116 protein-coding genes, 1 tRNA gene and 2 pseudogenes (1 of these 119 only partly in view) are annotated in these 112701 nt (G+C 60.5%); 58 read left to right on the forward strand and 61 right to left on the reverse strand.

The features are described from left to right. Positions 1 to 89: 89 nt before the first annotated feature. Positions 90 to 752, reverse strand: a complete 663-nt coding sequence (locus B0E55_RS17655; protein WP_020906493.1) for a 3-oxoacid CoA-transferase subunit B — start codon at positions 750 to 752, stop codon at positions 90 to 92. Next, positions 749 to 1516 carry a CoA transferase subunit A gene (locus B0E55_RS17660; RefSeq protein ID WP_153211317.1) on the reverse strand — a complete coding sequence of 256 codons (768 nt, stop codon included), beginning with the start codon at positions 1514 to 1516 and terminating at the stop codon, positions 749 to 751. The genes B0E55_RS17655 and B0E55_RS17660 overlap by 4 nt, the downstream gene beginning before the upstream one ends. 167 nt (positions 1517 to 1683) lie before the next feature. Here B0E55_RS17660 and B0E55_RS17665 point away from each other — a divergent pair, with 167 nt between their 5' ends. Continuing rightward, entirely contained in the window at positions 1684 to 2463 is a 780-nt protein-coding gene (locus B0E55_RS17665) for an IclR family transcriptional regulator (RefSeq protein ID WP_069146093.1), read from the forward strand. Here B0E55_RS17665 and B0E55_RS17670 read toward each other — a convergent pair. After that, positions 2460 to 3062, reverse strand: a complete 603-nt coding sequence (locus B0E55_RS17670) for a helix-turn-helix domain-containing protein (protein WP_019747537.1) — start codon at positions 3060 to 3062, stop codon at positions 2460 to 2462. The genes B0E55_RS17665 and B0E55_RS17670 overlap by 4 nt on opposite strands. Positions 3063 to 3172: 110 nt before the next feature. Between B0E55_RS17670 and B0E55_RS17675 the strand changes: the two genes are divergently transcribed. From B0E55_RS17675 to B0E55_RS17720, 10 genes are all read left to right on the forward strand, one after another. Further along, on the forward strand, positions 3173 to 4579 hold the full coding sequence (locus B0E55_RS17675; protein WP_080910215.1) for an MFS transporter: 1407 nt from the start codon (positions 3173 to 3175) through the stop codon (positions 4577 to 4579). A 96-nt stretch (positions 4580 to 4675) separates the two neighbouring features. Next, complete coding sequence (locus B0E55_RS17680; RefSeq protein ID WP_046378066.1) at positions 4676 to 6583, forward strand: alkyl/aryl-sulfatase; 1908 nt, start codon at positions 4676 to 4678, stop codon at positions 6581 to 6583. A 17-nt stretch (positions 6584 to 6600) separates the two neighbouring features. After that, positions 6601 to 7581: a linear amide C-N hydrolase gene (locus tag B0E55_RS17685; protein WP_029254644.1), complete on the forward strand. Its 981-nt coding sequence runs from the start codon at positions 6601 to 6603 to the stop codon at positions 7579 to 7581. Between the two features lie 104 nt (positions 7582 to 7685). Beyond that, the gene (locus B0E55_RS17690) at positions 7686 to 9017 is read left to right on the forward strand and encodes an MFS transporter (RefSeq protein ID WP_029254645.1); all 1332 of its coding nucleotides are present in this window, start codon (positions 7686 to 7688) and stop codon (positions 9015 to 9017) included. 46 nt (positions 9018 to 9063) lie between these two features. Next, complete coding sequence (locus B0E55_RS17695) at positions 9064 to 10257, forward strand: anhydro-N-acetylmuramic acid kinase (protein ID WP_070385357.1); 1194 nt, start codon at positions 9064 to 9066, stop codon at positions 10255 to 10257. Beyond that, positions 10254 to 11129 carry a MurR/RpiR family transcriptional regulator gene (locus B0E55_RS17700; protein WP_042950990.1) on the forward strand — a complete coding sequence of 292 codons (876 nt, stop codon included), beginning with the start codon at positions 10254 to 10256 and terminating at the stop codon, positions 11127 to 11129. The genes B0E55_RS17695 and B0E55_RS17700 overlap by 4 nt, the downstream gene beginning before the upstream one ends. Positions 11130 to 11200: 71 nt before the next feature. Further along, positions 11201 to 12118: an N-acetylmuramic acid 6-phosphate etherase gene (gene murQ / locus B0E55_RS17705; RefSeq protein ID WP_020968668.1), complete on the forward strand. Its 918-nt coding sequence runs from the start codon at positions 11201 to 11203 to the stop codon at positions 12116 to 12118. Then, positions 12119 to 12898, forward strand: a complete 780-nt coding sequence (nagB, locus tag B0E55_RS17710) for a glucosamine-6-phosphate deaminase (RefSeq protein WP_020968669.1) — start codon at positions 12119 to 12121, stop codon at positions 12896 to 12898. It begins immediately after the preceding gene. A gap of 61 nt (positions 12899 to 12959) precedes the next feature. Next, complete coding sequence (locus B0E55_RS17715; RefSeq protein ID WP_080910127.1) at positions 12960 to 14375, forward strand: FAD-dependent oxidoreductase; 1416 nt, start codon at positions 12960 to 12962, stop codon at positions 14373 to 14375. Between the two features lie 84 nt (positions 14376 to 14459). Next, positions 14460 to 16757: a serine/threonine-protein kinase gene (locus B0E55_RS17720; protein WP_080910128.1), complete on the forward strand. Its 2298-nt coding sequence runs from the start codon at positions 14460 to 14462 to the stop codon at positions 16755 to 16757. 27 nt (positions 16758 to 16784) lie between these two features. Here B0E55_RS17720 and B0E55_RS17725 read toward each other — a convergent pair whose 3' ends face one another. Then, positions 16785 to 17093: an amphi-Trp domain-containing protein gene (locus B0E55_RS17725; protein WP_024487387.1), complete on the reverse strand. Its 309-nt coding sequence runs from the start codon at positions 17091 to 17093 to the stop codon at positions 16785 to 16787. Between the two features lie 73 nt (positions 17094 to 17166). On the opposite strand from B0E55_RS17725, the gene B0E55_RS17730 reads away from it, so the two are divergent. The 4 genes from B0E55_RS17730 (at position 17167) to B0E55_RS17745 (ending at position 20871) form a co-directional block, all read left to right on the forward strand. Further along, complete coding sequence (locus tag B0E55_RS17730) at positions 17167 to 17499, forward strand: hypothetical protein (RefSeq protein WP_037119238.1); 333 nt, start codon at positions 17167 to 17169, stop codon at positions 17497 to 17499. A gap of 116 nt (positions 17500 to 17615) precedes the next feature. Continuing rightward, positions 17616 to 18059 (forward strand): Fur family transcriptional regulator, encoded by a 444-nt coding sequence (locus B0E55_RS17735; RefSeq protein ID WP_020906505.1) that lies wholly within the window; start codon positions 17616 to 17618, stop codon positions 18057 to 18059. A gap of 36 nt (positions 18060 to 18095) precedes the next feature. Next, the gene (gene katG, locus B0E55_RS17740) at positions 18096 to 20318 is read left to right on the forward strand and encodes a catalase/peroxidase HPI (protein WP_080910129.1); all 2223 of its coding nucleotides are present in this window, start codon (positions 18096 to 18098) and stop codon (positions 20316 to 20318) included. A 79-nt stretch (positions 20319 to 20397) separates the two neighbouring features. Then, the gene (locus B0E55_RS17745; protein ID WP_020906507.1) at positions 20398 to 20871 is read left to right on the forward strand and encodes an NUDIX domain-containing protein; all 474 of its coding nucleotides are present in this window, start codon (positions 20398 to 20400) and stop codon (positions 20869 to 20871) included. 17 nt (positions 20872 to 20888) lie between these two features. On the opposite strand, the gene B0E55_RS17750 is transcribed toward B0E55_RS17745, so the two are convergent. Together B0E55_RS17750 and ctaD are read right to left on the reverse strand one after the other, a co-directional pair. Next, positions 20889 to 21740 carry a universal stress protein gene (locus B0E55_RS17750; RefSeq protein ID WP_080910130.1) on the reverse strand — a complete coding sequence of 284 codons (852 nt, stop codon included), beginning with the start codon at positions 21738 to 21740 and terminating at the stop codon, positions 20889 to 20891. A gap of 233 nt (positions 21741 to 21973) precedes the next feature. After that, positions 21974 to 23716 (reverse strand): aa3-type cytochrome oxidase subunit I, encoded by a 1743-nt coding sequence (gene ctaD, locus B0E55_RS17760; RefSeq protein ID WP_020906509.1) that lies wholly within the window; start codon positions 23714 to 23716, stop codon positions 21974 to 21976. Positions 23717 to 23914: 198 nt separating this feature from the next. Here ctaD and B0E55_RS17765 point away from each other — a divergent pair, with 198 nt between their 5' ends. Further along, a complete protein-coding gene (locus B0E55_RS17765) occupies positions 23915 to 24295 on the forward strand; it encodes a VOC family protein (protein ID WP_020906510.1) in 381 nt (126 codons plus the stop codon). 3 nt (positions 24296 to 24298) lie between these two features. On the opposite strand, the gene B0E55_RS17770 is transcribed toward B0E55_RS17765, so the two are convergent. The 3 genes from B0E55_RS17770 to B0E55_RS17780 all read right to left on the reverse strand — a co-directional run bounded on the left by B0E55_RS17770 (position 24299) and on the right by B0E55_RS17780 (position 27299). After that, positions 24299 to 25999: a sensor histidine kinase gene (locus tag B0E55_RS17770; RefSeq protein ID WP_080910131.1), complete on the reverse strand. Its 1701-nt coding sequence runs from the start codon at positions 25997 to 25999 to the stop codon at positions 24299 to 24301. After that, on the reverse strand, positions 25989 to 26720 hold the full coding sequence (locus B0E55_RS17775; protein WP_078377539.1) for a response regulator transcription factor: 732 nt from the start codon (positions 26718 to 26720) through the stop codon (positions 25989 to 25991). The genes B0E55_RS17770 and B0E55_RS17775 overlap by 11 nt, the downstream gene beginning before the upstream one ends. Positions 26721 to 26954: 234 nt before the next feature. After that, a complete protein-coding gene (locus B0E55_RS17780; protein WP_070797288.1) occupies positions 26955 to 27299 on the reverse strand; it encodes a nitroreductase/quinone reductase family protein in 345 nt (114 codons plus the stop codon). A 238-nt stretch (positions 27300 to 27537) separates the two neighbouring features. On the opposite strand from B0E55_RS17780, the gene B0E55_RS17785 reads away from it, so the two are divergent. Then, positions 27538 to 27759 (forward strand): RGCVC family protein, encoded by a 222-nt coding sequence (locus tag B0E55_RS17785; protein ID WP_019747515.1) that lies wholly within the window; start codon positions 27538 to 27540, stop codon positions 27757 to 27759. A 122-nt stretch (positions 27760 to 27881) separates the two neighbouring features. After that, positions 27882 to 29495, forward strand: coding sequence for an amidohydrolase (locus B0E55_RS17790; RefSeq protein ID WP_080910216.1), 1614 nt, complete (start codon positions 27882 to 27884; stop codon positions 29493 to 29495). A gap of 23 nt (positions 29496 to 29518) precedes the next feature. On the opposite strand, the gene B0E55_RS17795 is transcribed toward B0E55_RS17790, so the two are convergent. Next, positions 29519 to 30139 carry a TetR/AcrR family transcriptional regulator gene (locus B0E55_RS17795; RefSeq protein ID WP_020968683.1) on the reverse strand — a complete coding sequence of 207 codons (621 nt, stop codon included), beginning with the start codon at positions 30137 to 30139 and terminating at the stop codon, positions 29519 to 29521. Between the two features lie 157 nt (positions 30140 to 30296). Between B0E55_RS17795 and B0E55_RS17800 the strand changes: the two genes are divergently transcribed. Beyond that, on the forward strand, positions 30297 to 31748 hold the full coding sequence (locus B0E55_RS17800; protein WP_046378074.1) for an APC family permease: 1452 nt from the start codon (positions 30297 to 30299) through the stop codon (positions 31746 to 31748). Positions 31749 to 31778: 30 nt separating this feature from the next. On the opposite strand, the gene B0E55_RS17805 is transcribed toward B0E55_RS17800, so the two are convergent. The 10 genes from B0E55_RS17805 to B0E55_RS17850 form a co-directional block, all read right to left on the reverse strand. Beyond that, complete coding sequence (locus B0E55_RS17805; protein WP_020968685.1) at positions 31779 to 32756, reverse strand: ABC transporter substrate-binding protein; 978 nt, start codon at positions 32754 to 32756, stop codon at positions 31779 to 31781. Between the two features lie 59 nt (positions 32757 to 32815). Continuing rightward, positions 32816 to 34426: an ABC transporter substrate-binding protein gene (locus B0E55_RS17810; RefSeq protein ID WP_157902084.1), complete on the reverse strand. Its 1611-nt coding sequence runs from the start codon at positions 34424 to 34426 to the stop codon at positions 32816 to 32818. Between the two features lie 14 nt (positions 34427 to 34440). Then, complete coding sequence (locus tag B0E55_RS17815) at positions 34441 to 35745, reverse strand: NtaA/DmoA family FMN-dependent monooxygenase (RefSeq protein ID WP_020968687.1); 1305 nt, start codon at positions 35743 to 35745, stop codon at positions 34441 to 34443. After that, positions 35742 to 36572, reverse strand: a complete 831-nt coding sequence (locus B0E55_RS17820; RefSeq protein WP_080910133.1) for a sulfurtransferase — start codon at positions 36570 to 36572, stop codon at positions 35742 to 35744. The genes B0E55_RS17815 and B0E55_RS17820 overlap by 4 nt, the downstream gene beginning before the upstream one ends. Before the next feature lie 61 nt (positions 36573 to 36633). Further along, on the reverse strand, positions 36634 to 38601 hold the full coding sequence (locus B0E55_RS17825) for an acetyl/propionyl/methylcrotonyl-CoA carboxylase subunit alpha (RefSeq protein WP_080910134.1): 1968 nt from the start codon (positions 38599 to 38601) through the stop codon (positions 36634 to 36636). A gap of 4 nt (positions 38602 to 38605) precedes the next feature. After that, positions 38606 to 40207, reverse strand: a complete 1602-nt coding sequence (locus B0E55_RS17830; RefSeq protein WP_080910135.1) for a carboxyl transferase domain-containing protein — start codon at positions 40205 to 40207, stop codon at positions 38606 to 38608. Beyond that, positions 40194 to 41393, reverse strand: coding sequence for an MFS transporter (locus tag B0E55_RS17835; protein ID WP_080910136.1), 1200 nt, complete (start codon positions 41391 to 41393; stop codon positions 40194 to 40196). The genes B0E55_RS17830 and B0E55_RS17835 overlap by 14 nt, the downstream gene beginning before the upstream one ends. Further along, positions 41390 to 42616, reverse strand: a complete 1227-nt coding sequence (locus tag B0E55_RS17840) for an aminotransferase class I/II-fold pyridoxal phosphate-dependent enzyme (RefSeq protein ID WP_080910137.1) — start codon at positions 42614 to 42616, stop codon at positions 41390 to 41392. Before B0E55_RS17840 ends, B0E55_RS17835 begins: the two co-directional genes overlap by 4 nt. A 501-nt stretch (positions 42617 to 43117) precedes the next feature. After that, on the reverse strand, positions 43118 to 43720 hold the full coding sequence (locus B0E55_RS17845; protein WP_080910138.1) for a hypothetical protein: 603 nt from the start codon (positions 43718 to 43720) through the stop codon (positions 43118 to 43120). 23 nt (positions 43721 to 43743) lie between these two features. Beyond that, positions 43744 to 44193, reverse strand: coding sequence for a winged helix-turn-helix transcriptional regulator (locus tag B0E55_RS17850; RefSeq protein WP_080910217.1), 450 nt, complete (start codon positions 44191 to 44193; stop codon positions 43744 to 43746). A 127-nt stretch (positions 44194 to 44320) separates the two neighbouring features. Here B0E55_RS17850 and B0E55_RS17855 point away from each other — a divergent pair. Continuing rightward, positions 44321 to 45427 (forward strand): annotated as a pseudogene (locus B0E55_RS17855) (MFS transporter); the annotation flags it as partial. 57 nt (positions 45428 to 45484) lie between these two features. Here B0E55_RS17855 and B0E55_RS17860 read toward each other — a convergent pair. The 5 genes from B0E55_RS17860 to B0E55_RS17880 all read right to left on the reverse strand — a co-directional run bounded on the left by B0E55_RS17860 (position 45485) and on the right by B0E55_RS17880 (position 49888). Then, positions 45485 to 46735: an amidohydrolase gene (locus tag B0E55_RS17860; protein ID WP_080910139.1), complete on the reverse strand. Its 1251-nt coding sequence runs from the start codon at positions 46733 to 46735 to the stop codon at positions 45485 to 45487. 98 nt (positions 46736 to 46833) lie between these two features. After that, positions 46834 to 47256, reverse strand: a complete 423-nt coding sequence (locus tag B0E55_RS17865; protein ID WP_080910140.1) for a hypothetical protein — start codon at positions 47254 to 47256, stop codon at positions 46834 to 46836. Between the two features lie 165 nt (positions 47257 to 47421). Continuing rightward, entirely contained in the window at positions 47422 to 48816 is a 1395-nt protein-coding gene (locus tag B0E55_RS17870; RefSeq protein ID WP_080910141.1) for an FAD-binding oxidoreductase, read from the reverse strand. A gap of 121 nt (positions 48817 to 48937) precedes the next feature. Continuing rightward, positions 48938 to 49486 carry a hypothetical protein gene (locus tag B0E55_RS17875; protein WP_080910142.1) on the reverse strand — a complete coding sequence of 183 codons (549 nt, stop codon included), beginning with the start codon at positions 49484 to 49486 and terminating at the stop codon, positions 48938 to 48940. 15 nt (positions 49487 to 49501) lie between these two features. Next, complete coding sequence (locus B0E55_RS17880) at positions 49502 to 49888, reverse strand: hypothetical protein (RefSeq protein WP_133053426.1); 387 nt, start codon at positions 49886 to 49888, stop codon at positions 49502 to 49504. Positions 49889 to 50075: 187 nt separating this feature from the next. Between B0E55_RS17880 and B0E55_RS17885 the strand changes: the two genes are divergently transcribed. The 4 genes from B0E55_RS17885 (at position 50076) to B0E55_RS17900 (ending at position 54713) form a co-directional block, all read left to right on the forward strand. Further along, positions 50076 to 51773: a 3-ketosteroid-delta-1-dehydrogenase gene (locus B0E55_RS17885; RefSeq protein ID WP_020906521.1), complete on the forward strand. Its 1698-nt coding sequence runs from the start codon at positions 50076 to 50078 to the stop codon at positions 51771 to 51773. 698 nt (positions 51774 to 52471) lie between these two features. After that, on the forward strand, positions 52472 to 53278 hold the full coding sequence (locus B0E55_RS17890) for a peptidoglycan DD-metalloendopeptidase family protein (RefSeq protein WP_020906522.1): 807 nt from the start codon (positions 52472 to 52474) through the stop codon (positions 53276 to 53278). Positions 53279 to 53521: 243 nt separating this feature from the next. Next, entirely contained in the window at positions 53522 to 54283 is a 762-nt protein-coding gene (locus B0E55_RS17895) for a pentapeptide repeat-containing protein (protein WP_019747504.1), read from the forward strand. A gap of 13 nt (positions 54284 to 54296) precedes the next feature. After that, entirely contained in the window at positions 54297 to 54713 is a 417-nt protein-coding gene (locus tag B0E55_RS17900) for a hypothetical protein (RefSeq protein WP_080910144.1), read from the forward strand. Positions 54714 to 55087: 374 nt separating this feature from the next. Here the strand turns inward: B0E55_RS17900 and B0E55_RS31915 are convergent, their stop codons facing one another. The 4 genes from B0E55_RS31915 to B0E55_RS17915 all read right to left on the reverse strand — a co-directional run bounded on the left by B0E55_RS31915 (position 55088) and on the right by B0E55_RS17915 (position 59020). Beyond that, positions 55088 to 55231: a hypothetical protein gene (locus tag B0E55_RS31915; protein ID WP_198538428.1), complete on the reverse strand. Its 144-nt coding sequence runs from the start codon at positions 55229 to 55231 to the stop codon at positions 55088 to 55090. Between the two features lie 58 nt (positions 55232 to 55289). Next, positions 55290 to 55751 carry an Hsp20/alpha crystallin family protein gene (locus B0E55_RS17905; RefSeq protein WP_080910218.1) on the reverse strand — a complete coding sequence of 154 codons (462 nt, stop codon included), beginning with the start codon at positions 55749 to 55751 and terminating at the stop codon, positions 55290 to 55292. Positions 55752 to 56031: 280 nt separating this feature from the next. Continuing rightward, the gene (locus B0E55_RS17910) at positions 56032 to 57309 is read right to left on the reverse strand and encodes a wax ester/triacylglycerol synthase domain-containing protein (RefSeq protein ID WP_080910145.1); all 1278 of its coding nucleotides are present in this window, start codon (positions 57307 to 57309) and stop codon (positions 56032 to 56034) included. Between the two features lie 46 nt (positions 57310 to 57355). Beyond that, positions 57356 to 59020: a hypothetical protein gene (locus B0E55_RS17915; RefSeq protein ID WP_241896085.1), complete on the reverse strand. Its 1665-nt coding sequence runs from the start codon at positions 59018 to 59020 to the stop codon at positions 57356 to 57358. 182 nt (positions 59021 to 59202) lie between these two features. Here B0E55_RS17915 and B0E55_RS17920 point away from each other — a divergent pair, with 182 nt between their 5' ends. Together B0E55_RS17920 and B0E55_RS17925 are read left to right on the forward strand one after the other, a co-directional pair. Beyond that, a complete protein-coding gene (locus B0E55_RS17920; RefSeq protein WP_080910220.1) occupies positions 59203 to 59820 on the forward strand; it encodes a DUF1109 domain-containing protein in 618 nt (205 codons plus the stop codon). Positions 59821 to 60048: 228 nt separating this feature from the next. Continuing rightward, positions 60049 to 60540: an FBP domain-containing protein gene (locus B0E55_RS17925; RefSeq protein ID WP_080910146.1), complete on the forward strand. Its 492-nt coding sequence runs from the start codon at positions 60049 to 60051 to the stop codon at positions 60538 to 60540. Between the two features lie 142 nt (positions 60541 to 60682). Here B0E55_RS17925 and B0E55_RS17930 read toward each other — a convergent pair whose 3' ends face one another. The 3 genes from B0E55_RS17930 to B0E55_RS17940 are packed head-to-tail and all read right to left on the reverse strand — an operon-like array spanning position 60683 to position 62714. Then, positions 60683 to 61423 (reverse strand): hypothetical protein, encoded by a 741-nt coding sequence (locus tag B0E55_RS17930; RefSeq protein ID WP_020968708.1) that lies wholly within the window; start codon positions 61421 to 61423, stop codon positions 60683 to 60685. Beyond that, positions 61420 to 62355, reverse strand: coding sequence for an ABC transporter ATP-binding protein (locus B0E55_RS17935; RefSeq protein WP_020968709.1), 936 nt, complete (start codon positions 62353 to 62355; stop codon positions 61420 to 61422). The genes B0E55_RS17930 and B0E55_RS17935 overlap by 4 nt, the downstream gene beginning before the upstream one ends. After that, the gene (locus B0E55_RS17940) at positions 62352 to 62714 is read right to left on the reverse strand and encodes a GntR family transcriptional regulator (RefSeq protein ID WP_019747490.1); all 363 of its coding nucleotides are present in this window, start codon (positions 62712 to 62714) and stop codon (positions 62352 to 62354) included. Before B0E55_RS17940 ends, B0E55_RS17935 begins: the two co-directional genes overlap by 4 nt. A 1206-nt stretch (positions 62715 to 63920) precedes the next feature. Here B0E55_RS17940 and B0E55_RS17950 point away from each other — a divergent pair. Beyond that, positions 63921 to 65101: pseudogene (locus tag B0E55_RS17950) on the forward strand (IS1380 family transposase); the annotation flags it as partial. A 260-nt stretch (positions 65102 to 65361) separates the two neighbouring features. On the opposite strand, the gene B0E55_RS17955 reads toward B0E55_RS17950, so the two are convergent. Further along, a tRNA-Gly gene (locus tag B0E55_RS17955) sits at positions 65362 to 65435 on the reverse strand. 306 nt (positions 65436 to 65741) lie between these two features. On the opposite strand from B0E55_RS17955, the gene dcd reads away from it, so the two are divergent. The 4 genes from dcd to B0E55_RS17975 all read left to right on the forward strand — a co-directional run bounded on the left by dcd (position 65742) and on the right by B0E55_RS17975 (position 68472). Beyond that, the gene (gene dcd, locus B0E55_RS17960) at positions 65742 to 66311 is read left to right on the forward strand and encodes a dCTP deaminase (protein WP_019747488.1); all 570 of its coding nucleotides are present in this window, start codon (positions 65742 to 65744) and stop codon (positions 66309 to 66311) included. A gap of 25 nt (positions 66312 to 66336) precedes the next feature. After that, entirely contained in the window at positions 66337 to 66621 is a 285-nt protein-coding gene (locus B0E55_RS17965) for a hypothetical protein (RefSeq protein ID WP_019747487.1), read from the forward strand. A gap of 91 nt (positions 66622 to 66712) precedes the next feature. After that, positions 66713 to 66919, forward strand: a complete 207-nt coding sequence (locus B0E55_RS17970) for a hypothetical protein (protein ID WP_019747486.1) — start codon at positions 66713 to 66715, stop codon at positions 66917 to 66919. 29 nt (positions 66920 to 66948) lie between these two features. Continuing rightward, on the forward strand, positions 66949 to 68472 hold the full coding sequence (locus tag B0E55_RS17975) for a hypothetical protein (protein WP_020968710.1): 1524 nt from the start codon (positions 66949 to 66951) through the stop codon (positions 68470 to 68472). 3 nt (positions 68473 to 68475) lie between these two features. On the opposite strand, the gene B0E55_RS17980 is transcribed toward B0E55_RS17975, so the two are convergent. Together B0E55_RS17980 and B0E55_RS17985 are read right to left on the reverse strand one after the other, a co-directional pair. Beyond that, complete coding sequence (locus tag B0E55_RS17980; RefSeq protein ID WP_020968711.1) at positions 68476 to 69228, reverse strand: IclR family transcriptional regulator; 753 nt, start codon at positions 69226 to 69228, stop codon at positions 68476 to 68478. Beyond that, positions 69228 to 70739, reverse strand: a complete 1512-nt coding sequence (locus B0E55_RS17985; RefSeq protein WP_020906534.1) for an APC family permease — start codon at positions 70737 to 70739, stop codon at positions 69228 to 69230. Before B0E55_RS17985 ends, B0E55_RS17980 begins: the two co-directional genes overlap by 1 nt. A 238-nt stretch (positions 70740 to 70977) precedes the next feature. Between B0E55_RS17985 and B0E55_RS17990 the strand changes: the two genes are divergently transcribed. From B0E55_RS17990 to tatA, 3 genes are read left to right on the forward strand one after another with little or no spacing between them, the layout of a single operon-like run. Next, complete coding sequence (locus B0E55_RS17990; protein WP_080910147.1) at positions 70978 to 72558, forward strand: flavin monoamine oxidase family protein; 1581 nt, start codon at positions 70978 to 70980, stop codon at positions 72556 to 72558. A 39-nt stretch (positions 72559 to 72597) separates the two neighbouring features. Next, entirely contained in the window at positions 72598 to 73269 is a 672-nt protein-coding gene (locus B0E55_RS17995) for a Rid family hydrolase (RefSeq protein ID WP_080910148.1), read from the forward strand. After that, positions 73269 to 73445 (forward strand): Sec-independent protein translocase subunit TatA, encoded by a 177-nt coding sequence (tatA, locus tag B0E55_RS18000; RefSeq protein ID WP_019747480.1) that lies wholly within the window; start codon positions 73269 to 73271, stop codon positions 73443 to 73445. Before B0E55_RS17995 ends, tatA begins: the two co-directional genes overlap by 1 nt. A 52-nt stretch (positions 73446 to 73497) precedes the next feature. On the opposite strand, the gene B0E55_RS18005 is transcribed toward tatA, so the two are convergent. The 5 genes from B0E55_RS18005 to B0E55_RS18025 form a co-directional block, all read right to left on the reverse strand. Continuing rightward, positions 73498 to 74112 (reverse strand): class I SAM-dependent methyltransferase, encoded by a 615-nt coding sequence (locus tag B0E55_RS18005; protein ID WP_021333865.1) that lies wholly within the window; start codon positions 74110 to 74112, stop codon positions 73498 to 73500. Further along, the gene (locus tag B0E55_RS18010; RefSeq protein ID WP_080910149.1) at positions 74109 to 74867 is read right to left on the reverse strand and encodes a PIG-L deacetylase family protein; all 759 of its coding nucleotides are present in this window, start codon (positions 74865 to 74867) and stop codon (positions 74109 to 74111) included. The genes B0E55_RS18005 and B0E55_RS18010 overlap by 4 nt, the downstream gene beginning before the upstream one ends. After that, positions 74861 to 75799, reverse strand: coding sequence for an acyl-CoA dehydrogenase (locus tag B0E55_RS18015; protein ID WP_080910150.1), 939 nt, complete (start codon positions 75797 to 75799; stop codon positions 74861 to 74863). The genes B0E55_RS18010 and B0E55_RS18015 overlap by 7 nt, the downstream gene beginning before the upstream one ends. Next, a complete protein-coding gene (locus B0E55_RS18020) occupies positions 75796 to 76500 on the reverse strand; it encodes a glycosyltransferase (RefSeq protein WP_021343174.1) in 705 nt (234 codons plus the stop codon). Before B0E55_RS18020 ends, B0E55_RS18015 begins: the two co-directional genes overlap by 4 nt. A 232-nt stretch (positions 76501 to 76732) precedes the next feature. Next, positions 76733 to 77500, reverse strand: a complete 768-nt coding sequence (locus tag B0E55_RS18025) for a GAF and ANTAR domain-containing protein (RefSeq protein ID WP_020906539.1) — start codon at positions 77498 to 77500, stop codon at positions 76733 to 76735. 110 nt (positions 77501 to 77610) lie between these two features. Here B0E55_RS18025 and B0E55_RS18030 point away from each other — a divergent pair, with 110 nt between their 5' ends. Continuing rightward, positions 77611 to 78309: a HemK2/MTQ2 family protein methyltransferase gene (locus tag B0E55_RS18030; RefSeq protein WP_019747474.1), complete on the forward strand. Its 699-nt coding sequence runs from the start codon at positions 77611 to 77613 to the stop codon at positions 78307 to 78309. On the opposite strand, the gene B0E55_RS18035 is transcribed toward B0E55_RS18030, so the two are convergent. Further along, positions 78266 to 79315, reverse strand: a complete 1050-nt coding sequence (locus B0E55_RS18035; protein ID WP_080910151.1) for an iron-containing redox enzyme family protein — start codon at positions 79313 to 79315, stop codon at positions 78266 to 78268. The genes B0E55_RS18030 and B0E55_RS18035 overlap by 44 nt on opposite strands. On the opposite strand from B0E55_RS18035, the gene B0E55_RS18040 reads away from it, so the two are divergent. Continuing rightward, complete coding sequence (locus B0E55_RS18040) at positions 79316 to 79555, forward strand: CDGSH iron-sulfur domain-containing protein (protein WP_019747472.1); 240 nt, start codon at positions 79316 to 79318, stop codon at positions 79553 to 79555. Between the two features lie 128 nt (positions 79556 to 79683). Here the strand turns inward: B0E55_RS18040 and B0E55_RS18045 are convergent, their stop codons facing one another. The 3 genes from B0E55_RS18045 to B0E55_RS18055 form a co-directional block, all read right to left on the reverse strand. Next, on the reverse strand, positions 79684 to 79887 hold the full coding sequence (locus B0E55_RS18045) for a cold-shock protein (protein WP_003943666.1): 204 nt from the start codon (positions 79885 to 79887) through the stop codon (positions 79684 to 79686). A 316-nt stretch (positions 79888 to 80203) separates the two neighbouring features. Next, positions 80204 to 81181: a YihY/virulence factor BrkB family protein gene (locus B0E55_RS18050; RefSeq protein ID WP_003943713.1), complete on the reverse strand. Its 978-nt coding sequence runs from the start codon at positions 81179 to 81181 to the stop codon at positions 80204 to 80206. Positions 81182 to 81267: 86 nt separating this feature from the next. After that, positions 81268 to 81705: an STAS domain-containing protein gene (locus tag B0E55_RS18055; RefSeq protein ID WP_019747471.1), complete on the reverse strand. Its 438-nt coding sequence runs from the start codon at positions 81703 to 81705 to the stop codon at positions 81268 to 81270. Between the two features lie 316 nt (positions 81706 to 82021). Between B0E55_RS18055 and B0E55_RS18060 the strand changes: the two genes are divergently transcribed. Further along, entirely contained in the window at positions 82022 to 82270 is a 249-nt protein-coding gene (locus B0E55_RS18060) for a hypothetical protein (protein WP_020968722.1), read from the forward strand. 15 nt (positions 82271 to 82285) lie between these two features. Here B0E55_RS18060 and B0E55_RS18065 read toward each other — a convergent pair whose 3' ends face one another. Together B0E55_RS18065 and B0E55_RS18070 are read right to left on the reverse strand one after the other, a co-directional pair. Continuing rightward, the gene (locus B0E55_RS18065; RefSeq protein WP_223258034.1) at positions 82286 to 83005 is read right to left on the reverse strand and encodes a SigB/SigF/SigG family RNA polymerase sigma factor; all 720 of its coding nucleotides are present in this window, start codon (positions 83003 to 83005) and stop codon (positions 82286 to 82288) included. Positions 83006 to 83100: 95 nt separating this feature from the next. Further along, complete coding sequence (locus tag B0E55_RS18070) at positions 83101 to 83535, reverse strand: ATP-binding protein (RefSeq protein WP_019747468.1); 435 nt, start codon at positions 83533 to 83535, stop codon at positions 83101 to 83103. Positions 83536 to 83771: 236 nt separating this feature from the next. Here B0E55_RS18070 and B0E55_RS18075 point away from each other — a divergent pair, with 236 nt between their 5' ends. After that, positions 83772 to 84209 (forward strand): hypothetical protein, encoded by a 438-nt coding sequence (locus B0E55_RS18075; protein WP_024487397.1) that lies wholly within the window; start codon positions 83772 to 83774, stop codon positions 84207 to 84209. 9 nt (positions 84210 to 84218) lie between these two features. Here the strand turns inward: B0E55_RS18075 and B0E55_RS18080 are convergent, their stop codons facing one another. The 5 genes from B0E55_RS18080 to B0E55_RS31920 all read right to left on the reverse strand — a co-directional run bounded on the left by B0E55_RS18080 (position 84219) and on the right by B0E55_RS31920 (position 86437). Then, the gene (locus B0E55_RS18080) at positions 84219 to 84530 is read right to left on the reverse strand and encodes a WhiB family transcriptional regulator (RefSeq protein ID WP_037120154.1); all 312 of its coding nucleotides are present in this window, start codon (positions 84528 to 84530) and stop codon (positions 84219 to 84221) included. Positions 84531 to 84720: 190 nt separating this feature from the next. Continuing rightward, positions 84721 to 85392, reverse strand: coding sequence for an ANTAR domain-containing protein (locus B0E55_RS18085; protein WP_080910152.1), 672 nt, complete (start codon positions 85390 to 85392; stop codon positions 84721 to 84723). A 48-nt stretch (positions 85393 to 85440) separates the two neighbouring features. Continuing rightward, on the reverse strand, positions 85441 to 85668 hold the full coding sequence (locus B0E55_RS18090) for a hypothetical protein (RefSeq protein ID WP_241896086.1): 228 nt from the start codon (positions 85666 to 85668) through the stop codon (positions 85441 to 85443). Further along, positions 85649 to 86194, reverse strand: coding sequence for a Dps family protein (locus tag B0E55_RS18095; protein WP_019747464.1), 546 nt, complete (start codon positions 86192 to 86194; stop codon positions 85649 to 85651). Before B0E55_RS18095 ends, B0E55_RS18090 begins: the two co-directional genes overlap by 20 nt. Before the next feature lie 84 nt (positions 86195 to 86278). Further along, positions 86279 to 86437 carry a hypothetical protein gene (locus B0E55_RS31920; RefSeq protein ID WP_003943664.1) on the reverse strand — a complete coding sequence of 53 codons (159 nt, stop codon included), beginning with the start codon at positions 86435 to 86437 and terminating at the stop codon, positions 86279 to 86281. A gap of 358 nt (positions 86438 to 86795) precedes the next feature. Between B0E55_RS31920 and B0E55_RS18100 the strand changes: the two genes are divergently transcribed. Then, the gene (locus tag B0E55_RS18100; RefSeq protein ID WP_003943719.1) at positions 86796 to 87098 is read left to right on the forward strand and encodes a MerR family transcriptional regulator; all 303 of its coding nucleotides are present in this window, start codon (positions 86796 to 86798) and stop codon (positions 87096 to 87098) included. A gap of 24 nt (positions 87099 to 87122) precedes the next feature. On the opposite strand, the gene B0E55_RS18105 is transcribed toward B0E55_RS18100, so the two are convergent. The 4 genes from B0E55_RS18105 to B0E55_RS18120 form a co-directional block, all read right to left on the reverse strand. Next, positions 87123 to 87500, reverse strand: coding sequence for a hypothetical protein (locus B0E55_RS18105; RefSeq protein WP_019747463.1), 378 nt, complete (start codon positions 87498 to 87500; stop codon positions 87123 to 87125). A gap of 136 nt (positions 87501 to 87636) precedes the next feature. Further along, complete coding sequence (locus B0E55_RS18110) at positions 87637 to 89124, reverse strand: alpha,alpha-trehalose-phosphate synthase (UDP-forming) (RefSeq protein ID WP_019747461.1); 1488 nt, start codon at positions 89122 to 89124, stop codon at positions 87637 to 87639. Next, the gene (locus B0E55_RS18115; protein WP_019747460.1) at positions 89121 to 89540 is read right to left on the reverse strand and encodes an STAS domain-containing protein; all 420 of its coding nucleotides are present in this window, start codon (positions 89538 to 89540) and stop codon (positions 89121 to 89123) included. The genes B0E55_RS18110 and B0E55_RS18115 overlap by 4 nt, the downstream gene beginning before the upstream one ends. 259 nt (positions 89541 to 89799) lie before the next feature. After that, the gene (locus B0E55_RS18120; RefSeq protein WP_228117918.1) at positions 89800 to 89988 is read right to left on the reverse strand and encodes a PI-type proteinase; all 189 of its coding nucleotides are present in this window, start codon (positions 89986 to 89988) and stop codon (positions 89800 to 89802) included. 165 nt (positions 89989 to 90153) lie between these two features. Between B0E55_RS18120 and B0E55_RS18125 the strand changes: the two genes are divergently transcribed. Next, complete coding sequence (locus tag B0E55_RS18125; RefSeq protein WP_019747457.1) at positions 90154 to 90402, forward strand: hypothetical protein; 249 nt, start codon at positions 90154 to 90156, stop codon at positions 90400 to 90402. A gap of 220 nt (positions 90403 to 90622) precedes the next feature. On the opposite strand, the gene B0E55_RS18135 is transcribed toward B0E55_RS18125, so the two are convergent. Continuing rightward, entirely contained in the window at positions 90623 to 91114 is a 492-nt protein-coding gene (locus B0E55_RS18135; RefSeq protein WP_241896087.1) for a hypothetical protein, read from the reverse strand. Continuing rightward, on the reverse strand, positions 91111 to 91689 hold the full coding sequence (locus B0E55_RS18140) for an RNA polymerase sigma factor (protein WP_020968728.1): 579 nt from the start codon (positions 91687 to 91689) through the stop codon (positions 91111 to 91113). The genes B0E55_RS18135 and B0E55_RS18140 overlap by 4 nt, the downstream gene beginning before the upstream one ends. Before the next feature lie 186 nt (positions 91690 to 91875). On the opposite strand from B0E55_RS18140, the gene B0E55_RS18145 reads away from it, so the two are divergent. The 9 genes from B0E55_RS18145 to B0E55_RS18185 all read left to right on the forward strand — a co-directional run bounded on the left by B0E55_RS18145 (position 91876) and on the right by B0E55_RS18185 (position 95588). Beyond that, a complete protein-coding gene (locus tag B0E55_RS18145; protein ID WP_003943699.1) occupies positions 91876 to 92340 on the forward strand; it encodes an Asp23/Gls24 family envelope stress response protein in 465 nt (154 codons plus the stop codon). Continuing rightward, positions 92337 to 92621 carry a hypothetical protein gene (locus B0E55_RS18150; RefSeq protein WP_021343181.1) on the forward strand — a complete coding sequence of 95 codons (285 nt, stop codon included), beginning with the start codon at positions 92337 to 92339 and terminating at the stop codon, positions 92619 to 92621. Before B0E55_RS18145 ends, B0E55_RS18150 begins: the two co-directional genes overlap by 4 nt. 70 nt (positions 92622 to 92691) lie before the next feature. Continuing rightward, a complete protein-coding gene (locus B0E55_RS18155; RefSeq protein WP_223258031.1) occupies positions 92692 to 92880 on the forward strand; it encodes a hypothetical protein in 189 nt (62 codons plus the stop codon). Positions 92881 to 92918: 38 nt separating this feature from the next. After that, on the forward strand, positions 92919 to 93098 hold the full coding sequence (locus B0E55_RS18160; RefSeq protein ID WP_003943629.1) for a hypothetical protein: 180 nt from the start codon (positions 92919 to 92921) through the stop codon (positions 93096 to 93098). Continuing rightward, positions 93091 to 93483, forward strand: coding sequence for an Asp23/Gls24 family envelope stress response protein (locus B0E55_RS18165; protein ID WP_080910156.1), 393 nt, complete (start codon positions 93091 to 93093; stop codon positions 93481 to 93483). Before B0E55_RS18160 ends, B0E55_RS18165 begins: the two co-directional genes overlap by 8 nt. Then, complete coding sequence (locus tag B0E55_RS18170) at positions 93480 to 94049, forward strand: DUF6286 domain-containing protein (RefSeq protein ID WP_019747451.1); 570 nt, start codon at positions 93480 to 93482, stop codon at positions 94047 to 94049. The genes B0E55_RS18165 and B0E55_RS18170 overlap by 4 nt, the downstream gene beginning before the upstream one ends. After that, on the forward strand, positions 94046 to 94630 hold the full coding sequence (locus B0E55_RS18175) for a hypothetical protein (protein ID WP_080910157.1): 585 nt from the start codon (positions 94046 to 94048) through the stop codon (positions 94628 to 94630). Before B0E55_RS18170 ends, B0E55_RS18175 begins: the two co-directional genes overlap by 4 nt. A gap of 409 nt (positions 94631 to 95039) precedes the next feature. After that, on the forward strand, positions 95040 to 95303 hold the full coding sequence (locus tag B0E55_RS18180; RefSeq protein ID WP_003943661.1) for a GlsB/YeaQ/YmgE family stress response membrane protein: 264 nt from the start codon (positions 95040 to 95042) through the stop codon (positions 95301 to 95303). Between the two features lie 87 nt (positions 95304 to 95390). Further along, positions 95391 to 95588: a CsbD family protein gene (locus B0E55_RS18185; protein WP_019747449.1), complete on the forward strand. Its 198-nt coding sequence runs from the start codon at positions 95391 to 95393 to the stop codon at positions 95586 to 95588. A gap of 33 nt (positions 95589 to 95621) precedes the next feature. On the opposite strand, the gene B0E55_RS18190 is transcribed toward B0E55_RS18185, so the two are convergent. Beyond that, positions 95622 to 96344 (reverse strand): hypothetical protein, encoded by a 723-nt coding sequence (locus B0E55_RS18190; RefSeq protein ID WP_019747448.1) that lies wholly within the window; start codon positions 96342 to 96344, stop codon positions 95622 to 95624. Between the two features lie 305 nt (positions 96345 to 96649). Between B0E55_RS18190 and B0E55_RS18195 the strand changes: the two genes are divergently transcribed. From B0E55_RS18195 to B0E55_RS18210, 4 genes are all read left to right on the forward strand, one after another. Beyond that, positions 96650 to 98611 (forward strand): hypothetical protein, encoded by a 1962-nt coding sequence (locus B0E55_RS18195; RefSeq protein ID WP_080910158.1) that lies wholly within the window; start codon positions 96650 to 96652, stop codon positions 98609 to 98611. Next, positions 98608 to 100341, forward strand: coding sequence for a glycosyltransferase family 39 protein (locus tag B0E55_RS18200; RefSeq protein ID WP_019747446.1), 1734 nt, complete (start codon positions 98608 to 98610; stop codon positions 100339 to 100341). The genes B0E55_RS18195 and B0E55_RS18200 overlap by 4 nt, the downstream gene beginning before the upstream one ends. Positions 100342 to 100387: 46 nt before the next feature. Next, positions 100388 to 101536: a hypothetical protein gene (locus B0E55_RS18205; protein ID WP_020968736.1), complete on the forward strand. Its 1149-nt coding sequence runs from the start codon at positions 100388 to 100390 to the stop codon at positions 101534 to 101536. Positions 101537 to 102107: 571 nt separating this feature from the next. Next, on the forward strand, positions 102108 to 103031 hold the full coding sequence (locus B0E55_RS18210; protein WP_020968737.1) for a UTP--glucose-1-phosphate uridylyltransferase: 924 nt from the start codon (positions 102108 to 102110) through the stop codon (positions 103029 to 103031). A gap of 99 nt (positions 103032 to 103130) precedes the next feature. On the opposite strand, the gene B0E55_RS18215 is transcribed toward B0E55_RS18210, so the two are convergent. Then, on the reverse strand, positions 103131 to 103454 hold the full coding sequence (locus B0E55_RS18215) for a helix-turn-helix domain-containing protein (protein WP_020968738.1): 324 nt from the start codon (positions 103452 to 103454) through the stop codon (positions 103131 to 103133). A 348-nt stretch (positions 103455 to 103802) separates the two neighbouring features. Here B0E55_RS18215 and B0E55_RS18220 point away from each other — a divergent pair, with 348 nt between their 5' ends. Then, complete coding sequence (locus B0E55_RS18220; RefSeq protein WP_051636457.1) at positions 103803 to 104978, forward strand: O-antigen ligase family protein; 1176 nt, start codon at positions 103803 to 103805, stop codon at positions 104976 to 104978. Between the two features lie 2 nt (positions 104979 to 104980). Here the strand turns inward: B0E55_RS18220 and B0E55_RS18225 are convergent, their stop codons facing one another. Together B0E55_RS18225 and B0E55_RS18230 are read right to left on the reverse strand one after the other, a co-directional pair. Beyond that, on the reverse strand, positions 104981 to 106432 hold the full coding sequence (locus B0E55_RS18225) for a glycosyltransferase (protein ID WP_029254697.1): 1452 nt from the start codon (positions 106430 to 106432) through the stop codon (positions 104981 to 104983). Beyond that, positions 106426 to 107892, reverse strand: coding sequence for a hypothetical protein (locus B0E55_RS18230; RefSeq protein ID WP_232816784.1), 1467 nt, complete (start codon positions 107890 to 107892; stop codon positions 106426 to 106428). Before B0E55_RS18230 ends, B0E55_RS18225 begins: the two co-directional genes overlap by 7 nt. Positions 107893 to 108742: 850 nt before the next feature. Here B0E55_RS18230 and B0E55_RS18235 point away from each other — a divergent pair. From B0E55_RS18235 to B0E55_RS18250, 4 genes are all read left to right on the forward strand, one after another. Then, positions 108743 to 110263, forward strand: a complete 1521-nt coding sequence (locus tag B0E55_RS18235) for a sugar transferase (protein ID WP_029254699.1) — start codon at positions 108743 to 108745, stop codon at positions 110261 to 110263. Between the two features lie 114 nt (positions 110264 to 110377). Continuing rightward, positions 110378 to 111535: a glycosyltransferase gene (locus tag B0E55_RS18240; RefSeq protein WP_157902085.1), complete on the forward strand. Its 1158-nt coding sequence runs from the start codon at positions 110378 to 110380 to the stop codon at positions 111533 to 111535. A gap of 215 nt (positions 111536 to 111750) precedes the next feature. Then, positions 111751 to 112098: a DapH/DapD/GlmU-related protein gene (locus B0E55_RS32215; RefSeq protein WP_274534452.1), complete on the forward strand. Its 348-nt coding sequence runs from the start codon at positions 111751 to 111753 to the stop codon at positions 112096 to 112098. A gap of 17 nt (positions 112099 to 112115) precedes the next feature. After that, a protein-coding gene (locus B0E55_RS18250) for a glycosyltransferase (protein ID WP_020968745.1) crosses the window boundary here: on the forward strand, positions 112116 to 112701 show its beginning. 695 nt of this gene lie beyond the right edge of the window; only the first 586 of its 1281 coding nucleotides appear in the window; its start codon is at positions 112116 to 112118; its stop codon lies off the right edge, out of view.

The raw sequence follows: 112701 nt of genomic DNA on the forward strand, positions 1-112701 counted from the left end.
GAGGTCGGACCCGGAGAGGTCTTTCAACGATCCGAGGAGTCGACCCATCGGGGTACGAGCTCCCGCAACAATCACAGTGGTCGTGTCGGTCATGCCAGTTCAACTTTCAGTTCGGTGCCGGTCGCGGCAACAACGTCTTCGACGCTGACATCGGGGGCCAGTTCACGCAGGACGAGTGGGCCTTCGTCGCTCACATCGATGACGGCTAGGTTGGTGATGATCCGATTCACCACGCCCTGGCCGGTCAGGGGCAGGGTGCATGCGTCGACGATCTTGGGGTTGCCGTCGCGGTCGTTGTGCTCCATGACGACGATGACACGCCGGGCACCGTGGACGAGGTCCATTGCGCCGCCCATTCCCTTGACCATCTTGCCGGGGACCATCCAGTTTGCGAGGTCACCCGTCTTCGACACCTGCATGCCGCCGAGAACGGCGGTGTCGATGTGGCCGCCGCGGATCATCCCGAACGAGAGGGCCGAATCAAAATATGCCGCACCGGGATTGACGGTCACGGTCTCCTTGCCGGCGTTGATGAGGTCAGGATCGACGTTGTCCTCGGTGGGATACGGTCCGGTACCGAGAATTCCGTTCTCCGAGTGCAGGACCACACGAACGTCCGAGCCCAGGTATCCGGGAATCAGTGTGGGAAGACCGATTCCGAGATTGACGTACTCGCCGTCGATCATCTCTGCAGCCGCCCGCGCTGCCATCTGCTGGCGCGTCCAACCCGTCACTGTCACTGGTGCGGTCATCGTGAGGTTCCTTCCGAAGCGCTGACGGTTCGCTTTTCGATTCGCTTGTTCTGAGGGCCGGTGTGCACAATTCTCTGCACGAAGACTCCGGGCAGGTGTACCGATGCCGGGTCGATTTCACCGGGCTCGACCAGACGTTCCACCTGAGCAATGGTGACCCGTCCCGCCATCGCGGCGAGCGGGTTGAAGTTCATCGCGGTCTTGTCGAACACGAGGTTGCCGTCGGTGTCACCGAGAACAGCGTGCACGAGTGCGTAGTCGGCGTTGATCGCCTCTTCCATCACGTAACGCTTGGTTCCGAAGACGCGAGTCTCCTTCGGAGGCGATGCAATAGCGATCGAGCCGTCGGCGTCGTAGCGCCAGGGCATTCCGCCGTCGGAGATGGGGCTACCCACTCCGGCCGGTGTGAAGAATGCGGGGATTCCGGTTCCGCCGGCGCGCAGACGCTCGGCGAGCGTGCCCTGCGGCGTCAGTTCCACTTCGAGTTCGCCGGCCAGGTACTGCCGGGCGAACTCCTTGTTCTCACCGACGTACGACGCGGTCACCCGTCGGATACGTCCGGCGCTCAGCAAGATTCCGAGACCGTGATCGTCGACGCCGCAGTTGTTGGAGAACACCTCGAGGTCGGTTGCACTTGTTGCTGCGATCGCGTCGATCAATACGTCGGGGATGCCGCACAAACCGAATCCGCCGACGGCCAGCGTTGCTCCGTCGACGATGTCGGCGACCGCGTCCGCCGCGGACTCGTACACCTTTGCTGTCATGTTTTCTCCCTGCCAAGCGTTCATTGAGTAGACACTCACTCACTTCGCTATCCAGTGAACTATCTCCAGTTCACAGGTTCAAGGGATCTTGAATATCAAGACAGAACTGATCGACTGCTGACCATCTGAAGAAAATTCGTTCACTGAATGGACGCTAGGATGAACTCATGCCTACTCACGAGCAATCACCGGCCATGGTCGCGCGGGTGGCGGCACTTCTGCGAGCCCTCGGCGCCTCTGAGCCAACGGGCATTTCCACCACTGAATTGGGCAAGGTCACCGGCCTCGCTCGGCCCACCGCGCACCGACTGCTCACGTCTTTGGCTGCCGAAGGACTGGTCGACCGTGACGCACGAACCGGTCGGTGGTCTCTCGGCCCGGAGTTGTACCTCCTGGGCGCCGCGGCCGGAAATCGGTACGACATCACCGACCGCGCTCGCGACATCGTCGACGACCTCGCCCGGGTCACGGGGGAGAGTGCATTCCTCTCGGCACGTCGCGGCGACGAGACCGTCTGCATCTTGAGTCAGGAAGGCAGTTTTCCGCTGCGATCTCACGTGCTGCACGAGGGGAAGCGATTCCCGTTGGGGGTCGCGTCGGCGGGGCTTGCCATCTTGAGTCACCTACCGACGCGGGACGTCGACGACTATTTCGCCCGAGTGAATCTGGAGTCGGAATGGGGTGAGATCCACAGTGAGGCATCAATCCGCGAGCGAATCGAGTCGACGCGTGTCACCGGCTATGCCGTCAATCCAGCCCTCATCGTCGAGGGAAGCTGGGGGATGGGTGCCGCGGTGTTCGACCGCAACGGGCGCCCGGACTGGGCGCTGAGCCTGACCGGAGTGGAAACCCGCTTTCGGCCCGCGCGTCATGCCGAGTTGGGAACGCTACTTCTCGAATACGCTCATACGCTGTCGAACCGACTGAAAACGCATGCAGTGGTCTAACTTTCGGGTACCGGTTCGTGCGCAGTAGTAGTTTTTGCCTTCGTGCGTACGTGCGCCTTTTCGCCCTGCGGGCCGAACAGATGCAAGATCTCCACGACCTGTTCATCGGCGGGCCCGAACCAATGGGGCTCGGCGGTGTCGAACTCCGCGACTTCACCGGGGTGCAGGACAACCTCGTTCGTACCCAGAATGAGACGCAGATCCCCGGCGAGGACGTAGAGCCATTCGTAGCCGGCGTGGGTGACGAGCTTCGGTGGACGTGGACCGATCACCTGTTTGAACACCTGCACGCGTCCGGGATAGCGCGTCAACGGAACGACGGCACTGCCGTTCTTGCGTCGGCTCGGGGTGAGATGGACCCGAGGATCGCCCGTGGCGGGAGCGCCGACGAGTTGGTCCAGCGCGACCCGGTGAGCACGCGCGAGCGGTAACAGCAGATCGAGGGTGGGACGACGCTTACCCGATTCGAGTCGCGACAATGCGCTGACGGAGATGCCGGTGGCGTCGGACAGGGCCTCGAGGGTCAAATCGCGATCCCGACGAAGTGTGCGCAGTCTCGGTCCGATATCGGTAAGCAACTGCTCGAGTTCGGCGTCCATGCGCTCATCTTTGCAGTTTCTGCAAATTTCTTACCGGCTTCGCGGGCCGGGTTGCGACGATCCTTTCGACTGGCGAGCACGGCAGAACACTTCGAGAGATGGAGTCCGAGATGAAACCTTCGAGCGGGATCGACGAACCGCAAGTGATCGGACTTGACGCACGCCGCCGGTGGGGCATTCTGGCCATCTGCTGCACGAGCTTGTTCGTCGTCGGGTTGGACACGACCATCGTCAACGTCGCTCTCCCCGCGATCGGGGAGGGATTCGGCGTCGGAACCGTTGGTCTCGAATGGATCGTCAACGCGTACACACTCGTCTTGGCGAGCTTGCTGATCTCTTCCGGCGCCCTGGCCGACAGGTTCGGTAGAAGGCGGATCTTCCAGATCGGACTGGTCGTTTTCGGGGTGGCGTCGATCGTCTGCGCGCTGGCCCCGTCGGTGGGAGTTCTGATTGCGGCGAGGATCGCGCAGGGAGTCGGTGGGTCGATGCTCAGTCCGGTGGCCCTGGCGATCGTCGTCAACGTGATGACCGACCCGAAGGAGCGAGCCAAGGCGATCGGCGTGTGGGCTGCGGTCTTCGGTCTGAGCATGGCAGCAGGACCGATAGTCGGCGGAGTCCTCATCGAGAGCTTCGGCTGGAGATCCGTTTTCTGGATCAACGTGCCCGTCATCGCAGTCGTTCTCGTGCTGACCGCGGTGTTCGTACCGCAGTCCCGGGCTGAACAACCTCGACGTCTCGACTTACCGGGGCAGGTGCTTCTGATGGTCGTCGTGGGCGGATCCGTGGCTCTGCTCATCGAAGGCCCACGAATCGGGTGGCTGGCCTCCGGTGCAATCGCGGGTTACGTCGCCGTCGCTGCCGCGCTGGCAGCGTTCGTCCGCGTCGAATCGAGAAAGAGCGAGCCGCTCATGGACCCCTCGCTGTTTCGGCACCGGCCGTTCACCGCGGCAGTCCTCGGCGCGATCGTGGTGTTCGTGGCACTCAACGCGACGCTGCTTCTGGGCACCTTCTACCTTCAACAGGCGCGTGAAATGACTCCCGCCGCCGCGGGCGCGATGACACTACCGATGGCAGTCGCCGCAACCATCTGTGCGCCGTTGTCGGGGATTCTCGTCGGGCGCTTCGGTGCACGATTGCCGTTGCTGATCGCCGGAAGCTTCACCGCGCTCGGCGGACTGTGCCTGGTCTCTCTCGACAACAGCACAGGCACTTCGACGTTGCTCGTCGCGTACCTGTTCCTCGGTATCGGCTTCGGTTTCTCGAATGCTCCGATCACCAACACCGCCGTCAACGGACTACCGAGATCGCAGGCAGGCCTTGCCGGCGGGATCACCTCCAGTGCAAGGCAGTTCGGCGCTGCTCTCGGTGTGGCGCTGGCCGGCGGCATGATCGCAGGCAGCGCACAATCAGACATCGCCGAGGCATCGAGAGCGGGTTGGATCCTTGTTGTCGCCTGTGGGCTCGTGGTTCTTCTCATCGCCCTGGCGTCGGGAGGTTCCGAGAAGACGAAGGGGTGAGGAGCGTGAGTTCACCCTGCGCGGGTGATTCCAACGCCGCTGCCGCCGGATAGAGATTATGGGGTATCTGATCGTCGTATCCGAGCGGGGAGAGCCATGTGCCAGACACCTAAGGACGCAACACCGGCCACCGTGGCGGTGAACCGCGAAGCGGTCACGCGGTACGCCATGGATGACCGGCAAGATTTTGTCGACGCGGATCGTGGCTTGATCGCACCGTTGCCTGGCAATGTTCTCGGCGACGACGGGCATGTGGTCTTCGACCCCGAGGCATTGGCGTACATCGGTGACGACGTTCCGGCGCCGGACACCGTCAATCCCAGTTTGTGGCGCCAGAGTCAGGTCATTCGCCGGGGTGGGCTCTACCAGGTGACGGATCGCCTCTACCAGGTGAGAAACAACGACATCGCAAACCTGACGGTCGTCGAGGGTGACGAAGGCCTGATCATCATCGACTGCATGGCGGGAGTCGAATCAGCGCGCCAGGGCATGAAGATGATTCGCGAGCACGTCAGCGACAAGCCGGTTGCAGCGATCATCTACACGCACACCCATATCGACCACTACGGCGGAGTCAAAGGCATCATCGACGTCGAGGACGTTGCGTCGGGAAAGGTGCCGATCATCGCGCCGGGCACGATCGCATCGTTCGACAAGTTCGCAATCGGCGAGAATGTTGTCGCCGGCAATGCCATGGCGAGGCGGTCGTTCTATGCCTTCGGCGGATTGCTCGACCTCGGTCCGAAAGGGGCGGTCTCGTGCGGGATCGGCGTGCTCAGCACCAAAGGCCCTCAGATCTCGTATATTTCCCCCACCGACGGCATCACCGAAACCGGAACGAAGCGAGAAATTGCGGGTCTGGAGTTCGAATTCCTCTATGCACCCGATACCGAGGCTCCGGAGGAGATGCACATCTGGATCCCCGAACTCGCTGCACTGACGTGTGCGGAGAACGCCAATCATTCACTCCACAACATCCAGACCCTGCGCGGTGCGCGTACCCGCGATGCCCGCAATTTCGCGCGATACCTGGACGAAACTTTGGAACGGTGGGGCGACGACGCGGCGGTTCACTACGGACCGCACACCTGGCCGGTGTGGGGGAACGAGAACCTCGTTGGCTTCATCGAATCACAAAGGGATACCTACAAATACATTCACGACCAGGCGCTCCGGCTGGCGAACAAGGGATACACGCCACTCGAAGCTGCCGAGGTGATCGAGCTACCCGAGGAGCTCGGCCGCAAGTGGCACAACCGCGGGTACCACGGAACTCTGCATCATGACGTGCGTGCCGTGTACACCAAGGAGCTGGGAATGTGGGACGGCGATCCGGTGACGCTTCATCCACATCCACCGGTCGAGTCGGCGAAGAGGTTCGTCGATCTCCTTGGCGCGCAGAAGATCCTGGATGAGGGTAAGCGAGCATTCGACGCCGCGGACTACCGGTGGGCGGCAGAGATCCTGCACAAGTTGGTGTTCGCTCAACCGGAGAACACGGAGGCGAAGAACCTTCAGGCTGACGTCTACGAGCAGATGGGGTATCAAGCCGAGGGACCTCAGTGGCGAGGTATCTACCTTTCGGCAGCGTTGGAATTGCGTGAGGGCTCGCAACCCCCGCCGTACATCACTGCGAGCGAAGACAGCGTCCTCGCGATGCCCATCGATATTTTGTTCGACTTCGTAGCAGTGCATCTCATCGGAGACAAGGCAACTGACGTCGACCTCCACATCGATTTCGTGTTCACCGATCACGACGACGAGACCTGGACGGCCTGGGTCAGGCGCGGCGTCCTCAATGCCCGCCGGGGAGCGGCGTCGAACACGCAACTGACGGTGTCCGGGCCGAAAGCTGCACTGATCGGCGCACTTCTGCAACCGGGCGCGGCTGCGGAACTTGCCAAAGCCGGGAAGATTTCGCTCACCGGAGACGAATCGGCGCTGGAGACATTGGGAGGGCTGCTGGATACCTTCGATCCCAGTTTCAATATCGTCACGCCGTGAGGAAGGGATAGTTTTCGATGTGTACACGCTTGGTCTACTTGGGGCCCAACGACACTGTGATCACTGCTCGATCGATGGATTGGAAGGTCGATCTCGGAACCAATCTCTGGGCATTTCCGCGGGGCATGACGCGAGAGGGTTGCGCGGGTCCGAACTCGATTCAGTGGACGTCGAAATACGGAAGTGTTGTCGCAACGGCCTACGACATGTGCACAACCGATGGGGTCAACGAGGCAGGACTGTCTGCAAATCTCTTGTGGTTGGTCGAGTCCGAGTACCCGGCATACGACGGCTCGACTCCGGGTCTGTCCATCGCAGCGTGGGCGCAGTATGTTCTGGATTGTTTTGCGACAGTTCAGGAAGCAGTCGAGGTGTTGGCAGCGGAACCGTTCACCGTCGTGACTGCTGCTGTTCCCGGTGAAGACCGTCTCGCTACCCTTCACATGTCACTCTCGGACGCCAGGGGAGACAGTGCGATCATCGAATACGTCGGTGGACGCGCGACTATTCATCACAGCCGTGAGTACCAGGTGATGACAAATTCTCCGATCTTCGATCAGCAACTCGCGGTCAACGAGTACTGGAAGCAGATCAACGGGACTGTGATGCTGCCCGGAACGAACCGTGCCGCTGACAGATTCGCCCGCGCGTCGTTCTACGTGGATGCGATACCGCAGACGGACGATCCGCGGTCCGCGTTGGCGTCGACGTTCAGTGTCATTCGCAATGTCTCGGTGCCGCTGGGTATTTCGACTCCAGACGAGCCCAACATCTCGTCGACCCGCTGGCGTACGGTGGTCGATCACAAACGCACGCTCTATTTCTTCGAGTCCGCGATGACCCCGAATACGTTCTGGGTGGATGTGGCGTCGATGGATCTCGGGGAGGGGACGCCCGTCCGCAAGCTCGGGCTGGGCCCGAACGAGAGCACGGTCTACTCCGGAGACTCCACCGACCAGTTCGAACGGGCGGAGGCATTCACGTTCGCAGGAGCGTAGGGATTCGGGGACCCACGAAAACCCAATTGTGAAACTTCTTGACATTTCTACTCCGTTCAGATGAAACTTTGTTGCATATTCGGGTTTCGTCAACGGAGGACGGCATGGGCATCACAGTGCAGACACGGAACGATGGTGCGCAGCTCAAACGGCGCAGGGCGCTCGTCGCCGGCTCCGTCGGAAATTTCATCGAGTGGTACGAGTTCGGTGTGTACGGGTTCTTCGCGACGATCATCGCGTCGAACTTCTTCAGCGCCGACGGCTCCGGCGACCTCGAAAGCCTGATCAAGACCTACGCGTCGTTTGCGCTGGCCTTCTTCTTCCGCCCAGTGGGGGCCGCACTCTTCGGTCGACTCGGTGACCGCATCGGCCGACGCCCCACCTTGGTGATCGTTCTTCTGCTGATGTCGGGTGCGACGACCCTGATCGGTGTGCTCCCCACCTACGAGAGTGTCGGAATTCTGGCACCGCTGCTCTTGACGGTCCTTCGGATCCTCCAGGGATTGTCGGCCGGAGGCGAGTTCGGCGGCGCGGTGTCGGTGATGACCGAGTTTGCGCCCCCGGGACGACGCGGACTGTACGGGTCGTGGCAATCGTTCACGGTCGCGCTCGGATTGCTCGCCGGTGCCGGAATCGCGGCGCTCCTCGCGACAGTTCTCGACTCCGGTCAGCTCAACGACTGGGGCTGGCGCATCCCGTTCCTCCTTGCACTTCCGATGGGCCTGGTTGCCCTGTGGCTCAGGCTCCGACTCGAAGAAACGCCGTCGTTCGAGCGTGCCCGCGCAGTCCAGTCCGAACCGACAGTTGATGCGGCGACGCCGGTAGCGCAGCCGACCGTCGGCGAGACCGCCAGGGCGATCCTGCTCGGCATCGGTCGGTTGATGGGCTGGTCTGCGGCGGGTTACACGTTCCTCGTCGTGATGCCGACTTATCTTCAGAGTTCACTCAACGCGACATTCCATCAGGCACTGGTTGCTTCGGTACTTGCCAATGCCGGCTTCGCGGTGACGATTCCGCTTGCGGGCGGGCTCAGTGATCGCATCGGGAGACGCGCGGTCATGCTCACCGGCACCGTTTTGATCTTGGTCCTTGCGTTGCCGCTGCTCAACGTCCTGCAGAATGAGCAGACGTCTCTGACCGCCAAGGGATTTGCAGTGTTTGCCGCCGGCGCCGCAGTGGGACTTGTCGCCGGACCCGGACCCGCCATGCTCTCCGAGATGTTCCCCACCTCGGTCCGGTACACCGGATTAGGACTCGCATACTCCCTGTCCAACGCGGTCTTTTCGGGCTGCGCCGGTCTGATAATCACGTGGCTGATCAAGGAAACTTCCAATCTCGATATTCCGGCCTACTTCGTGATGGCAACGTGCGCCGTCAGCGCGATCGCTTTGAGTACCTTGCGAGGAAATGCCCACAAGCGGGCACTCGTCGACTGACCGCAGCTTGCCCGAATGCCGAAACGATCCGAGTAAGGGAAATTTCATGAGAGTCATCGGCCTGATGTCCGGTACTTCGTACGACGCTATCGATGCTGCCGCAGCAGATATCCGGATCGACGGGGACACTCTTGTGCTGACCTCACTGGGGATGGTCAGCGAACCATATTCCGGTGAGTTGCGGGCAGCGGTGGCCGCTGCGGTACCGCCTGCGTCCACCACTGTCGGTCAGATCTGCCAACTCGACACCGAGATCGGGCAGGCATTCGCGGCCGTGGCTGCGCGGGCGAACGCGGAACTGTGTGGCGGCAGTGCGGAATTGATCTCCTCACATGGGCAGACGATGTTTCACTGGGTCGAAGGAGCGCAAGTAAAGGGCACTCTCCAACTCGGGCAGCCGGCCTGGATAGCCGAGAAGACCGGATGCACCGTCGTGTCGGACCTGCGCTCTCGCGACGTGGCGACGGGTGGACAGGGTGCACCATTGGTCAGCGCGTTCGACGTATTGTGGCTCAACGGAAGAACTTCGGGTTCCGTCGCGCTCAATCTCGGTGGCATCGCGAACGTCACTGCTCCGGGTGGCGGCGGTACGACGGCAGATGGTCCCGCAGTACCGATTGCCTTCGACACCGGCCCGGCAAATGCGCTGATCGACGCGGCGGTAAGCGAATTCACTGCGGGGGAGCAGTGGTTCGACCTCGGTGGCGCTCTGGGTGCAGCCGGCACGCCGAACGTCGATCTGCTCGCACATCTACTGAGCGAACCGTATTACACGCAGCCCGCTCCCAAGAGCACGGGCAAAGAATTGTTTCATCGGGACTATCTGCTCGCCGCTCTGCGGGGCTACGAGTCGTTGTCTCTGGCAGACATCGTCGCGACTCTGACTGCACTTACGGCCCGGACCGTCGCCGATTCCGTCAAAGCACTCGCGGCCACCGAAGTGGTGGTGTCAGGTGGTGGCACCAAGAATCCGACGTTGATGGCGATGCTCCGTGACGAACTGGGCGACATCGCGCTTGTCTCTTCGGACGAACTCGGAGTCACCTCCGACATCAAGGAAGCATTGGCTTTCGCGGTTCTCGGCTTCCTCACCGCACACGGATTGCCCGGCAGTATTGCGTCGTGCACCGGTGCGCGTCACGCCAGTGTGCTCGGATCTTTGACGCCAGGAAGCCGTGGGCTGCCTAGAATCACATCGGTGCCGTCAGCTCCGAAAACGATGCGAATCGAGGCGTTATGACTTTGGACCGGAGTGCTCCGGCGTCCGTCGACCTGCTTGCTCGTATTCGCGCATCACTGAGCAGCCTCTCACCTGCCGAGCTGCGGATCGCCGAAATCATCGAAGCCGACCCCAGCCTGGCGTCCACACTGACGGTCAACGATCTTGCCGAACGAGCGTCGACAAGCACGGCGACAGTGGTCCGCACAGCCAAAAGGCTCGGTTTCGAGGGGTATCCCCAGCTTCGTCTGGCATTGGCGGCCATCAGCGGTTCCGCGTCAAGTGATTCGATTCCACTCGGTGTGGACATCGTTGCCGCCGACTCTGCCAGTGAAGTCATGGCCAAACTCGCCGAGTTCGAATCCGAACAACTCAAGGGCACAGCACAATTGACTGACCCTGTTGCACTCGAAGAAGTGGTGTCGCGGATTCGATCCGCCCGCCGGGTCGAGGTGTACGGCATCGGCGCGTCAGGCATCGTCGCGCAAGACCTCACGTTGAAGCTCTCGCGTATCGACGTCAACTGCCGGGTTCATCTCGACCGAGACGCAGCGATGGTCAGCGCCAGTTTGCTCGGACCGGACGACATAGCAGTGGGAATCTCGCATTCCGGCGAGACTTCTGATGTGGTCGAACCGCTTGCCCTTGCCCGTCGTACCGGGGCGTCGACGGCCGCGATCACCGGCGGGGCGCGGTCGACGCTCGCTGTGCAGTCACACCACGTTCTACTCACTGCCGGTAGAGAATTCGGTTTCCGGTCGGCAGCAATGGCAAGCCGCACCGGCCAGCTGTTGGTAGTCGACACAATTTTTGCGATGGTCGCGCACTCGCTGCCGAGCGCCCTGTCTGCGCTGCAACGCAGTCATGATGCCATTGCTTCGAAGCGTCACTGACGAGGAGTCGTCGCTGTGATTACTGACGAGGAGTCGTCGTAGTGAAATTTGATCGAGGAGGACTCGCCACAATGCAATTGGACATGCTGTCTACCGAGAGACCGAACCCTCTCACCCGCGATCTCGACGTCATGTCGGTGTCGGATCTGCTGACGGTGATGAACCAGCAGGACGCAATCGTGGCCGACGCGGTCGCGGCGGTGTTACCGGCCATCGAAGCCGCAGTCGATTCGATCGTCACCGCTCGGGCACAAGGTGGTCGGCTGATCTACCTGGGAGCTGGGACCAGTGGGCGTCTGGGAGTGCTCGACGCGGTGGAATGCCCTCCGACTTTCGGGACCGATCCAGGCGAGGTGATCGGAATCATCGCCGGTGGCCCGGGAGCGTTTCTGAACGCCGTCGAGGGAGCAGAGGACGATCCGCGAGCGGCTGGGGCCGACCTCGACGCAATCTCGTTGAACGCCACGGACGTCGTGGTGGGTCTGGCGGCGAGTGGTCGTACTCCCTATGTCATCGGGGGACTCGACCATGCCCGCGCACTCGGCGCCGCAACAGTGGCAGTCTCATGCAACCGAAATGCGGCAATGAGTTCGCACGCCGGAGTGGCCATCGAAGTGGAGACCGGCCCCGAGATCCTCACCGGATCGACGAGGCTCAAGGCCGGGACTGCACAGAAGATGGTGTGCAACATGCTTTCGACGGCAAGCATGGTCCGTTCCGGCAAGGCGTTTCACAACCTGATGGTCGACCTTCGGCCTACCAACGCCAAACTGGTCGATCGTGCAAACCGGATCGTCGCGGCAGCCACCGGAGTGGATACCGAGATCGCTTCGGAGACCATCGAGAATGCCGACGGTCATGTGAAGGCAGCGGTCGTCATGTTGTTGGCCGAATGCGACTTCGCCGAAGCAACCGAATTGTTGGATCGCGCTTCGGGTTCCGTACGCGAGGCCATCGTCGGAGCCGGCAAGAGCAGAGAGGAAGCCTGAATGGAAATCGTCATAGTTCCCAGTCCGGAAGACGGAGGGCGAATCGCTGCCGACATCGTTTGCGGCGCAATCGAAAACGGAGCGCGGACGCTCGGCCTCGCGACGGGATCGTCACCGCTGCACACGTATCGGGAGCTGATCAAGCGGCATCGAGAATCGGGAGTGTCGTTCGCGGCGATGAGCGCGTATCTTCTCGACGAGTACGTAGGTCTCACGCCCGATCAGCCGCAGTCCTACGCGCACACCATCCGCACGGAACTCGTCGATCACCTCGACATCGACAATGCGCGAGTGTTCAGCCCCGACGGGGGAGCCGCGGATCCCAGTGAAGCTGCACGGCGTTACGACGCTGCCATCGTCGACAACGGTCCCATCGACGTGCAGATTCTCGGCATCGGTCTCAACGGGCACATCGGCTTCAACGAGCCGTCCTCCTCACTCACATCGCGTACCCGAGTGAAGACCTTGACCGAAAGGACCCGCGCCGACAACGCGCGGTTCTTCGCAGACCCAGCCGATGTGCCGCATCACGTGATCACGCAGGGTCTCGGAACCATCAGTGATGCAAAGCATCTTGTGCTGATTGCGGAGGGGGCGCGCAAAGCCCCCGCGGTCCGGGCTGCGATTGAAGGTCCGGTGTCGGCGTTCTGCCCGGCATCGGTACTTCAGTTGCATCCGCACGTGACAGTCGTCGTCGACGAGGCAGCGGCCGGTGAACTCCAACTGGCGGACTTCTACCGCTACACAACCGAGCACAAGCCGGCCGAGCAGGGTTACTGAAAAGCGGGTTACTGAAAAGCGGACTTGATCTCCAGCGCAGTTGAGGTCCTAGCCTCGGGGCATGATCAACGCTAGAGGTTCAGCGGTATCCCCGCCGGCGGCGCCCCGGATTTTCTCACCACCGCTCAGGGTCGCGATCGTCGGAGCAGGGCCGGCGGGAATCCACGCTGCCGGCGCTCTCGCTGAACTGGCTCCTGGCACCAAGATAGACATGTTCGAGCGTCTACCGACGCCGTACGGACTCGTGCGCTACGGTCTCGCCCCAGGGCACGCCGAGTCCGAAAAGTTCGTCGATTCTCTGCACACCGTGCTGGTCGCCAGTGACTTCCGGCTGTTCTGCAACGTAGAGATCGGAAAGGACCTTTCCGTCGAGGACCTACGTTCTTCCTACGACGCGGTGATCATTGCAACCGGTGCGCCGCGGGATGCACTACTCGACATTCCAGGCGTCGAGCTTCCCGGTTCATTCGGGGCCGCCGATTTTGTCGGTTGGTACAACGATCACCCCGACGCCCCCCAACATTGGCCCCTGCACGCCGAGTCGGTGGCAGTGATCGGCGGCGGCAATGTCGCGCTCGATGTCACGCGGATGCTCCTCGTAGAGGCGCAATCGCTGCAGGCCACGGACGTCTCCGACGAAGTTCGGGAAGGGATCGCCGGCAGTCGCGTTCGTGAGGTACACATCTTTGTCCGGCGCGGACCCGCCGACGCTCGATTCTCCCCGAACGAGTTGCGCGCTCTCGGTCAACTACCCGGCGTAGATGTTGTCGTCGATGCTGCCGATGTCGCGCCGGACCGGCATATCGAGCGGATGACAAAACAGTTGGTGCACACCCGACTGGCAGTCGAGACACTCCGTAGTTTCGCGGGCACTGCGCCTGCCGACCGAACTGCCCAGCGTCGAGTTCACCTGCACTTCTACCGACAGCCCGTGGAGATTCTCGGTAACGGGAAAGTCGAGGCACTCCGCGTCGAGCGGACTGATCCCGACGGCTACGGTCACGTCACCGCTTCGGGTGTCTGTACCGACTATCCGGTTCAAGCTGTGTACCGGGCAATCGGATTCCTCGGCGCGCCACTTGCCGGGGTGCCCTTCGATCACGGGCGCGGCATAGTTTCGCACCGGAGCGGCTCGGTGGTCGACGAGAGCGGTCTACCGATCGCGGGCTTGTTCGTGACCGGTTGGATGAAGCGAGGTGCCGCCGGGCTGATCGGTGCGGCGCGGCCCGACTCTCACCAAACAGTCGAAATGCTGCTGCGCCAACTTGATTCGTTCGGCGGGCGTCGGGTAGATCGCAACCGGATCGAGGAGGTCCTCGCGGCCGGCGATCTGTTTCCCGTCGATTGGGAAGGATGGCTTCGTATCGATGCCGCCGAGAAGGACCTCGGTGTCGAGCACGGACGTCCACGCGTCAAGATCGGTGACCGCGAAGAACTCGTTCGTATCGGCACGAAGTCGGCAGTTCACGCCGAATAGATTCGCTGGGGTCAGAGGTACCGCCGGGGTTACGCTGAAATGAGTCGCCTCGATTCATCGTGCTCGAGGTGCGGAGCAGAACTCATGAATGAACGTGGTGCGCAGGCCAGTGACGCGACAGTCGCGAGCGGGCCCCTGACCGAACGGGGCACCGTCACCGAGTTGCGCCTGTCCGCACTGCCGGTAGTGCGCGGCGAATCGAACGATGCCGACGGTCTCGGGCGCCTGGTCGGGGACTGGGAGGCGGGACGAACCCCGTCCGACCTGAGCGAGTATCTGCCCGATCCAGCCAAGATTCGTCGGGGCGCGCTGATCGAACTGGTCGGAATCGACATGGAGTACCGCTGGCTGAAGAATGACGGTCCGAAACGACTCACGGAGTATTGCGCCGAGTACCCGGAACTGCTCGAAGAGCCACTACCGGCCGAGCTTCTGTACGAGGAGTTCCGGCTGCGGAAGCAGGGCGGGGAGGATGTCGTAGCGGCCGAGTATCTCAGCGAGTTCCCTTTGCAGGCAGATGGTTTCGAGCGGTTGTTCGACCGTGATTCGATGGCCGGCCGCGAAGACGTGATGATGTTGGGGCTCTCGGGTTTCGACGAGTTCGAGATCGGGCAGCGCCTCGATGATTTCGAACTGGTGTTGGAACTCGGGCACGGTGCATTCGCCCGAGTGTTCCTGGCACGGCAACTGTCGATGCAGCGGTGGGTTGCGTTGAAAATCTCGCGCAACGTCGGGGTCGAGCCGCAGACTCTCGCCCAACTCGACCATCCCAACATCGTTCGCGTCTTCGATCAACGGCTGCTCGAGGAACGCGCACTGCGAGTTCTGTTCATGGAATACGTGCCAGGCGGGACCTTGCTCGACGTGGTCAAACTTGTCCGCGTGACACCGCAGGCTCAGCGGTCCGGACAACTACTTCTCGACGCCATCGATCAGACCCTGGCGAAGAAGGGGGAGATGAAACCGAGCGAGACGAGTTTACGGGACGAGATCGCAGCGATGTCGTGGCCGGAGACCGTGGCCTGGATGGGAATGAGACTGGCCGACGCCCTCGAGTACGCGCGTGAGCACGGCGTACTACATCGGGACATCAAGCCGGCGAACGTACTTCTCAGTGTCGAAGGCATTCCCAAACTCGCTGACTTCAACGTCAGTTCGAGCGAGGAGGTTTCGACCGAGGACGCTGCCTGTTTTGTCGGAGGCTCGCTCGCCTACATGTCTCCAGAGCAGTTGGAGGCCTGTGCCGTGGGGTCTCCCGGCACACTCGACACCCGTAGCGACATCTATGCACTCGGCGTGATGCTGTGGGAACTCCTCACCGGGAGTAGGCCTTTCACGGACGACGGCACGGGGCAGAACCCACCGTCGCCCAAGAAGGCGCTCGAGGCACGCCGGCGTGGAGTGGATCCCGCGGCCGAGGCCCGGTTACCGGACGACTGCCCGCCGGCGCTGCGCCGAGTACTGGTGAAGTCTCTTTCGCCCGAGAGAGACGGAAGGTGGTCTGGCGGACGAAAGCTTGCCCGTCAGTTCGCACTGTGTCTGGACCGGTCTGCCCGGAACCTGGTGGACCCACCGGAAGGGAGCCCGCGTTCGACGTTGTGGAAGTGGGCACTGCCGATTCTTCTGGCCGCGATCGGAATTCCGAATCTCCTGGCGGCGGGCTACAACTACTACTACAACAAGATGCTGATCATTTCGGGACTCTCGCCCCAGGCTCAGCAGCACCTCGAGCAGGTTCATCTGGTCATCGGGGTGGCCGCGTTCTCACTCGGTGCCGCGGCGATCCTGTATTGGTGCCGGCTTGCGCTCACTGTGCCTCACGGACTGCGTCACGGTCAGACGTACAGCGCGGAGGTCTTGAACAAAGCGCGTACCGCGACGCTGAACGTCGGACACCGCGCGGTGGTGATCGCATTCGGTCTGTGGGTCCTGGCCGGTATCGCATATCCAGTTGCGTTGCAGATTGCCGCCGGAGGTATTCCGCAACGAGCGTACGTGCACCTGATGTCGTCGCTGGCGGTGTGCGGCGCCGTCGCAGTCGCGTATCCGTTCTTCATCCTGACGTACTACTCGGTTCGATGTCTGTATCCGATCTTGTTGTCACACGGCGAGTTACGAAGCGACGACGGACGCGATATTCGCTCGTTGGGTCGGAGCAGCACGCGTTACCTCGCAGTCGCGGCGTCGGTTCCGCTGGTGGGAATCGCGGGACTCAGTTTTGTCGGTTCCGGGGCCGGGGAGGAACTCAACGCAACCGTCCGTGCGCTGTGTCTGGGCGGGATCGCGGGCTTCATCGTTGTGTATCAACTGTTTCGACGCATCGAAAGTGATCTCCGAGCACTGCTGCGCGTTGTGTCTCTCGAGGTGTCGGCGTCTCCGTAATTGCCTGACAACCGCACCCGGGTTGGCCTATTTGGCAGTGCTCTTGCGCGGTCGGCTGCGACGAACTGCTTTGGTGGGCGGCGGAGACTTCTCTTCTGATTCTTCCTGAGGGTCGTCGCGCCAGTGAATCTCGATTTCTATCTCGACCTCGTTGCCGTCGACTTCGATCTCGAGTTCCCACCGAACCTGTTCCGGAACACTGATTTCGATCGAGTCCCCACCCGACCCCAGTTCCACTTCCGATCCACTGGCGAGGGCCTGGCCGAGGGCGATGAGTCGGTCGGCGACTTCCTGCCGCGAGAGTTGTGACTTCCTCTTGATCTCCAATTTCGGCACGATCACTCCTGACCTCGGCGGATTCTCCCCTTCACCGTAGTTGGAACAAACGGAAGATTGTTACCTTTGGACGATGTCGACCCGCTACCACGTCACGTCCGCCTTGAACCGTGCGTCGATCCAGCGGTATGGATTGGACTGGCGCCGAATGGGCTCAGCTCGCGGAATCGCAGGAAGTCTACGAGCAGAGCAGGAGGGATGCTTCCTCGCCAGCGACGAGGGCGAACGGGACTGGTTTGTCAGAATGAACAACACCGGCGGCGCGGTTGACGTATGGGAAGTCGACGGTATCGACGCTGCATCTCTTGTTCAGTCGCCGGAGGGGCACTACTACTTCCCCGGCGTCATCGCCGCCGCTGAACTGCGACTGGCGCAACAAGACCTACCCCCAGTTCATCTCCCATGATTCCCGGGCCCGTTCGTCCTGTTCGGAGCGCTGACGAATCGGTCGGCAAATCCGCGTAGGCGAGGATTTTCGCGAAAGTCTGGGTTCAGTCCAGAAGATTGCGCAATAGTGGAAAGGTGCCTTCGACGCCGGATTATGCAGCCCAACTGCGTAACGCTGAGCTTCGCGTGACTCGTCCCAGAGTCACGGTGCTCGAGGTTGTGCATGCACGCCCACACGCAGCCACCGAGACTGTCTTCGATGCTGTGCGGGCTGTTCTGCCAGGGGTGTCGCGGCAGGCGGTCTACGACGTGTTGCACGCTCTCACCGACGCCGGGCTGATCAGGCGGATCCAACCGTCCGGATCGGTGGCGCTGTACGAGTCTCGCGTCGGTGACAACCACCATCACGTCGTCTGCCGGTCCTGCGGGGTCGTTGCAGATGTCGACTGTGCAGTCGGAGAGGCACCGTGCTTGACGCCGTCGGCGCACAACGGCTTCGTCCTCGATGAAGCCGAGGTCATCTACTGGGGCCTGTGTGCCGACTGTTCGACAACTCAGAGTTTGCGATCACACCCGTGATCGAAGTCCGTTCTACTCGCTCATGGAGGGATTACCGTGTCCGATAGTTGCCCGGTTGCTCACGATGGAAACACCGCGAGCACCAGCGAAAGTGAAAACCCCGCGATCCCGTCTCCGACACCGACCGGGAATCGTCCGAGAACCAACCGGGACTGGTGGCCGAATCAGCCGGATCTCTCTGTCTTGCATGCGCATTCGTCCAAGTCGAATCCCATGGGTGCCGACTTCGACTACGCCCAGGAATTCGCCAAACTCGATGTCGAGGCGCTCAAGCGCGACGTCATCGCGCTGATGACGGCGTCGCAGGATTGGTGGCCGGCCGACTACGGACACTACGGCGGACTCTTCGTGCGTATGAGCTGGCATGCTGCCGGCACCTATCGCATCGCAGACGGCCGTGGCGGTGGCGGTCAGGGCGCTCAGCGTTTCGCCCCGCTCAACAGTTGGCCGGACAACGCCAGCCTCGACAAGGCACGTCGCCTGCTCTGGCCGGTCAAGCAGAAGTATGGAAAGCAGGTTTCCTGGGCCGACCTGCTGGTGTTCGCAGGCAACTGCGCTCTGGAGTCGATGGGGTTCACGACCTTCGGCTTCGGCTTCGGCCGAGAAGACATCTGGGAGCCCGAGGAGATCTACTGGGGTCCTGAGGACACCTGGCTCGGCGACGAGCGCTACAGCGGAGACCGTGAGCTGTCCGGACCGCTCGGCGCAGTTCAGATGGGCCTGATCTACGTCAATCCCGAAGGACCCAACGGACAACCGGACCCGGTAGCGGCCGCCCGCGACATCCGAGAAACCTTCGCTCGCATGGCGATGAACGACGTGGAAACGGCCGCGCTGATCGCCGGCGGCCACACCTTCGGCAAGACACACGGTGCCGGTCCGGCCGACCTCGTCGGACCCGAACCGGAAGGCGCACCCGTCGAGCAACAGGGACTGGGCTGGAAGAGCGCTTTCGGTACGGGCGTGGGTAAGGACGCGATCACCAGTGGTCTCGAGGTCGTGTGGACTCCCACTCCGACGAAGTGGGACAACACTTTCCTGGAGATTCTGTACGGATACGACTGGGAGCTGACCAAGAGCCCGGCGGGTGCCTGGCAGTGGATCCCGAAGGATGGCGCGGGGGCCGGCACGATCCCGGATCCGTTCGATTCGTCGGCCGGACGTACTCCGACGATGCTGACCACCGACCTCTCCCTACGCCTGGATCCGACGTACGAGAAAATCACACGGCGTTGGCTCGATCATCCCGAAGAATTCGCTGAAGAGTTCGCCAAGGCTTGGTACAAGCTCCTGCATCGCGACATGGGACCGGTCACGCGCTACCTGGGACCGTGGGTTCCCGAACCGCAGTTGTGGCAGGACCCCGTTCCCTCGGCCGATGATCAACTGATCGGGGACGCGGACATCGCGATCCTCAAGAGTCGACTTCTCGATTCCGGGCTGTCCGTCTCACAGTTGGTATCGACCGCGTGGGCGTCGGCTGCGAGCTTCCGCAGCACTGACATGCGCGGCGGCGCCAACGGTGCTCGAATTCGCCTGGAGCCGCAGAAGAACTGGGAAGTCAACGAGCCCGCAGCCCTCTCCGCGGTGCTTCAGACCATCGAGCGAGTTCAGCAGGAATTCAACCAGGCTGGTGGAGCCAAGGTTTCACTTGCCGACCTGATCGTTCTGGGTGGTACAGCGGCAGTCGAGCAGGCCGCGAAGAACGCCGGACAAGACATCACGGTCTCGTTCACACCGGGACGTACGGATGCGACTCAGGAGCAGACAGACGTCGACTCGTTCGAGGTACTCGAACCCCGGGCCGACGGATTCCGGAACTACCTCAAGGGAGGGGAGAAGATTCCGGCAGAGATTCTGTTGGTCGACCGCGCGTACATGCTGTCGCTGACCCCGCCCGAGGTGACAGTTCTGGTCGGCGGACTTCGCGCGCTGAACGCGAACTTCGGCAAGACCGGCCACGGGGTGTTCACCGACCGTCCCGAGACGTTGACCAACGATTTCTTCGTCAACCTTCTCGACATGGGTACCGAGTGGAAGCCGTCGAAGACGGAAGAGAACGTCTACGACGGGGTTGATCGGGCGACTGGAGATCCGAAGTACACGGCAACTGCGGTCGACCTTGTTTTCGGATCGAATTCGCAACTGCGCGCACTCTCCGAGGTGTACGCCAGCGAAGACGCGAAGCAGAAGTTCGCCGAGGACTTCGCTGCCGCCTGGACCAAGGTGATGGACCTCGACAGGTTCGACGTCAACTGATTCAGCAGATTAGCCGACGGCGCCCCGCGAGCTTTGTTCTCGCGGGGCGCCGCCGTTTCCCGCACGATAGCGTGGTCATGTGGCCGATCAATTTGCGCTGGTACCAGCGGTGTACGTGATGTTTCGTCGAAGCAACCCGGCGCAACGGCCGGAGGTGCTGTTGCAGTTGCGTGAGGGCACCGGTTTCATGGACGGATACTGGGCTCACGCTGCTGCGGGACACGTCGAACTGGGGGAGTCGGCACTCGATGCGGCTGTCAGGGAGGCCGCGGAAGAACTTGGCGTGGAGCTGCTTTCCTCGGAACTGAAGCCACTCACCGTGTTGCATCGCCGACATGCGGAAGGGGTCGACCCGGTGGATCATCGAGTGGACTTCTTCTACGAATGCCGCACGTGGTCGGGTGAACCACGCCGGATGGAGCCGTTGAAATCTGCAGATCTGCGGTGGTGGCCGGTTGACGAACTCCCGGAGAAGTTGGTCGACCACGAGCGTTTCGTGATCGAAGCCCACCACGCCGGTCAGCTCGCACCCATCCACAGTTACGGGTTCTGACCGAGCGAGGATCCAATTCAGGCTTCGCTCGCAACGATGACCGGGCAGTGAGCTTTTCGAATCATTGCACTGCTCGTGGTGCCGAGAGCGGTGTCGTCGAACGAACCTCGGCCGCGCCGGCCCACGACGAGAAGCCGTGCCTCGGTGGAGAGTTGTTCCAGAATGGCAACCGAGGGGCCGTCGTACTCGATCTGTCGGATGGTGACGCCTGGGTAGAGCGTGGCCCAACCTGACAGTTGCCACGTCAGCGGCGTCGAATGCTGGGGCGCGTGCCCGGCTGCGAAGTTTCGACTCAGCTCGGCCTCGGGCGGGGCGGCGTGCACGACGACCAGTTCGGTGCTCGCCGCCTCGGCTTCCTTGAATGCAATGGCCAAAGCGCTTTCGCTGTAGGCGCTTCCGTCCAAACCGACGACAACGGGAAGATCAGCCGTAGCCTGGCTTTCACACGAAGTTCCGACTGTTGCGAATGAACATGCCGGGGCGGGTGCAGTGAGATCGTCCTGTGGTGTGACGATCAACGGGTTGACGATCAAGGCAGCCTCGGACGTCAACGCGGTGAGGATTGCGGTGTTCTCCCCGGAGATCAGATCGGTCCGGATCCGAAGATCTGGCGACACCGACTCTGCGATTTGAATGGCTTCCATGAACAGGCCGGTCGGTGATGCCGAGGTATTCGGATCTGCGGTGTTCGGATCTGCGGTGTTCGGAGCTACGAAAACTATTCGCATCCAGAGACTGTGGCGATGCGCGAACTCGGCCGCCCACGTGATCACGTCGGTGCGCAGCGGGGATCCATCGATGCACACGACGACCGCTCCGTCTGCGGACCACTCCGAGGTGAAGACGTCAGTCGAAAGTTGGGAGGTCATTCCGAGCTCCTCGCGTTATGTCTGTCGAAGGTTCTGCTGAATGCGAACTGGCTTGCAGGACAGTGCCGAACAGCAATCCTGCAACTACTATCGAGCAAGCGGCAGTTGTCAGTGGCAACCACACGAGCGTCGTGACTGCGAACATGAGGAAGAGCAACGGCATCAGGAGATGGCCGGGTTTCGCTCGGCGTTCAACCTGCTGACTTTCTGCCCAAGCTCGATACTTCGTGCCGTCATTCATGTCGTTTCACCTCTGTGCTTACCGTGGAAACCGGCTTGTGACCAAGCAGTCCGACGTGCGCCTCGTCGCGCATCCTCTCGACCATGTGGGGGTAGTGCAGTTCGAATGCAGGCCGCTCACTGCGGATTCGGGGGAGTTCGGTGAAGTTGTGTCGTGGTGGAGGGCAGGACGTCGCCCATTCGAGTGAGTTTCCGAATCCCCAGGGATCGTCGACCGTCACGATCCTGCCGTACCGATAGCTCTTGAAAACGTTCCAGATGAACGGAATCGTCGAGGCTCCGAGCACAAACGCGCCGACGGTCGAGATCGTGTTGAGAAGAGTGAAATTGTCAGACGGCAGGTAATCCGCGTACCGCCGAGGCATACCCTGAGCGCCGAGCCAATGCTGGACGAGAAATGTCGCGTGAAAGCCGATCAGAGTCAACCAGAAATGGATCTTGGCGAGCTTCTCGTCCAACATCCGGCCGGTCATTTTCGGGAACCAGAAATAGATTCCGGCGTATGTCGCGAACGCGATTGTTCCGAAGAGGACGTAGTGGAAATGCGCGACAACAAAGTACGAGTCGGTGACATGAAAGTCCAGGGGCGGGCTTGCGAGAATTACGCCGGAGAGTCCGCCGAACAGGAATGTGACCAGGAATCCGACGGAGAACAGCATCGGCGATTCGAAAGTCAACTGCCCCTTCCACATCGTGCCGATCCAGTTGAAGAACTTGACTCCGGTGGGAACTGCGATCAAGAAGGTCATGAACGAGAAGTAGGGGAGGAGAACGGCGCCGGTTGCGTACATGTGGTGCGCCCACACAGCGATCGACAGAGCTGCAATTCCCAGTGTTGCGTAGACCAATCCGGTGTATCCGAAGATCGGCTTGCGGCTGAAGACAGGGAAGATCTCGGAGACTATGCCAAAGAACGGAAGCGCCAGAATGTAGACCTCGGGATGGCCGAAGAACCAGAACAGGTGCTGCCACAACATGACTCCACCTGTCGCGGGGTCGAACAAATGCGCTCCCAGGTGCCGGTCCACCCACAGCCCGATCAAGGCAGCAGCGAGCAGCGGAAAAACGAGGAGGATCAGCATGCTGGCGACCAGCGCATTCCACGTGAAGATCGGCATGCGGAACATCGTCATCCCGGGGGCCCGTAGGCAGACGATCGTCGAAACGATGTTGACTGCGCCGAGGATGGTGCCGACGCCGCCGAGAGTAAGCCCGATGATCCACAGGTCGGCACCCATACCGGGGGAGTGGAGTTCGCTGGTGAGTGGCACGTAAGCGGTCCAGCCGAAATCTGCTGCACCACCGGGTGTTACGAACCCGGCGGAGGCGATCAGGCCGCCGAAGAGATACAACCAGTAGCTGAACGCATTGAGCCGCGGGAAACACACGTCCGGCGAGCCGATCTGCAGCGGCATGAGGTAGTTGGCGAATCCGAAGAAGACCGGGGTCGCGTACAGCAAGAGCATGATCGTGCCGTGCATGGTGAACAACTGGTTGTACTGCTCGTTTGACAGGAATTGCATTCCCGGGACAGTCAATTCCATGCGCATGAGCAGCGCCATCAGTCCGCCGATCAGGAAGAAGGCAAACGATGTCACGATGTACATCAGCCCGATCATCTTGTGATCGGTGGTCCTCAGGATCTCGACCAGTTTCGAACCCTTCGGAGCGGTCCGGGGAGTTGCGCCGACGTGGATATCGACCTCGTCGACCGGCCGGGGCGCGAGATCAACCACGACGGCCGCCTGTGCGCATCGACGTGACGAAATACCGAGAATTCTTGGGACTGTGGAACATAAACGCAATGATCGCGGCGGCCACGACCTCGGACGAGGGGAAAAGGTCCCGAGGATCGGACAGGGCGGCATGGCGTAGATCACGTGGTCCGGTACGGTCGAAAGACAATTGTCCTTGCGGATGGAAAGCGAGTTGTCATGGCATGTCGTATCAGTGAATTGGTGCTCGGTTGCCGGGATCCTGAGGTTCTGGGGCGGTTCTGGTGCGAGGTCCTGGACTTCGTCGTGCTCGATCGAATGCACGACGGTTCTCTGGAGATCGGCCCGCGCGAAGGGTTCGGCGGTCCGCAGCCGACGATCATCCTCAGTCGCAGAGACGAACCGGAGAAGGGTAAGCCCCGCCTGCATATCGACGTCAACGCCACCGACCGCGATCAGGAAGCCGAACTTGAACGCCTATTGGGTCTTGGTGCGCGGCCGGCCGACATCGGCCAGACGGGGCAGGAACAATGGCATGTCCTGGCCGATCCAGAAGGTAACGAGTTCTGCCTGCTCAAGGCCCAACTGGATCCGCTCTGACGCTCAACCGTGCTGGATTGACAACGGACTTCGCCTGGGGCTCAGCGGAACTCGCCACACCAATTCGGTGACGCCGTTCTCGCTGGTGATGTTGCTCGAGCCGCCGCACTGACGAGCGCGGGTCGCCAGGTTGTCGAGACCGTGGATTCTGGTTGCCTGGTCGATTCCCACACCGTCGTCGACGATGCTGATGACAAGATCTTCCGTTGCCCGGATGGTGACGTCGATGGCGTTGGCATGGGCGTGCCGCAGAGCATTGCTCAACCCTTCTCGCACAACGGCTTCGGCGTGCGGGGCGAGTCGAGCCGGGACGGAACTGTCGATGGTCCCCTCGAAAGTGACGCTGGGAGTGATCGACGAGTGACCGGACAGACCGTTGACGGCGTCGAGTAATCGGCGTCGCAGGCTTGTGGGAGTCGACATCTCACTCGTGTGGAGGTCGAAGACTGCGGTGCGGATTTCGCGGACCGTTCGATCGAGTTGATCAACGGAGTTGTCCAACACCGTGCGAATGGTTTCCTCGTCGCAGGGACGTTGCAATGCCCCCTGCAAACTCAATCCGGTGGCGAACAACTGCTGAATGACGTGGTCGTGAAGATCACGCGCGATTCGGTCTCGATCTTCGAGGACGTCGACCAGTCGCTCTTTTCGTTGCTGTTCGGCGAATTCGACAGTGACAGCGGCGATGTCGGCCATTGCCGTCAGCTGCTCGATCTCGTCGACGCCCCACGGACGATCGCTGCGGCGTGACGCGAAGAGGACGCCGCCGCCGAACGAGGTTCCCGACAATGGGAGTGCGACGACGGATTCCTCGCTGGAAACATGCAGTGCCGGAACAGCACTGGCGCTGGGGGCGGAAATCGTTCGCCGGCTGCGGGCAGCTTCGTCGATCACGGTTCCGGAAAGATCGAGAACTGTGCCGTCCGAGACGGTCATCCCGCGAGTCCGGGATTCTGCGACGTGAACACCCGGCCCTTCGCCGAGGTCGTAGCGAACTATGCACACCAGATTGCCGTCGGTGAGACGGCGCGTCGTGCGAACCAGTTCGGCCAGTGTCTCGTCGCGAGATCCTCCACTGAGCAGGCGTGCGTTTACGGCGGCGACGGCCTTGAGCCACGCTTCCCGCGTTTGGGATTCCTCGAACAGACGCGCATTGTCGATGGCGATGCTCGCAGCGTTTGCCAGAATCTGGAGTACGGCCTCGTCACGGTCGTCGAATGCAGTCCGTTCCGAGCTGTCCGCGAGGTAGATGCTGCCGAACACCTCGCCCCTGACGAAGATCGGAACACCGAGAAACGTGTCCATCGGTGGGTGATTGGTTGGAAACCCCGCCGAGGACGGGTGTGAGGCGATTCGGTCGGTTCGAACCGGACAAGGTTCTTGAACGACCAGGCCCAGCAGTCCGTGACCTTCGGGAAGATGCCCGATCTTGGCAACCTGCCCCTGATTCAAACCGGAATGGATGAAGCGCGACAAGCGGCCGTCGGGAGACTTCACGCCGAGCGCACCGTAGTCCGCTTCGAGCACATGTCTTGCTACGTCGACTATCTGTTGCAGCGTTTCGTCGAGTTGGAGGGTGGACCCGACAGTCAATACGGCACTGAGCAGCTTGGGAATTGCAGTCGGGTTGAGGGCAGTCAGCTCTGCGCTTCCGGCGATGTCGCCGAAAAGGCTGAGCATGAGTGCGTCGCGGCTACCTGGCATGGTGTGTGCCTGTAGTGGCGGAGAATGGTGAACCGGACGGCGTCAGTAGGTGTGTGGTCGCCTGTCCCGATGGATCCGGGTAAGCAGTGCCCGCACGAATCTTGGTCGCCAGAACTGCAGCCTGCGTTCGACGTTCGAGACCCAGTTTTTCGAGGATGCGTGAGACGTAGTTCTTGACTGTTTTCTCCGAGAGTTCCGCGTGCGTGCTGATCTCTCGATTGCTCAGCCCCTTGCCGATCAACTCGAAGATCAACAGTTCCTGATCGGTCAACAGTGCTGCCGCAGTGCCCGACTCCTGCTCGGATCGGATGCGCCGGACCAAACCGACCACCGCCTGAGTGTTCAACAGCGATTTGCCGGTGGCGACCGTATGGATCGCGGATACCAGGTCGTGGCCGCGGATGTTCTTGAGGACGAATCCGCGTGCGCCGGCGATCAGGGCGTCGAGTAGGGCGTCGTCGTCGGAGTACGACGTGAGCATCAACGTGGCCGCTTCCGGACAGGTCGACGCCAGTTCCCGGCACAGTTCCACACCGTTGCCGTCGGGAAGTCTGACGTCCATGACGACCACGTCGGGTCGGCATTCGGGTATTCCGTCCGAAGCTTCGCGAACACCGGACGCCTCGCCCACAACGTTGAATCCCGATACCTGATTCAACAGGTCTGCCAATCCACGACGGACGATCTCGTGGTCGTCGACCAGATAGATGCCGATCGTCACGGTGGTCACCTCTTCCAGCTCGCGCCTGCCATCGATGTTACCGGACGGTAATGTACTGGCAAGGACGGGTTGTTCGTCAAACGGTCGACAAAAAACCCGCGTCGAACGGTGCGAGACCGAGTGTCGATTGCACAGAGTCAAAGGTCCCGATCGCGACGAGATATGGATCACCGAGGTACGGCTCGGCGATCAGTGTGGAGTGAATGTTATTGCGCCGGTGCCGTTTCGATCGTTTCAGTCCGTAGGCGCGAGTTCGACCGAAACGTAAACTCCCTTGCCTTTTCGATGTGCGAGGGCTTCGCCAGGACGATCGATACCGTCCAGTTGGAGAACGATGGGGCCTTGTTCCGGATAGAAATTGCGCCACCAGCTTTTCTTGTCCGGCATGGCAACTCCGATCGTCACATGGTCGCCTTTTCTTTTGTAGGACACGGGCGCGCTGAAGGTACGTCCCGATTTGCGGCCGACGTAGGTGATGACGGTCATTGAACGGCCGAGTAATTTGCCCACGATCGGAGCGCCGATCAGTGGTTGGACCACTATGTTGACGGCGGCGGATACACGTTGGAAAGTGTTCACAAGAAGCCCTTTCGCTTCGGATGCTGCACGGATTCGAACGCTGCACGGAAATGGTGCGTGCTGTAGTTCTATCCTGCTCGACGGTGATTGTCGCGTGGCAGAAATTGGTACAAACCGGTGCGCCGAAGCGAGTAGCGTGGGGGTACGTCGAGGGTCATTCGTATATGCGCGGTCAAGCCATGTCGTCCTCGACGCCAACCCGGTCTGTGGTCGAACGGCCGAGAACTGGAGCGCCTGTATGGCGTCGAACCCGTCCGATGTGTCGAATGCACCAGGGCAAGCCGAGTCGACAGACGCGGATCAGAAAACGCCGTCCATCTGCCCTGCGTGTCAGCACAGTATGGAATCCCACGATCCGCTCGGCGTCCGGTTCTGCGCAGTGACAGCCGACCGCGGTCTCGATCGAAAGTGCATCTGCGCTGCCGATCGTGAGGAGATGCAGCACTATTCGCGATACTGAGCTTTCGGGCTGAACAGCGCCCGAGATCCTTCAATTCGCAACGCCTGAACCGCTATTGACGGCGGTACAAACGCGGTCTAGATTAATCGAATCAAATTCGATTAATTGCGGAGGTGCTGGAAGTGGAGGCCGAACTTCTGTTCGTCGGAGGCACGATTCGTACGGGGGACTCGGCCCGCCGTGTCAGTGACGCATTGGCCGTTGCAGGCGGCAGAGTTGTTGCTTTGGGGGATGCGGCCAGGGCGTTGGAGTCGGCCCGTACGGAAGTTGTCGACTTGGCAGGGGGAGCGCTTCTACCGTCGTTCGGCGACGGCCATGTTCACCCGTTGATGGCTGGCCTGGAAATGCGCGGCGCCAAGATTCGTGATTGCGACAGCATCGACGAGGTAGTGCGGGAAGTGCGTCGCTGGGCGGACGCGAATCCGGGCGCCGAGTGCATCTTCGGAGAGGGCGTCTCTCCCACTCTGGCTCCGGGCGGACTGTTCGACGCCCACTGGCTCGACGATGTAGTGCGGGACAGGCCCGTCGTCTTGCGCACGATGGACTATCACACCGCGTGGGTCAACAGCGCCGCGCTTCGGAGCGCCGGTCTGACGCGCGATACCCCGGATCCGGTCGGCGGGGAAATTGTGCGAACAGCTGACGGCGAGTTGCTGGGGACACTGCGTGAATGGGGAGCGATCAACCCGGTACTGGCTCTTCTTCCCGAAGTAACACTTCACGACGGAGTCGATTCGCTTGCTGCAGCATCGAAAATGCTTGCGGCAGCGGGTATCACTTGGGTTCAGGATGCATGGACCGAGTTGGACGATGTCGAGATCTGGCTGGCCACCGCTGAAAGCGGGCGCCTGTCGACGCGAGTGAATCTTGCCTTCCGAGCAACACCTGAGAGCTGGAGAGCAGACCTACCGGCGTTTGTCGAGGCTCGGCAGAAAGTTGCAGAACGGGGCGGTGACACAGTCAGAGCCGAAACGGTGAAATTCTTCGCCGACGGTGTCATCGAGGCCGGCACGGCAGCGCTCCTTGCGCCGTACTCGGACTGTCCGCATTCGCACGGAATCAGTAACTGGACGACGGATGAACTCGGTCGGGTTGCAGCTGAAGTGGACCGGTTGGGCTTTCAGATCCATATCCATGCCATCGGTGATGCAGGTGTACGCATGGCGCTCGATGCGATCGAATACGTCGATCGATGTAATGGCCCGCGTGATCGGCGCGCCACGATCGCGCATCTGCAATTGGTTGACGGCGACGACCTTGACCGGTTCGAATCATTGGGCGTGATTGCCAATTTCCAGCCGCTCTGGGCTCAGCTCGATCCTCTGATGACGGAACTGACCATTCCGCGTATCGGCGTCGACCGCGGTGAGCTGCAATATCGCATCGGAAGTCTCGCCGAGCGAGGCGCGCGAGTGGCATTCGGCAGCGATTGGCCTATCACGGCCCACGAACCGATCAAGGGAATTGCCACCGCAATTCACCGCCAGACGTCTGCAGGAGTTCCGAGCGAAGGATGGCTGCCTCGTGAACGCGTCGGCCTCGACTGGGCCCTCGCGACATATTCGGCCGGTATCGCCTATCAAGGGTTCGAAGAGAACTCGTGGGGTCGCCTCCTTCCGGGCATGCGAGCCGACATGATCCAGCTGCCTGTCGATCCCCGCCACCTTGCTTCGTCCAAGGAACTCAGTGACCTGGTCGTGTCCCGAACCTGGTTGGCGGGTAAGCGCGTTCATTGACCGCCCGGCCGGATTCGCGACGGCTACTCGTGCACCTCATGCAAGAGGCGTCGAAAACCTGAAAGCAATGCCGTCCAGCCGAGTTCGAAGGCTTGCTCGGCCCTGGCCGGTCCCCTCGGTGCCGCGGCAAGTGCCCGAGTCAGGGCGTCGTCGGGTGTTGTCGCGTCCGCTTCGATCATGACCTCCGGTGCGGCCGCATCCAGTGCCGCTCCGAGCAGAAAATTCTCCGATGCAGTGATGACGGCCAAGATGTGGTCGTCCGGGAATCCCGCCTCGCACAGACCCGCAGCGGGAGCGCGGTACACCGACAGTGACGTGGGGTCGCGTACCGTCTCCGTGGCGAGGAGGCGGATGGAAGTGGGGTGGCGACTGAACGCGGCTCGATACGACCTCGCCCACTCGGAGAACGCTTCGTCCCATGGCAAGCGCTCGAACGCCGACCCGTCGATTTCGCGTACGACGCGATCACGAACCAGGTCTACGACCGCGGCGCGGCCCTTGGCGTGGTGATAGATCGACGAGACTTGAACATTCAGGTGTTTCGCCAGGTCAGGCATCGTGAAGTCGCCGTCGCGGTCGACTAGTTCCAGTGCAGCCTTTGCGATCCGTTCGCGGTCCAGGCGTGCGATACGAGGTCTACCCACGGTCCCACCTCTCTAATCGAAGTTGATTCGATTATGCCCTTGTGGCGCCGGTCACAAGGAACTATCATAATCGAAACTGATTCGATTAATCCGGTCGGTGATTCCCGTTCCTGTTTTCTCCTCGTCATGCCCCCTTCCTTCACTGGAGAAGTGCCTCATGAAGAAATCTGAAACCTCGCCCACCGTGCAGCTGCAAGGAGGCGTCCTGGGCACTGCCGGGATCGTCTTCTTCGTCGTGGCCGCAGCGGCTCCATTGCTCGTGATGGCAGGGGTCGCGCCGCTGGCCTTGAACATTGCAGGCATCGGGGCTCCGGGCGGATACATCTTGGCGGGGCTCGCGTTGGGAGTGTTCGCAATCGGTTTCACTGCGATGAGCAAGTACATCCACAATGCAGGCGCCTTCTACGCCTACATTTCAGTTGGACTCGGGCCTCGCTGGGGGCTCGCCGCAGCAGTACTCGCGTTGGTGTCCTACAACGCTCTCGAGATCGGAATCTTCGGGGCTCTAGGATATTTCGCCCAAACCACTATGGCGGACCTGGTCGGGGTAGATCTGCCGTGGGGATTGTGGTCGCTGTTGGGTGTTGGATTGGTGTGGTTTCTCGGATCTCGATCGGTACACCTCGGGGCGCGATTTTTGATCCTTTTGCTGACCGCGGAGACAGGGATTCTGGTTCTGCTCGCAGGAGCGGTCCTCTTTCAAGGCGGAGCCGTCGGAATCGATGTCGAATCCTTTGCTCCTTCCAATGTTTTCAGTCCAGGCCTCGGCGGGGTGTTGACTCTGGCCTTCGCTGCGTTCATCGGATTCGAAGCCACCGCCCTGTATCGGGAGGAAGCAAAAGATCCCGCTCGGACGGTTCCGCGGGCAACGTACATTGCCGTCGCGTTCCTCGGACTCTTCTACGCATTCATGGTGTGGATCATCATTCAGGCGTACGGCCCGGATCAGGCTCTCGCGCTTGCTGCTTCCGATCCCGCCGGCATGTACTTCAACGCGATCGAGCAGTACGTCGGCGGTTGGGCGAGCACCTTGATGGAACTGTTGATCATCACGAGCATTCTCGCCAGTCTGCTCGCGTTCCACAACGCGATCACCCGCTACGTCTTTGCGCTCTCGCGTGAACGCGTGCTGCCCCGAGCGTTGGGCAAACTACATCCGGTCTACAAGTCGCCCTACGTTGCCAGCGCAGTCCAGAGTTTCCTCGCGATGGTGGTGATCGTCGTGTTCGTGATCATCGGCGCAGACCCGTACCTCGAACTCCTGCTGTGGGTGAACTCGCCAGGCATTGTCGGCATCGTCGTGCTTCAGGTCATGGCGGCCGCGGCTGTCATCGCTTTCTTCTGGAAAGATCGCCGTGGGCATTCGGTGTGGAGAGTCTTGATCGCGCCCGCATCCGCTCTCCTGATGTTGGTCTACGCAACGTATTTGATCGTTGATCAGATGGAGCTGATCACTGCCGCCGGCACGGCAGTGAACGTGGTGCTCGTTGCCGTCACACCGGTCAGCTTGGCTGTCGGCTGGCTACTCGGCTCCCGACTCGAACGACGTGACCCGGCGCAGTTCGCCCGGCTGGGAACTACCGACGTCGACGCCGGTCCTTCGGCCTGACTCGGCTTTTACTCCACCAGTGGTGTTCTCCTATTTGTTCGTTTTCGGGAGGCCAGGGGGATTGACCAGCGACTTGTCGACTGCCTCGTTGGTGATCTTCCATCGCTCGAGAACTTGCTCGTATGTGCCGTTTTCGATGAGATGATCTATCGCTTCGCTGATCGGTTGTACCAAGCCGTTGTCTTTCTTGACCAGTACACCGATCTGGCCCAACGCGGCCTCACCGGCCCCGGAGAACTGGCCGATCACTTCGTTCTCGCCAGTCTGTGCAGCGTGAAACTGCGATGACGGGTTGGGGCCGAAGTAAGCATCGATTCGACCGGAAGACAGCGGCAGGTAGTAGTCAGTGGTCTTCTGGTACACGGTGATTTCAGCGGGAGCACGCCCGGCCGCGACGTTGTCCTCGTTCCACTTCACAAGCAATGCCTCCTGATTGGTGGCAGCGCCGACTCCGATCTTCAGTCCGGCGATGTCTTCCGGCTTCTCGAGTGAGAGATTCTTGTCCTTTCTGACTTCGAATGCGAGAGTGTCGAGGCGGTACGTCGCGAAGTCGTACTTCTCTTTACGCTCTTCGGTGACCGTCACGTTGGAGATGAACGCATCTGCATCTCCCGAATCGATCCGCACTGAATTCTGCGCCCAATCCGCGACCTGAAGGTCGATTTTCAACCCGAGCACCTCTGCGATCAAATACGCGAAGTCGGTCTCGGAACCGATGACCGTCTTGTCGTCGTCGGCATAGAAGCGCAACGGCGGCGCGGTTCCAGCGTTGCCGGTGATTCGGATCGTGCCCCGGTCGCGGAACTCCTGAGGGACCTTCGCTGCAATCGAATCAACCTTGTCGGTACTGATGCGGTTCTGCTCGGCCGACAAGTTGATACCGGATGTTGTTGCACCGGAGTGTTGCTCGGTCGATTCTTCATCTGGGCTTCCGCAAGCGGTACCAAGGAGGGCAACTGTGGCCAGGGCAGAGATCAGAAGCGTCGCGGTGCGAGGACGGGTGAACATCGGGTTCCTTCCGAGAAAAGGGTTTGTCGAAGCAGGTTGTCGAGCTGAGGAAGTGTGAACTAGCTCTTCCACGCATCCACGAAGTCCACCGAGTAGAGATCGGCTTGGATGCGCAGGTCGTGAACCGCGGGAGTCGTCGCGTAGATCAACGAAGAGGCGTGCAACGGGATCGCCAGTGCCTGATCGGCAATCAGCTCCTGAATCTCCTTCAACACTTCGTTTCTCGCATCGATGTCAACGGTCTGAGATTGTTTGACCAGCAACGTATTCAGCTCAGGAGTCGAGGCGATGCCTTTGGTCGAGCCGAGAGTGGGACTGAACACCAGCAGTACGTCACCGTCGGCGCGCAAGCTCTGGAAGTAGATCGATTCCCACGTGCCGTCGGTTCTCGCGGCGTTGTCCTCGGCAGTCGAGCGAGGTTGCAAGTTCACCGCGACTCCGATGTCGCGCAGCTGAGATTGGATCAGTTCGAACTGCGATTGTGGGAGGTGGTTGCGGTATGCCAATTCCACGGTCAGTTTCTCACCATCCTTGGTTCGGAATCCGTCACCGCCGACTGTCCATCCACTGGCGTCCAGCAGTGACTTCGCACCCGACGGATCATAGGTGTACTCGGACGAGAGATCGGTGTAGCCGGGCGCTTTCACAGACAGGATGCTCCGTGCTTTCTCGTCACTCGGTGTGTAGGTGGTATCGATGATCTGTTGGGTATCGATGCCCTTCACCAAGGCGCGCCGCACGTTCAGGTCCGCAAGTACCGGCGCGAACGTGGGGTTGAGCAAGAGCGAGTCGTTGATGCCGGCAGCAATGGACGGGATGACAGTGAGTCCGGCGCTTTGTGCGCGGTCGACGTCTGTGCTCGGAATGTCGATCGCGGCGTCCAGTTGTCCTGACGTCAAACCGCCGATTCGCACCGAGGATTCGGGGACCACCAAAAAGGTGATCGAATCCAGATATGCCTCTCCCTTGTTCTTGTTGAGTGAGGATCCCCAGTGGTACCCGTCCCGACGGGCGAGTACGACCTTCGCGTTGGTCTCCAGTTCTTTCTGTACGAATGGACCTGAAGCGATAACGCCCTGGGCGCAGCGTTCTTCGGGCGTCTTCTTCAAGGATTCCGGTGCGATGATGGCGAGCGTGTCGGAGCGGGCGGCTTGAAGGAATCCTGCCGATGGTTCCGAGAAATCGAGTGCGACGGTCGAGGGGTCGAGTACCTCGGCCCCGATGAAGGTCGCGAGATGAGATTTCGCAGTGGTTGCGAAACCGCTGTCTCCCAGTCTTTTCTGGCTCTCGAAGTTATCTGCCACGACCTGTGCATCCAGACGTTCGCCGTTGCTGAAGGTAACTCCGTCCTGGAGAGTGAAGACGAATCGTCGACCGTCGTTCTGGACCTCCCAGGACGTCGCCAACCAAGGAACGATCTCCCCGGTGTCGAGATTCTGGTCGACGAGTTTGTCGTAGAGGGGATGGAACGCCGTAGCGGTTTGACCGTTCAGGGTCTTGTCGATGCACGGTGGAAACGTATTGATGGCAAAGGTCAGATCGCCCCCGGACGCGGGCTCGAAGTCCGCGCTGGCAGATGGTGTTGCAGTGCTGCAACCAGCCGCAACTGCAAGCGTCGACGCCAGGATGGCGACTCGGATCGGTGTGGATGAAAGCCGCGACGTCGTCATGGACTGAGTTCCGTTCATCGTGTGGAAGTGCGAGTGGAATCGAAGATGTTGGACCGCAAGGTCGTTCCGGTGTATTCGCGCCGGAACACGCCCCGATCTTGCAGAAGTGGCACAACGGAACTGGCGAAGTCGTCGAGCCCCCTGGGGAAGTGGGTAGCCGTCAGGATGAAACCGTCAGTTGCTCCCGATTCGAAGAGATGTGTCAACTCGTCCGCTACCTCTTGCGGCGAGCCGACAATCTCGGGAGTGAGATCGTTACGCGCGAACAACTGTGCGGCTTCGGCGATAGTGAGATCCTGGGCGTCGATCAGCCGCGCCAGACGACGCGACGGACCTTTTCCCTGATCGACGACGTCGTTGATCGGAGTTGTCGGATCGAACTGCGACAGATCGAGTCCGGCGGAGTGGGAGACCCACTCGATTGCTGCATCCGGATGGATCAGGGATCGCAGATACTCCTGCCGTTCCTTCGCGATGCTCGTCGTCTCGCCGACTATCGGTTGCACGGCGGCGACGAGGCGCACCGAATCGGGGTCGCGTCCAGCCTCTTCCGCGTAGCCGCGAATTGCCTGGCGCTTCGCTCGAAGATCTTCCTCCAACGGGTCGATCGCAAAGACCAGATCTGCCCACCGCCCACCGAACTCGCGCCCTCGCGCCGATTCACCTGCCTGGATGAAGACCGGGCGGCCCTGAGGTGATTGTGGCAAGGTGAGTGGACCCTGCACCGACAAGTATTTGCCCTTGTAGTCGGCCGCGTGAATCTTGCTTGTGTCTGCGTATATTCCGCTGTCGCGATCGGCCAATACGGCGTCGCCGTCCCACGATGACCAGAGTGCGGTGGTCGCTTCGAGAACCTCGTCGCCGCGCTCGTACAGTTCTTCTCTCGGAAGCCGATCGACTTCGGGAAAGTTGTCGTTTGCCGGACCGGGCGCCGTCATCACGATGTTCCAGGCCGCGCGCCCACCGCTGAGTATGTCGAGGCTGCCCAGAGTTCGCGCCAAGTTGTACGGGCTGTTGAAGCTTGCCGAAAGGGTTACGCCGAGACCGATACGATTTGTTACGCCGGCTACCACTGCAGCCAACTGCGTCGGATCATGTTGAAAGCCGGTCAGCAGACCGTATTTGGTGTGGCCGTCGACGTAGTGCACACGCTCAGGTATCAATATCAGGTCGAATTTCGCTCGTTCCGCGGCTTGCGCGTATCGCTCGTAGAGCGCTCTGTCCTCGAAGGCATTCTCCGAGTACGAATGTCGCCACATTCCGGCACTGTGCATACTCGGAAACACCATGTAGGCGCCGAGGATCATCTGTCGTGTCATCGCTGGTCCGGATTCCTTGGTGTGTGATGGATGTCAGTGGAGACGGGTCGTTCGGGGTCGGCGCTCCACCCCGACCACGACGCGACGTAGACCGCGGAGCTGATGCCGACCGCTGCAAGCGCCAGTGCGTTGTGCGACGCGGCAACTCCGCCGCCGCAATACGACACGACGGTGCCACCACGCTCTATTCCGAACTGGTGGAAGTATTCTCGTAACTCGCGGTCGGGAAGTAGGAATCCGTTGTCGTCGAGTAGGTCAGTTGCCGGCGCTGAGATAGATCCGGGGATGTGGCCGGCGCGGAAACTGCTCGATCCTCGGGCGTCGAGCAATCTGCCGGCCGATGCCGCGCGCAGGGCGCCTTCTGCGTCGGCGAGTGTCGTGCTAGCGGTGGAAGGTGGTACGGGCATCGAATCGTTTGTCGATATGGGTTTTCGGGATGAAGCCCATGCGGACGATCCGCCGTCCAAGTACCGCACTGAACGTCCCGCCCAGCGAAGCGTGAACCACGCGCGGGCCGCAAGCAGGGGGCTGTCCGAACTGTAGACCACGATGTGAGCATCGGTGGATACTTTCAGATCGTTCAGTGTTCCTCCGAATGCGTCGAGATCTGGCAGCGGTCGATTCCCTTCAGTCCCGCCGCCACTGCTTTGAAAGTCGTTTATCGACAATGTGATGGACTGCGGCGCAGTAATGATTCCGGCTCCGCCCTCGCTGTTGTCTCGTACCACGTTGACGACGACGAGCGTCCGATCGGAACGAATGAGTTCGCGGAGTTCGGTTGCGGAAACAATGACTGCGCGACGCTCGATTCCCCCTGCTTCTGACATGAAAGATATTGTGTAACAATTACTTCAGTCAAGAAAGAGATAAGATCGTGGCAATCTTTACTCATGGCGCCACGGCTGCCAGCACTTGTCCGGCATCGATGACATCTCCCACCGTTACTGTCACCGCCGAGACGATTCCGGGTGAGGAAGCACGAAGGGCAGTCTCCATCTTCATTGCTTCTACGACCGCGACGACATCACCTTCCGACACCCGCGTTCCAGTCTGCAGCACTGCCAGCACGGTTCCCGGCATCTTCGATGTGATCTCTCCGTCGCTGAGATCGGAACCCTTTGCTGTATAGACTTTCTCGATCACCTTCACGGTCCAGCCACCAACGCACACCCATGTACCGGTGCCGACTCCGAGGCGCCCAGCGGTGGTTGTCAAACCATCGGCGACCAGGCTGAGTGTCACTTCGTCGGTTCCGCCCCTGACGACCACCGAAATGTTCCGGCCGTCGGCGGCGACAATCCAGTGGTTGCTTCGTTGTGAGATGACCGTTGTCGGCACGACGCGGCCGTCGGCAATGAGTTCGCGTCCGATCGGGTCGGATCCCACCTTGCGCAATGTCTCTCGATGTAGTCCGTGGGGGCCGGTCCATGACGACCCGGTGACCGGCGATTGTTCCTCGACGGAAGTCCACACCATCGCAACAGCAGCGGCGGTGGCCTGGAGCTCTGCAGAATCCGGGATCAACCGAGGGAGGTGCTCGTCGACGAAGGAAGTGTGAATGTCATCCGCGCGCACAGCCGGTGTCGCCAAGAGAAGTCGGAGGAAACCGATATTCGAGGTTCCACCGAAGTAACTGGAGTCGGCCAAAGCTCGGTCCAGTGATTCCAGTGCGGTTGACCGCGTCGGACCGCTTGCTATGACCTTTGCGATCATCGGATCGTAGAACGGCGCAATGCTGCCGGCACCCTCGAAAGCACTGTCGATGCGAACCGTCGACGGCCAGGCTACGTCCACAGAATGTGAAGGTGCGGGCCGAAATCCGTTCGACGGATCCTCGGCGTAGATTCTGGCTTGCACCGCGAAACCCCGCAGCGCGATATCGCGCTGCCGTAACGGCAAACGGGCGCCGAGGGCGATGTCGAGTTGCAGTTCGACGAGATCGACGCCGGTCACTTCCTCGGTGACCGTGTGTTCGACTTGCAGGCGCGTGTTGACTTCGAGGAAGTAGTAGCGGTTTTCGGCGTCAACCAGAAATTCGACGGTTGCCGCATTCACGTAGCCGACGCCTCCGAGTAGTCGCAGAGCGTCGTGCTGCATGGCTCCCAGGACCGATTCGGGGACAGAACTTGCCGGTGCCTGCTCGATGATCTTCTGGTTGCGACGCTGTAGGGAGCATTCACGGGTGAAGAAGTGAACTCCTGTACCGAAGGAATCGAAGAGGACCTGAACTTCGATGTGACGCGGACGCTCCACCAGCGATTCGATCATCAGGTCGCCGCGGCCGAAGTTCCTTTCGTTCAAACCGATTGCAGAGGTGATGACCTCTCGTGCGTCATCACCCGGATGTAGTCGAACCATCCCCTTGCCGCCGCCCCCGAACACCGGTTTCAGCAGCACCGGCACGTCGAGAGATCGAACGTGACCGAGGACGGTATCGGGATCGGCGCTTGCCTCGCCCCACGCGGTGAGAGTCGGGATGCCGGCGTCAGCGGCGGCCTTCTTCGCTCTTGCCTTGTCTCCGAGTAGAGCGATGGATTCAGCGGCCGGACCGACGAATGTCAGACCTGCAGCGACGACGGCTTCAGCGAAATCGGAGTCTTCGGAGAGGAATCCGTAACCCGGGTGCACGGCATCGCAATCCGCGGCCAGCGCGGCCGCAATGATTTGATCCGAATTGGTGTAGGACTCCGAGGGGATGTCTCCGTCCAGAAGCACGGTGTGATCGGCGAGGCGATGCCACTGTGCGTGTGAATCGACGGGGGAGGAGATCGTCACTACCGACATGCCGAGACGACGGGCCGTGCGCGCGATGCGCGTGACGATTTCACCCCGATTGGCGATGAGAAGTCGAGTCATGTTCTCACATCCTGAAGACGCCGAAGCGCGTTGTTCCGTGATTGCGGGGAAGCATGGACAGCGCGAGTGAAACCCAGGATCGCGTGTCGACCGGGTCGACGATCGCGTCCACCCATAGCCTGGATGCGACGTACACCGACTCGCCCTGCCGGTCGTAACCTTCGCGTATCGGCCGTTTGATTTCCTCGATTTCCTCTTCCGTGAGCGGAGTTCCGCGTGTGCGCGCAGATTCGATCTTCATCAATGCCATCACCGACGCTGCTTGCTCGGAACCGACCACGGTGGTCTTCGCGTTCGGCCACACGGCCATGAAGTCAGGACCTATCGAGCGTCCGCACATCGCGAGGTTTCCCGCCCCGTAGCTTCCGCCGATGACGATGCTGAGCTTGGGAACCCTGGCGCAGGCAACGGCATTGACCAGTTTCGCTCCGTGTTTGGCGATACCTTCCGCTTCGTACTGCTTCCCGACCATGAATCCGTTGACGTTGTGCAGGAACAACAATGGGATGTCTCGTTGTGAGCACAGTTCGACGAAGTTCGCGGCCTTGAGGGAGTCCTCCGAAAAGAGCACACCGTCGTTCATGATGACCCCGACGGTGTACCCCTCGATGTGGCCGGTCCCGCAGACGATGGTTCGGCCGTAATTCGCTCGGTACTCGACTAATTCGCTGGCATCGAGCAGGTGGGCCAGAACGTCGCGCGCGACGATCGGGGTTTTCGAGGAAGCCGGGATCACCGTGTCGAGCGATTCGGGGGAGTGAAGAGGTGGTCGCGGAGATCGTGACGGCGCCCGTACCTCCCGTCGATCACCGCGGGCGACGATGTCGGCGATCATGCTCAGAGCCTCGATGTCGTCGTTGGCGATGTGATCGACGACGCCGCTGATCACCCCGTGCACGTCGGCGCCGCCGAGCTCTTGCGGTTCGACGTCGACACCGGTTGCAGCCTTGACCAACTGAGGGCCGCCCAGATAGACGGTGCCGGTACCGCGGACGATGACGGTCTCGTCGCACATCGCTGGGATGTATGCACCTCCAGCCGTGCAGGAACCCATGACCGCTGCGATCTGAACGATGCCGTCCGCCGACATTTCGGCGATGTTCTTGAACATCTCGCCGAAATGGTGCTCGTCGGGGAAGATCTCGTCCTGCATCGGAAGGAAAACACCTCCGGAATCGACGAGATAGACACACGGCAGCCTCAGCCGACGAGCGACGGATTGCAATCGCAGTTGCTTCTTGACGGTCAGCGGGTAGTAGGTGCCGCCCTTGACGGTGGCGTCGTTCGCGAAGATGGCGCAGAGTGAGCCGCGGATGAGCCCTACGCCCGTGACCAGACCAGCCGACGGGAGTTGCTCGTCGTACACCTCGAATCCGGCCAGTTGTCCGATCTCGAAGAACGGGGACTGCACGTCGAGAAGAGCATCGATGCGTTCGCGAGCGGGCAATTTGCCGCGAGCCCGGTGCTTGGCGACCGACCGCTCGGGTGCCCCGTGAACGGACAAGTGTTGCGCGTCCGCAACTCGATCGCGAATTTGCTTGTATGCCAGTAAGTTCTGCTCGCGGGTACCGGGGTCGAGTTGTGCGGTGCGTTCAATGACGGGCATGGGACGTACCTACTGTCGGTTCGGAGGAAGCTGTGCGGAGGGAGAATACGAGCGCAGTCGCTGCTGCAGTGATCAGTGCGACGATTGCCGACCACACGCGTTCATCGGATGCGAGAGGTCCGACTACAGAGGCGATGCCGGCAATCCCCTGCTGTACGAGTCCGCAGTACGCGACGGCGATGGCTCCGCCTTCAGCAAAATGCGTCACTGCTGATGCTGCCGAGTTCGGGAAGAGAAGTGATTGCCCAAATGTCAGTGCGATGTATCCGAGCAGGAAGACCGCGAGCAACGGCGTGGAACCGAGTGGGGGATACCAGCAGAGCATGAGGACGAGGCCGGCAAGCAGCATGCACAGCGCACCTCGACGCATCAACTTCTCTGAACCGACGGTTGTGGCCCTTCGATTGACGTAAAGCGCGCCGCTGAAGTAGGCGGTTCCGTAGAGGATTCCGAAGGCTCCGAATGCCCACGGTTGCAGGTCGAATCGATCGCTGAACAGGAAGGGGCTCGATTGCTGCACAAGGACTATCGCGCCGAAACCCAGGCCCCCCGCAATGGCTGGTTTGTAGAACTGGGGTGTCAGGACTATGGCATTCCACCGAACAACGCGTTCGTTGTTGTCGCGGACTGTGGTGTTCTCGGTCCTCAGTGCCACCGCAGCGAGTGCTGCTCCGAGTACTCCGAGCACGCCGAAGCCGGTTCGCCACGAGGTGAACGACGCGAGAGCGCCGCCGATCAGTTGGCCACCGCCCAGTGCCACCACAAATGCCATCGACAACAGCGACAATCGACTAGCCAACTCCGAACCGGTGAACTTGTCCTTCACCATCATTCGCACGATGATGGCCGCACCCCCTGCTCCGATGCCTTGAACGATCCGGCCGATCAGTAGTACGGCGGCGCTCTGGACCAAAGCCAATGCAACGCAGGCAATCACGAACAGTATTAAGCTGGACAACAGTGCCGTCCTGCGTCCGAGTCGATCTGCCAACCGCCCCCACACGACCACTGGAAGTGCGGCACTGATCACGAAGAGTGTCACAGACCACTTCACCACGGAATCTTCGATGCCCAGATCCGTCGCGATCTTCGGCAGTGAAGGGAGGTAGATGGTCGTGGCCATTTGTGCTGTCAACACGACGGCACAAGCCAGAGGTGTCACTGCGACAGTGCGGTCGTCGCTCATTCCGTGACTCTTCGTAGGACGTCGGCGAAGCGCTCGATCGTTGCATGTGGAAGGTCCGCCCGAAGCATCAGTCTCAGCCCGGCTTTGCCCCGGCCGATGACAGGGAAGAAGACCGCCGATGTGTAGAAACCGCTAGCCAGCAGTTTCTGTGCTGCGGTGATGGTTTGTTCTTCCTCGTGGAGCGTGACGAAGCGGATCGGGAGTCCATCGCCCGATGCCGGCGTGTCGACGAGCGAATCGAACAGTTCGACAACCGTGCGGAGTTGCCGCTGCCGCTTGTCGACCTCTCCGCTGCGGTGGAGCTCCACGGACGCCGCAATAGCACCCAGCCCGGCTACGTTCACACGCTGCGACCACGTCAACGGACCGCCGTAGCGAAGTGCGAGATCACGATTTCGACTGCCCCCGTTCCGACCGAGTGCGATCGCGCCGCCGGAAGCACCGAATCCCTTGTTCAGTGATGTCAGCAAGAATGTTCGATCATTGAGGCTGCCGATGAGATCCAGGACCGCGCCACGCCCGTTGTGTCCGATGACCGAGGTGCTGTGCGCCTCGTCGAGAACGAGAATCAGTCCGTATTTGGCCTGTAGTGCAAACAGTTCGTTCAGGGGCGCCTTCCCGCCTGTGCTGTAGACGGTGTCCGCCACGTATGCCACCTGAGAATTTGTTCGGCAAAGACTTTCGAGTTCATCGACGTCGTCGTGCCGAATGGTCACGATCTTCGTTTCGTCGGCGACGCTCGCCTTCATGGCATTGAGGCAGAAGTGTGCGTTCTTGTCGAACACCATGAGGGGAGGTTCACCGCCGGTGAGCAACCCGGACGCAACGAGGGGGAGCAAACTCCACGCAGCGTTTGCGGCGGATCCGAGGGTGAGCACATGTGCGTCAAGCAGTTCGCTCAACGCGGCCTCTGTGTCGTCGAGAAGGCTGGAGTGGACTCTCATCCGCGAGATGGAACTGTTCAACGTTCGTTCGCGCTCGAGAGCGGCGATCGCACCCGAACGAATTCGGTCGTCGGTGTCGAGCCCCAGATACGAGTACGTGGAGAAGTTCTCGAATTCGTATCCTTGGATCGTCCGGTGTTCGAAACCTGCGACGCGATCGGCGGTGATATCGGCCAGACCCTCACTGACTGCGCGATCCCAGAATGGGTTGCTCAAATCAGCAGCACGCCTGAGGTTGGAGTACAGATTCCTATCTTTCAAGCTCTCGGCAACCGTCATTTCGCGGCTGGTCCCTTCACTGGATTCGATAGCGGAATTACTGCGTTGATGCGCTGAGATGCATCATCGTCAGTTGACATCGCTCATTGAGAACGAAAGACAATTCGATGTCAAGCATTACGGATTCGAGACGCCGAGAAAAAGGAAGAAACCCCATGGTTTGGAACTAGTTGAATCTGTAACTTAAGGCGTTGTTGCAGTTCAGTGACGGTGATGATTTATCACGATTTCCCGTGATAAATCGGATAATGTCGTGAGTCACAGGCTTGTGTGCGCTTCCACGTGATGTCCGAAGCATATTATGATCCGCATGCGTCAAAGGGTTGGCATGGAAGCGATAAGGCTTCTGTCTCATATTTTTCGAGGATCTCGTGGAGGTTCGGCAATCAGGCAATTAGGCGATCGTGTATCTGGAATCGATTTTCTTGTTAATGAATTTCAAGACGTGTTAGGTTCGCTTATCGAATTCTTTACTCGTTGGATGGATGATCCGGCAATGATTCATTCTCGTCGCGACCACTTGCCGCGCAGAAGCATCAGTGCGGTAAGGGTGAGGCCCCATCCGATCGTGGACAGTGCGACGCCGACGCCTGCCTGTCCGGTGACATCAGTACTGGCGTCGATACTGAATGCTGTGGTGAATCCCGCAGCCGTGCCGGCAGCTGCAGTCAGGCCGCCTGCCTTCATCCACCGCGACCGATGCGCGGAAACGAAACACGCGAGGATCACCGTTAATCCGCAGGCAAACACCTGCCAGGGAGGAAACTGCGTCGGGGCAGGCAGGCCGGGGCCGCGGAATCCGCCTTTGTAGTCGGCTGACCAGCTGAGCCAGCCCACACAAGACAGAAAGCCCAGCGCAAAGGCCAACAGACCGGTGCGCCACAGTCCGAGTGGGCCCGATCCCGTGCGCCCGGCGTCGAGGGCGGTCGTGGAGTGCTCCACGCCAGTTCGTTCCGAACGCCAGATTGTCCAGATGATGCTTGCGTCGATAGTTGTGGGTACGCCGACGAAGATGAATGCAATCCAGAGAAACTGCGGCCAGGAAAACTCGAGATCGACAGTCATGATCGGAGTATGCGCGAACTTCGAATCCTGTGCGCCCATCTACCGATCTGGCGAGTTGCGGGTCAGCCTTCCTCGACCTTCTCCACATGTGTACTTGCCGGGTCCAGGTCGATATTCCGTGCGTTGATCAGTCGAAGCCTGGGCACCGGATCGCCCGTGGTGTCGTCGATCAAGATCGAGTGTGGCTCACCGTCATCGAAGGCGTGGCGCTCTCCCCATTGCCGCAGGCTCGTGATCACGATGAACAGATCCATACCGCGTCCGGTCAGGATGTACTCGTTGCGGGTCCCTTGTTCGTTCGGTCGGACTTCGAAAATTGCTTGCTCGACAAGGGTTTTCAGCCTGTCCGTCAAGATATTCTTTGCGATGCCCAGGTTTCGCTGAAACTGACTGAACCTCGACGACCCGTCGAAGGCGTCTCGCACGATCAACAGCGACCATCTGTCGCCGATGATGTCGGCCGCTCGGGCCGTCGGGCAGTGCGGGTCCGTCCATTGCGTGCGATCAGGCATCGGGTTCCTCATTGGTTGCGTTTTGAAACTGTATTGACATAGTCTTCAAATGGTATCAAAACGCAACCAAATTGAGGTGGAAGTGACTGCACGTCAATCTGTCGAGAACGCACGGGACAAGTTCAAAATGCCTCGTGGACTTCGCCTGTTGCTCGCGGTGCTCTGCGGTGTCTCGGTAGCCAATATCTACTACGCACAGCCGCTCCTCGGGCAAATCGGTTCAGATCTTTCCATCCCTCCGGCCGGCCTCGGCTTCGTAGTCGCACTCGCCCAAATGGGTTACGTGGTGGGGTTGATCGTGTTGGTGCCACTGAGCGATCTCGTGAATCGCAAAAAATTGATCGCAATCCAGATCGTCTCTGCTGCAACAGGAACGATGCTTGTTGCTCTTGCCACCACGAATCTGCAACTGCTGATCGGGATGGCTGTCGCAGGCACGTTCTCGGTCGTCGTTCAAGTCGTAGTCGCCTACGCTGCGGCAATCAGCGACCCAGATGAGCGGGGCGCAAACATCGGTGTGATCACCAGCGGCGTTGTCGTCGGCATCATCCTCGCTCGGACTGTCGCCGGCGCAGTTGCGGATCTGGCAGGCTGGCGGGCTGTCTACGCGGGATCCACCTTGATTTCGGTCCTGATCGCGGCGCTCGCGTTGACGATGCTGCCGAAAGACCCTCGTTCGCAATCGGATCGGGGTTCGTACGTGGGTGCAATGGGATCGGTCGTGACATTGACTCTTACGAACCGACTATTTCGCACGAGGGCTCTGATCACCCTGTTCCTGTTCGCGTCCTTCGGTGCGCTCTGGAGCGGTATGGCATTACCACTGAGCGAGGAGCCGTGGCGATTGTCGACCACACAGATCGGGCTCTTCGGAATCGCCGGATTGGTCGGAGCATTGGGCGCGATCGGTGCCGGACGTTGGGCCGATCAAGGCAAAGCCCAACGCGTCACCGGGGCGTCGTTGGTCGTTCTCTTGCTGTCGTGGGTTTTCAACGCGCAGGCGACGCACTCGCTGGTGTTACTCGTAGTCGGTGTTGTTGCGTTGGACTTCGCCGTGCAGGCTGTTCATGTCTCGAGCCAGAACCTGATCGTCGCGGATGAACCGGAATCGGCCGGGCGGACCATCGGTAGTTACATGGTGTTCTATTCGTTGGGCAGCGCGGCTGGGGCAGTTTCCACCACTATGGTTTTCGACGCGGCAGGGTGGGGCGCTGCAAGTATTCTCGGCGGCGCCTACGCGTTTGCAGCCTTGATCGTGTGGACGGTCGATCGATTGCGGACCCGCAACACACTAGGGAGTTGGGAGCCACGTCCTGGCCGCGACGACCAAGGCGTTCACACCGATGGTCAGGGTCGGCTCGATCACGGGAGCGTAGTGCGGGGAGTGGTTCGACGGCACGGTTCGCAAAGCCGGATCGGTCATGTCACCTGTCGTGAACAGTGAAGGGTCGGTACCGCCCAACAACCAGTATGAGAGTGGCGCACCGGCACTGGTCGCGAGAATGCCGACGTCTTCACTACCTGCTCCCGCACCGGGATCGAGAATCTTGTTCGTCCCCAACCATTCGGCGAAGGCATCGAGTGTCTTGTCCAGCGCCGCCGGGTCATTGACGACGATCGGAAAGTGCTCCGTCTCGGTGATGGTCGGTGGGGTGGGAGCGCCGGCGGTGGCCGCTTCGCCCTGGACGATGCGGTCGACGCTGTCCAGGATGCGCTGACGCACAACTGCGTCGTAGCTGCGGATGTTGAGTTGCAGTTCTGCTTCGCCGGGAATGACGTTGGCGGCATCTCCAGCATGGATGGAGCCGACGGTGAGGACAGCTGTTGCAGTACTCGGGACCTCGCGTGAGATGACAGTTTGCAAACGCAACACGGTTTCGGCAGCCATGACCACGGGATCGACCGAGTTCTCCGGCATAGATCCGTGGGCGCCCTTTCCGACCAGTCTCACACGAAGTGAGTCCGATCCCGCATACGAGGGGCCGGCGTGCCCGGCGATCGTGCCTGCCGGTAGCGGCGATACGTGTTGGCCGAGAACGATGTCGGGCTTCGGGAATCGCTCGAACAGTCCGTCGTCGACCATGGCTTGCGCACCCGCGCCAAGTTCCTCCGCCGGTTGGAAGACGAGGACAAGAGTGCCGGACCAGGTCGTCGTGTCCTGCGAGAGGATCCGGGCTGCACCGAGTAAGCAGGTCGTATGCAGGTCATGGCCGCACGCGTGGCTGACCGAGACGGTCTTCCCCTGGTCGTCGGTCGTTGTCACGGTGCTGGCGTAGTCCAATCCGGTTTCTTCCCGAACCGGGAGGGCGTCCATGTCCGCACGCAGCAGCGCTGTGGGGCCCGCTCCGTTCTTCAGGACTCCGACGACTCCGGTTGTCCCGACGCCGGTAGTCGTGTCGAATCCCAGTGCTGTCAAATGTCTTTCCACCAGCCTGGATGTTCGATGCTCGTGAAATCCAAGTTCCGGGTTGCCGTGGAGGTCTTTGTACAGGTCGATCAAATCCAGATCCACTGCGATCGTTTCGTGCACTGACGAGGTCATGAGAGTCCTCTCGGTAGCGTCTTTTCAGGCTAACCGGGATGACGGGTCGGTAAACAGGACCTTAGGCCCCACCGCGTCCGCGATGCGGAGTTCTAGTGCTACGGCACGTAGAACGATGCGACACCTGGGGTGATGATGGATCCGGCCACAGACGTCACGGCGACAGCGACTTGACCGGTCCCGGTCTGCACGATCGCCCCTGCCGGGACTCCGTTCAGGCCGTCCGAGAGACGAGCGGAGCCGGAGGCCCCGGTCGAAAGGTTCAGCCAGCGCACTTCGGACGAGAGCAGGCATCCCCAGCGGTCTTCCTTGCCTCCGGTGATCGTCACCGTGCCGGGTAGTTCGCCGACTACAGCTACGCAGCGGACTGCCGGCGCGTCGAAGCTGCCGTTCGGGTTGCCGTACGGCGCAGGGTTGATCTGGAATGGAATGGTCACCGCAGCGGATGCGAGCGCTACCGACGTCAGAGCCGACGTGATCACGACGGATGTGCAGACGCTCAGTCGGCGAACGAGATTCATCACGGATGCCTCCAGCTGTATCCAGGTGATTTGCTTGTCTTCCCCGACGTAACGTCTTGTCGTAACTTCCCTTCTTGCCCCGCCGCATTGAAGACGACAGCCTCACCATATCCGGTTGCACAGGAGAATTCAGGTACTCGTCGCTATTCGATACCTGTAGCGGCCTCAGATGCCGTCCGTCGAACCGCTCGAGGGGATCAGAACGCGCGGATTCAAGATGTTGTTGGGGTCGACAGCGTTCTTGATGGTCCTGTTCAGTTTGCTGACGACGGGATCGAGCGAGTTCGACAAGCGATCTCGTTTATCTTGTCCTACACCATATTCTGTTGCTGCGAATCCGCCCAGAGTGCTCACGAGTTGATAGATTTCTTGTCGCGCCGCGGAGGCGGATTCAGCGGCGGCCACGTCTCCGATGGGGTAGTTGAGGACTGGGTGCGTGAGCTCGTCGGCTGCGTGGGTGTAGCTGACGATGGTGGTGCTGTAGCGCTTCGCGATGTCGGCTATACCGTCGGTGAGCTCGGGGAGTCTGTCGATGGGTACCGCGACGTCGTCGCCGATGACCACCCCTTTCTGCTCGAAGGCTTCGTAAACGGCATAGCGGGGGCGGATGAACAGTTCGCCTTCGTGAGGGTCGTCGGTAGCGTATGTAGCTGTGGCTCGATGCTTTTCGCAGAGAGTGCTCATCAATTTCATCTCTGTCTCTGCGCCGTTACCGGCGTCGGATCGCCCGATCAGGAGTGCTCCGGCATCGGTGTCCAGTTCCATGTTGAGGAATTCTTCCGCCACCTTGATGGCTGCGTTGTCGAGGATTTCGAGTTCTGAAGGGCGTATTGAACTTGTGATATCTCGGGCAGCGGCAACTGCGTCGGCCATGAGTGGAAAGAAGGCCACCAATGTGTGGGGAGTCGGAGGCTGAGGGATGAGTCGCAGCGTCAGTTCGGTTATCACACCGAGCGTTCCTTCACTGCCGACGAATAGCTTGGTCAATGCAAGCCCTGGGGTGTCTTTGATCCGTTTTCCGCCCAGTTCGGCGACGGATCCATCAGGCAGCACAACCGTCATACCCAGGATGTAATCACTGGTGACGCCGTATTTTATGCAGCACGGTCCGCCTGCGTTGGTGGCGGCATTACCGCCGATGGAACAGATTTCATAGGACGACGGGTCTGGTGGATAGTACAAACCTTCGCGCGCGGCAACAGCCTTGACGTCATTGGTGATTGCCCCTGGTTCGACGATCGCGGTTCGTGACGAGACGTCCACTCGAATAGATTTCATTCGCTCGAGGCTGAGGGTGATAGCGCCGTCGACGGCGGTGGATCCGCCGACGACGCTCGTGCCGGCGCCCCGTGGAATGACCGGGACATTGTGACTGTTGGCGAAGCGCAAGGTCTCCTGGACATCTGCCGTCGTCGAAGCACGTACGACGGCGATCGGAGTGCCGGCTGCGGGATCGAAACTCCAGTCCTGCCGATAGGACTGGAGTAGATCTGGATCTGTGATCATCGCACCCGGCGACAATCGTCGGGCGAGCGTGTTCAAAGCGTCGACATTGACCATGATCTGGCTTAGCCTTCCGATCCGAGATGTGAAACTCATTGTGTCCAAGGCATGTCCGTGGACCTAAGAGTTGAAAGTTAGTATCTCGAGTGCGGTTGAGATCCACCGAATGTGGCGTACGTCATATGTTGCTGAGGTCGGTCAGTACCTGATCGAAGGCACCGGTACGTCCAGGTGTCACTACCTTCTGAAACAGTGTCAGGACACATTCGTCAAGGGTGTCCGTTGCCGTGAGGGTTCTTCTGGTGACGATACTTCTACCGGACCATCGCCCACGTTCCATGTGAGCCAATGCGATTCCGTCACGCCGGGCTGTTGCCTTTCGGCCCGAGGAATGAACGAAGAGGTATCTTCTGCCCGCGATATCGACTTCGCACAGCTTGTTCTTGCGGCGCATGGCCTTGGGTCTCTGGTCGATCAGAGTCCCGATCGTTCCGTCGGACAACCGAAGTGATGCAGGTCGGCCTTTGCGGAATGTGAGCCTTGGTCGATCCTGCTCGGCTGTTGACGATTTCCTCTTCCGCCCGCCGGAAACGCTTACTAATTCGTCGTTTGGTGCGGGAATCAGTTCGCCTTGGACGCTCCCCGACGGATCGAATATCGATACGGCCGAACCACCTTCGGCAAGGTTCACGAACCAGCCGGTCTCTGTAGGGGTGTTCCATTTCATGTAGATGATTATTCTTCATCGGTGCCGAGGAACGTCAGCAGATAGTCCGAGACGAGGATCGCAGTTGTCGGGAAAGACCTCGACGGACTCGAACACCAAATCGCGCAGTGCATCGATCACTTCGCCTCGTGACGGAGCTTCTTCGCTGAATTCGTTGACAATCGCTTCGACAGCCAGACGATGAAGAGCCTCGTGCTGGTCGACGACGTGGCGTAAGCGGGGCAGCATGCCGCGTACGGCGTCAGGCTCGAGTGAGTGGGCGATAAATCCGACGGCCCGCCCGTCGAGGTTGCAGGTCAGGCTGTAGTAGTCGTCGTCCAATCGCTCACCGTCGGACAAGATGTAGTGCCCGCGGACAAGGGTGCCGAGCGTTTCGTCAACGATGCCGGAGTTTGTCATCACGAGAGCAGCCTAAAGGTCGACGAGGTCAAGGCGTGATTCTGCTGAGACGGCCACTAGGCCCGAACCGTGGCAAGAGCTGTTTTTCGCCAATCCACTCGCAATGTCCCGCTGACTGGGCATCCGGAACCTTCTGCGCCGCGACTGCCTTAGCGTTCTACGTCGATAACCACGTGAAGGGATTTGTTCAATGGCTAAGAATCAGGCACCCCCCGCGACACAAGCCAAGGACATCGTTGTCGATCTACTGGTGATCGGGTCCGGTACCGGCATGGCTGCCGCCCTCACCGCGAACGAACTCGGCTTGTCCACGCTGATCGTGGAGAAGACGCAGTACGTCGGCGGTTCGACGGCGCGGTCCGGTGGGGCGTTCTGGATGCCTGCCAACCCGATCTTGGCGAAAGCCGGTGCGGGCGACACCGTTGAGCGAGCGAAGACATACGTGCGTTCGGTGGTCGGTGATACTGCCCCTGCCCAACGAGGAGAAGCATTCGTCGACAACGGTGCGGCCACTGTCGACATGCTCTACCGCACGACGCCCATGAAGTTCTTCTGGGCCAAGGAATACTCCGATTACCACCCCGAACTGCCGGGCGGTAGCGCCGCCGGACGTACCTGCGAGTGCCTGCCGTTCGACGCGTCGGTACTGGGAGCGGAACGCGGTCGCCTGCGCCCAGGTTTGATGGAAGCCGGACTGCCGATGCCGGTGACGGGTGCGGATTACAAGTGGATGAACCTGATGGTGAAGAAGCCGAGCAAGGCTTTTCCCCGCATCATCCGCCGCCTGGCGCAAGGCGTTTACGGCAAGTACGTCCTCAAGCGTGAATACATCGCGGGCGGTCAGGCGCTCGCCGCCGGACTGTTCGCCGGTGTGGTCCAGGCCGGTATCCCGGTGTGGACGGAAACGTCGTTGGTTCGGCTCATCACCGAAGATGGCCGCGTAACGGGTGCAGTTGTGGTGCAAGACGGACGTGAAGTGACGGTGACCGCTCGGCGCGGTGTCGTCCTGGCAGCCGGCGGGTTCGACCACAACATGGAGTGGCGCCACAAGTACCAGTCGGAGAGCCTCGGTGAGCATGAGAGCCTGGGCGCAGAGGGCAACACCGGCGAAGCGATCGAGGCAGCACAAGAGCTCGGTGCAGGTATCGGATCGATGGATCAGTCCTGGTGGTTCCCCGCGGTGGCAAGCATCAAGGGCCGCCCGCCGATGGTGATGCTCGCAGAGCGTGCGCTGCCCGGCTCTTTCATCGTCGACCAGACCGGTCGTCGATTCGTGAACGAGGCGACGGACTACATGTCGTTCGGCCAGCGCGTGCTCGAACGGGAAAAGGCTGGCGATCCGGCCGAGTCGATGTGGTTTGTTTTCGACCAGGAGTACCGCAACAGCTACGTGTTCGCAGGCGGTATCTTCCCCCGTCAGCCCCTTCCGCAGGCATTCTTCGAGTCCGGCATCGCGCACCAGGCGAGCAGTCCGGCCGAACTCGCCCGCAAGGTCGGTCTCCCCGAGGATGCGTTTGCCGAGTCCTTCCAGAAGTTCAACGAGGCCGCTGCTGCAGGTAGCGATGCGGAGTTCGGTCGCGGCGGCAGCGCATACGATCGGTACTACGGCGACCCGACAGTGTCCCCGAACCCGAATCTGCGCCAGCTCGACAAGAGCGCCCTCTATGCGGTGAAGATGACGCTCAGCGACCTGGGCACCTGCGGCGGTGTGCAGGCGGACGAGCATGCACGCGTGCTTCGTGAGGACGGCAGCGTCATCGACGGCCTGTACGCGATCGGCAATACTGCGGCCAACGCATTCGGTCACACCTACCCAGGCGCCGGCGCGACGATCGGCCAGGGGCTGGTTTACGGATACATCGCGGCCCATCACGCAGCAGAGAAGTAGCTCAAACCGTAGATGCACTAGCTAGTAGATCGACCTGACGGGAGATCAGCGCGCGTTTCCGATGCCGGAACGTGCACTGGTCTCCCGTTCGGCGTGTAGCAGCAATGCCAGCTGTATGTCCCATCTCGGTAACGCTGACGTGCCGGGTGACCGAGGCGCGGTATCGTCTCCAGAAGTGATGTGAGGCACTGATTTTTTCACCAGATGCCGTGGAATGAAGTGGCGCCTGATATCGACCGGTCGGGTCGAAAGCGCAAAAACAGGTACGTACCCAGGTAATTCAACCGTGGCGTGGAGCGTCGTGAAGCGACAGCGTATGAGGTGATTCCTCATCCGCAACGCAAGGATCTCCATGTTCCACCCCATTTCCGACCAACCGGGTAGACACCCACCCTGTCGATCTTCGAACAAAATGCCCTCAGTTCGGTCCGGCATTCGTAGTCCTCGATCAACGATCGATTCAGGCACTGCCTCGAAGTAGAACCCGTATCTCCTGTGCTGTCACCAGGAGATACAGACCTGCGGGTCTATGCGCGCGATCGCGTTCGAGAGTGGTCACCGTACTTCTCTCCATGGCGCAATCCGAAAATTTCACTCCAACGGAGTCTCGGTGCGATGCACCGCGTAGCTCAGCACGTACTGAGTGCTGTCTGGCGGTAGAGCCTGCGCCGGCTCCGAGCACATCAGTCAAGGAAAATATGAGTAAGCACAGAAAACACAAGCCTTCCAGCACAAAACGATTCATCGCCGTAACTGCAGGACTGGGCGCCCTTGTGGGGGCCGGAGCAGTTGTCAATGCAGGTACCGCCGGTGCGCAGGGCTGGTCGGCGAGTTGCAGTTGGGAGTGGCCGGTAAGCGGATCACTTTCGCAGGGGTACCACGCGGGACATGACGGAGTCGACTTCGCTGTCAACGTCGGCACCGCGCTTCACGCGCCGACATCGGGCACGATTTCTGTTGCCGGACCCAATGATCCGGGTGGATACGGAACGTACATCCAGTTGGAAGCGGACAGTGGCGAGCAGATTCAGATGGGCCACCTCTCCGAAACCTGGGTCGGTGTGGGGCAGCACGTCGAGGTAGGCGACCAGATCGGGGCAACGGGTAACACCGGTAGCTCCACCGGTCCACATCTGCACCTCCGCATTCACAGTGGTGGCGCCGTCGATCCCATGTCCTTCCTGAGTTCGATCGGGGCGTGCGATACCGGGTCGAGCATCGTGCCCGCACCCGCGCCCGTGCCGGCACCGGAAGTAGCACCCGAATCCGCACCGGAACCGGCGCCAGTTCCCGTCGTCTACTCTGAGGCAGCCGAATCTGCACCGGTAGAGAGCATTCCGGAGTCGAAGGCTCCAGCGTCTGGCGAAGAGGTAGTCGTTGCGGCCGGTGATACATTGTTCGGCCTCGCTGCAGAACGAGGTCTCACCTGGCAGCAGCTGTGGGACATCAATCCACAGATCGCCGATCCCGACCAGATCTTTGTGGGCGACGTAGTCAATCTGTGAGAGTGGATAATTCGATACTGATCCTGGGGTGAGTCAAAGATTCGTATACGACCGGTTCCAGTACCCGAGTTAACTCCGAGTTCCAGTTGGTGCGTGTGAGCGCTGCAGCCGGGCCGTGTATTTCACGGTCCGGCTGTTTGCGCGCTCCGAGAAGTGATTCCTACCGAAGTGCTGATGCGTGGCGGTTCGCTTCTTGGGCAGCCACGGCCAATCGCGGGGGATCTTGCCGATACTATTGAGCCCGTGAACCGGTCCGCGATCACCTCCCTACGTCGACGTTGGTCAGATGAGGGCGTCGACAATTTACGGGCGCAGCTGCTCGATCAGTCGCGGATCGTCAAGCCGCCCCACACTCTCGTCTCCCCCTGGGCGGAGACCGATGACGGGCTGATCGACGTGCGTGGCCTGACAGCGGGTAGCGGTGGATTGGACATCCGGTATCTCACGTTGGAACGGATTGATCTGAGTTTCGCTCGGGGTGCGATCTCCGTCTTCGAATCCGAATTATTCGACTGTCGTTTCGATTTCGTGGCACTGACCGGACAGACCCGTTTCAATCGCCGATTCGAACGGTGCAGTTTCCGGGGTGCCACGCTCTCGCGTCTGGCGCTCGGACCGAGGGTCGTCGATTGCGATTTCACTGGAGCCAAAGCACGCGGGCTCCGCTCCGTGCCCAATACTGTGTTCGAACGATGTGCATTCGACGACACAGACCTGCCTGGTGCGCAGTTCGCCGATACCTCTTTCGTGGAGTGCACTTTCGGCGGCGCACGATTCTCGGCGGCCACGAGTTTTGTGCGCTGTTCCTTCACCCGGACCGCTGTCGAGTTCTCCGAGGCGCGAGTGTCGCGAACAACATGTGACGGCACCGCGATTCCGGATCAATGGGCAGGTGAGGCTGATTCAGCAGTCGCACTGGAGCGGTATGCCGGTCGATATGCCCGAGCACTCGGCGTGGGGGACACAGAGGGTATGGCCCTCGATCCTGAAATGGATGATTCGTAAAGGGGGCAGATCGATGACTCGCGGGGTCACGTTCAGAACAGTATTCGGTGGACCGTCGGTGCCGCTCGACTTCATCGAGGAGTTGACTCGGCTCAGACACCGGCTGAGGGGCATCGCGATGCAGTACGACTTCGATCTGTTTGTTGTCGTTGGTGGCGACATCACCGTGGTGACCGATCCGACCGGGATCCGGCTTCCACGTGTGTTTCTGGGCAGGCGTACCGCTACGGCGCAGGTACAGATGAACACTGACGACGTGATGGGGGTGTCCGACCCGCGTGCATTTCTGTACACGACGATCCATGCGGCACTGACGGAGCTGATTGCGCGTGTCTCATACCGCGACAACGACTTCGATGCGGACGGGGAGCGGGCGAAGATCGAGTTCTTGATCCTCGATGACAGTGGCGAGCGCGAATCAAAGCTGTGATGGCAATGACAAATGCTGCGCTCCCAATTCGTCAGGCTGTTGTCGCTCTCTGGCATCAAACACTGCGGTGGGCCCAATGAATCCGGACATTCCGGCTATACGATGTGTATATACGTTGTAACCGTACGTGTCACGGGTGGCCGGTGTCGGCGCGCTTCGTCCTTGTTGTGTGAGTGTTTCGTCCCGCTCCGCCCATTTCGGGCGATTCTTCATCTAGCTGAGGTTGGTGAATCTTCGGCTTGCGTCGTGGAACGATCCTCAGGCTTCGCCCGGGCTTGACGACTGAATACGGCCTTCCGTCCGCCCGAATAGACGGACGGAAGACCTCAATTCAGTTGCGGGTGAACGCACTCGGCGATCGCGGTCGGGTCCTGTCAGGGTTGAAATTCGTCGTTGGATGAATTCTCCGGCGAGCTGGCCGCGAGTATGCGCGTCCACCACTTTTGTCGCTGCGGATCTTCGTTCCAGACGACCGGTTCAGCCAGAGCTGCGGCGGGGGCCATGATTGGCGCGGGCATAGTGGACCTCCTGGATGAAAGGTTCTTCTACAGTCGATTTCGTGCCAAGCCGTTCAGGTCAGGCTTCGATCTGTCCCTGAGTTTCTGCCTCGGAGTTGGCAGTGCTGGACGGCGGCCCCGACGCGATTTCGATCCGCCGCGGTTTCGCCTTCTCTGCGATCGGCAAGCTCACGGTCAACACGCCGTTGTCGTACGAGGCGACGATCCGCTCGGAGTCGATGTCCTCACTGATGGACAGCTGCCTTCTATACGTTCCCGTGAAACGCTCACTGGCCAGCCACGTCACTCCATCTTCGGAGAGAGCACTGCGGTGCGGGGTCAAGGTCAGGGTCGAGCCGTCTACCTGTACGTCCACCGATCCCGGGTCGACGCCGGGAAGATCGGCGTGAAGGACGTAGTGATCATCGATCTTGTAGAGGTCCATCGGCATGAAACGTGGACTTCGGTTGCTGCCGGTTCCGGTAGCAAGCAAGGACTTGGTGATCGCGTCGATGTCGGTGAAGGGATCGAAACGAAGCACAGCAACACACCTCCCGTATCGTCTAAGAAAGGCCACCGTCACCTCGACGGCGACCGAACTCACTGTGCGAGAACATGATAACCAACCGATCTGGCACTCTGCAACCTTGAGTGCCAGATTCTTCGACTGAACTTCGGCTAGATTTTCGGGAGCATCTGGGGGGCGTGGCTGTTCGGTGATCACGCGATCACTCGAGTCCTGCTGGATCAGGACACCTGGGTTCAAGAATCCGCAGATGCCTCGGTTCGATCCGCCTCGAACGAGTGTGATGAAGTACCAGTCAGCTTGTGGTGCTGGCTATTTCGTCGAGAGCTCGTTCTACGGCTTGCGCGATCTTGCTTGCCGGAGGGAGATGCTCGGCATCGGTCTGGATTCCGATCCAGAATTTGTCGTTGTAGGACGCTGCTGTGAAGCCGATTCGAACATTGCCCGCCAACGGGCCGAGCGGCCAGAGTTGGACGAGCGCTGCCCCGTCGAGCGTGAGCGGACCGCGTGGTCCGTGAACATTGGACACCACTGCACCGATCATGTGCTGTCGCTTCGCGAATTTGTCGAAGATGCCGGCTACACGCGGCGACCGAAATGTTGTTCCTGCCGCACGTGCGGACGGTTTTGCGGCCGCAGTTTGCTTCGCGACGATTGCGACGGCACGTTCCAGGTCTGTTTCTTGAAGTGGGAGGTCGATGATCATGAATCCGACGGCGTTGCGTGCGTCTCCGATTGCTGTGACTGCGACGGGGACCGATACGGCGATCGTTTTCGGAATGGACTCGCCACGATCTTCGAGGATGAATCGCAGTCCGGTGCCCGCTGCAACGAGGTAGGCATCGTTCAATGTGCCTCCCGCACTTTGCGCACCGCGCACGACCGGAGCGGTCCGGGTGCTGACGGAAGCGATGGATCTCGTGGTGCCGATTGTGCCGAGCAGTACCCGTGATCGGATCGGCCGATGTAGGAACGTCCCGATTCGAAATCGGAGGAGGTCCAGGGAACTGGCCTTCTGGGGGATGTGTGGCTCGGGGGAGTGGCCGGTTTTCGCCGTTGGTGGCGCCCCTGGGTCGGGTCTTTTCGAATCAGGCGAGGCGAACAAGCGCTCGAAAAGGTCGCTGGCCCTGGCGCCGTCGAGAACCGCATGATGCACTCGAATGACGATGCCGCACTGACCGGTTCGAGCTACAGGAATCAATGCGATGTGCCACAACGGTCGGGTGGTGTCAAGGGGTTGCATCACAAGTCGACCACAAACTGCTTCGAAGTCGGGTTCGGTGGGACCGCGTTCCTCCAGTGAGACATGGAGGTCGACCTCTATGTTGCTTTCCGTCCACCACCATGACCCATTCCGCATAATCGGTCGTTGCCGCAACAACGGTTCCTGCGCGATCTGCGCGGCGAGTGTTCGGTGAAGATGCGCTAGATCCGGTCGACCGTCGCTGTCGACAAAGCCGCCCGGAGAGAGCAGACCGGCAATAGTGACCAGGTACGGCTGGACATCCACACCGAGCTGGAAGCTCGCAGCGTCGACGGGTGATATCGGCACGTCGGGTGTGGTGTCGACCATCTGCTGAGCCTAATCGAGGCGACACGGTGGACGGCGCTGGTTTCGGCTAGCGGATCACCAAGTCGTGGTCGGTGGCGCTGAGCGTGATCGCGGCAATGGGGTTTCCGCGCATCCAGTCCTGCACGAACGCGTTCAGAGCGGGGTTCGATGCCCGATCCGCGTACGCGTCCGACGGGATCTCGATTGCCCCGACGAGGTGGCGCGGATCGGCATCGAGGCCGGATGCGCGGGGAGTCATCCGTAGTCCGTCGGCGGTGTGCAGGACGACCGGAAGAACCGTGCCATCCGGTGCAGTCACGGTCGCGGTCCGGGTGGTGGCGACCGGGTCGAAATGGTCCACGTCCAGTCGGTATCCGGACGGTTGTGAATACTGGCCGATCGCGTCCAGCATGCGCGGATCCACCACAGAGTACGGAAACCCGATGTCGATCAGAGTCTGACCGTCGATGGCGCCGTCGCGGGCGGGCAAGGTCGTGGACAAGTGCCAGGGGGCAGCGGGGGACAGGGTATCCGTCGACCGGTCTGTCGGCGCGTTTTCGATCAGTGTGCCGAGGAGGGACGCGCCAGTCGGCGTGAACTCCCAAGCATCCCCGACGAGATCCTTGTGCCAGAAACCGGATTCGGCGCCGCGGCGGCCCTCGACACGCAACTCCCGCCGGTTCGGGCCGGGGCCGAGTGAGTGCACACTGATCGCGGATGTGACTTCACCGGGAATCTTGGGCTGGTGCACCCAGTCCGGTGCCGGAAGTTGGATCGCGGCGGTGCTGCGGTCCAGTGTTTCGGCCACGAGGTTGGGTGCCGACGGCTTGTCCGACTGATCTTCCCAGCTGTAGCGGAAGAAGATCGAGTCCGATCCCGAAGAATCGAAATCAAATGTGCGGGTGTACATGTCGCCGTACTTGTTCATCACGAAAGTGGTTGATCCGGCCGCCGACAGCGAGTCCGCCTGGAATCGTCCGCCGAGCGGGCCGCCGATCTCGTAGCTGTCGTCGTTGGGCAGCCACGGGTCTGCGTAGGTTATTCGGCTGCCGTCCGCGGTCAGCGTGGGGATCATCGTCATCTTGGCGAGTCCGACGAAGTGAATCCGTCCTGCGATGTCGATGAAAGTTTGATTGTCCCAAGGCGACGAGACGCTCAGTGCCCACCCGTTCGGCCGGTCTCCTGGAAGTTGTCGGCCTGGACCACTCCACAGGGGCGCACCCCACGCGGAAGTCCAGTTCCACAGGAGCGGGTCCTGGGAGGCGTTGTCCATCGTGTAAATCCAGCCGTTGTCGTCGACTGCGACGAGTTCGTCGTCGTCCAGTGATATCCCGACCAGTCGTCCACGTAGGCATTCGGGCATCGGCACGAAACGCCATGGCTCGGTCGTTGGCTCGCCGGGTGCCCGCGGACGAGCGAGTAAGTCGTGGTCGACCAGTGCAAAGTCCCAGAATCGATTGAATTGGGTTGTTGGCGTGCGAATCTCAATGGAAGAGGGGGCGGCCGTGCCGTTGAACAACGGAAGGTTTTCCAACCCGACTCGTCCGCCTCCCGAGGGTGCGCCGGGTGGCAGTTGGGCGGTTCCGAATGGTACGCAACTGGCCGGCCCGGTTTCGGTGGGCGTGGCTGCGGAGAGGGGAGTGGACCACAGCAGGCCGGCGGCGAAGAGGATGCCGACGGTCGACAGCCGCGATCGGTACGGGTGCGAAACTCCACTCGCGGTCTCGTTCACCGTCCGATTGTCGCATGATCGGCACGTTGAATCTGCGGATTGTGAGGTTTGTCCATCTGTGTCGGTTGCGGCGAGAGTGCCGATCGCTGCGTTGGTTGTTGTGAGTGGAACGAGAGTGCTTGTACTGCAAAGGTATTCGCCGTGTAGCTGAGTTTGCCATGACCTGCAGATACGGTGGGGTGATGAGAAGGCCGAAGTCGCTGGGTGAATGGTTGGTAGCTGACCCTCCCGAGTCGTCCAAGCCGCCGGGGCCGATTCTTCTGTCATTCACCGTTGTTCCGCTTATTGCGTTGGTCTGCCGGCATTACGGGTGGTGGCCTTCGCCATTCGGTGACTTCAGGTGGTTCGATCCTCTCCTCGTCAGCGCTGCGGCTCTGCTCACCTTGATCGTTGTTGGTCTGGTGTGGGCGGTTCGTACGCTCTACGTTCTCGGCCAGGACCGACGGTGGTCGTGGTGGATCCTGCCCTCTCCGGTTGCCGTTATCGTCGCGGTCGCTGCGGTGTTGTTGATGCCGCCGGCAACTTTCCTCGACAAGAGCGGAGAGTTCGAGACCGTCGCGATTGCTCTCCTGGAGCAGCCTGGATCGACTGTGGAAGAGCTCGAGATCGGCCAGTTCGAGATCAGCAGTGCCCATGTCGTACGTCCCGATGAGGTCTACTTCATCGACAACGACAGCATGTTCACCACCACGAGTGGATGGGTGTACTCGCCCAGCGGCGCACCAACGGGGTTCGACGATTTCTCCGCAAAGCACCTCGGCGGACCTTGGTACGAGTTCACGGCGGTCTGGCGTGACTGATTCACCGCGCCATTTCACGCATGAAGTGCGTCGATAAATCGAGTGGCCCGTGTCGAGGACCTGTGGCTACCATCGGGGTGTGGACATCGTGATGCCCCATGGGCGTGAGGGGGTTGTCGGCGTCGTCTTCGCCGGCAGCAGATAGCGCATTTCGGACCCGACAGCACTAGGTGCTGGTCGGGCCATGAGCTGTACCCACCTTCACCGATCCACGATTGGCATACACCCATGATCATTTTGACCGATACATCTGTTCGTTCCAGCCTCGTCAACGCGAGCCGTAAGGAGAAGACTGATCTCACGTTGCCGGATGGCTTCGACACCATCGACTTCGACGCTCTCGACTATCTGGGCTGGCGAGATCCCAAAATGGGCCGACGCGCCTACGCGATCGTCCCGACACTCGACGGGGAGATCATCGGAGTCTTGCTCGTTCAAGCGCAAGCCACTCCGCGGTCGCGTGCCCAGTGTTCCTGGTGCCGTGACACGCGCCTTCCCAACGAGGTCGTCTTCTACGGCGCCAAGTTGGCCGGGCCCGCTGGTCGACGTGGCAGCACAGTCGGAACACTGATCTGCCGAGACTTCCAGTGCTCGGCCAATGTTCGTAACGACCCCCCGCTCCCGTATGCCGGCTACGATGCCGCCGCTGCGCGCCAGGACCGGAAAGATGAACTGGTGCTGCGTGCTTCGAGTTTTGTCGAGCGAGTGGCTCGGCAGTAGAGGGGACCCCGGGGACGCGATATCCCTGTTGTGAAGTTCGGCCCCTCCCTGGGCTGAGGAAGGGGCCGAACTGCCTGGACGGTGTCGATCCGAGGGGCACTCGGACACGGTGCGACATCTGGCGTCGCACATGATTACTCGGTCAGGGCGTTGCTCGACGTAAAGTGACCCAGGCTCCGGCTATGCAGGCGATGGCCAGGGCCAATGGAAGTAGTGCCATCGGCACCACTCGGGAAGTATCGGCAAACCACGAACCGATCGCCGGCCACCAGCTGGCCCAGGTGATTACGATCGCTGACAGGCCGAGCACACCGAAGAGACCGGTGAGAGAGGCGAGCAGACCGGTGGTCCTCCATCGCTGGTAGATCGCACCTGTCAGCATTGCGATCGAACTGGTCAGCAGCAGCGTCGCGAACAGCGCGAGCAACTGAACGGCTGCGCTGTCGGTGAAATAGCGTGCGATGCCGAACATGCGCATGTGCACACCCCAGCCGTTGGTGGCGGACTCCACCACTGACAGCAGTTGTAGCGCGATTGCGAAGATTGCGGACTGTGCCAACGCCATTATCGTGGTGGCAGTGAAGAACTCGCGGCGAGTCACGCTCAGCCCGAGCGCGAACGGGAACGTCTGGGTCATCGACTGGAGGTAGAACGCCAGCACGAAACCGTAAACGGAGAACACACTGCCGGTGAATCCCTCACCCTGCTCGTTTCCGACGATCGCGTAGATGGTGAAGCTGATGAGGAAAGAGATCAAAAGGATGCCCACCGGCCAGGCGATCAGCAACGGCCACGCGACCGTGTGCAGTTGGAGGACGGAACCGATCCTGGACCGGGTGGGCGCCTTCGGGACCGTCCGGGGCGCTGTCGTTGCGATGCTCATGCGGTGATCTCCTTGCGCTGCGTCGAAGTCGCGATGACAAGTTCCTGCAAAGATGCCGGTTCCACTTGGACTCCCGCCTCCCGCAGTCGGATTCGCTCGGTCTCGGTCACATCGGCCTGCAACATGATTCGGCTGTGGGAGCCTAGTGTCTCCCGGCGCAGGACCCTGCCGGACGCGGCAACAGCATCCACCGCATCAAGGGGGCCGGATACCACTACGGCGCGACCTCGCAGTGCGTCTGCGTCCTCGTCGACGACAATCCGGCCGCTGTCTACGACGATCACGTGCTCGAGCAGATTGGCTACCTCGTCGATAAGGTGAGTCGAAAGCACTACAGTGCGAGGATGTTCGGCATAATCGGCAAGCAGACGATCGTAGAAGAGTTGGCGTGCAACGGCATCGAGGCCGAGATACGGCTCGTCGAAGAGCGTGAGCGGTGCACGGGAGGCAAGTCCGATGATCACTCCCAACGCTGACCGCATGCCGCGCGAGAGCTTCTTCACCTTGCGGCACAGTGGAAGTTGGAAATCGTCGAGCAGTGTCTCGGCGAACGCGTGGTCCCAATTCGGGAGCAGATGGCCGGCGGCGACGAGTACATGCTTGACCTTGAGGTCCTCGGGGTACGTCTGGCTTTCCTTGACGAAGCACACGTTCGCCAAGACGTCGGCATTTTCGAAAGGGGCAGCGCCGAATACCTCGACGTCGCCGCTGGTGTGCAGGTCCTGTCCGGTCAGTATCTGCATGATCGTAGTCTTGCCTGCGCCGTTACGGCCGAGCAGGCCGTAGATCTTGTTCTGGCCGATCTCGAACGAGACGTCCGAGAGCGCATCGACGTCCCCGTAGCTTCTGTTCACTGCTCGCATCGAGGCGACGAGTTCAGTCTCGTCGAAACGCCTGACGTGCGACTTGGTCGTTGTCGTGCTTGAGTTCATCGGTCCGCCTTCCTGTCGTCCAGCATGGATTTGAGTTCGTCGAGGGAAATCTGAAGGCGGTCGGCCTCCATGACCAACGGCTCGATGTATTGGCGCGCGAACGCTTCTCGTCGCCTGAACCTGAGTGCGTCGCGGGCGCCGACGGTGACGAACATTCCGATTCCCCGTTTCTTGTAGAGGAGCCCCTCGCCTACGAGTTGATTGAGGCCCTTGGCTGCCGTCGCCGGATTGATTCGGTGGAACGCCGCCAGTTCGTTGGTTGAGGGCACCTGCCCGTCTTCCGGCAGTGAGCCGTCGATGATCGAGCCTTCGATCTGCTCGGCGATCTGCTGGAACAGTGGTCGTCCGTCGTCGATCACGATGATCGACGCCCGGTGTTCACTGGTTCATTACTCATGTAATGAACCATAGAACGTCGTGGGGCATGTTGGCAATGAGATCGCGGAATCTGGCACCGATGCCTTGGTCTCCGAGCGCTACCCATCGGGATATTCATCGCAGAGGCTGATGGAACAGCTTGGATGCAGACCAGCTACGACTTCCAGATCCCCGGGGCGCTGCGCACAGGCATTGAGCTTCTGGGGAACCGTGGAACCGCCGATCTAGGTGGTCGACCACGGGACGGGGCACCTTCGGGTGGCCGGTAGTTATCGCCTCAATGAATTCGGCCACCTCTTCGATGACGGCAACTATGTCGCGGGGGTCATTCTGCATGGGCGTTGTAGCTTGGGGAGTTTGCTATGCGTTGACGCAAACACCCGTCAGCATCGGCAGTTCGCCACCCAACGTGAAGCAGGCCAAACCGCAGCCTCGGCTTCGGGGCGTAACCCGGAGTCGTAGAACAGAAGCCGGACCGCACGCCGCGGTCGGGCCCCTTTCGTCAACCCAAAGACGGAATCGCATCCACCGCAAGTAGGGACTTAGCGCCCCGTTTTGGTGTTTCTGTACTGATTCGCAATCCCGATACGTACGCTTCCGACCAGGGAATCGGACACTCGACCAACAGGGGTATTTATGCCGAATGTGACAGTGAAGTTCGGGGGTTCAGACCCGGAAACAGCAGACCTCGCACGCCGGGCACTGCAACCAGTACTCGACAGCATCTACCGCACATACCGCAGGAAACCGCTCCCATTCGTCGAAGCCGCACTGAAACGCGCAGGCCGAGGGAGCTTCTCACAAGCAGGAATTGAACGATTCGCCAATTACATTTCAAGAGGCGACCGACCGATCCTCACCAAATAGTGCGGCCGCCCGTAATCAGGCCGAAGACCGAAGCGTTTCCACCGGCTACCTGGTCGACGACTAAATTTATCGGTGCCAACTAGGTACAGGTCCATCGTGGTCAACATCGGAGACAGCTCCCGCTCGCGTCCGAGATCGGTAGCTGCCTCAACGTGGCAAGGGCACTCGCGCCAGCAGACGTATTCGATCACCTGGAGCTGAGAATGCTGTTTGAGCAGATGCACATTAAATCGACCTCTGTGTGAATTCTGCTCACGGTGCATACTCGCGTGATCAAACCGGCGTCGCTGTGACATTTGGTTGCTGATCCTATTCGGGGCGTCGGTGGTGACTGCCTCGCAGACATCGCGCCCCTGCGTGAACAACCGGCCCTGTTCGGGCCGGTTGCATCCGACGCGACCGTATCTCGCCTGATCAGCATCCTCGCCGCCGACGAACCGGCCGCACAGTCCGCGATCAACTCCGCCCGAGCTGCAGCCCGAAAAACAGCGTGGTCCCACGCCGGAGACCAGGCACCCGACCACCACATCGACCCGCAGCAACCACTGATCATCGACCTCGATGCCACCCTCGTGACCTCCCATTCGGAGAAAGAGAAAACTGCGCCGAATTTCAAGCGGGGCTACGGTCTCCATCCTCTTTTGGCGTTCGTCGACCACGGTGAACACGGCACAGGTGAACCCTTGAGTTTCCTGCTGCGGCCAGGCAACGCCGGTTCCAATACCGCTGCCGACCACATTCAAGTGACCCGACAAGCATTGGCGCAGTTGCCGTTCCGAACCAGCGGCGGCGTCGGGAAGAAAGTGGTGATCCGCACCGACGGTGCAGGCGGCACCCATGCCTTCCTCGAATATTTGACCGCCCGGCGATTGTCGTATTCGGTCGGGTTCACCTTGACCGACGCGATGGCAGAGGCGGTTGATGACATTCCCGAAGATCTGTGGATACCGGCACTCGATTCGGGTAGCGGCATCCGAGACGGAGCCGGGTCGCAGAACTGATCGGGCTCGTCCACTTGCCGGGCTGGCCTGCAGGAATGCGGCTCATCGTGCGTAAAGAACGACCCCATCCCGGCGCTCAACTGCTGACCGACCGTAACGGTCTGCGGTTGACCGCGTTCGTGACCAATACAGTCGTCGGGAGCCTGCAAACCTTGGAGCTGCGGCACCGTCGTCGGGCTCGCTGGGAAGACCGAATCCGCACAGCCAAGGACACGGGTTCGACGAACTTGCCGTTGCACGGTTTCGCGCAGAATGCGATCTGGTTGGCGATCGTCACGCTCGCTTCCGAGTTGACAGCATGTATGCAGATATTGGCGTTGGCCAGCAGTGATGCACGGCGGTGGGAACCGAAACGACTCCGCTTGCGACTGTTTTCGATTGCCGGGCGCCTCGCCCGCCATGCTCGGAAAACGCGCCTGCGCCTATCGGAGCGGGCGCCGTGGTCCGGACTGATCACGGCAGCGTTGGCAAGGCTGGAGGCGTTGCCGGCGCCGACCTAAATCACGGTGAATCTTGTTGGCACGAGCGGAAAGAACACGACTCCGGAGAAGTGGAATCTGGCAGCATCCCGACTGCACACGGGTCGACCAGGGGCCTCTCATGAAAGATTGAGGCTAGCACCCCGATTTGCGTTGGATGCATGTTGACTGATCACTGAATGGAGGAGGTTGTGTACCTGCCGTGTAGCTGTCACAGGATTTGGGGCCCAAACAAGCGAAGTTCGCCTGCCCCAAAAGGGCTCTGAACTGCGGAGAATCGGTGGAGCCGATGACGGGAATCGAACCCGCGTATTCAGCTTGGGAAGCTGATGTTCTACCATTGAACTACATCGGCGTCGCAGCCGACCGGACGTGTTTTCACCGCCGATCAACGTGCTTTCCGAACATTATCAGACGAGCATTCGAGCAGACGTATCACTGGCCGTCGTTGAAGAGAAGGCGCGTGTCGAAGTCGGCAAAATTGGCGGATGTTTCGTCTAAAAATTTTGCGCGGGAACGCCTTTCGGGGTGGAGAACTCAAGACAGGTGGGGCTGGGCTCTGCCGTGGGAGTCCAGAACCCGCGCATCGTGTTCGGTAACCACAGTGTGATCGCACCCATCGATGGGTCGGCACTGCCCGCAGAACCGGTAACCTCTACCTGTGCTGCTCTCCGATCGTGACATCCGTGCCGAAATCTCCGTTGGACGTCTGGGTATCGACCCTTTCGACGATTCCATGGTGCAACCGTCGAGCGTCGACGTGCGCCTGGATGGTCTGTTTCGGGTGTTCAACAACACGCGGTACACGCACATCGACCCGGCACTGCGCCAGGACGAGCTGACCAGCCTGGTCGAACCAGCAGAGGGCGAGCCGTTTGTGCTTCATCCCGGCGAGTTCGTTCTCGGTTCGACTCTCGAAGTGTGCTCACTGCCGAACGACCTGGCTGGCCGCCTCGAAGGTAAGTCGAGCCTCGGGCGCCTGGGCCTTTTGACGCACTCCACTGCCGGCTTCATCGACCCGGGTTTCAGTGGCCACATCACACTGGAGCTGTCCAACGTCGCAAACCTGCCGATCACGCTGTGGCCGGGAATGAAGATCGGGCAGCTCTGCCTGCTCAAGCTGTCGAGCGCTGCAGAGTTCCCCTACGGAAGCTCCGAGGCCGGATCCAAGTACCAGGGTCAGCGCGGCCCGACTCCGTCGAAGGCGTACCTGAACTTCAACCGCAGCTGAACGAACCAACTTCGGGGGGAGTCGCATGATCGGAATTTTCTACGGTCTGGTGTTCATGAACTTGTTGTTCGTGACCAGCACCGTGTGCTTGATGAAGCCGTCGAAGGCCAGTGTTGTTGCGACCGTCTGCGCAGGAGTGGCGTGGCTCTTCTTCAACGGCCCGCTGGAAGGTCAGGTCTTGTGGTCGTTGAATCGAGAACACGGTCTGACGGTCTCGGATCTGATGTCGCTTGTTGCCTTCGGCATCGCCGCTCGTGGTTGGAATCAGGTCCGTAAGGTCCGCGAAACCGTCGACGCCGATCGTTACTGACCTGCGAGCTCACCTCAATTGAACGCCACGATTCGGGCAGAAGTTTCGACCTGGAGCACAACGGTCGGCGAATCGGGCACAATTACTGAGTATGTGGTGGATTGTCGGAGGCGTACTACTCGTATGGGTCGTGTGTTCCATTCCGATTGCCATCCTGGTCGGACGCGGTATCGCGCGCCGGGACCGCGCAGAATTCGACGGCCGAAATCAACAGTGGGCCGACGAGGTTGTCAGGTCGATAGAGAAGCAATCGGATCAGGACAATGCCGATCGGCGTAAGCCACCACTGATCAGCTGACCAGCTGGACTTTCCGGAGGTGAGTGGGCGTGGAACTTCCATCCGATACTCCCGACGACGTCGTGGCCGCAGCCGCCGGAGGACCCAGGATTCCGCAGTTCGATCCCACAGTCGGGATTCCGGTAGTTCCGCCTGCGGGAGATGCTCCACACCGGTTGGTGGTCATCGGCGACTCGCTGTCGCAGGGATTTCAGAGCGGGGCGGTCTTCAATACCGAGCTGTCGTATCCGTCGATCATTGCTCACCAGTTGGGCTGGCTCGATCGGTTCCGCTTTCCCCGATACGGCGGTCCGGGCGGGCTCCCACTCAACATCGAACTGCTGCTCCGCACCCTCGAAGAGCGCTTCGGCCCACGGCTCGACCTCTGGGAGGTTCCGCTCGCACTCTTTGCTGCACGCGAGTTCATGGACCAGGTGGAGGACTACTGGGAGCGTGGGCCGGGCAGCGAAGCGCCGACGTTCTCGGCGATCAATCACAGCCTTTCGGTCTACGGGTGGGATCTTCGTGACGCTCTGACCAAGACCGCACATGGGTGTGAGGCAGCCCTGCACGAACCGCACGACGACCTGATCAGCCAGATCGTCGAGAACAACGGCGAACGCGCCGCACTGAGAGTTCTGCCGCGAGGCTCCGAGGCAGAGAAGCGCATGACGGCGTTCGACGCGGCAGCGGAACTGGGCAAGGAAGGCATCGAAACTCTGATCGTCTTTCTCGGGGCCAACAATGCGCTCCGCACCGTCACCGAACTCCGAGTCGAGTGGAGCGGCAACAACTTCCGTGACCCGGACGGCAAGCGCGAATACACGGTGTGGCAGCCCGAGCACTTCGCGTCGGAGTACGCCGAGGTGCTGGCCGCGATCCGCAAGATCAACGCCCAGCACGTCATCCTCTGCACCGTCCCACACGTGACCATCGCACCGATCGCCCACGGGCTCGGCGGCAAGATCGAAATCGGATCCCGCTATTTCCCGTACTACGCGCGACCGTGGGTGCGCGACACAGACTTCGACCCACAGCGCGATCAACACATCACCGGCGCACAGGCGTGGGCCGTCGATACCGCAATCGATGTGTACAACGACGGAATCGAGCAAGCCGTCGCGAATGCCCGTCGGGTGGGGAAGGACTGGTACCTCTGCGATATTGCCGGGTTGCTCGAGCGCGTGGCCTCACGGCGTTACGTCACCGACGTCAATGCGCGGCCGTCATGGTGGACGCCGTACCCCCTCCCCAAAGCACTGACCGACTTGCAACCCGTGCCGGACTCGCTGTTCCTCTCCGCCGACGGTCGCGGCGGCCGCGCGTCGGGCGGCCTCTTCTCGCTCGACGGCGTTCATCCCACGACAGTCGCGTACGGGGTGATGGCGCAAGAACTGGCGAACATCATGGTCACGGCCGGGGTCCAGTTCGACCGCGCTCAGGTCGATTTCGACCGACTCGTCCGACGCGACACCTTGGTGCGCACTCCGCCGCAGAATCTCGATTCCACGCTCGGCGTCATCGGCTGGGCTGACGAGCATCTCGGCTTTGCCAAACGTGTGTTCGGCCTCTGATTTTCAGCTTGCCTTCGACATCGTCGGTGCAACGATGCGTTCCGCGTACTCCCGCAACAGCACGACCAGGTCTACGTCGTCGACGGAAAGTCTGCCGGTCGGACCTATCGCAGCCAAGGCACCGACGACACACCTTTCCGCGTCGTGGATCGGGACGGCGACGGCGGAGCGTCCGACACGGATCTCGTCGACCTCACGGGCGGGCTCGCCGCGCCGGATCCGAGAGAGTTCGAGTTCCAACTGGTCGCCGTCGGTGATGGTGTGTGCGGTGACCTTTCGCAATGGGGCCTCGGCCAATTCGGGTCGGCTGGCGAGGAGCAGCTTCCCGATAGCCGACGCGTGAACGGCTGCGACCAGCGTCCGTTCGCCGCTGAGCTCGTGGTCTGGATCGCGATCGACCAGTCGAATTCTGTTCTCTGCAAACGACGCGAGGTAGACGCCGAACCGTAGCTGTTCGCGGAGTTCTTCGAGGAGCACCGAATTGTCGACGGGGGTGGGTTCGGCGGCAGCCCCGGCCAATTCACGGGTGCGTCGGCCCAGCGCGAAGCCGGAGAGGTCGGCGATCCGAACCAGGTAACCGTCGGCGACAAGGATGTTGAGCAACCGATACGCAGTGGCAGGTGGGATGTCGGCAAGGGCGGCAATGTCCTTGGCGGTGGCTCCCGATCCGAGCCTGGCCGCCGACTCGAGGAGGGCAAGGGCGCGCTGAACCGCTCGGGGTTCGTGCCCACCGAGGTCGCGTGGTCGGCCCACCATCAGCGGGCGCCGGCAGTCGGCTCGCCCACCAGCACGATGTTTCCGGCTGCGTCGGTGGCGAACACCCCAGCTCCTGGTAGTACGTCCTCGGTTTCGGGACTGTCGAACGCGCCGACGTGCAGCAGGCTCTTGGGGCTTCGGCGTCGCAGGTAGAACTGCCAGAGCGTGCCCGAGGTCAGGATCACGAGCACAGCGATCGGTGCAACGTACGCATGGTCGATCGTGTTGGCGTAAACGAGGTAACCGAGAACTATCGCACCGGCACCACTTCCACACGACGCGGCTGCGAGAACGCCGGGAGTGTGCTCTCCGATACGCGTCAGGAAGACAACCGATGCGATCGCCACCAGTGCATAGGCAACGATGACGGCACCGCGAACCGTCAGTCGAACGTCGTCGAAAATCTCTCCGCGTCCAAGGATGGCAAAGGCTCCGCCGCCCACCAGAACTGTGCAGACGACGACGGTCAGCGCGAAGTAGGGCGTGCGAAATGCGCTGTGAACCGAGGCGAACCGGCGGGGGAGTAGGCGTTCGACGCCGAACGAGTAGACCAGACGCGACGCAGCGTTGGACGACGCCATCGACGACGCCAGCCACGAGCACCCCAGACCGACGTTGAGCGCGATGACGACACCTGGACTCACACCCGTCGCTGTTCCGTGGAGATAGGCGTTGACGAGGGTGTCGCTACGTCCCGACCAAGCGGCCCAGCCCGCAAAGATGAAGAGCGATCCACAGATGATCGGGGTGAGAAGGACTGTGCGGGTGACGGTTACCAGCGGTCGACGAGATTCGGGGCCGAAGAAGGCCGCGCTCTCGAATCCGGCGAGAGCGAACACGGCAGCCAGGGCGGTGAGTAACAGCCCGTGGCCGGAGGTGGGCGGAACGATCTGTGCTTGTTGGCTTCCGGAACCGCCCAGAATCATGAGCCCGACGATGAACAGAAGTGAACAGCTTTCGACGACGAGGATCGCGAGAGCAGCAAATCTGACACTTCGAACGAGGGCACCGAGAATCAGCAGGGCTATCCCCAGATAGAGCGCGATGACGTGAAAAGTCTTGTCCACGTGCACACCCGCGAAGCCGAGCAATGCGATTGCGACCTGTCCTCCGTGATAGAGCGTCATCACCGCGCTGCCGACGTACTTGACCAGCATGGCGATGCCGGTGGTCAATGCTGCCCGGGTGCCCAGGCCACGAAAGACGAAGCTGTGCAGCCCGCCCGATGCTGCCATTCGGCGCGTGAACTGCGAAACGCAGAAAGCGATGAGCGTCACCAGCACGGTGGCCGCGATGATGGTGATCATCCCGCTCAACAATCGGCCGTGTGTCAGCATGGTGACGGGCAGAACGACCATCGACACAGCAGGGGCGGTGGTTGCCACCGACTGGGCCAGCACTTCGGCGCCCGAGAGTTGCCGACGGCCCAACGCGCGCAGCGGTGATCGCGCCGGGGGCTGCTTCTCGCGCGTGGTGAAGGACCGCGCGATAGCTTCGGTGAGAGCGGACATGTCGCGTCACGCTAGTCCGGTTCTGTAACGCGGATATTGCGGACATGCTTCCGCTGATCGCACTCGGGTGAGAGAGCCCGATGCTGATGCTCGCAGGTTTCTCACTCGGTCCCCACTGACTGTTTCCTGCGCGTCAAGTTCCGGACCCAACGCTCCTGAAGTCTGTGTTCAACACCAACCACCCGGGTCACCGGGAGCACACTGGGGAGCTCGAATGCCATACACACGTAGATCTTTCATGCGCAGTCTGGGAATCACCGGCGGTGCCGGCCTGGCACTCGGTGCTATGTCGTCCATCGGCCTGGCACCGGCGGTGGCGTCGACGCCGAGGCGATTTCAGGCACCTGCCGCGGGTGACCTGATCGGAAAGGTCAAGGGAAATCACTCCGTCGTGATCCTCGGCGGTGGACCGTCCGGTCTGTGCTCCGCCTACGAACTGCAGAAGGCCGGATACAAGGTCACTGTCCTCGAAGCGCGCAACCGGCCGGGTGGTCGGGTGTGGTCGATCCGCAACGGCACCGAAGAAACCGACCTGAACGGTGAGACACAGACCTGTACGTTCTCCGAGGGGCACTTCTACAACCTCGGTGCGACGCGTATTCCGCAAAGTCACAACACCATCGACTACTGCCGCGAACTGGGCGTCGAACTGCAGATGTTCGGAAACCAGAATGCGAACACCTTCGTCAACTACACCGGCAACAAGCCGCTGGCGAATCAGTCGATCACCTACCGAGCAGCCAAAGCCGACACCTACGGATACATGTCCGAGCTGCTGCAGAAGGCCACCAATCAGGGCGCTCTCGACCAGGTCTTGAGCAAGGAAGACAAAGAAGCACTCTCGTCCTTCCTCACCGACTTCGGTGATCTCTCCAGCGACGGCCGCTACGTCGGATCCTCGCGTCGAGGACACTCCGCCGAGCCGGGCGCCGGCCTCAACTTCGGAACCGAGATCGAACCATTCGGGATGAGCGATGTCATCCAGGGCGGCATCGGACGTGCATTCTCCTTCGAGTTCGGTTACGACCAGGCCATGACGATGATGACCCCCGTCGGCGGCATGGACCGGATCTACTACAAGTTCCAGGACGCGATCGGGATGGACAACATCGAGTTCGGCGCCGAGGTCAGCGGCATGAAGAACGTGCCGGAAGGCGTCACCGTCGACTACGTCGTCGACGGCAACACCAAGTCGATCACCGCCGACTACGCAATCTGCACGATCCCACCGCACCTGATCAAGCGGCTGAACAACAACCTGCCCTCCGACATCCTGCTCGCATTGGATGCAGCCAAGCCGTCGTCGTCGGGCAAGCTCGGTATCGAATACTCGCGTCGGTGGTGGGAGACGGAGGACCGCATCTACGGCGGCGCGTCGAACACCGACCGCGACATCTCCCAGATCATGTTCCCCTACGACCACTACAACTCCGACCGCGGCGTCGTGGTCGCGTACTACAGCTCGGGTAAGCGTCAACAGGCTTTCGAATCGCTCACCCACCGTCAGAGGCTGGCAAAGGCCATCGCCGAAGGTGCAGAAATCCACGGCGACAAATACACTCGCGACATCTCGTCGTCCTTCTCCGGAAGCTGGCGTCGCACCAAGTATTCGGAATCCGCCTGGGCATCATGGGCTGGCGCGGGAGATTCCCACGGCGGCATGGCAACTCCCGAGTACACCAAGCTGCTCGACCCCGTCGACCGGATCTACTTCGCCGGCGATCACCTCTCCAACGCCATCGCCTGGCAGCACGGGGCCTTCACGTCCGCGCAGGACGTCGTCACCCATCTGCATCAGCGTGTTGCGCAAACTGCCTGACGTGCTTCGTTTTCCATCACTTTCTCTGGAGGTCACATCATGAAATCTCGCAGCACCAAGGTTCTTGCAGCGGCATTTGCCGCCACCGCGCTACTGGGCTTCGCCACGGCCTGCTCGTCCGATGAGGCGGACGCCGAGACCACATCGAGTTCGTTCGTCTCCAAATCGATTCTCGAAGCGGGGCAGGCAAACCCGATGATCGCTCAGGGTGTCGCGATCGGCGGCGACACCGAGATCTACACGACCAGCGGCATCGGCCCGTCGGCAGGAAACAAGGCGGCGCCGGAAGGTTCGCCGGAGTCATACATCGACGGCCAGTTCTCCGGCGGAGTTCTGCCTGCCGGGGTCACCGTCACCGAGGCGCAGGGCATCAACGTACTCAAGAAGATCCGCGACAACCTCGAAGCCCAGGGATTGAGTCTCGAAGACGTCGTGACGATGCGCGTCTTCCTGGACAACGCGCCGGGGTCGGACAAGGCCGACTACACAGGATGGAATCGCGCGTACCGCCAGTTCTTCGCCAATACCAATCTCGACACCGGTGATACGGAGCTGGTGCCGATGGGCACTGCCGAGCCGATCGCTCCGATCGAGCGCAACAGCGCTCGGCCCACCCGCTTCGCCCTCGAGGTTGCCGGACTGCCCGTTGCCGGTTGGCTCGTCGAGGTAGAGGTCGACGCGGTGTACCCCGATGGCAAGGAACCCGCCTGATGGGCGCGCTCAGCCCGACCCACTGGGCAATCGTTGCAGTGGTGCTCGTGGTGCTGTTCGGTTCGAAGAAGCTGCCCGACGCGGCCCGCGGCCTTGGCAGGTCGATGCGGATCCTCAAGACCGAAGTCGGTGAACTGCACTCGGATACGGACCTCGCGTTGGAGAAGCGAGACTGACCCCTGTGCGCGGTTGAGGAGTCCCCACACTCCTCAACCGCGCACAGGTCTTCTAGATCAGACCTTCGGAACGCGCTACCGATGGTGGTGACGGCGGACCCTTCACGAAGACATCGATCAGCACGTCCTCGTCCTGGTACGACGCGAACTGCGCCAACCCCGGTGTCTGGCGCACAGCCGAATGAACGGCGTCACCGTTCTGCGGATACTCCGGTACGACGTGACGCCAATGGGCGCACAGCAGCGTTCCACCAGGCTCGAGATGCTCGACGACGCGCAGCATTGCCTCGATCAGCTTTTCGAAGGTCAGGTAATAGCCGACTTCGCTGATGACGACGAGGTCGAAGGTCTCGTCGGGCCAGTCGTCACCCAACGCCCAGAGACGAAATTCGGCATCACGTCCGGTAAGCCGCGCACGGGCGCTCTCGAGTGCGGCCGGGACGATGTCGGTGGCGAGAACGCTGTCGCAGCGCTCTGCCAACTTCTCGGTGAGAACCCCGATCGAGCATCCCGGTTCGAATGCGCGACGGTAGCGAGGTTTGGGGAGCATCGCGGCGCTGAGCGCGTACTTTCGCTGCTCGTACCACCGGGATTCGAAGTCCCACGGATCGGATTGCGCCGCATACATCTTGGCGAAGTAGTCCGCGGGAAGCTCACGATCGGTCATACGAACACCGTTTCGTACGGTCGCAGTAGTCGTTCCATCGCATGTCGGGGGAGGATGGGTGTATCCGCGGGATGGTCGGAAAGCGGGGCGATCTGTGAAGTGAACTCATTGGCAGCAGCGGATTTTGCAGCCTGAACGTCGGAGGGCAAGGCCACTCTTCTGGCCCTTTCCCACGGGACTGCTGCATGATCCGGCTCAGCCCAATGCCACGCCCAGATGGGGTACTCGATCAATCGTGATCCAGTGTCCGCGCAGGCCTTCGCCGCTGCCTCCCCGGTGGCTTCATGGTCGGGGTGGCCGTCCCCGCGCCACGTCGAGGCGCACCAGGTACCCGCCGAGGAATCACCGAGAATCGAGCTGAGACGGTCGGTCAACTCCTGTCGGTTCTCGCTGATCTTCCCGTCTGGAAGGCTCAATCGAACCGGTGCGGGAATTCCGAGTACACGCGCTGCTCGATCCGACTCGGACCGCCTGAGATGTTCCATCTCAGGCTGAGTCACTGTTGGTGAATCGGGATGTGAGGCTCCACCGTCGGTGACAGACACCACGTGAACGTCGATGCCGGAAAGCGTTGCGATAAGAGCAGTTCCACCCAGTCCGAGTATTTCGTCGTCGGGATGGGGAGCGACGACGATCAATCGCGAGCACCCGGTGAGATCCAGTTCCGGAAAGCTGCGTCCCCACTCCTGCCATGTCGATTCGGGAGTGCCGCCATCGTCGACAGGCTTCTGCGCGAACAGTTTCGAGTTCACCACGGCCGTTTCCCCTTGGCCGCAATCCGGCCCAGTTCGGCGAGATCCTTCTCGGCGTGGCTCTGCCGCAGGTAGACGGTGAGGTCGGCTACCCGCGCGGCATGCTCGGCGTCAATGCAGAGCGGTGCGGCGCCGAGAGCGCGTCCCACCCGATCCAGGGTCTCGGTGGCGGCGCGCTCGACAATTGCCCGCACACGGAGTGCCCGCTGCATGGCCTCGGCATTTTCGTCGAAAGGATCGGCGTCGATCTCCGCCGCCGCGACTGCGAGCGCGTTGCGCGCTGCGGCCAGCGCCGCATCGACCGCGCCGAGGTGGGCGAGTAGGTAGGGATCGTCGCTGCTTGCAGCCTTGTCGTACAACGGATCTGCAACGCCGCAGGCACCGCCGTACCAACATGCAGCCACGCCTATCGCGCCGTGCCAGAACCCCGGCCTGCTCAGGTAGTCGCCTGCCGTCCCGACCGGTATCGCCGGAACCATGTCGAAGTCGACCGCGCTGGAGTCGCTTTCGGCCATACCGACGGCCTTCCACGAATCGGGAACGGGATGCACCCCAGGTAGTCCGAGCTCAACTGCGAAGAGTGAGGGTACTCCGTCGACCAAGGCGGTGATCAGTGCATGCGTGCAGGTGTTGGCACCGGAACACCACAATTTGCGGCCGGTGAGCGTCCAGATCCCTACGTGCTCAGACGCATTCACCACCGGTTCGGGTGGCTCGGCCGCCCACACTCCCCACAGCTGCCCGGGTTCGGGATCCGGCCCGTCGAGTTCGGTGAGTATCGCGACGGCATCGGTGTGAGCCTCAGCCATCCGCCCGAGAACCACATTCTCGCGCGTGAGCTCTGCCAGGGAGGTCCACCGCGCGGCTGTCGCGCCGCCGCCGGGAAGCGGCAAGTACAGTCCACCTGCGTCCAGGAGTGTGTGTAGTCGTTTCATCGTGCCAGCTCCGCTTCTTCGTTATCGGCGGTCGTACAACCCAGGTTACGGATATGTCCGGCAAAGCCGCCCGGAGTTCGGCCGTCGAGACGCGCAGACGTGGTGACCGCAATGTCTTCTGCCCACGCGATACAGGCACCAGCCTCGCTCAACCGCCGGACGAGATCGACGTCCTCGTCTTCTTCGAGATCGGAGAATCCTCCGACGCTCCAGTACATATCCGCGCGGACACCGAGGTTGGCCCCGTGGACGTGACCGTGTCGACCATATGGATGTGCGTGGTACATACGTTCGTATCGTTCGCGAACGGAGTGTGGATGGCCTTCCCAATCCGCGATGCGTACGGTTCCCGCGACGACGTCCGCAGTACGCGCATACTCCAATTGGCGCGCAATCCAGGTGGGGCCGACCACCGAATCTGCATCGGTGGTGGTGAACCACGCCGAAGCTCCCAACTCTCGGCCGAACTCGGAAAAGCCCGTCGCTCGCGAACGTCCGACGTTCTGGTGCTCGACGCGGAGTACTTCGACCCCGTCGGGGATGACACCGGCGGTTCCGTCCGAACAGTTGTCGAGGACGGCAACCAGTCGGACGGGGACAACGCAAGCCGACGCCGCTGTTGCGAGTGCGCGAAGGCAATTGGGGAGGTCTTCGGCTTCGTTGTGGGCGGGAACTACGACAAGAACCTGGTCGATTGGCACAGTGACGATCCTTTCCTCACCCTGGTACGGTCGGGTCTTCTTTCGTCCCGGTTCTCAACAGATAACCACATTTCGGACGAGGGCCGCCGCTCGACCGCCAGCAGTCACGCAGGTCGAAAACTGTTTCGGTGAAACATCTCTGGATGCGTTTGAGAACTGTGACTTCGGGGTACAAGACGGGGTTTTGCGACTTGCTTTAAGGTGCAAAACGGGGTTTTGCGCCGAAGAATCTTCAGAGCCGGCGGTGGCGCACCGAATCGATGAGCATCCGGGCAACCTCGTGCAGTTTCACGTTGGTGTTCTGCGATTGCTGCACAAGACGGCTGAATGCTTCCTCGGCGTCGATGCCGTGGACGGCGATCAGGACACCTTTGGCTTGTTCGATCTCGGCCCGAGATTCCATGGCGCAGTGCAACTGTTCGATGTGCTCGTGTGCTTGACGCCAGCGTCGTGAATCTGCGATCGCCGCGCCCGCACCGGCGGTGAACAATTTCATCAACTCTTCGTCGAAGGCCTTGAACTCTGTCGAGGCGAATCCGTAGACGTTGAAAGCGCCGAGCAGTTCGGTGTTCCCTTCGCCCATGGTGATCGGCACGGACAAGTAGGACCGGACGCCTTGTTTGCGGGCTTCGTCGGTGAATTCCGGCCATTCGTCGACGTGATCACCCACCTTTGCCCGAACCGAGGACACCGTGCGCGCGGCGTCAACGCACGGACCACGATCAGCGGAGTGCTGGGCGTCATCTATCTCGGAAAGGTAGTCCGCGGTGGACGCAGCAGTTCGTGGGCCATCGGTGGACAACACAGTCACGCTGACAGCATCGGCGTCAGGCAGTGCTTTGACCGCGGTCTCGGCCAGACGTTGGAGCATGGAGTCGAGATGCTCGTCCGTGTTCAGATTGGACCGGAGTCCGGCAATCGCTTCGGCGAGTGTGTCGAGCGAATCTGCTGCGGAAGCAAACGCCGCGGCTACCTGAGGAGCGTCCGCATTGCCTGTCATGACTCAGGTCTACTCCGCAAACTGCGACGATGTAACCGTTCCGGGCAGTCGATGCTGCGATGTTCGCATGAAATCCGAGGTTCCTGGGTAGCCGCACGCAGCGATGTGCGATGTCGCCTGAAAAAGAGGAGCCGATGATGATCCTGCGTCTACCTGGTGTGTATCGACCGCAACACGACACGTCGTTACTGGCGGATGCGCTGCTGTTCGAGCACCTCACCGCTCGCAGCCGGGTCCTGGATCTGTGCACGGGGACCGGCGCCCTCGCCGTCGCGGCATCGGCGGCTGGTGCAGGCCACGTCGTCGCGGTCGACATATCTCGCCGAGCGTGCGCCAATGCTCGTCTCAACGGAATCCTCAACGGAACCTTGATCGATTCCCGTCGCGGCGACCTCACCGAGGCGGTACACGGCGAACTCTTCGATCTGGTGATCTCCAACCCGCCGTACGTCCCTGCACTGGCAGACGATCTACCTACCGCTGGAATCGAACGGGCTTGGGACGCAGGCAAGGACGGACGCGCCCTCATCGACAGGATCGCGGCCACCGTTCACGAAGTACTCGTCCCCGGCGGCACACTACTTCTTCTGCAGTCGGTACTGTGTGGGGTCGACAAGACCGAGGCGATACTCGAGGAACACGGTATGGCCGTGGAGATCTCGGCCCGGAAGTACATTCCCTTCGGGCCCGTGATGCGCGAGAGGCGCACCATGCTCGAGGCACGAGGGTTGATCACCACCGGTCAGGAAATCGAACAACTCGTGATCATTCGCGCAACGAAGTCTCGCCCTTCTCCCAACTCGATGTGAGGTGATCGCCGAGAAGGTCGTCGAACGCGAGGCACGTTGCAGCGCCGAACAAGATGTCATCAGTGCGGTGCGGCTGCGAAGAAGCAAGACCGCCGGCAAGTTCCCGAACGGCGATCTGTTCGTGAACGGAATCCGCTTCCACGTGCTCGTCGTAGAACAGTGTCGCGTCCGAACCGAATCCGAGTCGGCGCAAGCCGGCACTGTACCGTTTGCTCGGCAGCGCCGACGTGGTCTCGACGGCGCACAGGTGCCCGACCAGTGCTCCGAGATGTCGGCGATGAAAGCCGAAGAGCGAGAGAGCATTCAACGACGCCAAGGTTACCGCGGGAACGGCATCGATGTAGTGGCCGTAGCGGTCCGAAAGGCCGACGGCCCGCATGGTGTCGGCAAAAAGACGCGAGTGCATTCGCTCTGCGCTGCCCCCTCCGTACTCGTCGCTCTGCACTTCGACGAGGGCTGCTTTGACGGCACCGGAGAGGCGCGAAATTCCAAGGGTGTGCACATCCGCTTCGCGCAGCTGATTGAGCGAACGGTGAATCAGCACCTCCGCGAACTGATCGATTGTGGCGTCCTTCGCCATAAAGGACGCCAGACCGGGGCCTGCACTGGGAGCCGTCATCGCCCACAAATCGGCTACGACGTCACCGGACGACGGAACCTTTCCCACGAGTTCCACGATGGCGGCCTCGAAATGCGTCTCGAGACGCGACCTCGCCGCAAGCAGGTCCAGATTCCACTCCCACGCGTCCGCGACGTTCTCGATTCCCTGCAAATGAAGCTCGTAGAGGAGCGTCAGAGTCAACTGAGCGTCGTCGTCTCGAAGAATGTCGTAGGTGGGGTCGATGGACCGTGCAACCTCGTACGCGTCAGCGGCAGCCGTAAGCTCCCTCGGATCGGCCGAGGAGCGCAGAATGGAAACGAGAGTGGCGCTCAGTGGGCCGCGAGCCTGTGGAACAGGCATGGAAGTGGGCACGCCAGTGGCCGAATCGAGAAGTGAAGAGGACATATGACCGCGTTTCCCGAATCGTCATCTGCCGAAACACCGAGTGTTGCCGGTAACAACACCACCATAACCGCCTGCTCGGACGGCCCGCTGCTGGTGCGTGGTGACTTCGAGTTGCTCCGTGACGACGGCACTCCGATAGAGAACAAGCGCTCTACGGTTGCTTTGTGTCGATGCGGGCGGACCGGCATTGCGCCGTTCTGCGACAGCTCCCACAAGAAGAAGCGGGCGCGAGCGACGTAACCGGGGCCAACTCGCAACGAGCCCGACCTGTAAACCAAGACGGCCCTGAAACCAAGAAAAGGCTGGATGCCGGCACCGTGCGGTGCAGCGTCCAGCCTTTTCAGTCTGAAGTCAGACTGGGATCGAACTCAGATGGCGCGAACGTTCTGAGCCTGGGGGCCCTTCTGGCCCTGTCCGATCTCGAACTCGACCTTCTGGCCCTCGTCGAGGGACTTGTAGCCGCTGCCCTGGATCTCCGAGTAGTGAACGAACACATCCGGTCCGCCACCTTCCTGCTCGATGAATCCGAAGCCCTTTTCACCGTTGAACCACTTGACACTGCCCTGAGCCATAACCAAATTCTCCTGGATCCATCGAGCCGAGCCCTCCCATCGAGAGTCCGGTCTCACACCTGATCCTGCCATGCTCTTCTTTTTCTGTCTCCAATTACATGCATGGCGAGTTGCAGTATTTGACGGGTTTGTCCCGTTCCTGGACCACGTCGGAAGCAGGTGATTGTTCAACTATGCGCGTTTACCTGCTGTGATGTATTCGTCGCTTCGATGTAGCGCGAAATGACAACACCTGTGTTAAATCTGGATTCGCGGCGCAGAATGCCACCCCGATACCCAGGAGGGGACCAAATACCCAACTCGATCGGGGTCGAGATCAGTCCGAATCGTCGGGTTTGGTGTGCCCGTCGAACGTCACATGGATGTTCTCGTGGGGAACAGCGCGTTGGGCTTTTGCTTGATCGGCGAAGGTGCGCCGATCGCCTTCGATGAGTTCGGTGTTGTCGGTGAACGGAGCCAACAACGCCCGCGGATGGAGTTTGTCGACTCGCACGACGTTGATTTCCGCGCACATGACGATCGAGGCGGCAGCGAGGAACAAGAAGGCCAACAAACCCAGAACGATGGCAAAGACGCCATTGGTGGTGGAGGCACCCCGCACCACGGAGGTCACGTAGAGGGCACCGAAGGACTGAAGTGCTTGCCAGAGAACAGCAGCGGCGATCGCTCCAGGCGCCACGTCGGCTACCGAGAGCGGGCGGGCGCAGGTGAGCCGGAAAGCGACGATGAAGATGCCTGCATTCAAGACGACTACCGCAAGGGTCAACAGGAAGCTGAACGAACCGCCCAGATGAAGCGCACCGCCGATGTTGGAGACAGCGGTGGTCCCCAAGATCGCGAGACCGATGGTGCCCAGGAGCAGTAACCCTTGAAGACGCCCGCGGATGGGATCCGGTCGCATGTTTCGGGGCACCGACCACACCGTGTTCATCGCATTCTGGCAAGCCAGAGCGACACCGAGGCCACCGTAGAGACCACCGACGATTCCGATCACCAGCCCTGTGACACCGCCGCCGATCTGTTGCGCATTGCCCAGATCGTCACCGATCACCGGAAACTGATGCAGAGCGGAGTCCAAGATTTGTTGCTGAAGCTCGGGGTTGCCAGAGAGCACGAAGCCGAGAATGGTCGAGAGCAACAGAAGAAGAGGGAAGAGTGAGACGAAGCCGTAGTACGCGATCAGCGCGGCGAGATAAACACCTTGATCGTCGAGGAACTTGTAGAGGACCGCTATCGGGAACCCCAGGGCCGGATGCTTCTGTTGCAAGGCATCGAGGCGCTTGGCGATTGTCATTCTCGGTCTCTCTCAGCTCGTCGGACAGCCCGACGAACCTTAGTCGCTGCGAGCGCGCGGCGCTCGACGCCGGTGCAGGCTTGGCGTCAGGAGGCTTCGAGTGACTTTTCTGCTTCGGCGAGCGCGCGCATTGCTCCCTCGACAGAGTTGGTGACCGGAAATTCCTCTTCCGCCCGTGCGGCCCGAAGCAAGCGTCGAAGCGGGTGTGACCCGATGACGGACCACTGGAAGTCGTGCGCTCGTGAACGGGAGTTCAGTTCGGCGAACAGTTCGAGGCAGACCGCACCGACGAACAGTGAGTTGGACAGGTCGAGAATGACGCGGGACCACTCCGCAGCGTACGAGTTGAGAAGTTCTCTCAGTTCTGGGGCGGACAGTTTATCGAGGTCGACGTCGACCTGGATCAGGACTGTCGAGGGCGTTATCCGCCAGGCTGCGAAGCCTTGTGTGTCCACGATCGGACCCAATTGTGTTGAGGGATCGACGAAATCGATCGCTGTGTGGTCGAGTTCATTCAGATTCATGGCAGATCCGGTCTGTGTGCTTTTCGTCGAAAGGCTGACGACCGACCTGGCGGCACGGAAAGTGGAAGAGTCCAGGTGTGGAAAGCATTGAGCCCAATGGATGTACGCAGGAAGTTGTGACCTGAATCCAGAGTCCTGATGCGAACCGAGCGCCAGCGGCTTCAGCCCCGGCTGTATTCTCAACCTCGGTATCGCTCAGTGTAGCTCGAGGGCTTGGATCGGTCCAGGCTTGTAGTCGAACATTAAGCGGTGCAATGTTTTTGGCTCGAGACTTCGGTATGGTTGGGGATCGGTGCCACCTGACGAAGGGATTCAGATGAACGACCGCGATGCACTCACGGCCATCTCGACCAAGCTCGACACACTGATCGGTGCGGAGACCAACGGTCTGCAGGACGAGGTTCCGCCCGGTTCCAGTGTTCAGCGCACCGAGCAGGACGGCGAGCACGGCCGGTGGGGGCACGATTACCGTCTCGCCAACAAGTATCTCGAGGCTCTCGACATCGGCCAGCCCGGGCTCATTGACCGAGACGAGATGGAACGTCTTGCGCAGGAATACATCTGATCCTGGGGACCTACTTCAGAAGATTTCACCCATCTCGGTGCGCAGCTGCTTCAGTGTCTGAGTGAGGATTCTGGATACATGCATCTGAGAGATGCCGATCTTTTCGGCAATCTGGGACTGGGTGAGATGACCGAAGAATCTGAGAACCACGATCGTGCGCTCGCGCTCCGGTAGTGCAAGGAGCGCGGGTCGCAGGGTTTCGTGATTGTCGATCCGACTGATCGCTTCGTCGTACTGTCCCAAAGTATCGATCAGAGTCAGTCCGCTCCCGTCGCCGGCTGACGCGGTGTCGAGCGGTGTGGTTCGATACGAATTTCCGGCGGTCAACCCCTGTTCGACCTCGTCCGGCTCGATGTCGAGCTCCGTCGCAAGTTCCGCTACCGTCGGTGCACGGCCGAGCGTCTGCGACAACGACGTGAGCGCCCGGTTGAGGGCAAGATGTCGTTCCTGAAGGCTGCGAGGTACGCGTACGGACCAGCCGTGATCGCGAAAATGCTTGCGTACCTCGCCCATTACGGTGGGGACTGCGAACGACAGGAAATCCGATCCTTTGTCTACGTCGAATCGCTGCACAGCCTGTACCAACCCCACGCGCGCAACTTGTTCCAAGTCCTCGAAAGGCTGGCCGCGCCCCTGGTAGCGACGTGCAACGTGGGTGGCGAGCGGTAGGCACAGTTCGATGATCGAGTTGGTGATCTTTTCTCGGGTCGGATCATCCGGCGGAAGCGACGCCATCGAGACGAACAATTCGACAGCTAGTTCGTACTGGTCCTTCTTGTCCGGTGGTACAGCCTTGCCCGGTGGGACAGTATCGTCCGGTGGGACAGCGGTCACGCACGCTCCTGGAGCAAGCCCTTTTCAAGCGTCATCGTCAGGGTGATGTGACCGTCCGCGTCGATTTCCGATTGCTCCAAACGGACCGAGTCGACCAGTGCTTCGAGAACGAACCATCCGAAGCTGTGGGACTTGTCGGGTATTTCGGAGTGCGCGATCACCGACACGACGATCCGAAGAGTGCGACCGTAGGTCTCGAATCGGCAGGTCAAGTCGCTGGACGGTATCGCATGGCCGATGAGGATGCTCGCGACTTCGTCCATCGCCAGAGCAAGGTCGGCTGTCCCGTCGACGTCCAATCCGGTGTTGTTGGCAACCGTGCGGGTGATTCCGCGCAGAGTCGGCAGTTGGGAGTACGACGCTCGGACGCGGAGCGAGGCAATGGAGTCGTGAGTAAGTTCGGCTTCGGTCGGACTCGACAGAGGAATCAAGGGGCTTCCTGTAGGTAGATGTGGCGTAATTCCGGCGGACCGAGGCAAGGAACGGTACCGGCCATGCGTGCCAGCCATCTCTACCCCGGAAGTATTCATGGCCTTCGATTACCCTTCGCCCGGCGAAGTAATCCTCTTTACCCGAACTAGAGGATGAATTGTGAGACACATCACCTGTGGTGCGCTCGTACCGATTCCCATCTTTCATTTGTGACCCGTTCGGGTACGTCCATTTCATGGGCACTCAGGCGGACAGGCAGATCCCTGTACACACACGACCGGAAGGCGTCACGGACGACGAGGTGAAGGCAGCGGGGGTGTTGTCGAACGCCCTCGAAACGGTGGAGCGGGCGCGCGGCGCTCTGTACGACTTCCATCAGCTGATCGGACATGCGGATCTCATGCTCGACGAGGTCGTCGAGTTACTGCGATCCAGCGGTAACGACGAGCTGGCCGATCAGGTCGAGAAAGAGTTGATGGGCCGGAACGTGGTCGAAGGGCGCTGGACCTTCCAGCTGGTCGAGGAGTTCGACGAGAACTACTGGTCCTTCTTTCGGGAATGCGAACAGGTGGTGCGTGACAAGCTGGCCGGCGGAGTGCCGCACCTCTTCGAAGCCGAGATGAAGGAGCGACGCCGCACGCACGGTTTACGACATCACGAGGCCAGGCCGTGAGGTTGCCACCTACTCCGGTGAGTTCGCAGCGGCACTGATCAGTGGTTCAGTTCGACCTTTACGCAACGATTCTCGTTCGGTCGCGGTCATGCCGCCCCAGATACCGTGGGGTTCCCCGGTCTGGATGGCGTGCACGAGGCATCTCTGCACGACAGGACACCTGGCGCACACCAGCTTCGCCGAACTCTCGCGTTTCGCTCGCCTGGAGCCGCGCTCGTTCGTGTCGTCGTAGAACAGGGCGGGGTCGGTGTCGCGGCAGGTGCCGGACAGCTGCCAATCCCACTCGTCGGCAAGGGGCCTGGGAGATGTGTAGGAGCGCATGAACATGGACGTTCCCTTCGCTGCGTGACGAACTCGACTCGGATCGGGGATCCAGGTCGGGTGTTAAGGCAAAGCTCGGTCCCGCCGGCCTGAACCGGCGGGACCTTCGAGGCTCCTCCCTCGAGGGGAAGATTTCGGGGGTACCTCTGGTCGGTCATTACCCAGCCGTACAACCTTTGAATCCCGGTCGTCAGGAATTCTTTTGATCGACGGCACGTCTCTCTGCTGCGGCGACAAGACCACCGGCGATGTCGCGCACCTTGACGTTCCATTCCTGCGACATCTCGACCAGAAGGTCGAAGGCTTGGTCGGCCGAGCACTCGCGCTCGGCCATCAGTAATCCCTTGGCCTGCTCGATCACGGGCCGAGAATCCAAAGCTCTTCTCAGTTCGTCGTTTTCCGCGCGAAGGCGGGTTAGGACGTCTGACGCTGAACTGGACTGCGGAGCCTGGGGTCGTTGAACCTCGTACACACGATGAAGCACTCCGATCACCCTGCCGTCATCATCGGTGACGGCGGAATTGACCGTATTCCAATAGCGCGTGACAAACAGCCCACTACCTCGCTCATCGCGCACGTCGTAACGCTGAGTCGGCAGTGCGTCCCGAGTTCTGGAGTGCATCGTGCGCTCGAATGACGCTGTCAACGAGAAGATTCCGTCGGCAAACGAGTCGTCGGGATTGTCGGGGAAGGCTTCGAACACTTCCACTCCGTGCAACTGATCGAGGCTGCGGCCGGACACGGCAAGGTACTCGTCGTTTGCGCCCTGGATACGGAAATCGCTGTCCACGAGCAGAAGAGAAGAAGTGCTTGCCGCAAATCGATCGCTTCGAACGATCGAGCGGAGAGTGCTCGAACTCATGATTGTGTCGTTTCTGTCCTGTCTTCGACGGCTGCGGCCCCTGATATTTCAGAAGTAATTGATCGCGAGAACTCCAAGGGCGGTGCCTGCCACGATCGATCCGAACAACAAACGCTGCTGCAACACGAACATCTGATACTCGCGACGTGTTTGTGCCGACGTGCCGCGCGAGTCCGCAGACATGCTCTTGCCCTTTCCTGTTGTGGGGATCGCGATTTCGGCCGACCCCCGATCGGCCGAAATCGTGGACGGTGCGTCAGTTCTGACGCGCCTCATTTGCGGCATCCTGCTCGGTGGACGCGCCTTCGTGTACGAGGCTGCCGCCGGAGTTCTCGAGGTGCGCACGAACGAACCACTGGAACTTCTCCAACTGTGCCGTTTGGCCGATCAGCATGTCTTCTGTGATCGGATCGATCTTGCCGACGTTGTCGATTGCAGTGCGGCTGTCGGTGATGACCCCGGTGTAGACGAGGTCGAGCGCAGCCAGATGGGCGCGAGCGTCGTCGCGGCCGACGGAGTAGTCGTCCCAAGTCCGATCGCGCTCGATCGCTCCCGCTGTGCCCTTGGGGGAGTTGCCCAGTGCCGCGATACGTTCCGCCACATCATCGGCGTAGCCGCGAACCAGCTCTACCTGTGGGTCGATCATCTCGTGCACGCCAATGAAGTTGGGTCCGACGACGTTCCAGTGGACGTGCTTGAGCGTCAGATGAAGGTCGTTGTAGGCGCTGAGGCGTTCCTGCAGAATATCGGCGACGGACGAACCGTCTGCGCTGCTCAGTCCCGGTACGGTGAACTCGGACATATGTTTTCCTCTCGTCTTGATGGGGATCGCCCGCGAACGGGGCGGTCTCGCGCCATCGTCAATCGGATCGCGTGTCGGTCAGGTTCAGTGCGCGAGTGCTACTGGCTCCTCTGTCACCGGGTCGCCGTACATCATCGCGATTCGGCGCTTGACCTCTTCGGTTGTCAAAGTCGCGCTTGCAACAGTGATTCCGATGCCGGTGGTGCTCTCGCCCTGTGTGGGCGGGATGTCGATCGTCGTCATCTTGCTCCCGGTGAAGAGTGTGCCGTGAGGGAGTCGGCTGAACCACCGACTCCGACGTCTGGGTGTTCTACACCTTCGAGTGCCGGTTATGGCGCTTTCAAGTGCTACAAAATCTATATCAGCCGATGTAGATAATTGGCAAGGCTACTTCGATTCGATGGCTAAAGGAAGCTCCCTGTGCGATCTTGTCGAAATCGGCTTTGATCTGCCATTACATGCCTTCTCGGCTCGACGATTTTTGTCATGAGTGGCCCTGGACACGCTTGAATCTATGTCCTGGGCGTCAGATTCACTGCGTGATGATGCTAAGATCGGATGACGCCGATTGAGACAGCCGACACCGAACTAGGAGGTTCCAGTGACGTCGGAATCCCAGACCCGGGCGCTGCGCGGCGTATACGGGATCTCAGTGATGTCAGAACTGTCCGGGGTTGGACCTCAGACGCTGCGCCTTTACGAGCGAAGGGGCCTGCTCACACCAACCCGCACGGATGGCGGTACGCGCCGTTACAGCGAGGCCGACCTGGATACGCTCGGACGAATCACCGCGCTGATCGACGACGGAGTCAATCTGGTCGGTATCCGTCTGATTCTGTCCCTGGAGGCCGAAAATGCAGTCTTGGCGGCTCGAATCAGCCAGTTGACCGCCGAGGGTGACTAGTAGCGTTGCTCCATACGATGCCGTTCAGGATGGAGTTTCGGTGCGGGTAGGGTCGCCGAAGTCCGCGTCGGCGGAGATCTTGTTGCCTGCCGCTTCGATCTGTTCGAGCGCGGCGTCCAAAGCATCGACCAACCATTGATGCGACGCTTCCGCGAGGAGGCGATCCGGTGTGTCGGTGTTTTCGGATTGGAAGAACCGCACCAGCCACGATTCTCCGTTGTCGGGTCGATCGGAGAGTCCGGCCGCGGTATTGGTCGCCAGAAGATAACGGTTGTATTCGAGATCGACACGAATGGCGTACTCGCCGAACAGGTTCACCACATTGGCCGGCCGATGAGTAGCAGCAGCGAGCGCGATGAGAGCGTCGTTGTAGGTTTCGGAGTACTTCACCGTGAGGGGCATGGTCGGCCTGTCTTTCTGGGCCGATGCAGCATTGCACGGCTATGTTGAGGAGATCAGTTCGCAGCCGCTGCTTGACGATGAACTGAAACCAATCCTAGCTCGAGTCTCCGCTCACCCTTGACGCAAGCCCACGGGGTCAGTTGTTGCGTGCAAAGTCAGACTCGCGCTCCGTGACGAACTGATTGTCCGGGCGCGGTTCGGGCGGCGAAAGTGCAGTCAGGAACGACTCGGCCCACTGATGCACATCATGCGTCATGACCTGGCGATGCAGCGCAGCCATACGGCGACGGCCCTCTTTCGGATCCTGATGAACTGCGGTCAGGATTGTATTCTTCACGCCGTCCAAATCGTGCGGGTTGACCAGGTATGACTGTCGTAATTCCATTGCAGCACCGGTGAACTCGCTGAGAACGAGAGCGCCTCCGAGGTCGCCTCGGCAGGCCACGTACTCCTTGGCCACCAGATTCATCCCGTCACGCATCGGCGTCACGAGCATGACGTCGGCGGCGACGAACAGTGCGATCAGTTCTTCGCGGTCGACCGGCTGATACAGGTAGTGAACTACGGGGCGGCCGATCTGACTGTGGTCGCCGTTGATGCGGCCCACCTGTTCCTCGATGACACTGCGAAGGTCGATATAGTGTTGCACGCGTTCGCGACTGGGCGTGGCGAGCTGCACCATCGTGTACTTCTCCGGATCCAAGCGGCCCTCGTCGAGGAGTTCCTTGAGGGCTTGCAGTCGCAGGTCGATGCCCTTGGTGTAGTCCAGGCGGTCGACTCCCAGCAGGATTTTTTCGGGATTTCCGAGCTCTTCCTTCAATTCGCGTGCGCGGCGCAGGACCGATTCGCTCTTCGACTGGCGCTCCAGCTCGGCCGAATCGACGGAGATGGGAAATGCCCCCACCTTGACGACGCGAGAGTCGAAATCCACATGCCCGAGCGCACTTCGAACACCGACGCCCGCGGTCGTTGTCTTGAGTCCGAGTAGTTTTCGGGCCAGAAACAGGAAATTGTTTGCGCCACCAGGCAAGTGGAAGCCGATCAGATCGGCGCCCAGCATTCCCTTGACGATCTCCTTGCGCCACGGAAGCTGCATGAAGAGCTCGACCGGAGGAAACGGAATGTGAAGGAAGAACCCGATCGTCAGGTCCGGGCGCAGTTCGCGCAGCATTGCCGGCACGAGTTGCAATTGATAGTCCTGCACCCAGACGGTGGCTCCGTCCGCGGCGCAACGGGCGGTTTCCTCGGCGAACCGCTGGTTGACCGCGACGTACGTGTGCCACCACGACCGTTCGAACGTCGGTGCCACCAGGACGTCGTGGTAGAGCGGCCACAGCGTGTCGTTGGAGAACCCCTCGTAGTACTCGGCGAGGTCCTGAGAGGTCAGCTCGACGGGAAACAGACGAAGGCCGTCAACCACTATGGGATCTACCTTCTCGTCCGCGACGCCCGGCCAGCCGACCCAAGCGCCGTCTCGCTGTCGCAGGATGGGTTCGAGAGCAGTGACGAGTCCACCCGGACTTCGCTTCCAGTTCTTGCCACCGTCCTCGTCGGTTTCGAGATCGACGGGTAGTCGGTTTGCGACGACGACGAATTCGGAGAGCTTTTCGAGATCGGTACTCACGCCGACATCGGCTCCGCCAGGGTCTCGTCCAGCACGGTGGTCGAGGACAGGTATGTGACCGCCTCGGCTGTCGAGTCGGTGAACACGATGTCTGCGTCCATCTTCAGAAGAGACAGCGGGCGCCTGACGGGGTGCGCTGCGACGAGCGTCCAAGGAACGCCGAGCCTTCGTGCCTTGGCCGACAGAGTCTCGATGATGGAAAGACCTCCGACGGAGATGAACTGGACGTCCGAGCAGTCGAGTACGAACGGGTGACGCTCACCGATCAGGTCGTCGACGCAGGCAGCGAAATCAGCTCGGGACCGGACGTCGATCTCGCCGCTGACCACGAGCGATTGAATGTTTTCCGCACACGTCGTGGTGAATGTGGGGGGACTGTCCGTACGCTCATCTGTAGTTCTCGAAAACTCGTTCATCGAAACTCCTGACGGATTGCTCGAAACGGTTCGTTCGAACGGTCTGGTTCGAAACGGTTTCGTTCGAAACCGGGAAACGGCACGGGAAGCAACGCACGAACCGTGCTCGTCTTCAACGGCTGGGTACTCAACCGTGCTGAGTGCCTACCTTACCGCATCGCGAAAACCCAGGTGAAAAGCGTTAGATCCGTAAGGATTTCAAGGACCCGTGAGCGTCGGCCCACGGGACCTTGGTCCCGATGACTGAGCTCTTGCGCGATCAGTCGGTGTCGGTTGCCGGGCCGGTACTCGAGGCTCCACCCTCGTCGGCCCACGTACGCTCGCCCGACGGATCGGTCTGAACGTCCTTGTGTGCGGCATCGGCCCCGGTTCCGGGACCGTGGTCGGTGCCGGTGGTCTGCGGCTCGTCCGTCTGATCAGTGCGGTCGGTGGAATTTCGTTCACTCATGGTGGCTGCGTCTCTCTGAAGGTTGGTGTTCATGTACTTGTCGTTTCTTGCTCACCCGCGAGGGGTACTCAATAGGGGTAGTACGTCACGTCGAGTCAGTACGTCACGTCGAGCCATACCGGCAAAGTCAGCTGTCACCGAAGCAGGAGATTTCACGTGAACCATATGACCGTGACGACCGAACACCTGCGTGCACTGCTGGGCAGCGGGCCCCATTCGGAATTGGTAGCGGTTGGGGGTGAGATCGAGATCTACGTCCCCGATGAAGAAGGGTTCGGCCTCGATGGTATCTCGCTTGTCACTCGCGAGCAGTTGGCCGAGCGCCTACCGTCCTCGCCCGACAACCCCGACGAAGGTGAACTACGTATCGCCGCAGAATCGTTGAGCGAGATGATCGCCGAACTCGGCGGCTGAAGTCTGAAGTTCGGGGCAGCTGACTTCAGATCTGCGGGATCGGATCCGGGGGATACGGGTTCGGTGGCGTCGGAGTCGGTGGCACGGGCGGGGGATTCAGCGGATCGGGTGGTGCCGGCGCGGGTGGTGTCGGCGACCCCGGGTCGGGGACGGGGCCCGGATCCGGTGGTGGGGGCGTGGTCATGAGTGCCGGGTTCCCAAACACTTGCCGAACAAACACCTAGTGCTCGGAGTGGCTTTTGGTGTTCTCCTCGGCAGGTAGATCATCCACGATGTCGACTACGGCGATGTGGACGCTCTCTGCAGAGGCGGGTGGGTCCATGTCACCGAGGATCAGGTGAACGACATCGACGACGGTGAATCGAACCCGGTCCGACAGTTCGGCCAGATCCACTCCGTATGGCGCTGCCAGTTCGATACGTAGTGAACGTATTTCGTGGCCGTCGACGAAGAACTCGATACTGCTCGGCGAGCAGTGGTGTCGAGAACGTATCTCGGCGGCCAAATGGGTGCGGAGTACGTGATCGCTCACCGACACCGTGCCTAGACGTGGACCTTCGGACGCGTGTGCGTCGAGCGGCCAACCGGACGCCGAGGTCGACCGTAGCGCCCGGATCACCTTGTCGCTGATTCGATCCCAGCCTGGCTCGGGAGCGTTCCGCAGGACGTCGGATGCGTGCGCCATCAATGCGTCGGTTCGTGATTCAGTCATCGCCACCTCGTCATTCGTTCACTCAGGTTAGCCCGTGCACGATGGTGATGCCCTCGCACTGCATCCGGAGTGAGTCTCAGAATCTTGCCGATTTGAACGAACGTGAGCATCTCCACCTCTCGCAGCGTCCAGGCCGCACGCTGGCGATAAGGCAATTCACCCAACGCTTCTTCCAGTGCCTCCAGGAACGCGGCGTTCGAGGTCGTGTCGAACGGGCCGGCCTCGGGAGACGGCACGAGAGGATCCAGCAGCTTGTCGTCGATCGGTTGCGCTCTCTTGATTCGATAGCTGTCCACGATCTTTCGGGAACAGATCGCGAAAAGCCATGTTCGCATCGACGATTCGCCACGAAATGAATCGAGTCGGCGCCACGCGGCCACGAAGGTGTCCTGGACTACCTCGAGAATGTCGCCTTCATCTGCGAGCATTCGACGCGCATAGCGGTGAAGTGCAGGTCCGTAGTAGTGCACCAGTGACTCGAATGCTTCTCGGTCGCCGAGTATCGCAGCGTCCACCGTTGCGGTGTCCAAGCCGTCAGGTGCTTCGGTGAGCCCCTGTGTGTGCGGTAACGCCACAGTCGCTCCTCTCGCGGAAATGCGGAAAACTCGGCTGCGTTCGAAGATTGTTCGCCCGGCCGGGGCGTTGAATGTTACGGACAGTAACTAACAAGTGTCAGTGATGCACGTCACCTGACTGAGGCATTCGGTTTTGCCTTCGAGTGACGACTACACAGGTAGATCGATCAACAGGAGGAGATGACAATGGTCAGCACACAGGTTGCGACAGCATCTACGAAGGATGTTGCATCATCGAACGACTCGGCTCTCGTGAGCTCTCAAGGAAAGACGTCGATCGCCGACACCGTTGTCTCGAAGATTGCCGGCATCGCCACGCGAGAGGTGAGCGGTGTGTACGACGTCGGCGGCGGAGCGTCCCGGGTTGTCGGGGCACTGCGCGAGCGGATCCCCGGCGCGAGTGTCAACCACTCCCAGGGAGTATCGGTCGAGGTCGGCGAAAAGCAGGCAGCGGTCGACATCGACATCGTGGCCGAGTACGGCGTATCGCTCGCCGATCTGGCCACCGGCATTCGCCGCAACGTCATTGCGGCGCTCGAACGGATGACGGGTCTCGAAGTGACCGAGGTGAACATCACAGTTCACGACGTCCACCTCGACGAGGGCAGCGACGACGAAACCGGCGAGCCCAAGACTGCACGGGTGCAGTGAGTTCCGAAATCGCTGACACCATCGCGGCGGCTGTGACGGGGGTACCTGGGGTCGCCTCGCTTCATGCCGGAATGTTCGGCGAGGTTGGCACGTACCTCCCCGGTCGCCGCGTCGTCGGCGTGCGGGTGACGGAGTCGTCGACAGACATCCATGTGTGCATCTTCGCCGACGCCGCCGTTCGAGACACGGCTTTACGTATCCGCCAAGCGGTTTCAGGACTCGTTACAGGCCCCGTGAACGTGACAGTGGAAGACGTAGTCGGTCGTGGACGCGATGCCTGAGCACTCTCGGGGTTCAGCTCCCGATCGACGATCCGCACGCCGAGAGGCGATCAGGAACTACCACCCCGACGTGGGCGGATCTGCCGACGCGCTCAATCGAGCACTCGAACGCGTCGACCGGGACTTCGCATCCCCGATCGGTGTGGTTGTGCGCACGTCGCTGCGCGGCACGATGCGACAGATAGCCAAACCCGTTCGGGCCCAGTACACGCGGGTGCGCGCTCGGTTTCCGGGTGCAAAGACCTACACCGAGATCTGACAGGCACCATCGAACATCATCCACAACGGAGGATTCACATGACCACCTCGACTGTCGGCCTACTGGCAGGACTACTTCTCGGAGTCGCAGCTGCTGCAGGCGGTTTCACCGGATTCCTCATCGCTCTGGTTCTCGGTGTGATCGGATACCTCGTCGGTGGTCAGCGTGACGGCGAGTTCGATCTCGGTGTGATGCTGAAGGGTCGCGGACGTGGCTGAGACAGCTCGACCGGAGTCGTCTGTGCTTGGTGAGCCGGGCGATCGCGGAACGCTGACGATTCGAGACAGAGTCGCGCAGAAGTTGGTTCTCGAGGCGACGCGCGGAACCCCGGGGGTGCGCCATCACGCCGCCGGCATGGACAAACTGACCGGGCGCGAATTGCCGAGGGCGCGAGTGCTGGTATCCGGCAAGCGGGTACGGGCCAAGGTGGACATCGCGATCGAGTGGCCCGGATCCTTGTCGGTCATCGGTACCGCGGTGCGAGAGAACGTGACAACCCAGTTGCAGTCTGTATCGGGCCTGGACGTAGACGGCGTGGACGTGGCGATCGTGAGCGTTCTCCCGGCATCGGCCAAGCGTGACGCGGGAAGGAAAGTGCGATGACCGCCGACAAGGTCGCACCACCCACTGCCTCGAGGGCTGCTGCTCCTGTTCCCCTTGCGGCGCCCGGATCGGCCGTCACGGGATTCCTCATCGCCGCGGCGCTACTTGCGCTCGGCGTGGTCGGTGTCCGCGACGCGCTGGTGGATACCGGCGTGATCACCGGGTCGCAGTGGATACCAAGTGCTGCCGCATATGTGGACGGGCTCGCGTACCAGGGTTGGATGTTGCCGGCGGGGATCGCAGCCGTCGTTCTCGGCCTGTGGTTCGTCATCCTCGGACTCAAACCGCGACGAAAGACTGCCAATGCCTTGGTCGGAGTCGCGAATACGTGGATCGATCCCGCCGATGTAGCGGCGATAGCGTCTGTTCGCGTCGAGTCACTGGCCCAGGTTCGATCCGCTTCGTCACACGCGACCCGGCGCAAGCTGGAAGTGAAGGCCTCGGTCACGCCCGATGGAGCCGCGACCGCTGAATCGGAGATCCGTGCGGTGCTGGGGGACTTGGCCGGGTCGCTGTCACCATCGCCGCGAATCAAGGTTCGTATCCAGACGGGATCGCTGTCATGACTCGGACGGCGACGGCGATGGATCGCGTGGCGACATGCGTCGTGGGGATGTTCGCGATAGCGCTGGGAGTTGCAGCGATCCTGTGGAATCGCGACGTGATCAAGGATTTCCCGGCGCGTATCGAGATCCCGTGGGCTGAAGATCTTGTCGATCACTCGTGGTGGCCATGGGCTGTCGGAGTTGGGGGAGTACTGCTAGTCCTCCTCGCGTTGCGGTGGTTGATCGCGCATGTGCCGCTGCGTCGGGTGAAGGAGATCACGGTCCCTGGGTCGAACTCGCACAATTCCATCACCGCGGATCTGGGTGCGGTGGCGGAAGGGGCGAGCGCATCACTGGAGGACTTCGACGAAGTGTCGCGTGTCCGAGGAAAAGCGTTGCTCGATCGTGGAGTTCGCACGATCGATTTGCGAGTGACATTGAGACGTAGCGTCGTATCCGGATCGGAAACGTTGTCCGAGTTGATTTCTCGCGTCACTGACATGGGGGATCAAGTCGAGTCGATGGTCGGTGATCCATCCGTCGCGACCAGAACTCACATCGCCGTGGAAAGCGCGAAACGCGATGAGCCGAGAACTCTCTGATCAATCGAGGTTTGAGCCTCCCGGTGACCGGGTATTGGTAGACCTCCCGATCGTGCACAGAGTCATGGATGTTGCTGTGGCACTGTGTGTCACGGTGCTCCTTGCGACCGTCACTTCGATGGCGATCGCGATCGTAGTGACGCTGATCATGTGCGCGTCGGTGAGTGTCGTTTCTCGTATGTGGTGAATCGCCAGTCATTTTGGTTCTGTCGTGAACACCTGATAGAAAGGTAAGCAGACAATGTGGCTGCTACTGAGTGCACGATCCCCCGCGTCGTGCGGCGGAGAGTCCGGTTGTGTGCAAACACAACCCGCGATCACGGTCTAGTTGCGCGGGCCGATCGCTCGGAACTCTCCCTTCACCGGCAGTCACTCATTGCGCCGTCCCTCTTTACTCTAAGGAGTTCAAATGCTTCCTCTCGGTATCATCGCCTGGATCATCATCGGTGGGCTGGCGGGTTGGATCGGCAGTAAGATCATGAAAACCGATGCGCAGCAGGGGATCTTCCTCAACATCGTTGTCGGTGTGATCGGCGGCCTGATCGGTGGTTTCCTGCTTCGAGTCTTCGGCGTCGATGTCGAGGGTGCAGGCTGGATCTTCAGCTTCCTCACTTGCCTTCTCGGTGCAGTCATCTTGCTGTTCCTGGTCAAGGCAGTCACCGGAAAGCGCTGACACATTTGTCCACGCAGTTCGAGTTCGACTGAATCCCACGGCCGAACGCACGACCGAATCCACACCGAATTCAAGAAGGAGAAACACATGTCTGACTTCATCGACAAGGCAAAGCACCGCGCTGAGGATCTCATCGGCGAAGCCAAGGAAAAGATCGGAAATGCCACGGGCAATGACGATCTGGCTGCCGAAGGTGTTGCCGATCAGGGCGAGGCAAAGGTCAAGAAGGCCGGAGACACTGTCAGTGACAAGGTCTCGGATATCAAGGACAAGTTCACAAGCTGAATGAGTTTCGGCGCGGTTGACCGGCATGTCCGGTCAACCGCGCTTTTGTGTGTCTCCTCGGCCGTCGCGGCTACCGCGATACGCTAGCTTCCGCGTTTCCGCGAGCCACTCCGGAAGCATGCGCATGTGTGCCGGCCTGTTCAGGATCGGATCGAAGGACGGCTGGAGGCAATCCGGGTGGTCCTCGACTTCGTCGAGACAGAGATGTCCGATCGGTATCAACTGAAGTTGAATTCTCGCGAGGTACACGGAGAAGTGCAGCGGGGAATGATCGACCGCAGCTTTTAACGCAGACAAAGAAGTGCCGGCCGGGTGGACGCCGCGCGGTGTCACGATCAGCCACGCCGCGGCCCCGCCCGCGCGTGAGTAAGGGACCAGTGTGCTGTATCTCGCGCCGTTCCACGAGAAAGCCGGAGCTGGAAACATTTTCGAGAAGGTAGAAAGTCCTGATGTTGCGAGAAGAATGTCCCACGGGTTTTCATCTGCGCCGACATCGTGCAACCGAAGCGCCAGGCCAAGTATGTCGGGTAGGTCTCCCGGAATTCCGAGTGCTTTCGACATTCGAGCGGTGACGGTAATCGTCGACGACTCCGTTACCGGCCACCACGGGGTGGCCGGCTTCAATGTTCCCTTCAGTTCGATCCCGTGCGGGTGAAAAACCCTGGCCATGCGCAGCGATGATGCGAAGTGGAACGGTGCGCCGACCAGCTTTCCGATCGCGCTCTTGCCGGCGGGGATGATCGAATTGAGCGTCACAGCTTCCTTATCTGAGAATTCTCCGCCCCCGAAGCGCCCAGACTGGACGGACGTTCAGGCGTGTTGACGGGCTTGCGGACGGTTTCTTTCGGCTTCCCAGCGGCAGCGATTGCTAATCATGTGACGCGCCGTAACAAAAGTCTCGCCGGTCGGGATAATTAGCCAAACGCACAAATTGGTCGTTATGGTTCGTTTGTCCGTAACGGTGCGATCGGACCTGCGACCGTCGCGAACTGGCGAGATTGCTACTCGTGATTTGTGTTTGGTGATTGCGCGGAAACAAGAAATGTCGAGGAGACACGCTGATGGGCCACTCTCGAACCTGGCTGACGCGCGCGCTGGCAATGCCGGTGGCTGTCGCGGTGACTTTGTTGCTTCCTCTCGGCAGTGTCGCCTCGGCCCAGGATTTCGAGGACGACGCAGATACTTCGGTGGTCGCCGCAGCCACAACTCCGATCTCCTTCACCGAACTCGGCCGAGGAACGGACATCGTGTTCTCTTCCGATGACGCACCAGTGTTGGTGACCGTGCCGGTGCCGGACGGACTCACCGCAACAGCCGTGACCGGAATCCTGACCGCCCCGACCGACTTCAGTAGGGGCTGGCTCGAAGTGACTGCGGACGGCAGATTGGTGAGCCGCGTCGACTTCGACGCCGGGCAGGCCGGGACCGGGTTACCGATTTCGGTTCCCTTGCAAGGTCTCGAAGTGGTCGACCGTAGTGTGACCGTGTCGATGATCGCTCACCTCGTTCCCGTCGACGACCGCTGCTACGACCGAACGAGATACCAGCCCCTCGCGCTCCGGGATGCCTTTGTCGCCTACGACGGTGCTGAGCGGCAACCCACAACTGTTGCAACCTTCTTCCCGCCGATTTTGAGGAAGGCAACCATCTACGTCACGGATGGTTCGTCAGGGGCGCAGCAGAGTGCGGCTTTGCAACTGAGTGCAGCGATTGTCAACAAGTACGGAAGTCAGCCTGATGCCGTGGTGGTGGAGCAGCTGCCGAACGGCCAGAGTCTGCCCTCCGCTGAGCCGGGACTGTTCGAGAGAGCTGTAGTGCTCGGTAACAGCGGGGACGCCGGCATCGATCTCGCGACGGCGCCGACTGCTTCACCCGTGCTGCGGATTTCAGGAGATGACAAGACTCTCGTTCCTCAGGTCAGTCTCTTGGCGGCGAACTTCGACGGCTACTGGGCGGCGAGCAGAGCGCTGGCGTCACCGGACAACACGGTTGCCCAGATTTCCCAGGACGCCATCACCGTCGGTGAGCTCAAGCTCGGAACGCTGACGGCTTCCGGTCTCAATCACATCGAGGTCGACGTCCCGTTCAGTCAGTCGCAACTGGGGCGTCCTATGAAGGATGTCTCGGTGCGAATGATCGGTTCCTATGTCCCGCTACCGAATTCGCGTAACGGAGAACTGTCGATCTCACTCGGGGATAGACGACTCGCCTCGCAGACGGTTAACGAGACAGGGCGCTTCGACATCGGCGTCGATGTTCCGAACGAACTCCTGCGTCGCGACTTGACGTTCGAGGTCTCGATGGATGTGACCGGCGACTTCCAGTGCGGCACCAGTAGCCCTTCTTCGCTCACAGTCGATCCGGCCAGCACCATCACGTCCACTACCGGATTCCCGCCGACGCCTGGAGGATTCCAGTCATTGCCCCAGTCGATGCTGCCCACACTCGATGTCGGTTTGAGTCACGGTGATTTCGCAGATCTCGTTCGAGCCCAGCGCCTCGTTGTCGCGATGCAGCGGTTGAGCTATCTGCCGCTGCAACCGCGCGTGCTCCCGTTCGGCGACGCGGCGACCAGTTCGCTGCCTGCGTTGTTGATCGCGGCGGACGGGACGCTGCCCACTCCGGTGGCTCTACCCATGGACACGGCAGATCAAGGACTCCTGCGCTTGCAGGGTCTGGAATTCGGTGGACAATACGGTGCCTTGCAGGTGGTTTCGGGTTCGCACAACGAAGTATTGGCGCTGACGTCTGAGGGTGATGCGGCCGATGCCGACGGTCTGCTCAACTGGTTGGAAGGTGGGAAAGACCGGTTCGCAGAACTGACCGGCGATCTACTGGTCGCACCTCGCGGAGGTGAGCCGTTCGACGTCGGAGTCGACGTCGCCCCGTTGGGCACTGCGACCTCGGCCGAAGAAGAGACCGGACTGAGCGCGGTCACGATCGGCTGGATCGGATTCGGGACCGTGGTTCTGATCGCTGTTGCCGTCGGTGGTGTGCTCGTGGCTCGGCGTCGCGGACAGTGACCGTCACCGATCGCCCGGCCCTGTCCGTCGCGGTCCACGACCTACCGGGCCGGAAGCCATGGCGGATGTTCGTCGTGCTCTTCGCGATCTACACCGCGTTGGGCGTATGGATGAACGCGGGTATCGGGTTCATCTTCACCGATTCGCTCAGTCGTGTCGCCGCGGTGTCGGCGATGCTGCTCAGCCGTGATCCGCACTTCGCGGCGATCGGATTCGTGTTCACCCCGTTGACGGCGGCAGTCCAGATTCCGATGGGCCTGATGGGTCATTGGTGGCCGGATCTGCTGCGGTGGAACATCACTGCGGTCGTGATGTCCGCGGCCTTCATGGCTGGCGCGGTGATTCAGATACGCGGGATCAGCCGCGACCGTGGGTGTCCGCGATGGGTCACCGTCGTCCTTACCGTGCTGTTCGCTGTCAATCCGATGATCGTCATGTACGCGGCGAGCGGAATGAGCGAAGCTCCGTTCCTCTTCTTCGTTCTGTGGGCGACACGTCGACTGATTCGGTGGATGCGCAGCGACGACGTACACGACCTCATCGGTGCGGGCCTCGCGTTCGCTCTGGCGTACCTCACTCGATACGACGCATTGGCACCCCTGTTTGTCGCGGTGGTGCTGGTGACCGTGGTGAGTTGGCTTCGTTTTCAACCGACAGCGGAGGAGCGGGGCGAGGGCGCAGGACCTGGCTTGCGGCTCTGGGCAGCAGCGCTCGACGGCGCCGTCGTGCTGATGCCGGGTTTCCTGGCCTTCGCCTTGTGGTCGTTTGCCAGTTGGCTCATCACGGGTCAAGCGTTCCAACAGTTCTCGTCGGTGTACGGGAACAGTTCCATCCTGGAACAGGCTGGTGCCGGAACCGACTCACCGGTTGCCCGCCTTGCGTTCTCGATCACCGAAATGGCGGTACTCGGGCCGGCGCTCCCGGTGTTCGTGGTCCTGGCAGTCATCTACGCACTTCGGCGGCGCGACACCGAAGTGGTGGTGCCTCTTGTGCTGTTCGGCGCCATCCTCGGAGCGCAGACGTTGCTCTACCTGATGGGATCGACGTTTCCTCTTCTGCGCTTCTACATTTCGATCATTCCGCTGTGTTTCGTATTGGTCGTCCTGATCGCTCCTCGCGGAGCGCCGGTCATCACGCGTCGACCAGGGGCTGCTGCGTCGCGCTCGGTGTCGACGTACCCCGAGCAGGCGGGACCGTCTCTACCTCTTGTGATCTCCCTGTGCTTGCTGGTCGGTTCGACGCTGGTCACGTTTGTCGCGATGGGTAGTGCGCGGATCGCAGTGCTCGAGCATTCCATTGCCAGCGCGATCATTCCGGGCCGCCAGAACCTGGAGGAGCAGACGAATCTACGCACGTTTGCGGCCGAGCGTCGCATCGCCAGGTACCTGGACGACTTGGCTCTGCCGGAGGGGTCGGTTCTGCTCGACACCGTGCAGAGCTATGCCGTCGTGGCGTCGTCGAACAACCCTCGGCAATTCGTCGTGCCTTCCGATGCGGACTTCGTGCGCGTACTGAACAACCCGGCCGAACATCACGTCGAGTACATCCTGTCGGTTCCGAACACCGGTCGCGGTGTGTCGGACGCGGTCAATCGGCGTTATCCGACGATGTACGACACCGGTGCCGGCGGTGTGGGAGCACTGGTGCTCGAGGTGCCCAACGACGGCGGCATGGACCCTTCGGCCTGGCGTTTGTATCGCGTGACCGGTGAACGTCAAACGGGTCGATGAGGGAATTCGTGTGGGAGGATTGTCCGTATGACGTGGATGGTTGTAGATGTCTTCTGAAGAAGCGCGTCCGCGTGTGCGTGGCACAGTGCGTCGCCGTATCGCTGCCGCTGTAGTCAGCTTTGCAACCGTCGCGGTCGTGACAGGAATGTTCACGACGCCGGTGGTTGCCGATTCGCCCAAGACGGTTCGGGTCGGAGCGTCGTCGAGCGGACTGACACTCGACGGACAGCCGTGGTGGCCCACCGGGCTCAATGCTTATCAACTGGCCACTGATTGGTCGGTGAACTTCGGCTGTGGCGCGATGGTCGATCTCGATGCCTACTTCGGTTCTCTGCCACCGAATTCCGTCACGCGTTTCAACGCCTTCCAAGCGCTCGCGGTGAACAAGGTGTCCGGGGAGATGGATTTCGGACCGATGGACGCGGTGTTCGACGCTGCGGCGCGACACAACCAGTTCACGATTCCGGTGCTCTCACCACAGGACAGCGGGTGTGATGACGGGCTGTTCAAATCCAGGGACTGGTACACCGACGACTGGAAGGTTGCGAACCTGATCCCAGGTCGAGCCACCATGAGCTTTCAGGACTGGATGCACACCGCCGTCGACCGTTGGAAGAACGAGCCTTCCGTCGCGGCGTGGGAATTGGTGGGGGAGCCGGAACCGAGCCTGTGTACCGACGCCGCCTGCAATTGGTGGACAAGAACGTGCCCGTCTGATTCCGCGCAGGTGTTGCGGGAGTTCTTCGACACGGCAGGCGCCGAACTTCGGGCGATCGATCCGAACACCCTGATCACGGCGGGATACGTCGGGGGCGGTCAGTGCGGCACTGCTGGTGACGACTACCAATACGTGAGCGAGTCCGACTTCGTCGACATTCTGCAGTATCACGACTACGGAGCAGACGGGGTTCCGCTTCCGGGCGACCAGTGGAACGGACTGGCGCGTCGCATCGAACAGGCCACGAACGTCTCGAAGCCGTTGTTGGTCGCTGAGACAGGCGAATTGGCGGGCAGTTGTGAATCATTGGCAACCCGAGCCACGAATATCGAGACGAAGCTGACGGGGCAGAAGGCGGCCGGCACGGCCGGAGCTCTCCTGTGGGCCTTCGTACCGGATCCGCGGCCGAACGAGTGCACAATGGACATCGGGCCCGACGATCCACTCTTCGACGTGATCGCTTCACTGGCAAGTTAGGACACTGCTGGTAGTCCACTAGGAGTTCCGCCCAGTGGGAGTATGGTCACGATCTGATAACAACCTGAACCTGGCGTTGTGACGTGATGACCGTATTTCGTTTGCATCCAATGGTATTCAGTGGCATTCACCTGCGGATAACCGAACTTGAAGGCCCGCGGGACCAAGCAGGACTATCGACGTGGCACCCGCAGGACCTACGTCCGGTTGTGCGAGGACGGTCCAATCGAGACGCCGGCAACGGAAGTTGCGCTGTACCTGCCCCTTTGGTTGACAGAGCAGTCCCTTTCCGATTGACGTCGAAATGCGGGCACGACCGTTCGCCGCGGTAACGGGTAGTGAGCGGAGTTCGGTGCGGCCCTCGCGGAAGTGACAATGTGGGGTGGTGTGTAGCTCTCGCGCGCAACGAATTCCGAGTTCGAGTCGACTTGCGACGGCATCGGCTGCCCGGTAGACCTTGTGCGCAGGCTGTACATGCGATGTGAGCTTTCGGTCGTCGAAATGAGGGGACGACCGCTGCATGCGCGTAACGGTAAGTGTGTGGAGCATCGCGTGAGCGGAGAGGTGAACGATGACTGGATACTCTGAACGGCCTTTCAGGACTGCGGTGGTACCGGCTGCCGGGATGGGGACCCGCTTCCTTCCGGCCACCAAGACGATCCCGAAAGAGCTACTCCCCGTCGTGGATACGCCCGGGATAGAACTGGTTGCCAGCGAAGCGGCTCAGGCCGGTGCAGAACGCTTGGTGATCGTCACCGCGCCAGGCAAGGCATCGGTGATCGGTCACTTCGTCGAGGACCTGGTGCTCGAGGGCAAGCTCGCCGCGAGTGGAAAGCACCATCTGCTCGAGCGTGTGCGTCGAGCACCTGGCCTCATATCGGTGAAGCCTGTCGTCCAAGAAACCCCGCTCGGCTTGGGTCATGCCGTCGGTCTTGTCGAGTCGGTGTTGGATGCCGACGAGGACTCGTTCGCGGTGCTGCTTCCCGACGACCTGGTTCACCCCTGCGGCGTTCTCGATGCTATGGCGAAGGTCCGTGCCGAGCGTGGTGGTTCTGTGCTGTGCGCGTTCGACGTCGCGCCCGATCGTGTGGGTGCGTACGGAGTATTCGACGTCCAAGCGCCTGAGGAAGGCGATGACCCCGATGTGCTCGCGGTCGTCGGCATGGTGGAGAAGCCGGACCCGGCGGATGCTCCGTCCACCCTCGCCGCAGCCGGACGCTATCTGCTCGATCGCGCCGTGTTCGATGCGCTCCGGCGAATCTTGCCTGGGCAAGGTGGTGAGCTGCAGCTGACGGATGCGATAGCGCTGTTGATCGCGGAGGGGCATCCGGTTCACGTCGTCGTCCATCACGGAACCCGCCACGATCTGGGTAACCCGGGAGGCTTTCTGCGAGCATCTCTCGACCATGCGCTCAGTCGCACCGAGTACGGTCCGGAGTTGCGAGTCTGGCTCAAGGAACGATTGGATCAGCCGGATCCGCAGTTGACGTACTGAAGAATGCCGTCCTTGACAGCTGAGATCGGAATATGTTTTGGTGCAAGAGAATCCGCACCATTTTCGGTTAGTGCGTATGTGAATGTCGGTAGCCCGGATTCATTCGCTGCGTTTGTCGATACCGCGTCGGGTGAGTTCGTCCACCAGGGACTGTGTCGCAATCGTCGCGACGACCGACGGTGGAGTCGTTCCAGGCTCCGCCTCCTCAGAGGTCAGATAACCGGCGGCTACGAGGACCTCCATGATCGGAGCGTCGAAGACCTGACATGCCGTCCGCATCGTGTCCTGCGTGGGAGGGCGCTTGGCCGACAGCCATCGACTCAGCTCGGAAGGTCGAATCTTCAGCGCACGCGCAGCTTCCTGGATGTCGCCGAACGAGCGAAGTTCCAGTTGATTCTCGACCCATGCGGAGAAACCACTCATAGCGGTCATATTGCCTGAGCCGAGAGGTATATGCCACTTCCTTTCGGCCACGAGTCGAGGACAATTGGATATCTGCCATGTCGTGGCAAAGTTTTACGTCGACGATTCGCTTATTTGCAGTTACGCGACGTCGCCGACTGAGGCTGACTTCTGCGCTGAGCGGGGATTATTCAGCCCGGCGTTGGCGAAGGGTGAAATTGAGGGTGAAATGCATAAAATTCGATTGTCGGAAGCAGGAACTCAATGACAACGCCGAGTCAAATCAGACCTGAAGGCCTTCGGGATGATGCCGCTCCGACGGCAGGGCGAACAGGCAGAATTCCTTTGTCGCCGACTACCGCCGTCTGGATGGCGATCGCGGTCGTAGTTCCGATATACCGCTCGTTGCCCGGCGCCGTCACGCAGTTGTGGGCGATGGCAGTGCTTGCGGTCATCGTGGCGTCAGTAGCACTGGGACGAGTTGCTCGGCCGCAGTTTGTCGGCGTCTGGTTGATCGCCGGCTACGCCGCTCTTGTCGCCACGGTAACAGCAACGCGTGGCAGTGACGTCACCGGAAATCTCTACGTTGGAATCCAACTCTTCATTGTTCTCGGGCTCGGAATATTTGTGATGGTCGCCAATGTCCGGCGCGATCCGGAATTTGTCAGGCGTGTATGTATTGCGTTCATAGCAAGCCAATCGGTTTCTGCTCTGGTCGCCGCTATCCAATTGGCAGGTTCATCCGTCTTCGGTTTCGGTGTTGTGAACGGTCGTGCTCCAGGTCTGGCAGGTCACCCGAACGTTCTGGGCATCATGTCCTCACTTGCGCTGATTCTGTGCCTGGGGGCTGCAGTGCAAAAGGTCGGAAATCGGGTCGTTCTGGTGCTGATCTCGATTGTGAACGCGGTGGGACTGCTGGCAACCGGTAGCTTGAGTTCGTTGTCGGCGTGCGCGATCGGATTGATCGTGGTGGCGATTTCTTCGCGAGTGAAGATCGCCACCATCGTCAAGAGTTTTGTCGGTGCCTCCGTCCTCTTCTGGATCGCAATCACCTACACCGAGTTCGGAAAGCACCTGGAGACGCCGGCCGATCGATACCTTCAGGTCACAGGGCAGACCAAGGCCGTCAGCACTCTAGAGATCCGTAACGATACTTACGGATTCGCTTGGGACGCTATTCGTGCGCATCCGCTGTCCGGGGTGGGTTTGAACGCGGCCAATGCGGCCTCGTTCGACAACGTCACAGTCGTCCACAATGTGTTTCTACGATCCTGGTACCAAGGCGGGGTGGTGCTTGCCCTGGCTGTGGCACTGATCATCTGCGCGTCGGCATTGGTTGCGTTCAGATCGATGAAGTCCGGCAAGAACGCCGCCGCGGCCGGCGTTCTGGTCTCGATGATGACGTTCGCTCTGACATCGGCATTTTTCGAGCAGGCATACTACTGGCTACCGGTCGTACTCGCGTTTGCGTGTCTTTCGACCGACAGCGATCGGACCGCGAGCTCCAAAGCTCAACCGGCGCAACAATCTCCGATCGGGAACTGAGGCTACGTGTTCAGTCCGTGGAAGGTTTTCTCCCAGTACGACGGATTGCGTATCAACTGATAGGTGCCTTTTATGGCTGCGATGCTCATCAGTACCCAGTAGAGCGGAGCGGTGAGGCAGGCAATCAGCAGCATGGGATTCCGCGTCTCGCGGCACGCCACCAAGTTCATGTAAAGGACTGCAGCGTTACCGAAGACGAGTGACACGAGTGCCGGAAAGTAGACGTAGTTGGGAAATACGTCGTGGATGACCTCAGGCTGGCCGAGGATCCATCCGAGACTGATCAGCCAGAATGCCATGTTCAGCGTCGCCACGACGGGTGTACCCGCCATCAAGATCGTGAAGCGTAGAAATCCGACCGTGCCGAGTCCGCGCCACAGTTTCACGGGTTGACGCATGTGAACCAGCCAAGTCTGCAGGTAGCCCTTGTACCAGCGTGAGCGTTGTCGGATCCAGTTGATCGTGTCGCTGTTGGCCTCCTCCAGCGTCGTCGAGTTCAGAACAGCGGTCCGGTAGCCGCTCTCGGCGATGCGAACTCCGAGATCTGCGTCCTCCGTGACGTTGAAGGGATCCCAGGCGCCGATCTCGTCGAGCACACTTCGCCGAAGGTGATTGGACGTGCCCCCCAAAGGAATCGGTGACTGACTGCGCATCAGCCCAGGGAGGATGAAATTGAACCAGAGGGCGTAGTCGGCCGTGAACCATGCGGTCAACAAATTCTGAGTTCCGTTGTGAAATGCGAGTTTCGCCTGAACGCACGCAGTATTCGATGGAAGTTTTGCGAAAGTTGCTACCACACGACGTAACTGGAGCGGATCCGGAGAGTCCTCGGCGTCGTAGATGGTGATTATCTCGCCCGTAGAGAAGTGCAATCCGTAGTTACAGGCTTTGGGTTTGGTGCGCGGATCTGCAGCAGGGACCTTCAAGATACTCACCACAGCATCGACTCCGGCGGCAGTCGCAGCTTCGATAGTGACAGTGTCATCCTCTTCGAGGAGCAAGAGCACCTGCAATTTGTCCGAGGGGTAGTCGATCGCGCGCATAGCGGAAATCAGGTCTCCGACTACTTCCGGCTCGTTGTATGCCGGAACAAGGATTGTGTAGTGCGGGAGTTCTTCGTCCGAAAGCGAGCTTGCCTCTTGATCGCTGATCGTCATGATCGAGGAAGCATCCAAACCTCTTGTGAACAGCACGAGTCGATCAACCATCGCCCACACGTAACCGAGAGTGCACGCCAATGTGAGAACGATCAGCGTGGGAGTAAGGAAGAAGACCAGACACACCATGGTGATCACGAGAATCAGGAGCAGGATGTTGCGCTGCCACGGATAGAACGCAACTGATGCCGATGAAATCGGTTTGCGTTCACGCAGTCCGTTCACAGCGTCGTGGAGTGCGGCTCGTTTGAATTCTTCGGAGCTTTCGCCCTCAACCGAGAGATCGGGATCTACCACTTCTGTGCCTCCACGACGAGCCTTCCGAGTGACTGGAGCATACCTAGATCCTTGTACTGAGATTCGCTGTCCACAGTCGATATCCGGCCTCTGAGTAGAACGGCCAAGGTGTTGCTTCCATTCGAAGCCATTGATGGTTTCGGTTCGGGGAACAAGGCATTCGGTTCATGATTGTCCACTGTCAAGAGTGTGACGCGTTGTGCGGCACCGTCGCCGCGTGTCCACACGAAATTGAGGTTGCTCCAGGTGAGTAGGAGGGAGTCGTCGACAACTGTGTACATTTCCGCGACGACTCCACGACTCAACTCGACTCGTACGGTGGGGCTGACACGTGCGTTCTGGAGATCATAAGTTGTATTGCTCGGATAGACAGACAGAGTAGACGGGCGACGCACTTGAACAACGTCCATTTGGACAGTGCGTGGGCGCATCTGGGTGTCCCAGGCAGGATTGGGCGTATCAGCACGAATCGTCTGGCGAGTGAGTGCCGAAGTGGAACCGAAGTATTTTCTCGGCCAATCGTATTCGTTGGTCGAGATTTCACGCCAACCAGCGGGGACGATGAGGCGTGGATCAGCAGTCGCCGGCGGGCCTACCGAGACCGGAACGCCCTGAGCGGTGGGCACCGGCGTAAAGAACATCACGATCGCCGCGGCGAACACCACCAGGATCGTCCAGTTGCTGGTCGACGTCGAAGGATTCCGGAGCGGACGCTCGAACGGCTTCCATGACCTTCCACGTCGCTCGTACAGGTAGAAGAACCCGCCTACCAGTAAAGCGCTACCTAGTGCTGGTAGCAGCTGGATGCTGAACAAGGGTGCAGTCGGGTACTGACGGGAGAGATAGTAGACCAAGGCGGCACCCAGGACGGACGAGCCGACGAACCCGGCGAATCCTCGTCTCCAGGTCCTACTGACGGCGATCGTCGTTGCGGCCGAAGCGACCAGCACCATGATGATGCTGTAGTCGAATCGAGTGCCGCCGAGTTCAGTCGCCAGCGTGCGGTAGATGAGCGGCGCCAGGACGATCGGAACAACCCAGATTGCCCAGTAGCGGTTCACCGGACGCAGCCCGAACATGAGAACCGCTGCGCTCCAGACGAATACCCAAGCCGCGATTACATCGATATGCATCAGTTCATAGTTCTCGGCAAAACGTGGCATGAGGAGTGCCTGTAAACCCAGAGAGACAAGTAAGCCGATACCGCCGACAATCTTGTCCGTCTCGCGGTCGTGGATCGGAAGGTCCGGGCCTCGCCGCAAATCTGTTCCGACGGCGGCTATCAGGCAGAGCAAGGGGAGGACAAAAACGTATCCGATGGCGGTACCGCTCGCGGTGCTCCTCCACAAATTGGTCCAGGTAGGCCAGAAAGCAAAGATTGTCGCGGCTGCAATCATCAGCCAACGTACTGTGAGGCGGGGGATAATTCCCGACTGCGTGCGTAGGTCGCGAATCTTCAAGATATGTAGTCCTATTCGAACTGGTCGTCTACTCCGGCCGTGTCGGCTGCAGCGAGGTTGTGTCAGCGAACCCGACTTTTGTCGACCTTACGTGATCGATCGCAAGGTGCGAATCCGCACACCGGCCGATGCGGAATGGCCGAAGCCGGGTAAGAATCTCACATATTGAGACGAAGGAAAAATTTCTTTTCGGGGCCGGTTAGTTGCGAACTGGACGAGCGACCTGTTCTTGTTCTGATGTTGATGCCTGTATCAGCAAGGGCTGTAGTGCTATTCGCCTTCGAATTGCACATCGAATCGGCAATAGGGACCAAGATCCCTGTCGGGGACGTAGGTCCCCAACGGCGCAGGCACCTTCTGTCGGCGAAAGTCATAGCGTTGGTTACCAATGGAAATGATCCTCTGTTCAGGCGGTATCTCTAATGCGGTGCCCTGTGGCAACCGCCTACTGACGAGTAAGGTCCTCCCGTTTGCCACACTTTCGTTGAAGTAACGCGATAGTTGCTTCTGAATCGATCTCTCGTCCAGTTGTTCCAGTCGATCCGCCTCCGAAGGGCGATAGGCAAAGCGCTTGCGCTGCGGCCATATTGGAATAGGTGGGGGTGTGGGCGGCTACAGGCCTGAACTGGGATGACTTTGCGTTTGATCCTGCGCTCGGACAGTGCTGCAATGTAATCCAATCGGAGCGTGAGAGCGTTCCGATTCTCGAACAATTGCACTCTTCGGATCGAAGCGAGCAATTTGCTGTTCCAGTGGATTGCTCAAATCTGGTGAATCACGCTCAACACCTGTCAACGACACACGGATTCAACGACACACGGATTCCACGAATGAGGAAGGGACTGATCACGTGACGGCGCTCGACGTGTCCACACTGGGCAAGACCAAGCACACGCTTCCCCGCGCAGTGCCCGACCTCCGCCGCGGATCGACTTCTCGGAGGGAATGGGAAACGGCATACCGCAGAAGGCTGTTCCTGGGCGATTCGGTGATCATCGTGGCGACGGTTTTTCTGGCTCAATGGCTACGATTCGGCGGAGACGGCCGTGCGGTAAGCCCCGGAATCCTCGGGCAACTCAGCTACACCGGTGTGTCAATTGCATTGGCGGCGATGTGGTTATCGTCTTTGGGGATCTTCCGCACTCGCTCGATTCGTGTGATCGGCAGCGGCCCCGAGGAGTACAGACGAATCTTCGTCGCGACAGTTCGCCTCTTCGGTCTCATTGCGATTGTCAGCTTGCTGTTGCAGTTGGACATCGCACGGCTCTATCTGGCCTTCGCATTTCCGGTCGGTCTGACCGCACTGATGGCGAGCCGCTGGATCTGGCGAAAGGTGATCGCGCGGAAGCGGTCTCGCGGCGATTTTCAGACGTCCGTCTTGGTCGTGGGAAGCCCGGTTGCAGTCAAGAAAATGGCCCAGACCTTCGAACGAGCTCCCGGTGACGGGTACCGGGTAGTGGGTGTCTGCCAACCCAGTCAACTAGGACGTCGCGACAGAGTCATAGTGGTCGACGGCAACGAAATACCGGTCCTAGGCGACGAGCACGACGTGACCGACGCACTCGATTTGGTCGGTGCCGATGCGGTGGCGGTTACGGCGACGGAACACCTCGGCTACGACGGTATGCGGAAACTGGCCTGGGATCTGGAGTGTAAGGACGTCGATCTTGTTGTGGCACCGGGAATCCTGGATGTTTCCGGTCCGCGACTGTCGATGCGGCCGGTGGCGGGCCTTCCACTGATTCACGTCGAACGTCCGCGATACCATGGTGCTCAACGGTTCGCCAAGACAGCCTTCGACGTCGTTTTCGCATCTGTCATTCTCATTTTGATCAGTCCCGTTTTGATCGTGACGGCCTTGGCAGTCAAGTTCACCAGTCGGGGTCCTGTGCTCTATCGGTCGGAGCGAATGGGATTGGACGGGGTTCCCTTTCCGATGCTGAAGTTCCGATCGATGGTTCAGAACGCAGATACGCAGGTCGACAGCCTGCTGTCGGATAACGAGGGCGCCGGCGTCCTGTTCAAGATGCGTGACGATCCTCGGGTTACCAAGGTGGGGCGCGTCATTCGAAAGTTTTCGATTGACGAGTTGCCTCAGTTCGTCAATGTGCTCCGTCGCGAGATGAGCGTAGTTGGCCCGAGACCGCCGTTGAGGCGTGAGGTAGAGGCATACGACGGGGCCGTCAAAAGGCGACTGCTGGTCAAACCGGGTATCACCGGTTTGTGGCAGGTGAGCGGGCGCTCGGATCTTTCGTGGGAAGAAACCGTTCGGCTGGATCTGTCCTATGTCGACAACTGGTCGATGGTCGGGGACGTGATGATCGTCGTGAAGACGCTCAAAGCCGTAATGGCTAGTGACGGCGCATACTGATCCGTTCAGTCAGTCAGTCTTTCGTATTCGTATCGCGAATCCGATTCGCCATTCCCGGCGAACTCTGCCTGGGATCCGAAGTAAGGGAACTGCGCAATGCACACTGGCCAATCGGTGGTGCTCGATGAGAACTTTGGGGGAGCAGGCTCGATGTCGTCAACAAAATACTCGATGTATTTGGCGGTGATTCCAACCTATCGGAATCCGTGCATCGAGGTGTTGCGTGAGATGGAAGAAGGAAATCTCGATATTCTCGCTTCGGACTACGGGCTGGATTCCACGGTGCGAACTGGCATCGACAAGGATTTCTACGACCGCGTTCGACGGATCGGAATCTTCGGTGACAAGGTTCTTCTTCAGGTGGGTTCTTGGAAAAATCCGCTTTCCGCGTCCGTGACTATCCTGGATTTGAATCCCCGTAGTCTCACATCGTGGAGTATTTTGGTCCTTCGGCGAATAGCGCGTCGCCGTACTCTTCTTTGGGGCCATTTGCATCCCAGGCAAGGTTCTTCGTCGAAGACGGCTTTCCTTCGGCGAACGATGCGCCGCTTGTCTCAGGGGACCATTCTTTACGGGTACGCCAGTGTGGTCCCAGCCAAGCTCGAGGTTCCAGGCCAACCAGTTTGGGTTGCACCCAATTCTTTGTACAAACGCGCTGACATCAACGCTGGTAACATCGGCGAATCGCGTAGATCAATTGTCTATGTCGGCCGATTGGTTGCCGAGAAGAACGTCGATCAATTGGTTCCAGCTTTCCACCGATCGGGCCTCGTAGACGAGGGTGCCGTGTTGGAAATCGTGGGTTTCGGCAATGCGGTGGAAACGATAGAACGGCAAATTCTCGAATTAGGTCTGGAAGAGTCCGTTGTGGTACACGGTCGCATTGAAAGTCCGATCGAACTTGCTGAAATCTACGCACGCTCAATCATGTCGATCTCTCCCGGATACGTCGGGTTGAGTGTCACTCAGAGTTTGGGATTCGGAGTCCCGATGCTGTACCCCGAGGACGCCCCGCACGCCCCCGAGATCGAACTTGCTGCTGTCGGTCCTATGCAGAGTTACTCACCGACGACCGAGGAGTCGCTGGCTGCGGCGCTGCGAGACTACTTCCTGCATCTTGTCTCCAATCCCGTTCCAGCGGAGGAAGTTTCAGCGAAGGTCGGGGATCTCTATTCCGCCGAAACCATGGCATCGGGGATCTCTGCTGCGTTGCGAGGTCAGGTCGTCGAATTCGACAATGAGGGATGGCCCAAGGAGATGGTCGTACGATGAGCAACCGATCACGCCTACCGTCAGGTGTCAGGCGAGCCCTTCGCGGAATTATGAATGGACTCGCAATATCGAACGGGAATGTTTCAGTAGGGCGCGACTTCAACGCCGGCCGTGGAGCTATCGTCAGTGCGCCTCACCGACTGAATATCGGCGATAATGTCAGTGTCGGACCCCGAACCGTTATTCAGGTAGATGGCTCCATCGGATCCCACGTCATGATCGGAATGAACGTCTACATCGTGGGGCGCGAAGACCACGCGATCGACGAGGTGGGTATTCCGATGCTCGCGTCGACGTGGGTGGGGGACCGTCAGCCTGGTGCCCGCGATTCTGTCGAAATTGGAACAGACGTATGGATAGGCGCCTGTTCGGTGATATTGAGCGGTGTGAAGATCGGTGACGGTGCGGTTATCGGAGCCGGTTCGGTCGTGACGAACGACGTCGAGAGTTTCTCGGTGAATGTCGGAGTTCCGGCACGGAAAGTCGCCGAACGATTCGAGAGTGACACGCAGAGAAGTGCACACCTGCAAGCTGTGCACGGACTGCCGTCCTGGGTTAGCTGAAAAGGGAAATGAGCACGATGGATAATCAGGGAAATAAAATCCTGATCGTGGGAATAAACTATTCTCCTGAGCCAACCGGTATCGCTCCGTACACGGAGGGTTTGGCAAATGCGATAGCGGATGCCGGTGCTGACGTCAGGGTAGTGACAGGCTATCCGCACTATCCATTCTGGCGAAAGATGGATGGCTTCTCAGGTCTGTCTTCCGTAGAGCAGTCGGAAAATCTGACGGTTCAAAGACTTCGTCATTACATCCCTCGGAATCCCAGCTTCCTGCGAAGAATTCTGATGGAGGCAAGTTTCGCTTTGAGAGCGACCTGGGCGACTCTTTTCCATCGAGCAGACCTCATACTGTGTTTAAGTCCTACACTTTTGTCCTCGGCGGCATTTGTCATCAGGACCAGGCTCCTTCGGTCGCGCACACCCGTGGTGCTGTGGGTGCAGGACTTCTACGGACTGGGCGCGTCCGAGACCGGTCAGCTGAGCGGAGGCCTGTCGTCTCTCGTTGATCGAGCCGAATCCTGGATCTTGCGAAAGTCCGATCACGTCGTCGTGATCCATCCGCGGTTCGCGAAGCATGCTCAGGACAACCTCGGAGTCGACT

The organism is Rhodococcus sp. 66b (assembly GCF_002076325.1).
In the GTDB taxonomy this organism is placed as follows: domain Bacteria; phylum Actinomycetota; class Actinomycetes; order Mycobacteriales; family Mycobacteriaceae; genus Rhodococcus_F; species Rhodococcus_F erythropolis.

Bases quoted from the DNA above. Each gene is read 5' to 3' on its own strand.
- B0E55_RS17730 (WP_037119238.1), top strand. From the start codon at position 17,167: ATGTCGACCCGCTACCACGTCACGTCCGCCTTGAACCGTGCGTCGATC.
- B0E55_RS18040 (WP_019747472.1), top strand. From the start codon at position 79,316: ATGACCGCGTTTCCCGAATCGTCATCTGCCGAAACACCGAGTGTTGCC.
- B0E55_RS17965 (WP_019747487.1), top strand. From the start codon at position 66,337: ATGATCGGAATTTTCTACGGTCTGGTGTTCATGAACTTGTTGTTCGTG.
- B0E55_RS17985 (WP_020906534.1), bottom strand. From the start codon at position 70,739: ATGTCCGCTCTCACCGAAGCTATCGCGCGGTCCTTCACCACGCGCGAG.
- B0E55_RS18065 (WP_223258034.1), bottom strand. From the start codon at position 83,005: ATGGCGTCGCTTCCGCCGGATGATCCGACCCGAGAAAAGATCACCAAC.
- B0E55_RS18120 (WP_228117918.1), bottom strand. From the start codon at position 89,988: ATGAGTGAACGAAATTCCACCGACCGCACTGATCAGACGGACGAGCCG.
- B0E55_RS17770 (WP_080910131.1), bottom strand. From the start codon at position 25,999: ATGCCAGGTAGCCGCGACGCACTCATGCTCAGCCTTTTCGGCGACATC.
- B0E55_RS18060 (WP_020968722.1), top strand. From the start codon at position 82,022: ATGAACGACCGCGATGCACTCACGGCCATCTCGACCAAGCTCGACACA.
- B0E55_RS18195 (WP_080910158.1), top strand. From the start codon at position 96,650: ATGGGCCACTCTCGAACCTGGCTGACGCGCGCGCTGGCAATGCCGGTG.
- B0E55_RS18160 (WP_003943629.1), top strand. From the start codon at position 92,919: ATGACCACCTCGACTGTCGGCCTACTGGCAGGACTACTTCTCGGAGTC.
- B0E55_RS18185 (WP_019747449.1), top strand. From the start codon at position 95,391: ATGTCTGACTTCATCGACAAGGCAAAGCACCGCGCTGAGGATCTCATC.
- B0E55_RS18055 (WP_019747471.1), bottom strand. From the start codon at position 81,705: ATGAATCTGAATGAACTCGACCACACAGCGATCGATTTCGTCGATCCC.
- B0E55_RS17715 (WP_080910127.1), top strand. From the start codon at position 12,960: ATGATCAACGCTAGAGGTTCAGCGGTATCCCCGCCGGCGGCGCCCCGG.
- B0E55_RS18175 (WP_080910157.1), top strand. From the start codon at position 94,046: ATGACTCGGACGGCGACGGCGATGGATCGCGTGGCGACATGCGTCGTG.
- B0E55_RS18075 (WP_024487397.1), top strand. From the start codon at position 83,772: ATGGGCACTCAGGCGGACAGGCAGATCCCTGTACACACACGACCGGAA.
- B0E55_RS18205 (WP_020968736.1), top strand. From the start codon at position 100,388: ATGTCTTCTGAAGAAGCGCGTCCGCGTGTGCGTGGCACAGTGCGTCGC.
- B0E55_RS17800 (WP_046378074.1), top strand. From the start codon at position 30,297: ATGAAGAAATCTGAAACCTCGCCCACCGTGCAGCTGCAAGGAGGCGTC.
- B0E55_RS17700 (WP_042950990.1), top strand. From the start codon at position 10,254: ATGACTTTGGACCGGAGTGCTCCGGCGTCCGTCGACCTGCTTGCTCGT.
- B0E55_RS18030 (WP_019747474.1), top strand. From the start codon at position 77,611: ATGTCGCCTGAAAAAGAGGAGCCGATGATGATCCTGCGTCTACCTGGT.
- B0E55_RS17875 (WP_080910142.1), bottom strand. From the start codon at position 49,486: ATGAAATGGAACACCCCTACAGAGACCGGCTGGTTCGTGAACCTTGCC.
- B0E55_RS31915 (WP_198538428.1), bottom strand. From the start codon at position 55,231: ATGCCCGCGCCAATCATGGCCCCCGCCGCAGCTCTGGCTGAACCGGTC.
- tatA (WP_019747480.1), top strand. From the start codon at position 73,269: ATGGGCGCGCTCAGCCCGACCCACTGGGCAATCGTTGCAGTGGTGCTC.
- B0E55_RS17655 (WP_020906493.1), bottom strand. From the start codon at position 752: ATGACCGCACCAGTGACAGTGACGGGTTGGACGCGCCAGCAGATGGCA.
- B0E55_RS18035 (WP_080910151.1), bottom strand. From the start codon at position 79,315: ATGTCCTCTTCACTTCTCGATTCGGCCACTGGCGTGCCCACTTCCATG.
- B0E55_RS17665 (WP_069146093.1), top strand. From the start codon at position 1,684: ATGCCTACTCACGAGCAATCACCGGCCATGGTCGCGCGGGTGGCGGCA.
- B0E55_RS17825 (WP_080910134.1), bottom strand. From the start codon at position 38,601: ATGACTCGACTTCTCATCGCCAATCGGGGTGAAATCGTCACGCGCATC.
- B0E55_RS17840 (WP_080910137.1), bottom strand. From the start codon at position 42,616: ATGACGGTTGCCGAGAGCTTGAAAGATAGGAATCTGTACTCCAACCTC.
- B0E55_RS17680 (WP_046378066.1), top strand. From the start codon at position 4,676: ATGTGCCAGACACCTAAGGACGCAACACCGGCCACCGTGGCGGTGAAC.
- B0E55_RS18145 (WP_003943699.1), top strand. From the start codon at position 91,876: ATGGTCAGCACACAGGTTGCGACAGCATCTACGAAGGATGTTGCATCA.
- B0E55_RS18170 (WP_019747451.1), top strand. From the start codon at position 93,480: ATGACCGCCGACAAGGTCGCACCACCCACTGCCTCGAGGGCTGCTGCT.
- B0E55_RS17820 (WP_080910133.1), bottom strand. From the start codon at position 36,572: ATGTCAGAAGCAGGGGGAATCGAGCGTCGCGCAGTCATTGTTTCCGCA.
- B0E55_RS17925 (WP_080910146.1), top strand. From the start codon at position 60,049: ATGATCATTTTGACCGATACATCTGTTCGTTCCAGCCTCGTCAACGCG.
- B0E55_RS18045 (WP_003943666.1), bottom strand. From the start codon at position 79,887: ATGGCTCAGGGCAGTGTCAAGTGGTTCAACGGTGAAAAGGGCTTCGGA.
- B0E55_RS17900 (WP_080910144.1), top strand. From the start codon at position 54,297: ATGACTCGCGGGGTCACGTTCAGAACAGTATTCGGTGGACCGTCGGTG.
- murQ (WP_020968668.1), top strand. From the start codon at position 11,201: ATGCAATTGGACATGCTGTCTACCGAGAGACCGAACCCTCTCACCCGC.
- B0E55_RS17695 (WP_070385357.1), top strand. From the start codon at position 9,064: ATGAGAGTCATCGGCCTGATGTCCGGTACTTCGTACGACGCTATCGAT.
- B0E55_RS17835 (WP_080910136.1), bottom strand. From the start codon at position 41,393: ATGAGCGACGACCGCACTGTCGCAGTGACACCTCTGGCTTGTGCCGTC.
- B0E55_RS17750 (WP_080910130.1), bottom strand. From the start codon at position 21,740: ATGACCTCCCAACTTTCGACTGACGTCTTCACCTCGGAGTGGTCCGCA.
- B0E55_RS18015 (WP_080910150.1), bottom strand. From the start codon at position 75,799: ATGAAACGACTACACACACTCCTGGACGCAGGTGGACTGTACTTGCCG.
- B0E55_RS17685 (WP_029254644.1), top strand. From the start codon at position 6,601: ATGTGTACACGCTTGGTCTACTTGGGGCCCAACGACACTGTGATCACT.
- B0E55_RS18090 (WP_241896086.1), bottom strand. From the start codon at position 85,668: ATGAGGCGCGTCAGAACTGACGCACCGTCCACGATTTCGGCCGATCGG.
- B0E55_RS17850 (WP_080910217.1), bottom strand. From the start codon at position 44,193: ATGCCTGATCGCACGCAATGGACGGACCCGCACTGCCCGACGGCCCGA.
- B0E55_RS17870 (WP_080910141.1), bottom strand. From the start codon at position 48,816: ATGGTCAATGTCGACGCTTTGAACACGCTCGCCCGACGATTGTCGCCG.
- B0E55_RS17995 (WP_080910148.1), top strand. From the start codon at position 72,598: ATGAAATCTCGCAGCACCAAGGTTCTTGCAGCGGCATTTGCCGCCACC.
- B0E55_RS31920 (WP_003943664.1), bottom strand. From the start codon at position 86,437: ATGACGACGATCGACATCCCGCCCACACAGGGCGAGAGCACCACCGGC.
- B0E55_RS17970 (WP_019747486.1), top strand. From the start codon at position 66,713: ATGTGGTGGATTGTCGGAGGCGTACTACTCGTATGGGTCGTGTGTTCC.
- B0E55_RS17675 (WP_080910215.1), top strand. From the start codon at position 3,173: ATGAAACCTTCGAGCGGGATCGACGAACCGCAAGTGATCGGACTTGAC.
- B0E55_RS18105 (WP_019747463.1), bottom strand. From the start codon at position 87,500: ATGCCCCTCACGGTGAAGTACTCCGAAACCTACAACGACGCTCTCATC.
- B0E55_RS18085 (WP_080910152.1), bottom strand. From the start codon at position 85,392: ATGAGTTCGAGCACTCTCCGCTCGATCGTTCGAAGCGATCGATTTGCG.
- B0E55_RS17990 (WP_080910147.1), top strand. From the start codon at position 70,978: ATGCGCAGTCTGGGAATCACCGGCGGTGCCGGCCTGGCACTCGGTGCT.
- B0E55_RS18135 (WP_241896087.1), bottom strand. From the start codon at position 91,114: ATGACTGAATCACGAACCGACGCATTGATGGCGCACGCATCCGACGTC.
- B0E55_RS18220 (WP_051636457.1), top strand. From the start codon at position 103,803: ATGGCGATCGCGGTCGTAGTTCCGATATACCGCTCGTTGCCCGGCGCC.
- B0E55_RS17930 (WP_020968708.1), bottom strand. From the start codon at position 61,423: ATGAGCATCGCAACGACAGCGCCCCGGACGGTCCCGAAGGCGCCCACC.
- B0E55_RS17815 (WP_020968687.1), bottom strand. From the start codon at position 35,745: ATGACACGACAGATGATCCTCGGCGCCTACATGGTGTTTCCGAGTATG.
- B0E55_RS18125 (WP_019747457.1), top strand. From the start codon at position 90,154: ATGACCGTGACGACCGAACACCTGCGTGCACTGCTGGGCAGCGGGCCC.
- B0E55_RS17805 (WP_020968685.1), bottom strand. From the start codon at position 32,756: ATGTTCACCCGTCCTCGCACCGCGACGCTTCTGATCTCTGCCCTGGCC.
- B0E55_RS18025 (WP_020906539.1), bottom strand. From the start codon at position 77,500: ATGACAGGCAATGCGGACGCTCCTCAGGTAGCCGCGGCGTTTGCTTCC.
- B0E55_RS17980 (WP_020968711.1), bottom strand. From the start codon at position 69,228: ATGGTGGGCCGACCACGCGACCTCGGTGGGCACGAACCCCGAGCGGTT.
- B0E55_RS18080 (WP_037120154.1), bottom strand. From the start codon at position 84,530: ATGCGCTCCTACACATCTCCCAGGCCCCTTGCCGACGAGTGGGATTGG.
- nagB (WP_020968669.1), top strand. From the start codon at position 12,119: ATGGAAATCGTCATAGTTCCCAGTCCGGAAGACGGAGGGCGAATCGCT.
- B0E55_RS18005 (WP_021333865.1), bottom strand. From the start codon at position 74,112: ATGACCGATCGTGAGCTTCCCGCGGACTACTTCGCCAAGATGTATGCG.
- B0E55_RS17860 (WP_080910139.1), bottom strand. From the start codon at position 46,735: ATGACCTCGTCAGTGCACGAAACGATCGCAGTGGATCTGGATTTGATC.
- B0E55_RS18050 (WP_003943713.1), bottom strand. From the start codon at position 81,181: ATGACAATCGCCAAGCGCCTCGATGCCTTGCAACAGAAGCATCCGGCC.
- B0E55_RS18115 (WP_019747460.1), bottom strand. From the start codon at position 89,540: ATGAACGAGTTTTCGAGAACTACAGATGAGCGTACGGACAGTCCCCCC.
- B0E55_RS17920 (WP_080910220.1), top strand. From the start codon at position 59,203: ATGAGAAGGCCGAAGTCGCTGGGTGAATGGTTGGTAGCTGACCCTCCC.
- B0E55_RS17660 (WP_153211317.1), bottom strand. From the start codon at position 1,516: ATGACAGCAAAGGTGTACGAGTCCGCGGCGGACGCGGTCGCCGACATC.
- B0E55_RS17865 (WP_080910140.1), bottom strand. From the start codon at position 47,256: ATGAATCTCGTTCGCCGACTGAGCGTCTGCACATCCGTCGTGATCACG.
- B0E55_RS17765 (WP_020906510.1), top strand. From the start codon at position 23,915: ATGGCATGTCGTATCAGTGAATTGGTGCTCGGTTGCCGGGATCCTGAG.
- B0E55_RS17720 (WP_080910128.1), top strand. From the start codon at position 14,460: ATGAATGAACGTGGTGCGCAGGCCAGTGACGCGACAGTCGCGAGCGGG.
- B0E55_RS17890 (WP_020906522.1), top strand. From the start codon at position 52,472: ATGAGTAAGCACAGAAAACACAAGCCTTCCAGCACAAAACGATTCATC.
- B0E55_RS17845 (WP_080910138.1), bottom strand. From the start codon at position 43,720: ATGGGCGCACAGGATTCGAAGTTCGCGCATACTCCGATCATGACTGTC.
- B0E55_RS17910 (WP_080910145.1), bottom strand. From the start codon at position 57,309: ATGGTCGACACCACACCCGACGTGCCGATATCACCCGTCGACGCTGCG.
- B0E55_RS17830 (WP_080910135.1), bottom strand. From the start codon at position 40,207: ATGCCCGTCATTGAACGCACCGCACAACTCGACCCCGGTACCCGCGAG.
- B0E55_RS17785 (WP_019747515.1), top strand. From the start codon at position 27,538: ATGGCGTCGAACCCGTCCGATGTGTCGAATGCACCAGGGCAAGCCGAG.
- B0E55_RS17810 (WP_157902084.1), bottom strand. From the start codon at position 34,426: ATGACGACGTCGCGGCTTTCATCCACACCGATCCGAGTCGCCATCCTG.
- B0E55_RS32215 (WP_274534452.1), top strand. From the start codon at position 111,751: ATGATCGGAATGAACGTCTACATCGTGGGGCGCGAAGACCACGCGATC.
- B0E55_RS17690 (WP_029254645.1), top strand. From the start codon at position 7,686: ATGGGCATCACAGTGCAGACACGGAACGATGGTGCGCAGCTCAAACGG.
- B0E55_RS17885 (WP_020906521.1), top strand. From the start codon at position 50,076: ATGGCTAAGAATCAGGCACCCCCCGCGACACAAGCCAAGGACATCGTT.
- B0E55_RS18215 (WP_020968738.1), bottom strand. From the start codon at position 103,454: ATGAGTGGTTTCTCCGCATGGGTCGAGAATCAACTGGAACTTCGCTCG.
- B0E55_RS18180 (WP_003943661.1), top strand. From the start codon at position 95,040: ATGCTTCCTCTCGGTATCATCGCCTGGATCATCATCGGTGGGCTGGCG.
- B0E55_RS18210 (WP_020968737.1), top strand. From the start codon at position 102,108: ATGACTGGATACTCTGAACGGCCTTTCAGGACTGCGGTGGTACCGGCT.
- B0E55_RS18095 (WP_019747464.1), bottom strand. From the start codon at position 86,194: ATGTCCGAGTTCACCGTACCGGGACTGAGCAGCGCAGACGGTTCGTCC.
- B0E55_RS17935 (WP_020968709.1), bottom strand. From the start codon at position 62,355: ATGAACTCAAGCACGACAACGACCAAGTCGCACGTCAGGCGTTTCGAC.
- B0E55_RS17670 (WP_019747537.1), bottom strand. From the start codon at position 3,062: ATGGACGCCGAACTCGAGCAGTTGCTTACCGATATCGGACCGAGACTG.